The 113,548-nt window shown below is 63.8% G+C and carries 110 protein-coding genes (2 of these 110 only partly in view); 52 read left to right on the top strand and 58 right to left on the bottom strand.

Annotated elements, in window-relative coordinates; all coding sequences use genetic code 11:
- Window positions 1-153 carry the 5' end (the start) of a general stress protein gene (locus O1A05_RS08910; RefSeq protein ID WP_270104866.1) on the bottom strand. It extends 528 nt beyond the left edge of the window, so 153 of the gene's 681 nt are visible here — the first part of the coding sequence; its start codon is at window positions 151-153; its stop codon lies beyond the left edge, outside the window.
- A gap of 114 nt (window positions 154-267) precedes the next feature.
- Between O1A05_RS08910 and O1A05_RS08905 the strand changes: the two genes are divergently transcribed.
- The 3 genes from O1A05_RS08905 to O1A05_RS08895 all read left to right on the top strand — a co-directional run bounded on the left by O1A05_RS08905 (window position 268) and on the right by O1A05_RS08895 (window position 3,403).
- Complete coding sequence (locus O1A05_RS08905; protein ID WP_270104865.1) at window positions 268-1,575, top strand: magnesium transporter MgtE N-terminal domain-containing protein; 1,308 nt, start codon at window positions 268-270, stop codon at window positions 1,573-1,575.
- 75 nt (window positions 1,576-1,650) lie between these two features.
- Entirely contained in the window at window positions 1,651-2,253 is a 603-nt protein-coding gene (locus O1A05_RS08900; RefSeq protein WP_270107538.1) for a DUF1003 domain-containing protein, read from the top strand.
- Window positions 2,254-2,266: 13 nt separating this feature from the next.
- Window positions 2,267-3,403, top strand: a complete 1,137-nt coding sequence (locus O1A05_RS08895; protein WP_270104864.1) for an Mrp/NBP35 family ATP-binding protein — start codon at window positions 2,267-2,269, stop codon at window positions 3,401-3,403.
- Here the strand turns inward: O1A05_RS08895 and O1A05_RS08890 are convergent.
- Together O1A05_RS08890 and O1A05_RS08885 are read right to left on the bottom strand one after the other, a co-directional pair.
- Window positions 3,400-3,885, bottom strand: a complete 486-nt coding sequence (locus O1A05_RS08890; protein ID WP_270104862.1) for a twin-arginine translocase TatA/TatE family subunit — start codon at window positions 3,883-3,885, stop codon at window positions 3,400-3,402. The genes O1A05_RS08895 and O1A05_RS08890 overlap by 4 nt on opposite strands.
- Window positions 3,886-3,929: 44 nt before the next feature.
- Window positions 3,930-5,039: a zf-HC2 domain-containing protein gene (locus tag O1A05_RS08885; protein WP_270104861.1), complete on the bottom strand. Its 1,110-nt coding sequence runs from the start codon at window positions 5,037-5,039 to the stop codon at window positions 3,930-3,932.
- A gap of 186 nt (window positions 5,040-5,225) precedes the next feature.
- On the opposite strand from O1A05_RS08885, the gene O1A05_RS08880 reads away from it, so the two are divergent.
- Window positions 5,226-5,882: an O-methyltransferase gene (locus O1A05_RS08880; RefSeq protein WP_270104860.1), complete on the top strand. Its 657-nt coding sequence runs from the start codon at window positions 5,226-5,228 to the stop codon at window positions 5,880-5,882.
- Window positions 5,883-5,889: 7 nt separating this feature from the next.
- On the opposite strand, the gene O1A05_RS08875 is transcribed toward O1A05_RS08880, so the two are convergent.
- Genes O1A05_RS08875 through O1A05_RS08865 form a run of 3 tightly spaced genes read right to left on the bottom strand, consistent with a single transcriptional unit; the run spans window position 5,890 to window position 7,232 of the window.
- Entirely contained in the window at window positions 5,890-6,063 is a 174-nt protein-coding gene (locus O1A05_RS08875) for a DUF3117 domain-containing protein (protein WP_270104859.1), read from the bottom strand.
- A 53-nt stretch (window positions 6,064-6,116) separates the two neighbouring features.
- Window positions 6,117-6,443: a DivIVA domain-containing protein gene (locus tag O1A05_RS08870; RefSeq protein WP_270104858.1), complete on the bottom strand. Its 327-nt coding sequence runs from the start codon at window positions 6,441-6,443 to the stop codon at window positions 6,117-6,119.
- Between the two features lie 12 nt (window positions 6,444-6,455).
- Window positions 6,456-7,232, bottom strand: a complete 777-nt coding sequence (locus O1A05_RS08865) for a TIGR00730 family Rossman fold protein (RefSeq protein WP_270104857.1) — start codon at window positions 7,230-7,232, stop codon at window positions 6,456-6,458.
- Between the two features lie 39 nt (window positions 7,233-7,271).
- Between O1A05_RS08865 and O1A05_RS08860 the strand changes: the two genes are divergently transcribed.
- Window positions 7,272-8,186: a transporter substrate-binding domain-containing protein gene (locus O1A05_RS08860; RefSeq protein WP_270104856.1), complete on the top strand. Its 915-nt coding sequence runs from the start codon at window positions 7,272-7,274 to the stop codon at window positions 8,184-8,186.
- Between the two features lie 7 nt (window positions 8,187-8,193).
- Here O1A05_RS08860 and dapE read toward each other — a convergent pair whose 3' ends face one another.
- Window positions 8,194-9,327, bottom strand: a complete 1,134-nt coding sequence (gene dapE / locus O1A05_RS08855) for a succinyl-diaminopimelate desuccinylase (RefSeq protein ID WP_270104855.1) — start codon at window positions 9,325-9,327, stop codon at window positions 8,194-8,196.
- A 44-nt stretch (window positions 9,328-9,371) separates the two neighbouring features.
- Between dapE and dapD the strand changes: the two genes are divergently transcribed.
- A complete protein-coding gene (gene dapD, locus O1A05_RS08850) occupies window positions 9,372-10,343 on the top strand; it encodes a 2,3,4,5-tetrahydropyridine-2,6-dicarboxylate N-succinyltransferase (RefSeq protein WP_270104854.1) in 972 nt (323 codons plus the stop codon).
- Between the two features lie 79 nt (window positions 10,344-10,422).
- Here the strand turns inward: dapD and O1A05_RS08845 are convergent, their stop codons facing one another.
- The 9 genes from O1A05_RS08845 to O1A05_RS08805 form a co-directional block, all read right to left on the bottom strand.
- On the bottom strand, window positions 10,423-11,706 hold the full coding sequence (locus tag O1A05_RS08845; protein ID WP_270104853.1) for a citrate synthase: 1,284 nt from the start codon (window positions 11,704-11,706) through the stop codon (window positions 10,423-10,425).
- Between the two features lie 157 nt (window positions 11,707-11,863).
- Window positions 11,864-12,997 (bottom strand): succinyldiaminopimelate transaminase, encoded by a 1,134-nt coding sequence (dapC, locus tag O1A05_RS08840; RefSeq protein ID WP_270104852.1) that lies wholly within the window; start codon window positions 12,995-12,997, stop codon window positions 11,864-11,866.
- A 48-nt stretch (window positions 12,998-13,045) separates the two neighbouring features.
- Complete coding sequence (gene fdxA / locus O1A05_RS08835) at window positions 13,046-13,369, bottom strand: ferredoxin (protein WP_270104850.1); 324 nt, start codon at window positions 13,367-13,369, stop codon at window positions 13,046-13,048.
- Between the two features lie 77 nt (window positions 13,370-13,446).
- Complete coding sequence (locus O1A05_RS08830) at window positions 13,447-13,818, bottom strand: hypothetical protein (RefSeq protein ID WP_270104849.1); 372 nt, start codon at window positions 13,816-13,818, stop codon at window positions 13,447-13,449.
- A 91-nt stretch (window positions 13,819-13,909) separates the two neighbouring features.
- Window positions 13,910-15,823: a translational GTPase TypA gene (gene typA / locus O1A05_RS08825; protein ID WP_270104848.1), complete on the bottom strand. Its 1,914-nt coding sequence runs from the start codon at window positions 15,821-15,823 to the stop codon at window positions 13,910-13,912.
- 219 nt (window positions 15,824-16,042) lie between these two features.
- Window positions 16,043-17,800, bottom strand: a complete 1,758-nt coding sequence (locus O1A05_RS08820) for an ABC transporter ATP-binding protein (RefSeq protein ID WP_270104847.1) — start codon at window positions 17,798-17,800, stop codon at window positions 16,043-16,045.
- Complete coding sequence (locus O1A05_RS08815) at window positions 17,797-19,011, bottom strand: ABC transporter permease (RefSeq protein ID WP_431521108.1); 1,215 nt, start codon at window positions 19,009-19,011, stop codon at window positions 17,797-17,799. The genes O1A05_RS08820 and O1A05_RS08815 overlap by 4 nt, the downstream gene beginning before the upstream one ends.
- Window positions 19,012-19,016: 5 nt before the next feature.
- On the bottom strand, window positions 19,017-20,534 hold the full coding sequence (locus tag O1A05_RS08810; RefSeq protein WP_270104846.1) for an ABC transporter permease: 1,518 nt from the start codon (window positions 20,532-20,534) through the stop codon (window positions 19,017-19,019).
- 122 nt (window positions 20,535-20,656) lie between these two features.
- Complete coding sequence (locus O1A05_RS08805; protein WP_270104845.1) at window positions 20,657-22,552, bottom strand: ABC transporter family substrate-binding protein; 1,896 nt, start codon at window positions 22,550-22,552, stop codon at window positions 20,657-20,659.
- A gap of 199 nt (window positions 22,553-22,751) precedes the next feature.
- Between O1A05_RS08805 and O1A05_RS08800 the strand changes: the two genes are divergently transcribed.
- Complete coding sequence (locus tag O1A05_RS08800; protein ID WP_270104844.1) at window positions 22,752-23,984, top strand: MFS transporter; 1,233 nt, start codon at window positions 22,752-22,754, stop codon at window positions 23,982-23,984.
- Here O1A05_RS08800 and O1A05_RS08795 read toward each other — a convergent pair.
- Together O1A05_RS08795 and tpx are read right to left on the bottom strand one after the other, a co-directional pair.
- On the bottom strand, window positions 23,977-25,206 hold the full coding sequence (locus O1A05_RS08795) for a S1C family serine protease (protein ID WP_270104843.1): 1,230 nt from the start codon (window positions 25,204-25,206) through the stop codon (window positions 23,977-23,979). The genes O1A05_RS08800 and O1A05_RS08795 overlap by 8 nt on opposite strands.
- Window positions 25,207-25,307: 101 nt before the next feature.
- Entirely contained in the window at window positions 25,308-25,805 is a 498-nt protein-coding gene (tpx, locus tag O1A05_RS08790; RefSeq protein WP_270104842.1) for a thiol peroxidase, read from the bottom strand.
- 76 nt (window positions 25,806-25,881) lie between these two features.
- Here tpx and O1A05_RS08785 point away from each other — a divergent pair, with 76 nt between their 5' ends.
- Window positions 25,882-26,727, top strand: a complete 846-nt coding sequence (locus O1A05_RS08785; protein WP_442867682.1) for a patatin-like phospholipase family protein — start codon at window positions 25,882-25,884, stop codon at window positions 26,725-26,727.
- Here the strand turns inward: O1A05_RS08785 and O1A05_RS08780 are convergent.
- Both O1A05_RS08780 and O1A05_RS08775 read right to left on the bottom strand, forming a co-directional pair.
- Window positions 26,714-27,700, bottom strand: coding sequence for an acyltransferase family protein (locus tag O1A05_RS08780; RefSeq protein ID WP_270104840.1), 987 nt, complete (start codon window positions 27,698-27,700; stop codon window positions 26,714-26,716). The two genes, O1A05_RS08785 and O1A05_RS08780, sit on opposite strands and share 14 nt — an antisense overlap.
- A gap of 8 nt (window positions 27,701-27,708) precedes the next feature.
- Window positions 27,709-28,242, bottom strand: coding sequence for a PACE efflux transporter (locus tag O1A05_RS08775; RefSeq protein WP_270104839.1), 534 nt, complete (start codon window positions 28,240-28,242; stop codon window positions 27,709-27,711).
- A 63-nt stretch (window positions 28,243-28,305) separates the two neighbouring features.
- Between O1A05_RS08775 and O1A05_RS08770 the strand changes: the two genes are divergently transcribed.
- The gene (locus O1A05_RS08770) at window positions 28,306-28,821 is read left to right on the top strand and encodes a ferritin (RefSeq protein WP_270104838.1); all 516 of its coding nucleotides are present in this window, start codon (window positions 28,306-28,308) and stop codon (window positions 28,819-28,821) included.
- A 67-nt stretch (window positions 28,822-28,888) separates the two neighbouring features.
- Window positions 28,889-31,276 (top strand): excinuclease ABC subunit UvrA, encoded by a 2,388-nt coding sequence (locus O1A05_RS08765; protein ID WP_270104837.1) that lies wholly within the window; start codon window positions 28,889-28,891, stop codon window positions 31,274-31,276.
- Between the two features lie 15 nt (window positions 31,277-31,291).
- Here the strand turns inward: O1A05_RS08765 and O1A05_RS08760 are convergent, their stop codons facing one another.
- The gene (locus O1A05_RS08760; RefSeq protein ID WP_270107536.1) at window positions 31,292-32,056 is read right to left on the bottom strand and encodes an alpha/beta fold hydrolase; all 765 of its coding nucleotides are present in this window, start codon (window positions 32,054-32,056) and stop codon (window positions 31,292-31,294) included.
- A gap of 124 nt (window positions 32,057-32,180) precedes the next feature.
- On the opposite strand from O1A05_RS08760, the gene O1A05_RS08755 reads away from it, so the two are divergent.
- Window positions 32,181-33,314 carry an FUSC family protein gene (locus O1A05_RS08755; protein ID WP_270104836.1) on the top strand — a complete coding sequence of 378 codons (1,134 nt, stop codon included), beginning with the start codon at window positions 32,181-32,183 and terminating at the stop codon, window positions 33,312-33,314.
- Window positions 33,315-33,341: 27 nt separating this feature from the next.
- Here the strand turns inward: O1A05_RS08755 and O1A05_RS08750 are convergent, their stop codons facing one another.
- Genes O1A05_RS08750 through O1A05_RS08725 form a run of 6 tightly spaced genes read right to left on the bottom strand, consistent with a single transcriptional unit; the run spans window position 33,342 to window position 38,835 of the window.
- Entirely contained in the window at window positions 33,342-34,304 is a 963-nt protein-coding gene (locus O1A05_RS08750; RefSeq protein ID WP_270104835.1) for a glycine betaine ABC transporter substrate-binding protein, read from the bottom strand.
- Window positions 34,301-35,050, bottom strand: coding sequence for an ABC transporter permease (locus tag O1A05_RS08745; protein ID WP_270104834.1), 750 nt, complete (start codon window positions 35,048-35,050; stop codon window positions 34,301-34,303). Before O1A05_RS08745 ends, O1A05_RS08750 begins: the two co-directional genes overlap by 4 nt.
- Entirely contained in the window at window positions 35,047-36,192 is a 1,146-nt protein-coding gene (locus O1A05_RS08740) for an ABC transporter ATP-binding protein (RefSeq protein ID WP_270104833.1), read from the bottom strand. Before O1A05_RS08740 ends, O1A05_RS08745 begins: the two co-directional genes overlap by 4 nt.
- Entirely contained in the window at window positions 36,189-36,830 is a 642-nt protein-coding gene (locus O1A05_RS08735; RefSeq protein ID WP_270104832.1) for an ABC transporter permease, read from the bottom strand. Before O1A05_RS08735 ends, O1A05_RS08740 begins: the two co-directional genes overlap by 4 nt.
- Window positions 36,827-37,444 (bottom strand): HhH-GPD-type base excision DNA repair protein, encoded by a 618-nt coding sequence (locus O1A05_RS08730; RefSeq protein ID WP_270104831.1) that lies wholly within the window; start codon window positions 37,442-37,444, stop codon window positions 36,827-36,829. Before O1A05_RS08730 ends, O1A05_RS08735 begins: the two co-directional genes overlap by 4 nt.
- Before the next feature lie 38 nt (window positions 37,445-37,482).
- A complete protein-coding gene (locus O1A05_RS08725) occupies window positions 37,483-38,835 on the bottom strand; it encodes a CoA transferase (protein WP_270104830.1) in 1,353 nt (450 codons plus the stop codon).
- 55 nt (window positions 38,836-38,890) lie between these two features.
- On the opposite strand from O1A05_RS08725, the gene O1A05_RS08720 reads away from it, so the two are divergent.
- Window positions 38,891-39,550: a mismatch-specific DNA-glycosylase gene (locus O1A05_RS08720; RefSeq protein WP_270104829.1), complete on the top strand. Its 660-nt coding sequence runs from the start codon at window positions 38,891-38,893 to the stop codon at window positions 39,548-39,550.
- Here the strand turns inward: O1A05_RS08720 and O1A05_RS08715 are convergent.
- The 3 genes from O1A05_RS08715 to O1A05_RS08705 all read right to left on the bottom strand — a co-directional run bounded on the left by O1A05_RS08715 (window position 39,525) and on the right by O1A05_RS08705 (window position 43,056).
- On the bottom strand, window positions 39,525-40,970 hold the full coding sequence (locus O1A05_RS08715) for a sugar porter family MFS transporter (protein ID WP_270104828.1): 1,446 nt from the start codon (window positions 40,968-40,970) through the stop codon (window positions 39,525-39,527). The two genes, O1A05_RS08720 and O1A05_RS08715, sit on opposite strands and share 26 nt — an antisense overlap.
- Window positions 40,971-41,284: 314 nt before the next feature.
- The gene (locus O1A05_RS08710) at window positions 41,285-42,049 is read right to left on the bottom strand and encodes an IS6-like element IS6100 family transposase (protein WP_001389365.1); all 765 of its coding nucleotides are present in this window, start codon (window positions 42,047-42,049) and stop codon (window positions 41,285-41,287) included.
- Window positions 42,050-42,555: 506 nt separating this feature from the next.
- A complete protein-coding gene (locus O1A05_RS08705; RefSeq protein ID WP_000376623.1) occupies window positions 42,556-43,056 on the bottom strand; it encodes a GNAT family N-acetyltransferase in 501 nt (166 codons plus the stop codon).
- 353 nt (window positions 43,057-43,409) lie between these two features.
- Here O1A05_RS08705 and O1A05_RS08700 point away from each other — a divergent pair, with 353 nt between their 5' ends.
- The gene (locus O1A05_RS08700; RefSeq protein ID WP_065247304.1) at window positions 43,410-44,591 is read left to right on the top strand and encodes a Cmx/CmrA family chloramphenicol efflux MFS transporter; all 1,182 of its coding nucleotides are present in this window, start codon (window positions 43,410-43,412) and stop codon (window positions 44,589-44,591) included.
- The gene (locus O1A05_RS08695; RefSeq protein WP_065247305.1) at window positions 44,588-45,589 is read left to right on the top strand and encodes an IS481 family transposase; all 1,002 of its coding nucleotides are present in this window, start codon (window positions 44,588-44,590) and stop codon (window positions 45,587-45,589) included. Before O1A05_RS08700 ends, O1A05_RS08695 begins: the two co-directional genes overlap by 4 nt.
- Window positions 45,590-45,873: 284 nt before the next feature.
- Here the strand turns inward: O1A05_RS08695 and O1A05_RS08690 are convergent, their stop codons facing one another.
- Window positions 45,874-46,044 (bottom strand): hypothetical protein, encoded by a 171-nt coding sequence (locus O1A05_RS08690; RefSeq protein ID WP_187997209.1) that lies wholly within the window; start codon window positions 46,042-46,044, stop codon window positions 45,874-45,876.
- A 363-nt stretch (window positions 46,045-46,407) separates the two neighbouring features.
- On the bottom strand, window positions 46,408-47,631 hold the full coding sequence (gene tet(33), locus O1A05_RS08685; protein WP_166235039.1) for a tetracycline efflux MFS transporter Tet(33): 1,224 nt from the start codon (window positions 47,629-47,631) through the stop codon (window positions 46,408-46,410).
- A gap of 38 nt (window positions 47,632-47,669) precedes the next feature.
- On the opposite strand from tet(33), the gene O1A05_RS08680 reads away from it, so the two are divergent.
- The 4 genes from O1A05_RS08680 (at window position 47,670) to O1A05_RS08665 (ending at window position 51,085) form a co-directional block, all read left to right on the top strand.
- Complete coding sequence (locus tag O1A05_RS08680; RefSeq protein WP_005882738.1) at window positions 47,670-48,239, top strand: TetR/AcrR family transcriptional regulator C-terminal domain-containing protein; 570 nt, start codon at window positions 47,670-47,672, stop codon at window positions 48,237-48,239.
- Between the two features lie 350 nt (window positions 48,240-48,589).
- Window positions 48,590-48,790, top strand: coding sequence for a hypothetical protein (locus O1A05_RS08675; protein WP_069408167.1), 201 nt, complete (start codon window positions 48,590-48,592; stop codon window positions 48,788-48,790).
- A gap of 115 nt (window positions 48,791-48,905) precedes the next feature.
- Window positions 48,906-50,582, top strand: coding sequence for a MobF family relaxase (gene mobF, locus O1A05_RS08670; protein ID WP_270104827.1), 1,677 nt, complete (start codon window positions 48,906-48,908; stop codon window positions 50,580-50,582).
- A 119-nt stretch (window positions 50,583-50,701) separates the two neighbouring features.
- Window positions 50,702-51,085 carry a hypothetical protein gene (locus tag O1A05_RS08665; protein ID WP_187997208.1) on the top strand — a complete coding sequence of 128 codons (384 nt, stop codon included), beginning with the start codon at window positions 50,702-50,704 and terminating at the stop codon, window positions 51,083-51,085.
- Between the two features lie 157 nt (window positions 51,086-51,242).
- On the opposite strand, the gene erm is transcribed toward O1A05_RS08665, so the two are convergent.
- From erm to mobF (O1A05_RS08650), 3 genes are all read right to left on the bottom strand, one after another.
- Complete coding sequence (erm, locus tag O1A05_RS08660; RefSeq protein ID WP_130108831.1) at window positions 51,243-52,004, bottom strand: 23S ribosomal RNA methyltransferase Erm; 762 nt, start codon at window positions 52,002-52,004, stop codon at window positions 51,243-51,245.
- Window positions 52,005-52,060: 56 nt separating this feature from the next.
- Window positions 52,061-53,241 (bottom strand): IS3 family transposase gene (locus tag O1A05_RS08655; RefSeq protein ID WP_270104826.1). Its coding sequence is split into 2 segments (ribosomal slippage): window positions 52,061-52,957 and window positions 52,960-53,241, totalling 1,179 coding nucleotides; the frame shifts between segments, so codons are not numbered across the junction.
- A 319-nt stretch (window positions 53,242-53,560) separates the two neighbouring features.
- A complete protein-coding gene (mobF, locus tag O1A05_RS08650) occupies window positions 53,561-57,031 on the bottom strand; it encodes a MobF family relaxase (RefSeq protein ID WP_187997207.1) in 3,471 nt (1,156 codons plus the stop codon).
- 393 nt (window positions 57,032-57,424) lie between these two features.
- Between mobF (O1A05_RS08650) and O1A05_RS08645 the strand changes: the two genes are divergently transcribed.
- The 3 genes from O1A05_RS08645 to O1A05_RS08635 all read left to right on the top strand — a co-directional run bounded on the left by O1A05_RS08645 (window position 57,425) and on the right by O1A05_RS08635 (window position 58,970).
- Window positions 57,425-57,886 carry a hypothetical protein gene (locus O1A05_RS08645; protein ID WP_187997206.1) on the top strand — a complete coding sequence of 154 codons (462 nt, stop codon included), beginning with the start codon at window positions 57,425-57,427 and terminating at the stop codon, window positions 57,884-57,886.
- Window positions 57,879-58,184 (top strand): transcriptional regulator, encoded by a 306-nt coding sequence (locus O1A05_RS08640; RefSeq protein WP_187997205.1) that lies wholly within the window; start codon window positions 57,879-57,881, stop codon window positions 58,182-58,184. Before O1A05_RS08645 ends, O1A05_RS08640 begins: the two co-directional genes overlap by 8 nt.
- A 567-nt stretch (window positions 58,185-58,751) precedes the next feature.
- Window positions 58,752-58,970 (top strand): hypothetical protein, encoded by a 219-nt coding sequence (locus tag O1A05_RS08635; RefSeq protein WP_143244746.1) that lies wholly within the window; start codon window positions 58,752-58,754, stop codon window positions 58,968-58,970.
- 64 nt (window positions 58,971-59,034) lie between these two features.
- Here O1A05_RS08635 and O1A05_RS08630 read toward each other — a convergent pair whose 3' ends face one another.
- Window positions 59,035-60,513, bottom strand: coding sequence for a recombinase family protein (locus tag O1A05_RS08630; RefSeq protein WP_204736391.1), 1,479 nt, complete (start codon window positions 60,511-60,513; stop codon window positions 59,035-59,037).
- A 63-nt stretch (window positions 60,514-60,576) separates the two neighbouring features.
- Between O1A05_RS08630 and O1A05_RS08625 the strand changes: the two genes are divergently transcribed.
- Window positions 60,577-62,406 carry an ATP-dependent DNA helicase gene (locus tag O1A05_RS08625; protein ID WP_270104825.1) on the top strand — a complete coding sequence of 610 codons (1,830 nt, stop codon included), beginning with the start codon at window positions 60,577-60,579 and terminating at the stop codon, window positions 62,404-62,406.
- Window positions 62,407-62,417: 11 nt separating this feature from the next.
- On the opposite strand, the gene O1A05_RS08620 is transcribed toward O1A05_RS08625, so the two are convergent.
- Entirely contained in the window at window positions 62,418-62,570 is a 153-nt protein-coding gene (locus O1A05_RS08620; protein WP_166232717.1) for a hypothetical protein, read from the bottom strand.
- A gap of 43 nt (window positions 62,571-62,613) precedes the next feature.
- A complete protein-coding gene (locus O1A05_RS08615; protein WP_166232715.1) occupies window positions 62,614-63,495 on the bottom strand; it encodes a helix-turn-helix domain-containing protein in 882 nt (293 codons plus the stop codon).
- A gap of 460 nt (window positions 63,496-63,955) precedes the next feature.
- On the opposite strand from O1A05_RS08615, the gene O1A05_RS08610 reads away from it, so the two are divergent.
- The 3 genes from O1A05_RS08610 (at window position 63,956) to O1A05_RS08600 (ending at window position 66,845) form a co-directional block, all read left to right on the top strand.
- The gene (locus O1A05_RS08610) at window positions 63,956-64,354 is read left to right on the top strand and encodes a sulfate permease (RefSeq protein WP_166232713.1); all 399 of its coding nucleotides are present in this window, start codon (window positions 63,956-63,958) and stop codon (window positions 64,352-64,354) included.
- A gap of 311 nt (window positions 64,355-64,665) precedes the next feature.
- Entirely contained in the window at window positions 64,666-65,847 is a 1,182-nt protein-coding gene (locus O1A05_RS08605) for a Cmx/CmrA family chloramphenicol efflux MFS transporter (protein WP_065247304.1), read from the top strand.
- The gene (locus tag O1A05_RS08600) at window positions 65,844-66,845 is read left to right on the top strand and encodes an IS481 family transposase (protein WP_182171687.1); all 1,002 of its coding nucleotides are present in this window, start codon (window positions 65,844-65,846) and stop codon (window positions 66,843-66,845) included. Before O1A05_RS08605 ends, O1A05_RS08600 begins: the two co-directional genes overlap by 4 nt.
- A 21-nt stretch (window positions 66,846-66,866) precedes the next feature.
- Here O1A05_RS08600 and sul1 read toward each other — a convergent pair whose 3' ends face one another.
- Window positions 66,867-67,718 (bottom strand): sulfonamide-resistant dihydropteroate synthase Sul1, encoded by an 852-nt coding sequence (gene sul1 / locus O1A05_RS08595; protein WP_007929940.1) that lies wholly within the window; start codon window positions 67,716-67,718, stop codon window positions 66,867-66,869.
- A gap of 101 nt (window positions 67,719-67,819) precedes the next feature.
- Between sul1 and intI1 the strand changes: the two genes are divergently transcribed.
- The 3 genes from intI1 to O1A05_RS08580 all read left to right on the top strand — a co-directional run bounded on the left by intI1 (window position 67,820) and on the right by O1A05_RS08580 (window position 70,637).
- Window positions 67,820-68,833: a class 1 integron integrase IntI1 gene (gene intI1, locus O1A05_RS08590; RefSeq protein ID WP_000845048.1), complete on the top strand. Its 1,014-nt coding sequence runs from the start codon at window positions 67,820-67,822 to the stop codon at window positions 68,831-68,833.
- A gap of 588 nt (window positions 68,834-69,421) precedes the next feature.
- The gene (locus O1A05_RS08585; RefSeq protein ID WP_012196454.1) at window positions 69,422-70,078 is read left to right on the top strand and encodes a recombinase family protein; all 657 of its coding nucleotides are present in this window, start codon (window positions 69,422-69,424) and stop codon (window positions 70,076-70,078) included.
- Window positions 70,071-70,637 carry a replication protein RepA gene (locus O1A05_RS08580; RefSeq protein ID WP_054953247.1) on the top strand — a complete coding sequence of 189 codons (567 nt, stop codon included), beginning with the start codon at window positions 70,071-70,073 and terminating at the stop codon, window positions 70,635-70,637. The genes O1A05_RS08585 and O1A05_RS08580 overlap by 8 nt, the downstream gene beginning before the upstream one ends.
- A gap of 18 nt (window positions 70,638-70,655) precedes the next feature.
- Here the strand turns inward: O1A05_RS08580 and O1A05_RS08575 are convergent, their stop codons facing one another.
- Together O1A05_RS08575 and O1A05_RS08570 are read right to left on the bottom strand one after the other, a co-directional pair.
- Window positions 70,656-71,420 carry an IS6-like element IS6100 family transposase gene (locus tag O1A05_RS08575; protein WP_001389365.1) on the bottom strand — a complete coding sequence of 255 codons (765 nt, stop codon included), beginning with the start codon at window positions 71,418-71,420 and terminating at the stop codon, window positions 70,656-70,658.
- A gap of 32 nt (window positions 71,421-71,452) precedes the next feature.
- A complete protein-coding gene (locus O1A05_RS08570; RefSeq protein WP_270104824.1) occupies window positions 71,453-72,136 on the bottom strand; it encodes a sulfite exporter TauE/SafE family protein in 684 nt (227 codons plus the stop codon).
- Between the two features lie 137 nt (window positions 72,137-72,273).
- Between O1A05_RS08570 and O1A05_RS08565 the strand changes: the two genes are divergently transcribed.
- Both O1A05_RS08565 and O1A05_RS08560 read left to right on the top strand, forming a co-directional pair.
- Window positions 72,274-73,113 carry a SurA N-terminal domain-containing protein gene (locus O1A05_RS08565; protein ID WP_270104823.1) on the top strand — a complete coding sequence of 280 codons (840 nt, stop codon included), beginning with the start codon at window positions 72,274-72,276 and terminating at the stop codon, window positions 73,111-73,113.
- A 75-nt stretch (window positions 73,114-73,188) separates the two neighbouring features.
- Entirely contained in the window at window positions 73,189-74,253 is a 1,065-nt protein-coding gene (locus O1A05_RS08560; protein WP_270104822.1) for an LLM class flavin-dependent oxidoreductase, read from the top strand.
- Here the strand turns inward: O1A05_RS08560 and O1A05_RS08555 are convergent.
- Entirely contained in the window at window positions 74,250-74,795 is a 546-nt protein-coding gene (locus tag O1A05_RS08555) for a GNAT family N-acetyltransferase (RefSeq protein ID WP_270104820.1), read from the bottom strand. The genes O1A05_RS08560 and O1A05_RS08555 overlap by 4 nt on opposite strands.
- Before the next feature lie 40 nt (window positions 74,796-74,835).
- Here O1A05_RS08555 and O1A05_RS08550 point away from each other — a divergent pair, with 40 nt between their 5' ends.
- Window positions 74,836-75,411, top strand: a complete 576-nt coding sequence (locus tag O1A05_RS08550) for a 1-acyl-sn-glycerol-3-phosphate acyltransferase (protein WP_270104819.1) — start codon at window positions 74,836-74,838, stop codon at window positions 75,409-75,411.
- Window positions 75,412-75,445: 34 nt separating this feature from the next.
- Here the strand turns inward: O1A05_RS08550 and zapE are convergent, their stop codons facing one another.
- The gene (gene zapE, locus O1A05_RS08545) at window positions 75,446-76,498 is read right to left on the bottom strand and encodes a cell division protein ZapE (RefSeq protein WP_270104818.1); all 1,053 of its coding nucleotides are present in this window, start codon (window positions 76,496-76,498) and stop codon (window positions 75,446-75,448) included.
- Window positions 76,499-76,569: 71 nt separating this feature from the next.
- Here zapE and O1A05_RS08540 point away from each other — a divergent pair, with 71 nt between their 5' ends.
- Window positions 76,570-77,319: a helix-turn-helix transcriptional regulator gene (locus O1A05_RS08540; protein ID WP_270104817.1), complete on the top strand. Its 750-nt coding sequence runs from the start codon at window positions 76,570-76,572 to the stop codon at window positions 77,317-77,319.
- Between the two features lie 96 nt (window positions 77,320-77,415).
- Window positions 77,416-78,213 (top strand): VOC family protein, encoded by a 798-nt coding sequence (locus O1A05_RS08535; protein ID WP_270104816.1) that lies wholly within the window; start codon window positions 77,416-77,418, stop codon window positions 78,211-78,213.
- An 8-nt stretch (window positions 78,214-78,221) separates the two neighbouring features.
- Here the strand turns inward: O1A05_RS08535 and O1A05_RS08530 are convergent, their stop codons facing one another.
- Window positions 78,222-79,985 (bottom strand): GNAT family N-acetyltransferase, encoded by a 1,764-nt coding sequence (locus O1A05_RS08530; RefSeq protein WP_270104815.1) that lies wholly within the window; start codon window positions 79,983-79,985, stop codon window positions 78,222-78,224.
- Between the two features lie 45 nt (window positions 79,986-80,030).
- Here O1A05_RS08530 and O1A05_RS08525 point away from each other — a divergent pair, with 45 nt between their 5' ends.
- Window positions 80,031-80,816 carry an alpha/beta fold hydrolase gene (locus O1A05_RS08525; RefSeq protein WP_270104814.1) on the top strand — a complete coding sequence of 262 codons (786 nt, stop codon included), beginning with the start codon at window positions 80,031-80,033 and terminating at the stop codon, window positions 80,814-80,816.
- 50 nt (window positions 80,817-80,866) lie between these two features.
- The gene (arfB, locus tag O1A05_RS08520) at window positions 80,867-81,307 is read left to right on the top strand and encodes an alternative ribosome rescue aminoacyl-tRNA hydrolase ArfB (protein WP_270104813.1); all 441 of its coding nucleotides are present in this window, start codon (window positions 80,867-80,869) and stop codon (window positions 81,305-81,307) included.
- 158 nt (window positions 81,308-81,465) lie between these two features.
- Here arfB and O1A05_RS08515 read toward each other — a convergent pair whose 3' ends face one another.
- Window positions 81,466-81,795, bottom strand: a complete 330-nt coding sequence (locus O1A05_RS08515) for a hypothetical protein (RefSeq protein ID WP_270104812.1) — start codon at window positions 81,793-81,795, stop codon at window positions 81,466-81,468.
- Window positions 81,796-81,973: 178 nt separating this feature from the next.
- Here O1A05_RS08515 and O1A05_RS08510 point away from each other — a divergent pair, with 178 nt between their 5' ends.
- The 4 genes from O1A05_RS08510 to O1A05_RS08495 all read left to right on the top strand — a co-directional run bounded on the left by O1A05_RS08510 (window position 81,974) and on the right by O1A05_RS08495 (window position 84,928).
- Window positions 81,974-82,339, top strand: a complete 366-nt coding sequence (locus O1A05_RS08510) for a PadR family transcriptional regulator (RefSeq protein ID WP_270104811.1) — start codon at window positions 81,974-81,976, stop codon at window positions 82,337-82,339.
- Window positions 82,336-83,373, top strand: a complete 1,038-nt coding sequence (locus tag O1A05_RS08505) for a hypothetical protein (RefSeq protein WP_270104810.1) — start codon at window positions 82,336-82,338, stop codon at window positions 83,371-83,373. The genes O1A05_RS08510 and O1A05_RS08505 overlap by 4 nt, the downstream gene beginning before the upstream one ends.
- Window positions 83,363-83,884, top strand: a complete 522-nt coding sequence (locus tag O1A05_RS08500) for an RES domain-containing protein (protein WP_270104809.1) — start codon at window positions 83,363-83,365, stop codon at window positions 83,882-83,884. Before O1A05_RS08505 ends, O1A05_RS08500 begins: the two co-directional genes overlap by 11 nt.
- Before the next feature lie 135 nt (window positions 83,885-84,019).
- Window positions 84,020-84,928, top strand: coding sequence for a macrolide 2'-phosphotransferase (locus tag O1A05_RS08495; RefSeq protein WP_270104808.1), 909 nt, complete (start codon window positions 84,020-84,022; stop codon window positions 84,926-84,928).
- A gap of 169 nt (window positions 84,929-85,097) precedes the next feature.
- On the opposite strand, the gene O1A05_RS08490 is transcribed toward O1A05_RS08495, so the two are convergent.
- Window positions 85,098-85,577: a GNAT family N-acetyltransferase gene (locus tag O1A05_RS08490; RefSeq protein WP_270104807.1), complete on the bottom strand. Its 480-nt coding sequence runs from the start codon at window positions 85,575-85,577 to the stop codon at window positions 85,098-85,100.
- A gap of 139 nt (window positions 85,578-85,716) precedes the next feature.
- Here O1A05_RS08490 and O1A05_RS08485 point away from each other — a divergent pair, with 139 nt between their 5' ends.
- The gene (locus tag O1A05_RS08485; RefSeq protein ID WP_270104806.1) at window positions 85,717-86,001 is read left to right on the top strand and encodes a hypothetical protein; all 285 of its coding nucleotides are present in this window, start codon (window positions 85,717-85,719) and stop codon (window positions 85,999-86,001) included.
- A gap of 3 nt (window positions 86,002-86,004) precedes the next feature.
- Window positions 86,005-86,520: a hypothetical protein gene (locus O1A05_RS08480; RefSeq protein ID WP_270104805.1), complete on the top strand. Its 516-nt coding sequence runs from the start codon at window positions 86,005-86,007 to the stop codon at window positions 86,518-86,520.
- Window positions 86,521-87,021: 501 nt separating this feature from the next.
- Here the strand turns inward: O1A05_RS08480 and O1A05_RS08475 are convergent.
- From O1A05_RS08475 to O1A05_RS08465, 3 genes are read right to left on the bottom strand one after another with little or no spacing between them, the layout of a single operon-like run.
- On the bottom strand, window positions 87,022-87,621 hold the full coding sequence (locus O1A05_RS08475; protein ID WP_270104804.1) for a PIN domain-containing protein: 600 nt from the start codon (window positions 87,619-87,621) through the stop codon (window positions 87,022-87,024).
- 15 nt (window positions 87,622-87,636) lie between these two features.
- Window positions 87,637-88,164, bottom strand: coding sequence for a helix-turn-helix domain-containing protein (locus O1A05_RS08470; protein WP_270104803.1), 528 nt, complete (start codon window positions 88,162-88,164; stop codon window positions 87,637-87,639).
- A gap of 39 nt (window positions 88,165-88,203) precedes the next feature.
- Window positions 88,204-88,491: a hypothetical protein gene (locus tag O1A05_RS08465; RefSeq protein ID WP_270104802.1), complete on the bottom strand. Its 288-nt coding sequence runs from the start codon at window positions 88,489-88,491 to the stop codon at window positions 88,204-88,206.
- Between the two features lie 133 nt (window positions 88,492-88,624).
- Between O1A05_RS08465 and O1A05_RS08460 the strand changes: the two genes are divergently transcribed.
- Window positions 88,625-88,894: a hypothetical protein gene (locus O1A05_RS08460; RefSeq protein ID WP_270104801.1), complete on the top strand. Its 270-nt coding sequence runs from the start codon at window positions 88,625-88,627 to the stop codon at window positions 88,892-88,894.
- A gap of 356 nt (window positions 88,895-89,250) precedes the next feature.
- Here the strand turns inward: O1A05_RS08460 and O1A05_RS08455 are convergent, their stop codons facing one another.
- On the bottom strand, window positions 89,251-90,042 hold the full coding sequence (locus tag O1A05_RS08455) for a hypothetical protein (RefSeq protein ID WP_270104800.1): 792 nt from the start codon (window positions 90,040-90,042) through the stop codon (window positions 89,251-89,253).
- A 261-nt stretch (window positions 90,043-90,303) separates the two neighbouring features.
- Here O1A05_RS08455 and O1A05_RS08450 point away from each other — a divergent pair, with 261 nt between their 5' ends.
- The gene (locus O1A05_RS08450; RefSeq protein ID WP_270104799.1) at window positions 90,304-90,555 is read left to right on the top strand and encodes a hypothetical protein; all 252 of its coding nucleotides are present in this window, start codon (window positions 90,304-90,306) and stop codon (window positions 90,553-90,555) included.
- A 74-nt stretch (window positions 90,556-90,629) separates the two neighbouring features.
- Here O1A05_RS08450 and O1A05_RS08445 read toward each other — a convergent pair whose 3' ends face one another.
- Window positions 90,630-90,947 carry a hypothetical protein gene (locus O1A05_RS08445; protein WP_270104798.1) on the bottom strand — a complete coding sequence of 106 codons (318 nt, stop codon included), beginning with the start codon at window positions 90,945-90,947 and terminating at the stop codon, window positions 90,630-90,632.
- Between the two features lie 142 nt (window positions 90,948-91,089).
- Between O1A05_RS08445 and O1A05_RS08440 the strand changes: the two genes are divergently transcribed.
- Window positions 91,090-91,515, top strand: a complete 426-nt coding sequence (locus tag O1A05_RS08440) for a hypothetical protein (protein ID WP_270104797.1) — start codon at window positions 91,090-91,092, stop codon at window positions 91,513-91,515.
- A gap of 14 nt (window positions 91,516-91,529) precedes the next feature.
- On the opposite strand, the gene O1A05_RS08435 is transcribed toward O1A05_RS08440, so the two are convergent.
- From O1A05_RS08435 to ychF, 6 genes are all read right to left on the bottom strand, one after another.
- Window positions 91,530-92,722 (bottom strand): IS3 family transposase gene (locus O1A05_RS08435; protein ID WP_270104796.1). Its coding sequence is split into 2 segments (ribosomal slippage): window positions 91,530-92,435 and window positions 92,438-92,722, totalling 1,191 coding nucleotides; the frame shifts between segments, so codons are not numbered across the junction.
- Window positions 92,723-92,769: 47 nt separating this feature from the next.
- Window positions 92,770-93,126: a hypothetical protein gene (locus O1A05_RS08430; RefSeq protein WP_270104795.1), complete on the bottom strand. Its 357-nt coding sequence runs from the start codon at window positions 93,124-93,126 to the stop codon at window positions 92,770-92,772.
- A 163-nt stretch (window positions 93,127-93,289) separates the two neighbouring features.
- Entirely contained in the window at window positions 93,290-95,866 is a 2,577-nt protein-coding gene (locus O1A05_RS08425; RefSeq protein WP_270104794.1) for a DEAD/DEAH box helicase, read from the bottom strand.
- Window positions 95,863-97,980: a site-specific DNA-methyltransferase gene (locus tag O1A05_RS08420; protein ID WP_270104792.1), complete on the bottom strand. Its 2,118-nt coding sequence runs from the start codon at window positions 97,978-97,980 to the stop codon at window positions 95,863-95,865. Before O1A05_RS08420 ends, O1A05_RS08425 begins: the two co-directional genes overlap by 4 nt.
- Before the next feature lie 229 nt (window positions 97,981-98,209).
- Window positions 98,210-100,423 carry an AAA family ATPase gene (locus O1A05_RS08415; RefSeq protein WP_270104791.1) on the bottom strand — a complete coding sequence of 738 codons (2,214 nt, stop codon included), beginning with the start codon at window positions 100,421-100,423 and terminating at the stop codon, window positions 98,210-98,212.
- Window positions 100,424-100,642: 219 nt separating this feature from the next.
- Complete coding sequence (gene ychF, locus O1A05_RS08410; RefSeq protein ID WP_270104790.1) at window positions 100,643-101,722, bottom strand: redox-regulated ATPase YchF; 1,080 nt, start codon at window positions 101,720-101,722, stop codon at window positions 100,643-100,645.
- A gap of 257 nt (window positions 101,723-101,979) precedes the next feature.
- Here ychF and betT point away from each other — a divergent pair, with 257 nt between their 5' ends.
- From betT to O1A05_RS08370, 8 genes are all read left to right on the top strand, one after another.
- Window positions 101,980-104,211 carry a choline BCCT transporter BetT gene (gene betT, locus O1A05_RS08405; protein ID WP_270104789.1) on the top strand — a complete coding sequence of 744 codons (2,232 nt, stop codon included), beginning with the start codon at window positions 101,980-101,982 and terminating at the stop codon, window positions 104,209-104,211.
- The gene (locus tag O1A05_RS08400; RefSeq protein WP_270104788.1) at window positions 104,208-105,695 is read left to right on the top strand and encodes an aldehyde dehydrogenase family protein; all 1,488 of its coding nucleotides are present in this window, start codon (window positions 104,208-104,210) and stop codon (window positions 105,693-105,695) included. The genes betT and O1A05_RS08400 overlap by 4 nt, the downstream gene beginning before the upstream one ends.
- Before the next feature lie 31 nt (window positions 105,696-105,726).
- Window positions 105,727-107,328 carry a GMC family oxidoreductase gene (locus O1A05_RS08395; RefSeq protein ID WP_270104787.1) on the top strand — a complete coding sequence of 534 codons (1,602 nt, stop codon included), beginning with the start codon at window positions 105,727-105,729 and terminating at the stop codon, window positions 107,326-107,328.
- 160 nt (window positions 107,329-107,488) lie between these two features.
- Window positions 107,489-108,397, top strand: a complete 909-nt coding sequence (locus tag O1A05_RS08390) for an ABC transporter ATP-binding protein (protein WP_270104786.1) — start codon at window positions 107,489-107,491, stop codon at window positions 108,395-108,397.
- Window positions 108,394-109,215, top strand: a complete 822-nt coding sequence (locus O1A05_RS08385) for an ABC transporter permease (RefSeq protein ID WP_270104785.1) — start codon at window positions 108,394-108,396, stop codon at window positions 109,213-109,215. Before O1A05_RS08390 ends, O1A05_RS08385 begins: the two co-directional genes overlap by 4 nt.
- A 22-nt stretch (window positions 109,216-109,237) precedes the next feature.
- On the top strand, window positions 109,238-110,419 hold the full coding sequence (locus O1A05_RS08380) for a sensor histidine kinase (protein ID WP_270104784.1): 1,182 nt from the start codon (window positions 109,238-109,240) through the stop codon (window positions 110,417-110,419).
- Entirely contained in the window at window positions 110,416-111,072 is a 657-nt protein-coding gene (locus O1A05_RS08375) for a response regulator transcription factor (RefSeq protein WP_270104783.1), read from the top strand. The genes O1A05_RS08380 and O1A05_RS08375 overlap by 4 nt, the downstream gene beginning before the upstream one ends.
- Window positions 111,073-111,127: 55 nt before the next feature.
- Window positions 111,128-112,291 (top strand): DNA recombination protein RmuC, encoded by a 1,164-nt coding sequence (locus tag O1A05_RS08370; RefSeq protein WP_270104782.1) that lies wholly within the window; start codon window positions 111,128-111,130, stop codon window positions 112,289-112,291.
- 17 nt (window positions 112,292-112,308) lie between these two features.
- Here the strand turns inward: O1A05_RS08370 and O1A05_RS08365 are convergent, their stop codons facing one another.
- Window positions 112,309-113,548: the 3' portion of an SLC13 family permease gene (locus O1A05_RS08365; RefSeq protein ID WP_270104781.1), read on the bottom strand. 371 nt of this gene lie beyond the right edge of the window; 1,240 of the gene's 1,611 nt are visible here — the last part of the coding sequence; its start codon lies off the right edge, out of view — the gene reads right to left on this strand; its stop codon occupies window positions 112,309-112,311.

Genomic DNA, 113,548 nt, shown 5'->3' with positions numbered 1-113,548 from the left:
CACCACCGTGAGGGCCTGCAAGCTGATGCCCTCGTCCACCAGCCGCTGCACCGTCTGCTGGGCGGCGTCGAACGACGGGTAGTTGCCGATCAACTCCCCGCGCGGCAGACCGGAGCTCATGGACGACGGAGGGACGGGACCGAGGAATGACATGGTGCTATTTTCTCGTGCTTCGCGCACGCGCGCCAGCGATTATGCCCACCGAGTAAGCCACCCTGGGTTCCGCCTGACTCGGCACATTCCCGCCGCAGGGCTTAGGCTGTAACGGTGAGCAAGATCTTCGTTGCCCGACTGCTGGGCCAGGACGTGTTCGACCCGCTGGGCGACCGCCTCGGGCGGTTGCGCGACGTCGTGGTGGTCGACCGCGGCCATATCGATCCGCCGGTGGCCTCCGGCATCGTGGTGGAGGTGCTGGGCAAAAAACGAGTGTTCGTGCCGATGACCCGGGTGACCTCGCTGGACTCCGGCCAGGTGATTACCACCGGGCTGATCAATCTGCGCCGTTTCGAGCGCCGCGGCTTGGAGATGACGGTGGCCGGGGACCTGTTTGACCGCCGTGTGGTACTCCAAGACGGTTCCGGCAGCGCCGTCCTGCAAGACGTGGGCCTGACGCGCCAGCGCAACGGTGACTGGGCCGTCTCCGACCTTTATGTGCGCCGCGTCGGTGCCCGCCGGGGCGCCTTCGGCCGGTCCCGGGGCGAGCACCTGCTCGTCGGCTGGGAAGAATCGCGCTGGGCCGGGCAGGAAGAGCCCCAGGGAGCGGCCAACTTCGTCGCCGCCCACGAAGACATGAAGCCGGCCGACCTCGCCGATGCCCTGCACGAGATGACCGAGAAGCGCCGGGTGGAGGTCGCCGCAGAGCTGCACGACGAGCGTCTGGCCGATGTGTTGCAGGAGCTGCCCGACGACGACCAGGTACTCATTCTGTCCAATCTGAACCTGGATCGTGCCGCGGACGTGCTCGAAGAAATGGACCCAGACGACGCCGCTGACTTGCTCAATGAGCTGCCCGATTCCCAGCAGGAGCTGCTGCTGGAGCTGATGGAGCCCGACGACGCCGAAGACGTGCGCCGCCTCATGGAGTACGAGGAGAATACCGCCGGCGCGGTGATGACCCCCGTCCCGATCATCATGTCCCCGGAAGCGACCGTGGCAGAGGCGCTGGCAAACATCCGCCAGCACGACATTTCCGCCGCCCTGGCCTCCTTGGTCATCGTGGCCCGTCCTCCCCTGGAGACCCCCACCGGGCGCTACCTCGGAGTCGTGCACTTCCAGAAGCTGCTGCGCTACCCGCCGCCGGAGCTGCTGGGCAACCTGCTCGACAAAGAGCTGGAACCGGTCACCGACTTGACTCCGCTGCACACCGTGACCCGCGAGCTGGCCACCTACAACCTGACCAGCATCCCGGTCATCAACGACGCCCAACGCGTGGTGGGCGCGGTCACCGTGGATGACGTGCTGGATCACCTGCTGCCCGATGACTGGCGCACCATGGACCCTGAACAGATCCGCACCCACGACGAGTCCGAACCGGGCACCGGGATCATCACGCAGATCCCGACGTCGTCTCCGTGATCCACACACCAGCGAAGACCAGGAGGAACCGTGGCTGAGAAGAACGACAAGGCCGAGCCCGCCGGCCAGCGCCGTATTCGTGACCTGGACAAGCCCCTGGGTACCCGCGGCCGCCGCATTTCGCTGCGGGGCCCCAACCCAGACGCCTTCGGGCAATGGACCGAGGGCATCGCCCGGTTCATGGGCACCCCGCAGTTCTTGCTGTGGATGTCGCTGTTTTGTGTGCTCTGGCTGGGGTGGAACACCTGGGCCCCCGAGGACTGGCGCTTCGACTCGGCCGCGCTCGGATTCACCGCGCTCACCCTGATGCTCTCCCTGCAGGCTTCCTATGCCGCGCCCTTGCTGTTGCTCGCCCAGAACCGGCAGGACGACCGCGACCGGGTGTCGCTGCGCGAGGATCGCGACCGGGCCGAGCGGAATCTGGCCGACACCGAATACCTCACCCGGGAGATCGCCGGGCTGCGCCTGGCCGTTCAAGACACCGCCACGCGTGATTTTGTGCGCTCCGAACTGCGCAGCGTGGTCGAGGATCTCACTGATGACCTGCGCGACTCACTGCTGCAGGAACTGCGCCAACAGCAGCGCGACACCGTGCCGGAGCCCGACACGACCACCGATACCCTGGCGCGTCTCACCGACGAGCAGATCGCCGAGCGGGCCGGAAAACGAGACCACTGAGCGGAGGGATTGCGTGACCGACGCATCCGATGTCACAGCCCAGGCGCGCACACGTCTGGCCGGCGTCATCGACCCCGAGCTTCGCCGCCCCATCACCGAGCTGGGCATGCTGGGCGACGTCACCGTCACCGACACCGACGAGGGCACCGTGCTACGCGTGCAGATTCGGCTCACCGTGGCCGGTTGCCCGCTGCGCGGCACCATTCACGACGACGTCGCCGCCGCGCTGGACGGGCTTGACGGGGTGGCCCGGGTCGACGTCGACCTGACCGTGATGACACCCGAACAGCGTGCCGCCCTCAAAGACCAGCTCACCGCCGGCCGCCCGGCCAATCCGTTCGGTCCCGAGACCCTCACCCGAATCTTCGCGGTCGCCTCTGGCAAGGGCGGGGTGGGCAAATCCACGGTCACCGCCAACCTGGCCGCCGGGTTCGCCGCCCGCGGCTACTCCGTGGGCCTCATCGACGCCGATATTCACGGGTTCTCTATTCCGGGCCTGCTCGGGGTGGACCAGGCCCCCACCCGGATGGAAGGGATGATCCTGCCCCCGGTAGCCCACGGAATCAAGGTGATCTCCATTGGCATGTTCCTCGACACCGACCAGCCGGTGGCGTGGCGCGGACCGATGCTGCACCGGGCCCTGGAGCAGTTCGTGACCGATGTCTACTGGGGAGACCTGGACCTGCTGTTCATCGATCTGCCCCCGGGCACCGGCGACATCGCCATCTCCGCAGCACAGCTGCTGCCGTCAGCTGAACTATTGGTGGTCACCACCCCGCAGCACGCCGCCGCCCAGGTGGCCGCACGCGCCGGACAGCTGAGCACCCAGACCCAGCAGCCAGTGGCCGGGGTCATCGAGAATATGGCGGCGATGACGCTGCCCGACGGCACGGTGCTGGATCTCTTCGGCTCCGGCGGTGGCCAACAGGTCTCAGAACGCCTCACCGAAGCCTTGGAGACTCCGGTGTCGCTGCTGGGTTCGGTGCCGCTGGATCCGGTGTTGCGTGCCGACGGCGACGCTGGAGAGCCCACCATGCTGGCGCATCCGGACTCCCCGGCGGCCACGGCGCTGGATCAGGTGGTCACTGCTCTGGCCAGTCGCGGCCGCGGACTGGCCGGTCGCCGACTGCCGGTATCTCCGCGCGATTAGGTCGCCTCGTCGTCGAACGGTGCCGGGCGGGTTTCTTCCGGCTCGGTTGCCTCGACGTCGTGAGTGGGATCATCCGTTTCCGGAGACGCCGCTGGGGCAGCGTCTTGGGTGGAGTCGGTCGAGGAGGAACGGAACGCCTCGCGAGGGTCGAGTTGTTTGAGGTCCTGGCGTAGCGTGGTCCGGTCGGTGCCCGTGACCCCAGCCACCTGTTTCAGGTCGTCCAGTGGTTCGGCCAGGGCGTCGCGGATAATCCGCCGCGGGTCGTATTGACGGGGGTCGTAGCGTTGCCAGTCGACCTCGTCGAAGTCGGTGCCGGTTTCCTCTTTGAACTGCTGTTTCGCGCCCTCGGCCATCCGGCGCAGTTTACGCACCCAGTCGCCGAGGGCCCGGGTGTATTCCGGGATCTTCTCGGGACCCAGCAACAGCAAGGCGAGCACGATCAATACGATCAGCTCGCCGCCGTTGATTCCGAAGATGTTCACAGTACGTTAGCTTACCGGCTCAACCAGGTCTCAGCTGTGAAAGGTCATTGTCCCAGCCCAGGAATAATCTCTTGGAATCCGCGCTGCAGGCGGTCCATGGCCGAGTCCGGCAGCGTGCCGCCCTTAATGCGGGACTGCTCGGACATCCGTAGAGCCGACATCATGGCCGCCGCGTTTTCCACGGGGCTGGACGAGTCCACCTGGTAGGAGGCGTGCTCGGAGTTCAGTCGGGCCGTCCAGGTGTCGTCGGCAAAGGTTTGGACTTCGATGCTGGTGTCGGGGCCGATGTCGATGGTGGTCACTGGCCCGGAATGTTCTTCTTCCACGGGGCAACCGGTCACCTGGTCGTCCTCAACCTGGCGGCATTCGCGCACCACGGTCACGATTTCGTCGTCACCTGAGCCGCGGCGCATCTGGGTGGAGATTTCCGCCCAGTTCTCGCCGGAGAGCACCGAGGCCGACTGCATGGACATGCCGAAATCAGCTAGCCCGGGGATGTTCCAGCCGTAGCCGCGCAACTGCGACAGTGCAGAGACGGGTACGTCGGTGCCCGAGGCGGTGAGATCTGCCCCCTGGGTCGATCCGGCGGTGGAGACCATCGGCCATTGTGCATCATCGGATGAGGCCGACGACGAAGCGGAGGATTCGGAAGTACCCGAAGCACTCGAAGAAGTCGTCGACGACGGCGTACCGGCCGTCAACGTGGGCGTGATGAGGGGACGATCTTCCAGCCGCGCGTCCGACCCCGTGGCGGAAAGCTCTTGGGGCAATAACGACGGCGACCCGACCGACAGGGAAACGCTACCGCGCCCACCGGCCACCCAAGCGAACAACAGCATGGCCACTGCCACGGTGCAGACCAACACGAGCCCGATGACGACTTTCCAGCCGGCGATCCCGGAGCCGGGACGCAACACCGCTTCGGGAGCAGGACCGGAGGTAGCGGACTGGCGCACCGGGATGATGTGAGACTGCTGGGCCTGCCGGCTATAGCGCAGGGCCGCGGCGCGCTGAGAGATTTCTTCGGCGCATTCGTGACATTCGGCCACATGGCGCTGGACCCTGCGGCGCGAGCCGGGGGTCAAAGAATTTTCGAGATACGAGTCGAACCGAGACCGGGGATGCGGCCTCCGGCTACGTTGCGTGGTACTCATCCGTGATGTCCTGCATGGGCTTGGAGTGCGTCCGTCCTTCGTGTGCCTCGTCAAGTGCTCGCTCGTGGTCCTCAGTCTGCCTCCACAATCTGAAAGAAGACTGGAGGCAAGCTGTGCAGCACGCCACGCACCGTAGACTAGGGTGGCAGAATCATCGAGCCCCTCACCGAAGGATGACACGCCGGAATGAAGGCCCTGAGCCCCCACCAGACGGATAAGCATGCCAGCTGGGCGTTCGCGGAATCGCGCCCGGAAGAAGCCGAGGTCATGCTGCGCGCCCGAGAGCGCTCGGCCGAACTGGGGATCACCGCCGTCACCGAGGGGACCGCCGCATTGCTCAGCGTGCTCTCGGCCACCACGCGCCCGCGCACCCTGGTGGAACTGGGCACCGGTGCGGGCGTGTCCGGGCTGGCACTGATGAACGGCGCCGGAAAGGGAGCGGTACTGACCACTCTGGATCCCGACGCCGAGGCCCAGCGTGCCGCCCGTGAGGCGTTCGCCGAGGCCGGCCACCCGTTGTCACGCACACGGATGATCACCGGGCGCGGACGCACGGTACTCCCCCGGTTGTCGACGTCCAGCTACGATCTGATGTTTATCGACGCCGACATTGCGGTGTTGGAGTTCCACGTACAAGAAGCCGGGCGCATTCTGCGACCCGGCGGCTTGCTGATCATTAATGACGCCCTCGATGGGGACCGCGTGCCACGGCCTGCGGTCCGCGAGGCCTCCACGATCACCGCTCGCGCGGTGGAACGCACTCTGCGCGACGACCACGAGACCTGGGCTCAGTCATCGCTGGTCACCGCCGGCACCGGAGTGTTGCTGGCCACCCGCGCCTGAGCCAGGCTCAGGCCTCTTCGGTGACCCCCACCAGGCACTCCTTGAGCGCCTGCGCCTCTTCGGCGTTGATTTCCACCACGAGACGTCCACCGCCGTCGATCGGAACACGCATGATGAGGCTACGGCCTTCTTTGGTCACTTCCATCGGGCCGTCACCGGTGCGGGGCTTCATGGCTGCCATGGGTACTGTTCCCTTCGTAGTTGGACGGTGTTTCGTGAAAAGTCCTGCACCTATTATTCCGGATTCCGCTCGGCGACGGTAACAGTTGAGGCGCTGCGTAGCTCGTCGATCTCGGCTTCAGAGCGGGCCAGCTGCCGGGTGAGCCGGTCGAGGACCTCGTCCACCTGGTCCGCACGGTAGCCTCGGAAGCCGAGCGAAAAGCGTACCCGGGCGACGTCCTCGGAGCGCGGCTCGTTCGGCAAAGTCACAGCGGGCAGGGTCTCAACCGGGTCGGACAGGGGCCGGGCGAACCCGGTACCGGCCACCACCACGACGGCGATGGCCGCGATCAGCAACACGCCGATCAGCAGGATCTCAATAATGAACAGGCTGGTCCCCATAGGTTTATTGTCTCACGAGGGTTCGTTCATGGAGACGAGTCGGGCCACGGCCTCTTCGGCGGTGTCCACCACGCAGAGCAGCTCGACGTCCTCGGACGAGATCATGCCGCGGGCCACCAGGGTGTCGGTGATCCAGTCCATCAGCGGCGCCCAGAAGCCGGAGTCGACGAGGACCACCGGGAAGCGGGTGATCTTGCGGGTCTGGATCAGCGTGAGCGCTTCGAACAGCTCATCCAGGGTGCCCAACCCGCCGGGCAGCACGATGAACCCCTGGGAGTATTTGACGAACATAACCTTGCGCACGAAGAAATAGCGGAAGTCGATGCCCAGGTCGACCCACTGGTTGAGCCCCTGTTCGTGCGGCAGCTCAATGCCCAGACCCACCGATTCGCCATCGGCGTCTTTCGCACCCCGATTGGATGCCTCCATCACCCCGGGACCGCCCCCGGTGATCACCGCATAGCCGGCCTCAACCAGACGGGAACCGACCTCGCGGGCCAGGGCGTACGTGGGTGAATCCGGGGAAACCCGCGCCGAACCAAAGACGGCGACGGCGGGCCCCAGTTCGGCCAGGGTGCCGAAGCCCTCCACTAGTTCGCCCTGCATGCGCAGCACCCGCCAGGCATCAGTGGTGGTGCTGTGAATGCCCTGGCGCGCCCGTTCGGGGCCGACGGGCCGGGAATCCAACAGCAGCCGGTCGAAGCTCGGGGCGCCGCGATGGCGGCCGCGCCGGGTCTGGGGACCGCGGGTGTCGCAGTCGTCGGGGGTGCGGTCTACGGCGTCGTCCATATACCGAGCATAGCGGTGCAGGTGAGATACTGTCCGGTGATGCAGCCTTCCGGAAACACCCTGTCCCCCGCCCCGCGCCGCCTGATGACCGGTGCGGTATTCACCGTCGCCGCCCTGGCGCTCAGCGCGTGCGGGGCAGCGGAACCCGACGCCGAGCAGCCCGCCCCGAGCGCGGAACCCACCGCAGAATCGACCCTGCGGGTGGGCGTGCAGCTGGACTCTCCCGGACTGGCCGCGGGCGTGGATGCGACGTCGCCCTCGGGTCTGGACGTGGATCTGGTGACCGCGCTGACCACAGAGCTACCGGGCACCGCCGTCGAATGGGTGCCGATCAGCGCCGAACAATCCGGGCAGCTCCTGGCCGACGACGAGATCGACCTGGCGCTGGTGCACGGACCGGTGAGCAACGTTGGCTCACGCGACGGCGTCACCGCGGTGGGCCCGTATCTGCAGACCGTTCCGGCGCTGCTCGTGCCGGCCGAAGACGCCGATTCCTTGCCCGGTGACGGGTCCTGGGAACCGGTGGCTGACCTCGAGGATCTGGACGGTACTGCGCTATGCGTGCCCGCTGGGGCGGACCGTTCGCTGCTAGAGCTGGATGAATCGGGTGAGCCCGACATCCTGGAGCAGCCCAGTGCGTCCGAGTGTGCCCTGGCGTTGACCTCCGGGCGGGTGCAAGCTGTGCTGTCGGACCGGGTGCAACTGGCCGGGCTCGCCGTGGATCCGCGGTTCTCTGGCCAGGTGGAGGTGCTCGAATGGGATGATCTCGACGAGTCCACCCCGCCGGCCGTCACCTATCAGGTACTCGCCGGCGGCCAGGAGACCGTATGTCAGTCCATGTTCGGGATACTCTCCGACCCGGATCGGATGGCATCGCTGCTGTCGAACGCCGCGACCACGGAAACCTCCGAGTCTGCGGCCGCGGAGCTCTCCGACGCGACCTCCCCCTGCTGAGCGGTTCTTAGCCCAGCAACCAACGACGTAGCGCCTGAAGGCAGACGCGCACCGCTTCGGCGTCGACGTGTTCGTGGTCGGTGTGGGCCAGCAGCGCGTCGCCGGGGCCGAAGTTCACCGCAGGCACGCCCAGTTCGGAGAACCGAGCCACATCCGTCCACCCGTACTTGGGTAGCGGCTCGCCGCCCACCGCGTTGACAAACTCCACCGCCGCCGGATGATCCAGCCCCGGCCGGGCGGCCGAGGAGGCGTCGGTAATGCGCACCTGGTCCCAGTCGACGCCGGCCCCGGCCAGCACCTCGCGGACGTGCTGGTGTGCCTCGTCGAGGGTCTTGTCGGGGGCGAAGCGGTAGTTGACCTCCATCACGCAGGTGTCAGGGATGACATTGCCGGCCACTCCCCCGCGGATGCGCACCGCGTTGAGGCCTTCACGGTAGTCCAGGCCCTGCACGCTGATCGTGGCGGGCTCATACTGCGCGAGCGCGTCCAGCAACGCGGCGGCTTGGTGGATGGCGTTGACACCCTTCCAGGCGCGCCCGGAGTGGGCGGCGACCCCGTCGAAGGTGATCTCGTACCGGCAGGTGCCGTTGCAGCCGCCTTCGACCACCCCGTTGGTCGGTTCCAGCAGCACCGCAAAGTCGGCCTCGAGCAGTTCGGGTGCCTCGCGGGCCACCCGTCCCAGCCCGGAGGCTTCGGAGGCGACCTCTTCATGGTCGTAGAACACCCAGGTGACGTCGCGGTCGATCTCCGGGGACTCAGCAGCGCCGATGAGGCGGGCCAGCACCAGCTGCACGGCCACCCCGCCCTTCATGTCGACCGCTCCGCGGCCGTAGAGCGTCTCGCCGTCCCAGACGCCGGGCACCTGGGCGCGGGCGCCCTCTACGGTGGGCAGCGGCACCGTGTCGAGGTGCCCGGCCAACACCACCCGGGTGTCGCGTTTGAACTCGGTGCGGGCCACCACGGTGTCACCGATCCGGGTCACCGTGAGCTTCGGCAGGGACCGAAGTTGAACCTCGACGGCGTCGGCCAACGGGGTTTCGGAGTCCGATACCGAGTAGATGTCGATGAGCTGCCCGGTGAGGCCGGCCACATCGTCGTCGAGGTTCAGGGTCACGGGGGTCGGCGGGGGCGTCGCAGTCATGCAGATCAGTGTATCCGCCCGTCCTGACTGCCATAATGAGGACCATGTCTAACGAGTCAAATCTCCAGAATCTTTCCCCCACCGTCGCCGCAGGCATCGGCCTGGCGACCGTCACCGCCGCCGGCACCGTGCTGGACACCTGGTTCCCGGCCCCGCAGCTGGCCTCCGCCGCCGAGTTGGCCGAATCCGACCAGGTGAGTTCGGCCCTGGAAGCCGCCGCCCAGAGCGACGACGCCCGCGGCACCACCCAGCGTGTGGTCACCATTGAGGCGGATCTGACCGCGGCGCCCACCAGCGCCGAGGACGCCTGGCTACGCCTGCACCTGCTCTCGCACCGCCTGGTGCGCCCGAACACCATCAACCTGGACGGTGTGTTCGGTCTGCTGACCAATGTGGTGTGGACGAACTTCGGTCCGTGTGAGGTCGAGGGCTTCGAGCTGACCCGCGCCCGCCTGGCCGCCCGCGGACCCGTGGTGGTCAACGCGGTGGACAAGTTCCCCCGAATGACCGACTACGTGGTGCCCGCCGGTGTGCGCATCGGTGACGCCAGCCGCGTACGCCTGGGCGCCCACCTCGCCGCCGGCACCACCGTGATGCACGAGGGCTTCGTGAACTTCAACGCCGGCACCCTGGGCAGCTCGATGGTCGAGGGCCGGATTTCAGCTGGCGTCATCGTCGGCGACGGCTCCGATGTCGGCGGTGGCGCCTCCATCATGGGCACTCTCTCCGGCGGTGGCACGCAGCGCATCGTCATTGGCGAGCGGGTGTTGCTGGGCGCGAACTCCGGTATCGGCATCTCCCTGGGCGATGACTGCGTCGTCGAGGCTGGTCTCTACGTCACCGCGGGCACCCGTGTGGCCGTGCGCGCCGAGGGTGAGGACCGGGTCGTCAAAGCTGTGGAGCTGTCGGGCGTCTCCGGCCTGCTGTTCCGCCGCAATTCGGTCTCCGGTCAGGTGGAAGCGCTGGCGCGCGCGGGCCAGAAGGTGGAGCTGAACGCGGAGCTGCACAAGAACTAGTCACCAACGAGTCACCGCCAAAACGACTGCGGGTCCAGCACCTGAAAAGGTGCTGGACCCGCCGTCGTTAAGGAGAAATTCAGATGCCGGGGTAGTCGCGCTGGACCTCTCCGGTGTAGACCTGGCGCGGACGGCCGATCTTCGTGGACTTGTCCTCGATCATCTCGCGCCATTGGGCGATCCAGCCGGGCAGGCGGCCCAGGGCGAAGAGCACGGTGAACATCTTCTCCGGGAAGCCCATGGCCTTGTAGATCAGGCCGGTGTAGAAGTCGACATTCGGGTACAGCTTACGCTCGATGAAGTACTCATCGGCCAGAGCGCGCTCTTCCAGGCGCATGGCGATATCGAGCAGTTCGTCGCCGCCCTTGACCTTACCTAGAATCTCATCGGCAGCAGCCTTGGCGATGCGGGCGCGCGGGTCATAGTTCTTGTACACGCGATGCCCGAAGCCCATCAGCTTCACGCCGTCTTCCTTGTTCTTCACCTTGTCCATGAACGTTTCAGGCTCCAGGCCCTCGGTCTGGATCTGGCGCAGCATGTTCAACACAGCCTCGTTGGCGCCACCGTGCAGCGGGCCGTAAAGCGCATTAATGCCTGCGGAGATGGAGGCGAACATGTTCGCGTGCGAGGAGCCGACCAGGCGCACGGTCGAGGTGGAGCAGTTCTGCTCGTGGTCGGCGTGGAGGATCAGCAGGCGATCCAGGGCCTTGACGACATCGTCGTCGAGCTCGTAGGCCTCTGCCGGTACGCCGAAGCACAGGCGCAAGAAGTTCTCGGTGAGGTTCAGTGAGTTGTCCGGGTAGAGCATCGGCTGGCCCAGCGACTTCTTGAACGCGTACGCAGCGATGACCGGCAGCTTCGACATCAGGCGGATGGTCGAGATGTGGACCTGTTCCTCGTTGAAGGGGTCCAGGGAGTCGGCGTAGAAGGTCGACAGTGCGGACACCGCGGAAGACAGCACCGGCATCGGGTGGGCGTCGCGGGGGAAGCCGGAGAAGAAACTCTTCAGGTCTTCGTGAAGCATGGTATGGGACCGGATGTTCTGGTCCCAGTCGTTGAGCTGGCCGTCGGTGGGTAGCTCGCCGTAAATGAGCAGATAGGCGACCTCGAGGAACGAGGAGTGCTCGGCCAGCTGCTCGATCGGATAGCCGCGATAGCGGAGGATACCTTCGGCGCCGTCGATGTAGGTGATCGCGGACTTGGTGTTCGCAGTGTTCATGAAGCCGGGGTCGTAAGTGACCACTCCGGTCTCTTTGAGCAGCGGGCCGATGTTCAACCCTTCATTGCCCACCGTGGAGGTCTCGCGGATCAGTTCGACATCATGCCCATCAACAGACAGAGTTCCGGAGGTATTCTCAGTCATAGTGCTCCCTCGAGAAGATCGGCCACAACGGCATGCTGTGGCGCCACACACATTATCGGTTCGACTCTAACCTACCAATATCCGGCAGGTTTCGCCCGTTCAAGGAAGTGCGACGCACGTCACGTGGAGTCATCGTCGCTGGGCGGGCGCCGGTGTTTCAGATACCGCGACGGATCCGAGAGACGGCCTGGGCGACGGCGTCGTCGGTTGCGGTGATCGCGACCCTCACATAACCGTTTCCAGCTTCACCGTAGAAGACGCCCGGGCCCACCACAATGCCGGCATCGGCGAATCGCTGGACCAAGTTCCAGGTGTCTTCCGCGGTCGCTGCGCGCCCGGCGGATGCGACGGTCCGGGTCCACAGGTAGAGCCCGGCCTCGGAATGGTCCACATGCAACCCGGACTCGGTGAGGGCGGCCAGCAGCTGCCCGCGGCGGATGCGGTAGCGATCTTTTTGTTCCTGGACGTGGGCGTCGTCATTCAACGCCGCCACCATGGCCGACTGGATGGGCGCGGGCACGATCATGCCCGCGTGCTTGCGGCTGTTGATCAGCGTGGTGATGATCTGCTCGTCGCCGGCGGCAAAAGCCGCACGGTACCCGGCCAGGTTGGACTGCTTGGACAGTGAGTAGACCGAGAGCAGCCCGGTGGTGTCCCCTCCGTTGACGGCAGGGTCCAGCACGCTGGGCACGCCGGGTTCCCACTGGTCCCAACCCAGTTCCGCGTAGCATTCGTCGCCGGCCAGCACTGCTCCGATGGCGCGTGCTTCCGCAATTTTTTCACGAACCTGGTCCGCGGTATCGACGCGGCCGGTGGGGTTGGCCGGGGAGTTCGTCCAGACCAGTTTCACCCTGGAGCGGGTGTCGGTGTCGAGTTCGCTCAGGGAGTCGGCCGCCACGGGGGTCGCGCCCACCAGTTGGGCGCCGATGTCATAGGTCGGGTAGGCCACTTCGGGTCGCACCACGACGTCGCCCGGGCCCAGTCCCATGAGCAGGGGTAGCCAGGCGATGAATTCTTTGGAGCCGATGGAGGGGATGACCTGGGCGGGGGTGATCTGTGCGCTGCGTCGTCGGACGTACCAGCTGGCAATGGCTTCGCGCAGTTGCGCTGTGCCGGCGGTGGTGGGGTAACCGTGGGCGTCGGTGCTCTCGCGCAGGGCGTGCTGGATCAGCTCGGGCGTCGGATCGACGGGGGTACCGATAGACAGGTCTGCCACCCCGTCGGGGTGTTCGGCAGCGCGGGCTCGGTAGGGCGCCAGCTGCTCCCAGGGATATTCGGGAAGGGTGAGCATGCTCGCCGCCTTTCGTCGGGCTGGTGGGGGTCGTCGCTGAGGTCTGACTCAGTCGGTGTCCTGCGGGGGCAGGGCGGTAATGAGCGGATGATCCTTGGGAATCACGCCCATCTTCGCCGCACCACCCGGCGACCCCAAATCCGAGAAGAACTCCACATTGGCACCGTAGTAATCCTCCCACTCCTCAGGAAGATCATCCTCATAATAGATCGCCTCCACCGGGCACACCGGCTCACAGGCACCACAATCCACACACTCATCCGGGTGGATATACAGCATCCGCTCACCCTCATAAATGCAATCCACCGGACACTCATCAATACACGCCCGATCCTTCACATCCACACACGGCAGAGCAATCACATACGTCACGGAAGTTCAGTACCTTTCAGAGCGTTCCTCGAGTGCGAATGGCGCGACAGTCCCCTCAGACGGCGCCGTGATCCAGTCTAGTGGGTGTTGCTGGGCACGACCGGCCGCGGGGCGGTGCGTGGCATCAGACGTGAACTGATGAGCAACACGATGATCGCGACAACGGGAACACCGAAGAGCCAGAGTCCCTCGGCAACCACGGGTCCAGGCAGTTCCTGCCAGGTGTAGGAGTTGATCGCGATGTTGAAGACGTCCTGGGTGGAGGTGAACGCGATGCCGATGATCACCGTGTAGGCGGCGACCACCATCAGCGCTCCGACCCAGAGCTGTCGGGTGGCTAAGGTCGCCCAAAGTTGGGCGCAGGCGACGAGCAACAGACCCAGGACCGCACCCCAGGGAATCACCACGGATCCGAACCAGTGCAGTTGCAGGTGGAGCAAGGTACCCATCAGACCGGCTCCGGCGCCGACAATCAAGGCCAGGACCGCTGAAGCGATCCGTTGGCCCGTCGTCGACGCCGGAGCAAGGGACTGGGGTTGATCAGTTGGCGGCACGGGCGCGCTGGCGGGCCGCTTTAACTCGTTCGTTGGCATCGAGGACCACTTTACGGATGCGGATCGCCTCCGGGGTAATCTCGACACACTCGTCTTCGCGAGCGAACTCCAGGGATTCCTCCAGCGTCAGCTGACGCGGCGGGGTGAGACCCTCGAATGAATCAGCGCTGGCGGAGCGCATGTTCGTGAGCTTCTTCTCCTTGGTGATGTTGACGTCCATGTCGTCGGCGCGCGAATTCTCGCCCACGATCATGCCCTCGTACACTTCGGAGGTCGGCTGAATGAAGAACGAGCCGCGCTCCTGCAGGTTGATCATCGCGAACGGAGTGGCGGTCCCTGCACGGTCGGCGACCAGCGAACCGTTATTGCGGTACTCGATCGGACCGGCCCACGGCTCGTAACCGTTGGCGATGGAAGAGGCGATACCGGCGCCGCGGGTATCGGTGAGGAACTGAGTACGGAAGCCAATCAGGCCGCGAGCCGGAACGTTGAATTCCATCCGGACCCAGCCGGTGCCGTGGTTGGACATTTCGGTCATGCGGCCTTTGCGAGCGGCCATGAGCTGCGTGATCGCACCCATGAACTCGTCGGGGGCATCGATGGTCATCAGTTCCATCGGCTCGTGGACCTTGCCGTCGATGGTCTTGGTGACCACTTGGGGCTTGCCCACGGTGAGTTCGAAGCCTTCGCGGCGCATCTGCTCGACGAGGATGGCCAGGGCCAGCTCGCCACGACCCTGAACTTCCCAGGCGTCGGGACGCTCGGTGGGCAGCACGCGCAGGGACACGTTGCCGACCAATTCGGCGTCGAGACGGTCCTTGACCTGACGGGCGGTAACCTTAGCGCCCTTGACGCGGCCAGCCATCGGCGACGTGTTGATACCGATGGTCATCGAGATCGCCGGGTCATCCACGGTGATCTTCGGCAGCGGCTTCGGGTTCTCCAGATCGGTGAGAGTCTCACCGATCATGATGTCTTCGATACCTGCGACGGCGACGATTTCACCGGGACCGGCAGATTCGATCGGCTCACGGCTGAGACCCTTGGTGCCCAGCAATTCGGTGATCTTTACGGTTTTGTTGGTGCCATCCTGACGGGCCCACGCCACCTGCTGACCCTTGCGCAGGGTGCCGTTGAAGATACGCAGCAACGCCAGACGCCCCAGGAACGGGGAGGCATCCAGGTTGGTCACGTGTGCCTGCAGGACTTCGCCCTCGGTGTACGCCGGAGCGGCGATGTGCTCGAGGATGGTGGCGAACAAGGGCTCCAGGTCTTCGCTGTCGGGCAGGTCGCCGTCGGCGGGCTGTTCCAGGGAGGCACGGCCGGCCTTGCCGGAAGCGTAGACCACGGGCAGGTTCAGCACGGAGTCCAGGTCCAGGTCTTCGACCTCTTCGGAGAGATCGGAGGCCAGGCCGAGGAGCAGGTCCATGGTGTCGGAGACGACACCGTCGATGCGAGCATCGGGACGGTCGGTCTTGTTGACCACCAGGATGACGGGAAGCTTTGCGGCCAGCGCCTTGCGGAGCACGAAACGAGTCTGGGGCAGCGGGCCTTCCGAGGCATCGACGAGCAAGACGACGCCATCGACCATGGACAGGCCGCGCTCGACCTCGCCGCCGAAGTCGGCGTGGCCGGGAGTGTCGATGACGTTGAACGTGATGGTCTTGCCCTCGGCGGAGGGGCCGGAATAGAACACAGTGGTGTTCTTGGCAAGGATGGTGATGCCCTTCTCGCGTTCCAGCTCACCGGAATCCATCACTCGGTCTTCGACCTCGCCGTGGCTTGAGAAGGCGCCGGCCTGGCGCAGCATGGCGTCGACCAGAGTGGTCTTGCCGTGGTCAACGTGGGCGACGATGGCGACATTGCGCAGGTCTTCGCGTCGGGTGAGGGATTCGCTCATATGCGTGTCTCAGTTCTGTTGATCTGTGAGCACCCCGGCCGCTCGATTTTGTGCACGTCGAACCAGCGTGAACACACGCCGTGGTGCTGACTGGGGCTCGGACCTAGTGACAGTCCACTGATTATTCTACGGGACATCCAGGCCACCCCGGTACACGACTCCGGCACAGCACTGGCGGCGACCCGAAAAGGGTCGCTGCCTCATGCTGGTGTGGGTGTATTAATAGCTGGATTCGCCGAAAGAGGCGAGCAGCTCGCGCCGTTCCGCGCGCCGGGTCTTTTGCTCGTCCGGATCCGGGACGGGCGCCGCCGCCAACAGCCGCTTGGTGTAGCTCTCTTGCGGCTGGTGTAGCACCTGATCGGTTTTCCCGGATTCGACTTCGCGCCCCTCCTTGAGCACGAGCACCTTGTGCGCCAGCATGTCCACGACGGCCAGGTCGTGGGACACGAACAGGCAGGCGAATTCATACCGACTCTGTAGCTCGGCGAACATATCTAACACCGCCGCCTGCACCGAGACGTCCAGCGCCGACGTCGGCTCATCGGCGATGAGCACGTCCGGGTCCATCGTCAGGGCGCGGGCGATAGAAATGCGCTGGCGCTGACCGCCTGAGAGTTCGTGCGGGTACCGGTTCACCACAGAGCGCGGTAGCTTGACCGCGTCCAGGAGCTCGTAGGCGCGATCCAGTCGGGTCTTGGCGTTGCCGACCTTATGGATCACCATGGGCTCGGTGATGATGTCGCCGATCGGAAAACGCGGGTCCAGCGAGGCCGCTGGGTCCTGGAAGACCACGCCGATCTGCTTGCGCATGCTCCGCGATTCCTTGCGCGACAAGGAGGTGAGTTCTTTGCCATAGAGTTTCATGCTGCCCGCAGTAATGGGAAGCAGCCCCAGCACGGACTTGGCGATGGTGGATTTGCCGGAACCCGACTCCCCGACCAGACCCATAATTTCGCCCGGAGCCACGGTGAAGGACACGTCGTGGACCACATTGCGCTTCTTGCCGCGGTGCTCGTAGGCGATCGAGATGCCGCTGGCTTCCACCGCGTAGGTGGCTCCGACATGCACGGCTTCGGTCACCGGCTCCGGTTCGGCCACTTCGAGGCTTTCACCCAGTCGCGGAACCGACGACAGTAGCCGTTGGGTGTAGGGGTGTTGCGGCGACTGCATCACCTGGTGCACGGGACCGGTCTCGACCATCTCGCCACGCAACATCACGCAGACCCTGTCGGCCATGTCGGCCACCACGCCCATGTTGTGGGTGATCAGCAGAATGCCGGTGTTCAGTTTGTCCTTCAGGTTGCGCAGTAGCTCGAGGATTTCCGCCTGCACGGTGACGTCGAGTGCGGTGGTCGGCTCATCGGCGATGATCACCTCGGGCGAGCAACTGATGGCCATCGCGATGACGATGCGCTGACGCTGACCACCAGAGAACTGGTGCGGGTACTGCTTGAGCCGGCTCGCTGCGTCGGGAATCCCCACCATTTCCAGCAGTTCGGCCGCACGGCGCTTGGCTTCCTTACCGAAAGCCAGGTTGTGCACGGCCAGCGACTCGGTGAGCTGATCGCCCACGGTGAGCACCGGGTTCAGCGCCGTCATGGGTTCTTGGAACACCATGGCCACCCGCGATCCGCGGATTTTACGCAGCACGGCAGGTTCCATGGCAACGACATCGTCGTCTTTGAGCAGCACGCTACCGCCAATTCGGGCGTTACCCGGCAACAGACCCATCGCGGTGGAGGAGGTCACCGACTTACCCGAACCAGATTCGCCAACCAGGGCCACCACTTCGCCGGGCTTGACGTCAAAGCTCACGCCCTTGACCGCGTTCACCTCACCGAACTCGGTGTCGAAGGAGACGGTCAGGTTCTTGAAGGTCAAAATCGGCTTGCCGTCGAGGTCATCGTGGCGCTTGACGACGTTGGTCGACGTCGTCACCGTTTTGGGCTCTTTGCGTTCTGATGGCTTCTTCATCATCGGTTCCCTCCCTCGGGTCCGGAGGAATTCGGATCGGGGTCTTCTGGCCCATCATGGTCGGAGGACGGCACGGGCCGCTCCAGTTCGCCGGGCTGTTCGGGCACATCGTTGCGCGGGGTACCCAGGGTGGCGTTGGCGGCTTCCTGACGCCCAGACATACCAAGCACACTGCGGCGGCGTTTGATCTTGCTCACCTGGCGGGGGTCGAAGGCATCGCGCAGACCGTCACCGATGAAGTTCACTGACAGGGCGATGGCCAGAATCATGATGCCCGGCCACCAGAACAGCCAGGGGCGGGTGGTAAACGCAGCCTGGTTGTCGCTGATCAACAGACCCAGCGAGGTCTCGGGCGCCTTTACACCGAAGCCCAGGAAGGACAGCGAGGTCTCGAGGAGAATGGCGGCCGAGATGGCGAAGGTCGCGTTCACCACGATGACGCCGATGGTGTTCGGCAACAGGTGTTTGAGGATGACGCGTCCGGGTTTGGCACCCATGGCGACCGCCGCGGAGACGAATTCCTTCTCGCGCAGGGAGAGCACCTCACCGCGGACCAGACGGGCCAGCGACGTCCAGGTGACCAATCCGAGCACGATAGCCAACGGCAGCACACCGCCGCCGCGGAAGGTGGAGGACAGCTGACCCAGCACGGCGGCCAGAGCGAGCAGCGGGATCACGATGACCAGGTCGGTCATGCGCATCAGCACCGAGTCGATCCAACCGCGGAAGTAACCGGCGATCGCGCCGACAACAGCGCCGATCACGGTCGAGACAATGCCGACGACGAACGCGATCGTCAGTGACTGCTGCGTCCCGCGCATCACCATGGCGAAGTAGTCGCGGCCGATGGTGTCCTGGCCCAGTGGATGCTCGCCCCAAGTGATGCCCTCACCGCCCAGGAAACGAGGCCACAGCGACAGGGTCGGGGCACCGCCGTTCTGCACGGCACCGGTTCCGGTGTAGGACTTGTCCCACCAGCCCGGAATCCCGGCGAAGCCGATGGAGCTGAACGCCAGGAGGAAGACTCCGACCAGCACGGTCAGCGAGATCATCGCTCCTGCGTGGTTGCGGAAGCGGCGTCGGACCATCTGGCCCTGGCTGTAGGACTTTCCGGTGATCTGACGCAGCTTGGCGTCTTCGACCTCGGCGAGGTTGTGCATGTCCACCGCGGTGGAGGACGACTCAGGGGTCTGTGGAGTTTCGTTGTTGCTCATCCGACTCACACTCGAATCCGGGGATCAAGGACGGCGTAGAGAATATCCGCCAGCAGGTTGAACAGAATCGCGGCCGTACCGGTGACGAGGAAGAACGCCATCACCGGCGCCGGGTCGACTGTGCGCAGCCCGACTTGGAACAAGTCGCCCATGCCCTTCCACCCGAAGACCTGCTCGGTGATCACTGCTCCGCCGATCAGACCGGCGAAGTCGAACGCCATGATCGTGGTGATCGGGATCAGCGAATTCCGGAAGGCATGCTTCAGAATCACCTGACGCTCGTTGAGGCCCTTCGCCCGTGCGGTGCGAATGTAGTCCTGACGCGACACCTCCAGCATCGAGGAACGGGTGTAGCGGGAGTACGTTGCCACCGAGACGAGCGTCAGCAGAATGGTTGGGAGCAGTAGCTGCGTGCCCTTGTCGATGAATTCCTCCCAGAAGGTGCCCACGAAGTTCGGAGTCTCCGAGCCGATGGTTCCGATAGGGCGGCTGATCCGGCCGAGGTAGACGGGCCAGTATCGGAAGAGCTGCTCGAGGATCATCAGCGAGCCCATGACAAGCGCCGTCACCACCGAAACGATGGAGGCGGTGGAGCGCGAGTACCCCCCGACGGCCTGGCCGACGCCGATGGCGACACCCACCGAGATGAGCCCGAGCAGCACCAGCAGCCACCACGAGGGCTGATCCATCAAGCCCCAGGTGACGTAGTAGGAAACCAAACCGAGGCCAGCGGTGATGAGGCCGGCGGCCAGCACCCGGCGGTTATGCAGGCCGGCGAACAAGATGGTGGCCCCCACAGCGGTGGCGGCGCCGAGTGCGATCAGCGGCAGGGGTCCCAGCTCGGGGTTCCGGGCGAAGCCGGACGCATCCATGTAAAACATTGTGCCGATGACGAACGCGAGGACGACGCCGGCCGTGATCAGACGGCGGCGCAGGCCTCCACCCAGGACCGTCTGGATCACGACGGCCGCCAGCACGGCGGTGATGATGATCGTCGTCCAGCTGAAGGACGGCGTGGCGATCCAGTCGTTGAAGCCGATCGCCAGGTACTCCTTGAGGAGCACGGCCGCCCAGAAAACGGGCAGCGAGTAGAACAGGAAGATCAGGAAGGTGACCGCGTAGTCGAGTCCGGAGTACTGCCGGATGGCCGTCAGGATGCCGACGGCGACGCCAACGATGATCGCCAGCACGGTGGCCAGCACCACCAGGCGCATGGTCGAGGCGGCGGCCAGAGCGAGCAGGTCGTTCACCGGCAGCCCAGCACGGTTGACACCAAGGTCACACTGGCCGATGAAGCATTGGGAAACACCGGAGAGCCAGTCCCAGTACCTTTCATACCAGGGAAGGTCGAGCCCCATGGAATCAATGCGCTGTTGCATCAGCAGCTCACGATTGCCGGTGGTGATCTCACGGAGGTCAAACAGCGGGTCCCCGGAGTTGATCACCAGGACGAACATCAGGATGGAGGCGCCGAAGAGGACAATGAGGGAGCTCCCCAAACGGCGCAGGATGAATTTCAGCACGTGAACATGAGCCTTCCGTACACGATGGTGTGACGCTGGCCGGGCTGGGACCCGGTCGATTGCTCAACCGGGCCCCAGCTTCACACAGCCGTCGCTGTCACCGTCAATGAGTGGACGTCAGCTTACTCAGCTTCGGCCTCGGGGCGGACCCACTGCTCGATGTTCCACTGCAGACCGGACTGGGTGGCGGTGGAGCGAACGTTGGCGATGTCAGCGGAGTTCGCAGCGATACCCGGGTGCGTGTACAGCGGGATGTTGTACAGGGTGTCCCAGTGCAGCTTCTCTACTTCCTTGCGCTGCTCGAGGTGCACCTCAGGATCCACGGTGCTGGCGGCGATGTCCCAGGCAGCGTCGACGTCCTCATTCGAGTACTGCGCGTCATTCTGAGCACCGTCGGTGTGCGAGATGTTGCGACCCGAGACAATCTGGCCGGAGCCAGCCCAGGCGAAGAGGGCGACGTCCCAGTCACCCGAGGACAGACCGCCACCGGGACCGAAGAAGTCCTGTGCGCCGTAGTCCTGGATGTCGAAGCCGGCCTCGTCGCAGGAGTCCTTGATCATGGAGACGGTCTGCTCACGACGCGGGTTCGGCGCGGCGTAGCCGATACGCACGGTCGGGGTGTCCACACCTGACTGCTCAATCAGGTCTGCTGCGGCCTCGATGTCCACTTCGTCGTAGCTGCCGTCGTAGGAGTAGTCGATGACCTCCTGGTACTCGTCCTGGAAGTTGAAGTACTCACGAGCGTTGAGCACCTCTGCATCCGGGTTCAACGGCTTGATCAGGTTGTCAATGATCTGCTGGCGCGGCACGCACAGCGCGAAGGCCTGACGCAGCTCGTAGCTGTCGCCGAAGAGCGAATCCGCGGCGTGGTTGAAGTCCAGGTGCTCGTAGGTCATCTGCGCGTACTGGTGGACAATAGCCTGGTCGCCCAGGCCTTCGAGCTGCTCCAGAGTATCCACGGTGGCCTGCGGCTCAATGGCGTTCATGTCGCCGTTCTGCAGAGCCTGGACGTGAGTGTCAGCCGAAGCGATACGCACGGTCAGGGTCTGCGTGGCAGCGGGGGTACCCCAGTAGTTCTCGTTCGCCGTCAAGGTGACCGACTGGCCCGGCGAGAAATCGGTGAGCACGTAGGGGCCAGACGACGGGATGAGCGCCTCATCGGGGAGGGCATTGGTAACATTCCAGCCGGTGTTCCAGAACTCGGCGGCCTCGGCAAGTGCGTCACCGTCGTTGTTGCGGGCCGCTTCGATCAGCTCTTCCATGCTCAGCCCGGACTGTTCGGCGACCACGTGTGCGGGCAGCGCACGGTCGACGACGAGCTGCCAGTCAGCGTAGGGCTCATCGTAGGTGATGGTGAATTCTTTGCCGTCGGGATCGCCTTCGGGTGCGTTCGGGACGTACTCACCGAAGGTAGTGGAGACCGGAGTGAACACGGTCTCGTCGTTGGAATCAACGGTCCGAGGGTTCTCCACGGCCCACTTGAAGATGTAGTCAGCAGCCGTGATCGGAGTGCCATCGGACCACACAGCGTCGTCGTTGATGGTGTACTTGACCACCAGCGGATCCTCAGACTCAACCTCAATGGTGCCGAACTCCTCGTCCGGGTAGATCGTGCCGTCAGTGCCGAAGTAATTGAAACCGCCAGAGATGCGGTCGGCGATCTGGGAGTTATAGGTCGAGTAGTTGTCGGCCATCATGTTGTTGTACGACGTGAAGTCCTGCTCCATGCCGACGGAGATGGTACCTTCGGCGGTCTCAATGTCGCCGAGGTCGGCCTTGCCCGTGTCCTCCGGCTCGACAGTGTACTGCTGGCCTTCGGCGACGCCCTGGTCAGCCTCGTTGTCAGTGGTGGGCTCGCCGCCGGGCGAGCAGGCGGTGAACAGCAACGCCGAGCTGGCGGCGACAGCCACCGCGGCAGAGAGCTTGGTGTACTTCTTCAAAGCGACTCCTTGTGTGTCGTACTGAGCGACGTCGCCGTAGAGTTCGTCATCAAGATTTCCGACGACGATGAGTGACATGTGAGCGACGCCACTTAAGGTAGCTACGAGAATAGCGGACAAAACTGTGAAAGCAATCTTGAATATCTCCCCGGACACAGAATCGTTACCTAGTCGTAACCTAAAGTGCTCTACGGCACGCCACGGTCCCCGCTGCGGCACCGGCGACGTCGCCCGGAACACGAGCGACATGAACCTGCAAATGGGATAGAACAGTCCCATGGACTCCTCACAACCCACCTCACCTCGGGTACCTCTTTCCGCGGGGCTCGCCGTCGTTGCCGTCGTGGCGATTGCGATCAATCTCCGCGCGGCCGCCACGTCCATCGGCCCGTTGCTTGAGGAGATCACCGAATCCGCGGGCTTCACCCCCACCGGCTCGGGCCTGCTGACGGCACTGCCGGGGCTGTGTTTCGCCGTGATGGGCTTGCTAGCGGTGCGATTCGCGGTGCGGGTGGGGCTGTCCCGAGGCCTGGCCTGGGCCATGACCGCCCTGGTGCTCGGGCTAGCGGTGCGTCCGTGGATGCCCTCGCCCTGGCTGTTTGTGGCCGTCAGTGGGGTGGCATTGGCCGGTATTGCCGTCGGAAACGTACTGGTGCCCGCGTGGATCAAGCGGCACGGCGGGTTGAACACGGTGCGGCTGATGACGATCTACTCGTCGCTGTTGGTGTTGGGCGGCTCGCTGGGTGCCTTGGTTTCGGCCCCGCTGGCGGTCTCGGTCTCACAGTCTTTCGCGGCGTCGGGGTGGCAGTCGTCGTTAGTATTCTGGGCGCTAGTTGCGGTGGTTCCACTGGTGATCTGGTGGCTGGTGTCCGCGCGCACCGGGCACGATTTTCCGCGGGGTGCCGTGGCCGATGCGCCGACGTTGCCTCTGTATCGTTCGCGTACGGCCTGGGCGCTGACGGTGCTGTTCGGATTCCAGTCGATGAACGCCTACGTGCAGTTCGGCTGGCTGCCGCAAGTTTATCGAGACGCCGGAATCCCGGCGGTGCAGTCGGGCACATTGGTGGCGGTGCTTTCGGGCATGGGCGTGATCGGCGGCGTGGTGATGCCCACGGTGATTGCGCGGGCGCGCGGGCTGTGGGTGTGGCTAGTGTTGTTTGGGGTGTTCACCACCGTGGGATACCTCGGCCTCCTCGTCGCGGCCGACACCCTGCCCTGGCTGTGGGCGGTGGTGCTGGGGCTGGGCGGTTTTGCTTTCCCCACGGCCATTGCGCTGATTCCGGCGCGTAGCCGCGACCCGCGAGTGACGGCGCGGTTGTCTGGGTTCGTACAGCCGATCGGATATTTCGTGGCGGCGGCCGGTCCATTCGGCGTCGGATTGATTCATGCGGCCACCCCGGACTGGACGCTGGTGCTGGTGCTCTTGGCGTGCTCCGGCGTGGTGATGAGCGTGGCGGGGCTGTTGGTGGCCCGGCCACGAGCGGTGGATGACGAACTGTCGGTTAGTTGACGACGGCTTCTTGAAGGGTGGCGGTTCCGGTCTGGGTGGCTCCGGAGGCATCGCGCCACACCACCTCCACGAGGTCGCCGACGTTGCGGTCGTTGATGGCCCGGGCGAGCTCACTGCTGGTGGTGACAGCCTCCCCCTCGACGGAGATGATGAGGTCGCCGGCGCGCAGTCCGAGTTCCTCGGCAGCCGAGTCCGGGGCGACGTCCTGGATGACCGGGCCGTCGTCGGTGGTGAGGATGGTGATGCCTAAGGCGCCGTCGACGCCGATGGACACCGTTTCGGTTTCTTCACCGGAGAGCACCTGATTGACGATCTCCAGGGCGACGGCGATGGGGATGGCGTACCCGTTGACTTCTTCGGTGGTCTCCCCCGGTGATGCGGCGGTGCTCACCCCGATGACCTGACCGTCACGGTCCACGAGTGGCCCGCCCGAGTAGCCCGGCACGACGTCGGCGGTGGTCTCGATGAGTCCGGTGAGCCGCGATGTTGTTTCTGCGGCGTCGGTTCCGGCAAGGATGGTCTTGTCCAGGGCGGTCACCTCCCCCACCACCGAGGTCAGATAGCCCTGTCCACCACCGTTGCCGACGGCGGCGTTGATGTCACCGATCTGCGGGGTGCTGAGATTCAGTGAGGTGACCGGCAGTTCTGGCGCGTCCTCGATCTGCAGCACCGCGACGTCGTGCTCGGAATCGCGGCCGAGCACGGTGGCGTTGTATTCGATGTCCGTGTCGGCCATGCGCACCACCACATCGGTGGAGTTCTCGACCACGTGGTAATTGGTGACGGCGATCCCGTCCGCGGTGAGCACCATGCCGGTGCCGGTGCCGTAGAAGCCCATCATCATGGTGTCGACCATGAAGATTCCGGGGGCTGAGTCGACCACCTGGCCTTCATCAATCCCGGTGCCCGTGCGCACCGCCGAGGCGTCCCAGTCGACGTCGATGCCCTCGTGTACGTGGTCTAGTTCTTCGGCCAGGCCCCGGGCGGTGCCGCTGAGCGTGGCCGCCTCGTCGGGGACCCCGGTAGCTGCTTCGTGCCGCTGTTCGGCTTGCGGGGTCAGATTGGCCACGTGGCCCATCAAGAGGTTCAGGGCGCCAGCAAAGAGCCCGACCGCTCCGGCAACACCGGCCAGCATGACCAGCACGTACACCCAGCCTCGGCGTGGCCGACGGGGCGGCTCGGGCGGGCCGAACCCAAACTCGGAGGGGATGGACCCGTGCATGCGAGGCACCCCGTACGACGAGTCGCCATACGGGGTGCCGGGCTCACCCTCGGACCACAAGCGGCCGTTGGGTTCGGGTGACTGATTCAGGGACGGACCCTTCAGTTGGTTGCGGACAGGGCGTCGCCGTAGTCCGGTTCCTCGGTGATCTCGGGGACGAGCTGGGTGTAGGTGACGGTGCCTTCAGCATCGATGACGATCACGGCGCGGGCCAGCAGGCCGGCCATCGGCGAATCAGCCAGGCGCAGACCGAACTCAGTGCCAAAATCGGAGCGGAAAGCGGAACCCATCACGACATTCTCGATGCCTTCGGCGCCGCAGAAGCGGCCCTGCGCGAACGGCAAGTCCTGCGAAACGCAGAGCACCACGGTGTCTTCGAGGTCAGCGGCGTGCTGGTTGAAGGTGCGCACAGATGCGGCGCACACCCCGGTATCAACGGAGGGGAAAATGTTGAGCACGACGGTTTTGCCCGCGTGGTCAGACAGCCGGAAGGGCTGCAGGTCGGTGCCGACGAGTTCAACGTCGGGGGCTTTCGTCCCCACGGCGGGCAGATCGGCGACAGTGTGTGCGGGCGTGTTCTTGAAACTGGTCGTAGCCATGCTCTCAGCCTAGGCTGTGAGGGTGAAGTTGACCAACAATCTGACGGACACCGCCCTGCTTTTCGAAGGCGGCGGTATGCGCGCCTCATTCACCTCCGGCATGGTGGTGGCCTTGCTAGAATCCGGAATCCACGCGAATTTCGTGGCGGGCATTTCGGCCGGTTCCTCCAATACCTGCAATTATCTGACCCGAGACCCGGTGCGGGCGCGCACCTCGTTCGTCGAGTTCGCCGCGGACCCGCAGTTCGGCGACTGGCGCACCTTCCTGCGAGGACGGGGCCTGTTCAACGCGGAGTACATCTACGAGCGCACTGGGATGCCCGGTCAGGCCCTCCCCTTTGATTTTGAGGCGTACCGTGCGAATCCGGCCACCGTGCAGTTGGGCGGTTTCGACGTCGAGTCGGGCGAGATGGTGTGGTGGAGCAAGGACGACACGACGCGGATGCCCGATTTGATGCGGCGAGTGCGCGCTTCCTCCACGATGCCGGTGCTGATGCCGCCGGTGCAGATCAACGACCGCACCTATGTTGATGGTGCGCTGGGGCCCGACGGCGGAGTGCCCCTGTCGACGGCGCTGGATCACGGCTACGAAAAGTTCCTGGTGATTCTGACCCGCGAACGCGAATACCGGAAGGCACCCGAGCGGTTCCCTCATTTCTATCGCACCTATTTCCGGCGCTACCCGGCCGTGGCCGATGCCCTGGTGACACGGTGGCGACGTTACAACGAGACGCGGGAGAAGCTCTTCGCCCTGGAACGCGAGGGCAAGGCCTATCTGTTCGTTCCGGAACAGATGCCGGTGTCGAACGGCGAGCGCAATGTGGCCAAGCTACGCGCCTCGCACGAGCAGGGACTGGCGCAGGCGCGCCGCGAGATTCCAGCGATCCGAGAGTTCCTCGGGCTCTCCGCTACTCCGAAATAAGGTCCCGCTCGGCGCGAGATGGCGCCGGTTTGCGCTGCGGCCAGGCGTAGAGCCAGGAGGTCTGCGGTCGAATCAAGGTCATCACGGTGACGACGAGCAGAGTGACCACGGTGCAGAATCCCACGTGGATCCACGGTTCGACGTCGAAGCGGTCCACGGTACGGTGCACGAGGATCATGATGGGGAAATGCGATACGTAGACCACCAGTGAGTGGCGCCCGAACCATTCCAGCCATGCGGTACCGCGGTTCGAGGGTAGCCGGGGCAGCCACCACAGCATGGCGGCCAAACAGATCAGGGAGATCGATGCGGCGATGGCGGTGCCGCGGCGCAGGTCCAGATCATCGGCGGCTTGGAAGCACAACCACCCGGCGATCACGGTCACGACGACCCCGATCCAGGTTGGTGCCCGCGTCCACTGTGGCACGAACCGCCCCAAGCCAGCACCGAAGAAGAAGAACGCGCCGAAGTACAGCAGCTTCATATCGAGCCGGTGCATCGGCGGGTCCGGGATCGCCGTGATTGCGGCGACCATCACCAGCGCGATGAGTAGCGGGTGCACCCAGCGGGCCAGCATCCCGAGGAGGTAGCAACCCAACACCACGAATAAGAACCACAGGTAGTCACCGGATCGCCAGAGCCCTGGGTCGAAAACACTATTGCGGAAAACCAGCACCCCGTAGAGCAGCATCCACACCAGCAGCGGCCAGGCAATGCCGTGCAGTTTGCCCCGCAGAAACTTCGTCCAGGGTTTGTTCAGGGAGCGCGGCAACAGCATTCCGGAGAGGAAGAGCAACAGTGGCATGCGCACCGGTTCGATGTATCTGTTGATCTCGACCCAGGTTTCCGAGCCGGCACCGGTCGACATCGGAATAGTCGCACCGTGCAGAATGACGACCAGCAACACGGCCACGCCGCGGGCTGCGTCCATCCACGTCACGCGTGGTTCAGCGAGCGAGGCGGTGCTGGTCATAACAGGGATCACCCAGAGGCAGGAGCGGTCTGTGCGGCGTCAGGAAGGCCAAAGACCCGGTCAAAACTCCAAGCATACACTGCGGTGTAGATCAGGAAGAAGACCAATAGCCCGGCTTCCAGCACCAGCGCCTGCAGCAGACTGATACTCAGAATCCAGGCGATGAGCGGGATCAGGATCATCATCAAGCCCAATTCGAAGGTGACGGCGTGCAGCGCCCGGACCCACCACGGGCGGCCGCTGGTTCCACTGCGACGTTCCCAAAACTCGAAGATCGTGTTGAAAATCAGGTTCCAGGTCAGTGCCACCATCGAGGAGACGACGCCGACCACCAGCGACCCTTGGGCCGACTGTCCGGTGGCCACCAACAGCAGCGTGGTGAACGCAATCGCCAGGGCTTCAAACACCACGGCATAGACCACCCGGCGCGTGACCGGGCGGGTGAACACCCGTCGACCGATGAGCGCCGGGCGACCGCCCGGTCCGAGCGGCATATCGGATCGGGGTGAGACGGAGGGACCGGGGTCAACGGAGAGCTTCACGATGATGCACCTTAGCAACAGGTATCTTCCCCGCGGGCGTCATCGGTGAGTACGCTGAGATTTATGAAGCTCACCGATGCTCTCGAAGCCAAGTTCAACGACCAGATCACCCTCGAGCTCCAGGCGGCACACGTCTACCGCCAGCTCTCGATCGCCGCGGACAGCCAGGACCTTCCGGGGATCGCCTCGTGGATGCGCGCTCAGGCCGAGGAGGAGCTGGTCCACGCGCAGAAGTTCATCGACCATGTGGTGGATCGCGACAACGACGCCGTCATCGGGGCGCTCGAGGCACCGGGACTGAGCAGTGATCTCTCCCCACAGCAGATTTTCAAGGCGGCACTGGATCACGAGCAGAAGGTCTCCGAGTCCATCCGTGCCTTGTACCGTGCCGCTGAGGAGGCCGGGGATCTGGAGTCCCGCCCGCTGCTGCTGTGGTTCATCGACGAGCAGGTTGAAGAAGAGGCCACCGTCTCCGAGGTCCTGGGCAAGCTGGACCGCGTGGGCAACGACGGCGCCGGTGTACTGCGTATCGACGCCGAGCTGGGCGCCCGTCACGCAGACCTCGACACCGAGGACTGACCCGGATTCACCCATTTTTTCTAGCAGGGCGGACACCATGGTGTCCGCCCTGCTTTATGCTGACTGCATGTCCACACTCGGTGATTCCCACTCCCCCGCTGGCCATCCCGCCGACCAGCACGATCTGCTCAAGGTCCGCGGCGCCCAGCAGAACAACCTGCGCAATGTCAGCGTCGATATTCCCAAGCGCCGGATGACAGTGTGCACCGGGGTCTCCGGCTCTGGAAAGTCCTCGCTGATTTTCGGCACGGTCGCGGCCGAATCGCAGCGACTCATCAACGAGACCTATTCCACTTTTGTTCAGGGGTTCATGCCGTCGACGTCCCGCCCCGAGGTGGACCGGCTCGAGGGGCTGACGACGGCGATCGTCGTCGACCAAGAGACCTTGCCCGCCAACCCGCGCTCCACGGTGGGCACCGTGACGGATGTCCATGCGCTGCTGCGGATGCTGTTCTCCCGGCTGGGCACCCCGCCGATTGGCGGGCCGCAGGCGTTCTCCTTCAATGTGGCCTCCGTCGAAGCCTCGGGGCAGATCACCGTGAAGAAGGGCGACAAGCAGATCGCCGAGGACCGCACCTTCCGCCGCACCGGTGGCATGTGTTCGGCGTGTGAGGGCCGCGGTTCGGTCTCGGATTTCGACCTCAACGAGCTCTACGACCCCGGGCTGTCGCTCGCGGACGGCGCACTAAAAGTCCCCGGCTACTCGATGGACGGCTGGTACGGCCGCCTCTTCAAGGCGGCCGGTCTCGACATGGACACCCCTGTGGGCGAGTTCTCGGATGACCAGCTGGAACTGTTGCTGCATCAGGACGCCACCAAGGTGAAGTTCGAGGGTGCCAATCTCACCTATGAAGGGTTGATCCCCCGGATCCGTAAGTCGATGTTGTCGAAGGACCGCGAGGCCATGCAGCCGCACATCCGCGCCTTCGTGGATCGGGCCATCGTGTTCCGCACCTGTGCTGAGTGTGAAGGCACCCGGTTGAGCGCGGCTGCCCGCTCCGTCACCCTAGCCGGGGTCAACATCGGTGAACTCGCCCGGTGGGAAGCCCACCGCGTGCTCGACTGGGTACGGGGTATCGACGAGCCAGCCGCAGAACCGTTGCTGGCTACGCTGCGCCAGCTGCTCGAAGGTTTCGTGCAGATCGGGCTGGGCTACCTCAGCCTAGATCGGCCTTCCGGCACCCTCTCCGGCGGCGAGGCCCAGCGGGTGAAAATGATCCGGCATTTGGGTTCGGCGCTGACCGATGTCACCTACGTCTTTGATGAGCCGACGGCGGGTCTGCACCCGCACGACGTCGCCCGGATGAATACCTTGCTTGGGCAGTTGCGCGATCAGGGCAACACGGTGTTGGTGGTGGAGCACAATCCGGATGTGATCGAGGTGGCCGACCACCTGATCGACCTGGGCCCCGGCGCCGGTGTGCATGGCGGCGAGGTGGTATACGAAGGTGACCTGGCGGGACTGCGCGCTTCCGGCACCTTGACCGGCAACAGCCTGGACCACCACGCCCAGCTGAAGCCCACCGAGAAGCTGCGCTCCGGCAACGGATCGCTGCGTCTGGAGCACATCAGTCAGCACAATCTGAAGGACGTCTCGGTCGAGTTGCCTCTGGGCACCCTGACGGTGGTCACTGGGGTGGCCGGTTCCGGCAAGTCCACGCTGCTGCGCGCCGGACTCGCCGGTCGCGATGACGTCGTCATGATCGATCAGGAACAGATCCGCGGCTCCCGGCGGTCAAATCCGGCCACCTACACCGGCGCCCTGGATTCCATCCGCAAGGCCTTCGCGAAAGCCCACGGGGTCAAGCCCGCACTGTTCAGCGCGAACTCGGAAGGCGCCTGCCCGGAATGCAAGGGCGCCGGGGTGATCTACCTGGACTTCGGTTTCATGCAGGGCCAGTCCACCGAATGTGGTGAGTGCCAGGGGCGGCGCTTCCGCGACGATGTGCTCGCCTATGAGCTGGGTGGCTCCAATATCGCCGACGTCCTGGGGCTCTCGGCCGAGCAGGCGGTGGAGTATTTCACCGCCCCGGGGGTGAAAATCGTCCCCGCCGCAAAGATCGCGGAGCGCCTGGTTCAGGTCGGGCTCGGGTATCTGCGCCTCGGCCAGCCTCTGACCACGCTGTCGGGAGGCGAGCGCCAGCGGCTGAAGCTGGCCAGCAGTCTTGGCCAGAAAGCGGGTATTTACGTGCTGGATGAGCCCACGGCCGGACTGCACATTGCGGATGTGCGCCGACTACTGGAGCTCTTGGACTCCATGGTCGACGACGGCGCCTCCGTGATCGCCGTCGAGCACCACCTCGATGTGATCGCCCACGCCGACTGGATCGTCGACGTCGGCCCCGGCGCGGGCTCCGAGGGCGGCACGATCGTCTACGAGGGCACCCCGGCAGATCTGGCGGCGAACCCCTCGACGCTGACCGGCGAACACCTGGCCCGGGCGGTCAGCGCCTAAGGCGCCGCGTGGTCGTCAGTTCTGGGTGAGGAAGAACCGCAGGGCGGCGGCGAATTCGGCGGGTTTCTCCGAGTGCAGCCAGTGCCCGGCGTCGCGGATGGTCATCCGGCGCACCTTCGGAAACAGGGCGCGCATCGGCTCCACGGCCTCGTCGGTGATGTAGGGCGAGCGTTCCCCGCCCAGCCAGAGCACCGGGCCGGGGAAGGGTGCGACGTCGAGCTCCGGGAATCCGCCGATGGTGTCCAGCGAGTCGTACAGCAACCGCAGGTTCGGTTCCCAGTCGAAGGCTGTGGTGCCGTCCTCGGTGCGCTTGCTGCGCAGGTTTTGCAGCAGGAATCCGCGCACCGTGCGGGAGCGAATTTTGTCGGTGAGCTGCACGTCTGCATCGGAGCGGCGCTGCAGCTGATCCAGGTCCACGCTGAGCAGGGAACCCAGCAGGTGCTCGAACTCAGAGAACGAGGACACCGACACCGGTGAGATGTCTTCGATAATGAGCCGCCTGATCAGTTCCGGGTGCCGTAACGCCAGCACCATGGCGACCTTGCCGCCCAGAGAGTGGCCCAGCAGCGTCACTTTCCCTTCGGGGTCGCGGTCGGCGAATCCGGTGCGCAGATGCTCGGCCACGGCGTCGGCAACCTCCACATAGGAGAAGTCCTGCGTCCAGGGGGAAGCACCGTGGTTAGGAAGGTCCACGAGGAGCGACGTCGCCACATCAGCGAGGTCCTTCGCCGCGGTGGTGAAGTTCTTGCCACGGCCCATCAGCCCGTGCAAGAACACCATCGATTCGGGGCCCTCCCCGACCACGGTGCTATTCAGTGTCTGCTGCGTTCGTTCTGCCGTCACACCCCGAGCTTAGCGAAGTGCGGGGCCTGAGCGTGGGCGTGACGGTTGCTACGCTTCCCCTATGCCCCGTTTCCCCGCCAGCACGACCTCGGGCCGAGGGCTGCGCTGGCCACGGCGGCACTGGAGCCAGCTGGAGTCCGTCACCTCGCTCTTCCAGATCGTCAAGGCCACGCTGGCCGGCACGCTGGCCTGGGTACTCGCGGTGACCGTCTTTGACTCGCAGCTGCCGTTCTTGGCGCCGTGGACCGCGGTCCTCACGGTTCATCCCACCGTCTACCGCTCGCTGTCGCGGGGGCTGCAGACCACGCTCGCCACCGTGGTGGGTCTGGGCATCGCCTTCATGGCCGGTGAGTTGTTCGGCGGTTCCGTGGCCGGCTTCGGACTGGCCCTGCTCATCGGCCTGCTGTGCTCGCGGCTGCCCTGGCTGCGCGATGAAGGCATCACGATCGCCGTCACGGCGCTGTTCGTGCTGGCCAGCGGATACAACACGGACGATCCCCTACTGGTGGAGCGACTCATCGAGGTGGCGGTCGGGGTCGCCGTCGGCATTCTCGTCAATCTGCTGGTCATCCCTCCGCTGCGGGAATCCCAGGCCCGCACCTACGTCGCTGATCTGACCGACCGGCTCGGCGACGCCCTGGTGCGGATGGCCGATGCGCTGGAGACCTCCTGGGACACGCACGCCTCGGATTCCTGGATCGTGGAGACGGAGAAGATGACCGAGCAGCTGCGCTCGACCTGGGAATCGGTGCGCTTCGCCCGCGAGTCCAGCCGGTGGAATCCCCGTCGGCTCCATCTGTCCTGGCACCAGGACCGTCAGCGTATGGCACGTCGGTCTGGGGATCAGCCCTGGTACGAGGTGGTGCTCTCGCGTCTCGACGAATCGATCAGCCAGACCCGCCAGCTGGCGCTGATCCTCCAGCGGAACACCTATGCGGGCGGCCAATGGGATCCGACCTTCCGAGAACCCTGGGTAGGGATCCTGCGCGACACGGGCGAAGCGGTCAAGAAGTCCGACCAGGACACTGCGGTCCATGCCCAGCGGCTCTCGCACCGCCTCCACCAGCTCGCCTACGAGCAGGCGCAGCGCGGTGTCGATGCCGATGCCCCGCACTGGCCCACCTATGGAGCGCTGATCACCACGCTGAGCCACATCGTCGATGAGCTCCAGAAGATCGAGACGGCCGATCAGTAGCCGCCGGCTGACCGCGACGAGTTCAGCCTACTCGTCGACCAGGTAGCCCTCCTCGACGAGGAAGTCCCAGGCGACGTCGCCGGGCTCTTCGCCGTCGACGTCCACCCGGGCATTGAGCTCGGCCATGGTCTCGTTGTCCAGCCGCTCGGTGAGCGGGATGACCAGCTCCTCCAGCTGCGGGTACTCCGCGTACAGCTCCTCGCCGATGACCCCGGAGAGGTTGTACTTCGGGAAGTAGGCCTCGTCGTCCTCCAACACCACCAGGTCCAGGGCCGGGATGCGCCCGTCGGTGGCCGTGGTCTGACCGAAGGTGCACTCCCCGTTTGCGGTGGCCTGGAATGTTGCACCCTGATCCATCATCCGCCGCTGTTCGGCCGAGGCCGGCGGAATGCCGTAGTGCTCGAGCATCGGCTCGAATCCGTCATTGCGCGAGGCGAACTCGGCGGCGATGCAGTACGTCAGGTCGGATTCGTCCAGCTCGGCCAGATCCGACATCGCGGTGACGCCGAGCTCCTCGGAGCGCTCGCGCGTCATCATCATCGCGTAAGTGTTGTTCACGGCCGAGGGCTGCACCCAGTGCAGGTCGAACTCGGCGTCTGCCTCCTGCACCGCGTCGAACTGCTCCTGTTCATCGACGATCGGATCGACGTTGCCCAGGTAGGTGATCCACGCGGTGCCGGTGTATTCCCATTGGAAGTCCATGATCCCCTGCAGCATGGCCTGCCGGACACTCTGTGAGCCGGGGACGTTGGTGAGGTCCTGGGTGTCGGCACCGGCGGACTGCGTCAGGATCACCATCATCTTGCCGAGAATGGCCTGCTCGGTGAAGTCTTTGGAACCGACGGCGATGCTGGCGCCATCCAGGTTCACGTCCGCGACGGGTCCGGCGAGTTCACCGGAGCGCACATAGCCGCCAGCCGTGCCGAGACCGCAGCCGGCGAGCAACCCGGCGGCAAGGACGCCAGCGGTGAGTACTTTCAGTGTCCTCATGCCAGTCCTCCCGGTTTCACGATGACCTCCAGCAGGCGTCCCACCCATTCCACGGCCAGGGCAAGGGCGGCCACCAACAGCGCCCCGGAGACCAGGATGGAGAAGCGGAACATCAGGATGCCGGTCTGAATCAACAGGCCCAGACCGCCGGCGTCGATGAACGAGGCGAAGGCGCCGGCCCCGACCAGCAGCACCAGTGCGGTGCGCACCCCGGTCATGATCACGGGAATCGCGATGGGCAACTCCACCCGCAGCAGCACCTGGGTTCCGGACATGCCCATGCCGCGGGCCGCCTCAATCAGGGAGGGCTCCACCCCGCGCAGACCGGTGATGGTGTTGGCGAGCACGGGAAGGAAGGCGTAAAGGGTCAGGGCGAGCACGGCCACCCAGAACCCGAAGCCCAGCAGCAGGGCCAGCAGCACGATCACCCCGACCACCGGAGCGGCCTGTCCGGCGTTGGCGACCCCCAGGACCGGCCCGATCGCACCCCGGGTGCCGGGGCGGGTGAGCAGAATGCCCACGGGCACGGCGGTGCCGACCACCAGCACGGCGCACACCACCACGATCAGCAGGTGCTCCCAGGTGAGGGTGCCGATGTTCTGCCAGGTCAGCAGCCGGGCCTCGATCTCATCCAGGGAGGCGCTGGAGCGCCAGATGGCCCAGCCGATGAGCAACAGTCCGACGAAGAGCGGCAGGCCGAAAAGCAGCAGTCGATCCTCGCGCGTGGCATGTCGGAGACGATTCATTCCGCCGCTCCGCTGTGCTCGGTGCTGCGCACGTGCTCGGTGACGGCGTCGTAGGTGATGACCCCGATGAACTCGTCGCGCCGGGTCACCATGGCCCCGGCGTGGCTGGACACCAGCATCGAGTCCAGGGCGTCGGCCAGGGTGGAGCGGTGGTCCACCACGGTCTGCAGCGCCTTATTCGGGTCGGGCACCGTATCGAGAACGTGCAGGCTGCGTAGGAATACCCAGTCGCAGGGGCGGCGTCGCTTGTCGAGGATCACCACCGAGACTTCCCCGGCAGCTTCCGCCCGCTGGATCACCTCGGCGACCGGCTCGCCGACGGTGGCGGTGACGGGCTGGCGCAACTCCAGGTCCCCGACGCGCAGCAGGGAGAGCTGCTTGAGCTTGGATCCGGCGCCGATGAAGTCCGCCACGAAATCGTTGGCCGGTTGGCTGAGAATCTCCTCGGGGGCGGCGTATTGGGCGATGCTCGCGCCTTCCTGCAGGATCAAGATCCGGTCGCCGAGCTTGATGGCCTCGTCGATGTCGTGGGTGACGCAGACGATGGTCTTGTGGAGTTCCTCTTGGATGGAGATCAGCTCGTCCTGCAGCCGTTGCCGGGTGATGGGGTCGACGGCGCCGAAGGGCTCATCCATCAGCACCACGGGTGGATCAGCGGCAAGACCGCGGGCCACGCCCACGCGCTGTTGCTGGCCACCGGAGAGTTCGCGCGGATAGCGGTCGCGGTAGATCTTCGGCTGCAGCCCCACCAGTTCGAGCAGCTCGTCCACGCGGGCGGCGATGCGGCGGCGGTCCCATTTCAGCAGTCCCGGCACCAGCCCGATGTTGTCGGCCACGCTCAGGTGCGGCAGCAGCCCGCCGCCCTGGATGACGTAACCGATGCTGCGGCGCAGCTCGTTGGCGTTCTGGGTGGTGATGTCGGCCCCGTCGATGAGGATGGTGCCCGAGGTGGGCTCGATGAGCCGGTTGATCATCTTCAGCGAGGTGGTCTTGCCACAGCCCGAGGGTCCCACGAACATCACGGTCTCGCCGGCCGGGATGCTCAGGGAGAGCCCTTGGACGGCGGGGTCGGTCTGACCAGGGTAGCGCTTGACGACGTCGATCAGCTCGATGCCGACCCCTGTCTGTGCCTGGTCGTTCATGCGCGAATCCCTTTCGACGTCGTGAATCGGGCCAGCAATACCAGCACCGCGTCCACCAGCAGGGCGAGGACGATGATGCCGAACGTGCCGACCAGCGCGTAGTTGAGCGCGTTGGCGCCTCCCACTTGGGAGAGCCCGGTGAAGATATAGCCGCCGAGTCCGGGGCCCAAAACATAGGCAGCGATGGCAGCTACACCCATGGACATCTGCGCGGAGACGCGGATGCCGGTGAGAATGACCGGCCAGGCCAGCGGAAGCCGGACCCGCCAGAAGATCGCACCCGAGCCCATGCCCTGTCCGCGGGCCGCCTCGACCACCAGCCCGTCGACGCCCTGCAGTCCGACCACCGCGTTGCGCAGGATCGGCAGCACCGCGTAGAAAACCACGAGTACAACAGCAGGAACCGTGCCGATGCCCACCAGCGGGATGAGCAGGCCGATGAGGGCGAAGGAGGGCAGGGTCAGGCCGATGGCGGAGACGGCGTTGGCCACCGGGCTCAGCGAGCGGTAGCGGGTGACCAGCACGGCCAGCAGCAGCGCGATGACGGTGGCGATGATGACGGACTGCACCACCAGGGAGGTGTGCTGATACGAGCGGTAGAGGATGTCCTCCCAGCGCGAGCCGATGAATTCGATCATGAAGATCCGCCTGGTCCGGACGGTGCGGAGGCTTGTTTCTCTTGCTTCGCGGCGGCCTTCAGGGCCCGCTTGTTCTCCCGGACTTCGAGCAGGGTTTCGGGCGAGACGATGTCGGCCACCGAGCGCATGGCGTCCGGGGCGCCATAATCGCCAGCGGCTTGTTCCCAGCCCTCGCCGGTGAAGCCGCACTGTTTACCGAGCAGGGCCAGGAAGATCTTCGCCTTCTGGTCGCCGAACCCGGGCAGCTTCTTCAGCCGCTTCAGCACCTCGGGGCCGGTGGGGTCGCCATCGGTCCAGAGGGCGCTGGCCTCACCATCCCAATCGTCGACGAGGGCGCGGCACAGCTTCTGCACTCGCTCCGCCATGGAGCCGGGGAAACGGTGCACGGCGGGGGTCTCCTTGAAGGCGGCAAGAAACTCGTCCGGGTTGTAGTCGGCGATCGCTTCGGAGTCGACGGAGCCGATGCGGTCCTGCAGCTTCTTCGGGCCGACGAACGCGGTTTCCATGGCGATCTGCTGGTCCAACAGCATGCCGATGAGCAGCGCCAGCGGGTTCTCGCTCAGCAGGCGATCGGCATCCGGGTCGTCGGTGAGGTGCAGCTCAAACGAAGTCATGTGGTCCATTGTGACAGGTGTCGGCGGCTGGGTCAGGGTCATCGCCATCGTGCCTCGGAGGTCCCATACCGCATGGGAGGGCGCGAGTAGTCCATGGCGAGACCGTCACAGTACAGCGGTGGTGGGATATAGCTGAGTTCACCGTAGGGGGTCGACGTCATGGTCCGGGACGGCACCTCCAGTGAGGCGAGGGGATGGTGCGGGTTGGGAGCAGGCAGACTCAGCAGCTCGTGGGCGGTCCGGGCCAGGGATAGCTCCGCGGTTGCGTGCGACGACGATCCCAGCAACAGGGCGACGGCGGCGACCATGCCCATGCCGGTAGCATGATCCAGCGCCTGCACCGGCAGTCGTCCGGGGTTTCCGGCATCGTCACGGTAGTGATCGGCGATCCCGGTGGCCGCCTGGACGATGCTGTCGAAACCGCGCCGATGCCGCCAGGGACCCTCCCGCCCCCATGCGGACAGGGACACCACTCTGATCTCGGGGCGGAGGCTCAGCAGCGACATGGTGCTCCATCGCAGGGATTCCAGGGCACCGGGGCGGTAGCCCAGCAGCACCACGTCGCAGGATCGCACCAGCTCGCGCAGCCTCTCGTGCTCAGAGCGATCTCGGAGGTCAAGGAGCACACTGCGCTGGCAGAAGCCGGTGTCGACGTGCTGTTCGAGATCTTCGGGGCAGTGCGGCGGATCGACCCGGATCACGTCGGCGCCCAAGGCTCCCAGCAGCCGGGCTGCGCTGGGGCCAGCGATCACTCGCGTCAGGTTCAGCACGCGCAGCCCGCCCAGGGGCGCCTCGCTCTCCCCCGCCGCCGGTGGTCTCCAGGTGCTCGGCCGCCAGGCACCGTGCTGTTCCTCGTCGGTGAACCGGATCCAGGGACCCGCGGCGGCCGCGGTACCCATAGCAGTCCGGTTCCAGTCGTCGGTGGACCGCACAACGGCCGCAACTCCCCCGTGCGAGTCCAGGCCGATCTCGATCTCGTCGGCGGTGAACGAGGCCAGCCGTTCCGTCATCTGTGTTTCGTCGGAGGTGTCGAGGAAGCGCTCGAGAGCGGCCCGGTGGTGTGGGTAGTTGGCGTGCAGTCGCACCCATCCGTCGGCGGTGCGGTGAAATCCCGACAAGGGCGCGAATCCCTGTGGGGATCGGCCGTCAACGCGCAGTTGCTCCAAGGAAGCGAAAGACGCGGCGACCCCGGCGGAGGTCGCCGAGAACGTGCGGCCCGTGAGTCGGTGTAGTGCGGTGGCAGCCAGTCGAGTGGCGCCGAGCGCCAGACCTTCGACATCGAGCGCGCCACCCCACCAGAAGCGAGGTCCGTCTAGAGGTGCGGCATGAGGCAAGTCCTCGTCAGCAACACCACTGAGGCGTCGAGTCCACTGGTCGAACAGTTCCTCCATGAATACAACCTACCGCCGTCCTCTTCTGCTGGCACAGACTGCGTAGACTGCCCCCATGTTCGTTCCTCGTCGTCCGTCCCCGTTGGCCGGAGCCAAGCCGCGCCGCGAGGATCTGCAGCGCTTCGCCACGCATGCCCCCGACGCGATCGACGATGTGTTGCCCGCTGATCCGGACCGGCTACGTCTGCTCATCGTGGGGATCAATCCTGGGCTCTGGACGGCGGCAGTAAACGCGCCCTTCGCCCGCCCGGGCAACCGGTTCTGGCCTGCTCTGTACCGGGCGGGTATGACCGAGCGCCCGGTGGATGCGTCCCGAGGACTGACCGGGCAGGACGCCCGGGATCTGGTCAACCGCGGGATCGGCATCACGAACCTGGTGGGCCGGGCCACCGCCCGCGCCGACGAACTCAGCCGTGACGAACTGGTCGAGGCCGGTCAGCGGCTCATCGCCCGGGTGGTCGAGCTGCGTCCGGAAGTGGTGGCGATCGCCGGAATCACCGCGTTCCGCACCGCCTTCAGCCAACGACGGGCAGTGCTGGGACGACAAGACACCGCGCTCATCGACGGCTGGCCCGCACAGACCCGGCTCTGGGTGGTGCCCCAACCCAGTGGGCTGAACGCGCACGAGAATATCGATTCGCTGGCCGAGAAATGGCGCGCGGTGCTGGCCGATGTGCCCGAGCCGGGAATCAGCCCTCGCGCACGGCGCGCTTGAACGCCTCGTCCGTCATATCCTCGAGCTCGCGGCCTTTGGTTTCGGGGACGAACTTCCAGACGAACAAGAACGACAGCAGTGCCATCACGGCGTACAGACCGTAGGCGAAGGTGAGACCGATCTCCGCCAGTCCGGGGAACGTGGTGGAGACGGCGAAGTTCGCCGCCCACTGCACCGCAGCAGCCACGGCCAGTGCTGCGGCACGGACTTTGTTGGGGAACATCTCGCCCAGCAGCACCCACACCAGCGGTCCCCAGGTCGCTCCGAAGAAAACAACAAACGCGTTGGCGGAGATCAGGGCGATGGTCGACCACGGTGCGGCCAGGCTGGCTTCGCCGTCGACGAGGGTCGCAAACGAGAAGCACAGCGCCATCATGCCCAGGCTCACCGCCATGCCGATGGAGCCGACCAGCAGCATGGGGCGGCGGCCGACTTTGTCGACGAGCAGGATTGCGACGATGGTGACGAGAATATTCGTCACGGAGGTGATCACCGTGATGGTCAGTGCGTCGGATTCTCCGAAGCCGACCGAGCGCCACAGAGTGGTGGAGTAGTAGAAGATGACGTTGATGCCCACGAACTGCTGGAACACCGAGAGCAGAATCCCGACCCAGACGATGGGGCGCAGACCCATCAGCGGGCCTTTGAGGTCTCGGAACGAGGCGCGGCGCTCGTGCTCGAGCGAGTTCTGGATCTCGACGATCTTCAGGTTAACCCGGTCCACACCGGTGAAGTCGTGCAGCACCTGCGCTGCCTTGTCGAGATCGCCGCGGGCCACCAGAAAGCGCGGCGACTCGGGAAGGCGCATGGCGAAGAGACCATACGCCACGGCGGGGACCACCTCGGCCAGGAACATCCAGCGCCAGGCCTCCAGGCCGAACCAAAATTCTTGGGCTGCTCCCCCGGCGAGGTTGGCGAACAGGGCGTCAGAGAGCAGCGCAACGAAAATACCGGACACGATGGCCAACTGCTGCAGAGAGCCGAGGCGACCACGCACATGGGCCGGCGAAACTTCCGCAATATACGCGGGAGCGATCACCGAGGCCGCGCCCACGCCGAGCCCGCCGAGCACGCGCCAGGCGATGAGATCGGCGACGCCGAAGGCCAAGCCCGAGCCAACCGAGGACACGAAGAAGAACACCGCGGCTACCAGCATCACCGGAACGCGGCCAAAGCGGTTGGCCAGTGGCCCGGCGAACCAGGCGCCCAGGGCACAACCGATCAGCGCCGAGGACACGGCGAAACCAGTCAGGGCGGAGCCCAGCTCGAACTGGGCCGAGAGCGCATCCACCGCGCCGTTGATCACGGCGGTGTCAAAGCCGAAGAGGAACCCGCCCAGGGCTGCCGCCACGCAGATTCCCACCACCCGGGCGTTGAGTCTGGTGGTTCCCGGAGCGTCGTTGGCCGGTTGATCCGTCATCGCTGGTGGTCCCGTCGTCTACTTTTTCGTCGTGTTTTTTATCCGAAATGTGTGCGCGTTCAGGTACCCAGGGCACGAAAGCGTACGCGCCATTATGCACCCGTCTGCCGCGTGCACGCGACCCCCGGCGTGTTCGACGCTGCGGTGGTCACGACCCGAGCAGTCCGGCGATACCGGTACCCACGGAGAGCAGGGCACCGATCATGGCAATGACCACCACGATGCGGAAGGCCCACCGGTCGTCCACCACCCGGCGCAGCGGCTCTGTTGCAAAGATTGGCGGCAGTCAGAGGTAGGCTGTCGCTCTGCGCCGATCAGGCGGCTGCTGCGAAATGGTGGTTGAGCATGCCCATGGCCTCCGTCAGCGCCGAGGGCCCAATGCCAAAAGCTCTCTCCACAAGGCGCACCTCGCCCCTGATGCCGGGCTGCAGGCACCAGGGGCGAGCCTGTCCTTTGCGCAGGGCTCGCATGACTTCGAATCCCTTGATCGTGGCATAGGCCGTGGGGATCGATTTGAAACCGCGCACCGGCTTGATCAGTATCTTGAGCTTTCCGTGATCGGCCTCGATCACGTTATTGAGATACTTCACCTGCCGGTGGGCCGTCTCCCGGTCCAGCTTTCCTTCGCGCTTCAATTCGGTGATCGCTGCACCATAGCTCGGCGCTTTGTCGGTATTGAGCGTGGCAGGCTTTTCCCAGTGCTTCAGGCCTCGCAGGGCCTTGCCCAGGAACCGCTTCGCTGCCTTGGCGCTGCGGGTCGGCGACAGGTAGAAATCGATCGTGTCGCCCCGCTTGTCGACTGCCCGGTACAGGTAGGTCCACTTGCCCCGCACCTTGACGTAGGTTTCATCCAGGCGCCAGCTCGGATCAAAGCCACGCCGCCAGAACCAGCGCAGCCGCTTCTCCATCTCCGGGGCGTAGCACTGGACCCAGCGATAGATCGTCGTATGGTCGACCGAAATGCCGCGTTCCGCCAGCATTTCCTCAAGGTCGCGATAGCTGATCGGATAGCGACAATACCAGCGCACCGCCCACAGGATCACATCACCCTGGAAATGGCGCCACTTGAAATCCGTCATCGTTCCGTCCGTCCAATCTCCGCCAAGCATGCTCAAGCTTCACGATTTTTGCAACAGAGCCCACACGAGTATTGAGCATAGTCGAGATTGGTGCAGATCACTTCTGATATTGAACTGTCAGGAGCTGGCTGCACAACAGCCATTACGCCCAATCAACTGGTGCAGTCGTCTTCTGAAAATGACATTTGGTATCTCTCATAAACGGATGTTTTTGAGAGAACTATCTTCGGCCTTCACACGCACGAAAGGCGGCGAAGCTCCGCCGTTAATCCGTCCGCCGGAGATCTCGCCCAGGCAGGCTGAAGGCCGAGCAAGCCTGACAGGCCCGAAAAGCCCGGCACGGGCGTCGGCGGCGATGACGGCGGCGGCATTATCCAGGGTTGATGATGGAAGTGGAGGATATCGACAACCTCTCGCGCAACCAAGACATCGCGGTCGGACTGCAAGTGATCTTGAAGCCACGGGCCCGTCCCACCCCGACATGGACCTCGATGCCCGAACGGACGTTAGATTTCGAGTTCTAGGCGTTCTGCGATGAAGGTTGGATCCCAGCCGGGATTGAAAGTGTCGACGTGGGTGAATCCGAGCCGCTCGTATAGGCCACGCAGGTTCGGGTGGCAGTCGAGCCGCAGCTTGGCGCACCCCTGCGTTCGCGCGGCATGGCGGCAAGCCTCGATCAGCGCGGAGCTGACACCCCGGCCCGCATGTGTCCGTCGCACCGCGAGCTTGTGCAGATATGCGGCCTCCCCCTTGAGGGCGTCGGGCCAGAACTCGGGATCCTCGGCCGACAAGGTGCAACAGCCGACGATGCCGTCGCTGCAACTCGCGACTAGGAGCTCGGATCTCAGGACGAAGGTCTCCGCGAATGTCCGGTCGATCCGCGCGACGTCCCAGGCGGGCGTTCCCTTGGCGGACATCCACGCCGCAGCGTCGTGCATCAGCCGCACAACCTCGTCGATATCACCCGAGCAGGCGACCCGAACGTTCGGAGGCTCCTCGCTGTCCATTCGCTCCCCTGGCGCGGTATGAACCGCCGCCTCATAGTGCAGTTTGATCCTGACGAGCCCAGCATGTCTGCGCCCACCTTCGCGGAACCTGACCAGGGTCCGCTAGCTGTTGCTGGCCATGAGGTTGTTGACGTGCTTTGTGGGTGGCGACGTAAGCGGCTACGATGAGTCGTATGTCGAGCCCTGAATCGGACACTCAGGGGCTTTCGGTCACGCCGTCAGCCCCTCACCTCAGCTGAGCCCCTAGCTCCCTGCTGCCCGCTACGTGCAGCATGTCATTCGGGTGTCCTTTGGGCGCTGACCGTGGTGACGAGACGTTCTCTTGTTCGTACTCTCGCTTCGGAGCTATCTCGATGCCTTTCGCTCTTTATCTTCTTGCCCTGGTGGTCTTTGCCATGGGTACTTCCGAATTCATGCTCGCCGGCCTCGTGCCCGACATTTCCAGATACTTCGGCCTTTCCGTGGGGACCGCTGGTCTCCTGACGTCGGCGTTCGCCGCAGGGATGGTAATCGGTGCACCTGTGATGGCCGCGTTCACTCGTCGCCTCCCTGTAAAAGCGACACTCCTGGGTTGCGTGATCGGTTTCGCGCTGACCCATATCATCGGGGCTCTCACCCCGCACTTCACTGTTCTGTTTATCACGCGCGTGATCGCGGCGATCGTTAATGCAGGCTTCTTGGCGGTCGCGTTGGGTGCGGCAACAAAACTCGTAGCACCCGATGCCAAAGGTCGGGCCGTGGCGGTTCTGCTGGCGGGTACCACCGTCGCCACCGTCGCAGGCGTCCCCGCGGGTACGCTACTTGGTACGGCACTTGGCTGGCAGTCGACGTTCTGGGCGATCGCACTTCTCTGCATCCCCGCTGCGATCGGCATCGCTGCGGGCTTCACCACTAAAGCCGACGACTCGTCAAAGGAGGAGTCGTCCTCGACCTCGTTGCGCGTGGAGCTGGCGCAGCTGTCCTCTCCGCGCCTCGTCCTAACGATGCTGCTCGCTGCCCTTGTGAATGCCGGCACATTCGCCACGCTGACCTTTCTCGCGCCGATCGTTACGGACACCGCCGGCCTGACCCAGTGGTGGGTGCCGGTGGCGCTTGTGTTCTTCGGCGTCGGCTCCTTCATCGGCGTCACCGTTGCGGGACGGCTCTCGGATGCCCGACCCCGCATCGTCATCGTGGGCGGTGGCAGCGTTCTGGTGCTCGGGTGGGTCGCGCTGGCGCTCTTCGCAACGAACCCCGTCGCCCTGCTCGGGCTCGTTTTCGCTCAGGGTGTGGTGGGGTTCGCCGTCGGGAGCACGCTGATCACGCGAGTGCTTTATGCCGCGGCGGGTGCGCCCACCATGGCGGGGTCATACGCGACAGCGGCACTCAACGTGGGCGCGGCAGCCGGTCCCGTGCTCGCCTCTGCCGCACTCAGCGTTATGCCGGGCGCGCTCGGACCCGTTTGGGTAGCCGTGCTCGTGACCACCACGGCACTACTGCTCGCAGTTCCGCTTCTTCGGCTGATTGCACCCGTCGAGAGCGAGGTGGTCAAGTGACGCACGCAAACGCGCCCCTGACGGTCGAAGGTCGTCGTCGACTCGTCGCGCGCTGTCGGACTCGACCCATTTCTCATGTTGCCGCCGAGATGGGGGTCTCCCGTGCGACCGCCTCGAAATGGGTCAACCGATACAAACGATTCGGGAAGGTCGGCCTAATGGACCGCTCGTCGTCGCCGATCCGGCAGCCCTCTGCAACGCCTGGCCGCCTCGTGAAGCAGATCGAGTCAATGCGACGAGAACATAAATGGTCGGCGTCGCGTATCGCATTCGAGCTCAAGCAAGCGGGAACACCGGTCAGCCGGCGCACCATCACCCGGCTCCTCGCGCAGCTGGGCCTGAACCAGCGCAAGTTTATTGACCCCAACGGCGAGACGAACCGGGAACCGCAACACATCACCACCAAACGTCCCGGCCACATGGTGCACCTGGACGTGAAGAAGGTCGGTCGCATCCCCGATGGCGGCGGGTGGCGCGTGCACGGCAAAGGCAGCGAGAAGGCTAAAGCTGTTGCACGTAAGAAGACCCGAGGCACGAAGACGGGGTACGTCTATCTGCATTCGGCCATCGACGGGCACACCCGACTCGCGTACACCGAAGCGTTGCCGGATGAGAAAGCCGTCACTGCCGTCGCGTTCCTCGGGCGTGCAAGAGCTTGGTTCGCCGAGCACGGCATCGCCGGGATCGAGCGCGTCGTAACCGACAACGGCTCCTGCTACCGATCCGCAGCTTTCCGCGACGCAGTCGGGACCAGCCGACACCAGCGCATCACCCCATACACGCCCCGACACAACGGCAAAGTCGAGCGCTACAACCGGATCCTCGCCGAAGAGTTTCTCTACGCTCGCACCTGGCGCTCAGAAGACGAACGCGCTACCGCGCTCGAAGTGTGGAACCGGCACTACAACTATCACCGTCCCCACGGCGCTCACGACGGGCAACCGCCCGCCTCTGCGACACCGACACGAGTCAACAACCTCATGACCTCATACATCTAGATGGCGGTCGTCTACAGCGGCGCAATCTTTTAACCAAAGTGGACAGCGCCTCCGCGATCAGTCCCCACTCCCCTGATCGTCGAAGGCAGTAGCGTCGTGACGGTTTCGATGCGCGTGATGATCGCGAGGGATGGCTACAAGCACCTCCTGCGCACGGTCGCGGCCAAGGACGACGACCGCGAGCCAACCCCGTAGGGCCGGCAAAGTAGTTGCGTTTCGATCGGGTAGTTTCTGCGGTTCCCAGATTACGGGCTCAAGGGTCGTTCGTGCTGTCCGCACAGGCCTCAGTCAACCTGCGTCTCGATGCAGTAGCGTCGCAGTTCTGCGATCATCGAGGTCTTGGGGGCGCTGACCAAGCGGAACGCATGGCTGAAACGGACGCGCATTCCTCCAGCCTCGAGGTAGCCGTCGCAGGAAGCGCGTCGTCCGTGGATGACGACAGAAATGACCTCCACCCGCTCGGGAGAACGGCGGGCGCACCTCTCGGGCTGCACTGGGGCCGCTGTGTGTGGATTTCTCGATGAGCGTCCAGCTCATGTCATCGGCAAGCCACTCGGAGAGGGCCTCCAGCTCTCCCTTGGCCCGGTTCACAACGAAGTCTCCGTCGACGCACTTCCGTGAAGACTCATGGTGCTATGGCTCGATCCGATGCGCCCGGCCCTTCTCCGCGATCGGCACGCACATTTCGATGGGTCTATCAGGCTCCCAGCTGACCTGTCCTTGGTAGATGATGCCGAGTTTCCCGGTGGTGCCGTCTCGCTAGTCGGCCATGGCGAAGCAGTGTCGCCGCCGTGTTGCTCCTGCTCACGTCTCACAACTCACATCGAGTCGCCGCTCGCCCATGAGCCGAACTTCGGGGACGCTGCTGTACCACGCATGATGAGAATCACGCAGGGCACGTAGAGTGCTGCGGCGCAGAGCCAGAGGAAGCCGTCGGCGTTGATGTAAGTGAGCGCGAAGATCGTTGTGAAAGCGACCGGTCCGAAGATCGATGTGACGCTGTTGATGCTGGCGAGCACACCCTGGAGGCGCCCTTGGCGCTGTTCATCGACGCGCTGGGAGAGAAGGGTTTGCAGAGCGGGGAGGCCGATGCCACCGATCCCCAGTGCCGCCAAGATAGGCGCCATGGAAAATGCGTCAGTGACAATCGCCAGGCCTACGAGACCCAAGGCGTCGGTAACACACCCGATGATGACTGTTTTTGCCTCACCGATCCACTCCACGATGCGGCCAGTAAGTAGGGCCTGCACGAGAACCTGTACGATCCCGAAGACGGACAGGGAGATTCCAACTTCGACGGGACTCCAGTCGAGGCGGTGTTCAGTAAACAGCACCCAGGTCGCACCTGGAGCCTGCCCAATGAATTGAACAAGGCCGAATGCGACTAATAGGAAGGTAATCCCAGGCACCGCGCTGAGGCCGGGGCGACCACGATGCTGAGCGAGCGACGCAGAGCGCGCAGGCGAATCAGGACGGGTCTCGCGTAACAGGATAAAGGTGAGTGCCAGATTGCTCGCTGAGAGAAGAGCAGCGAGCAAAAACGGCAGATGTGGCGAGATGGCACCGAACAGTCCACCCATGGCTGGCCCCGCGATCATTCCGCCGCCATAGCAGGCACTGAGTAAACCGAAACGCTTGGCGCGCTGGTGGGGTGGCGTGATGTCGGCGATCACGGTGGCGGTGACCGCATTGGTCGCTCCGGTTATCCCAGCCACTGCGCGGGCGATATAGAACACCGACAGAGCGGACGTCGTGGCGAGCACGAGATAGTCGACGGTCGCACCGGCCAGGGAAACAAGCAGCACCCGGCGGCGGCCGAATCGGTCCGACAGTGTTCCCAGTACGGGGGCAAAGATGAACTGCATTACCGCGTAGAGCGCGATCAGCACTCCGACGTTCAGCGGAACCGCATCAGCGGTGACCCCTGCCTCGTGCAGCAGTGCGGGGAGAATCGGCATCACCAGGCCCATGCCGGCGGCGTCGAGGCTAGCCGTGATGAGGACCGTGGCCAACGAGCCACGAGCGGAAGTGAGAGATGACACCTTATCAACGATAAAGTTATCGATGATAAAGTTCAAGCATGGCTCAGAAACAAGCGCGACTCGATCGTGCAGCAGTCTTGCGCGGTGCGAGGCATGTGCTCAATAACACGGGGATCGACGGTTTCACCACGCGGGCGCTGGCTGCGCATCTGCGGGTGCAGCAGCCAGCACTCTACTGGCACTTTCGGACAAAGGCCCACCTGCTCGGATCGCTCGCAGCTGATGTGCTTGATCGCGAACACCACGCCTCACTCCCAGAGTCAGGGGAGCGCTGGGACGACTTTCTCCTGCGCAACGCGCGGAGCTTCCGGACAGCGCTTCTGGCAGTCCGGGATGGAGCACGGCTGCACGCAGAGTTTCACCGTCAAAAGAGTGACCAGATGCCAGCGGGCTCGGATGCCCCCGAAAGTCAGATCGAGTTTCTCGTGTCCGAAGGATTCGCTGAGGGCTCTGCGGTCCGAGCTCTCATGGCTATCAGCCGCTATACGGTCGGTTTCGTACTAGAAGAACAAACAGCGCTCGACAACGGATGTGAGCCTGTCGATCAAGACCTAGATTTCGAGTTCGGGTTAGTTGCAATGGTTGAAGGGCTGGCATCAAAGCGATGAGGGATGCTCGCACTTTGGGTCTCTGCGTCAGTAAGGTCAATCCTTTCCCGCTCCCGCAGCACCTCCTCCTCCGCGATACTGACGATTCGCTCATGGCTATGGGGCTCACAAACGAGCAAATCAGGGACCGTATGCATGTCGCGTCGCGATCGCGGAACTGCACATCAGCAGCATCTTCACCATGCTCGACCTTAACGAGCGCACAGGGAACAAGCGCGTCATCGCCGTCCTCGAGTACCTCAAGAACTAAGCGTCGAGTGCGCGACCGGCGCGATGACCATAGGTAACGGCGGTTTAGCATCGGTGCCGCATCTTGACACGACTCAATCCGCGACAGCTAACCTCCGCATATGGAGTTCGACGGAATGGAGATCCCCGACGATATCGAGGTCACGGTCTGGGGGAGCAACGAGCACCGGCTCTGTAACGTCTGCCGCGCAGAATGCGACCCCGAGCCGAGCGGCGCCGACGGGTACGGCGTGCGAATCATCTACGTCTGCCGCGACCACGGACTCCAATCCGTCGTGGACCCATTCGAGCATCTCCGTTGAAGCGCGCTCTTCGCTATCTCCTTGCATTGACGCAAACATCGCGCTCTCCGCCTTCCGAGGGTAGATCCCAAGATCTGCGGCGCACCTGCCCAGTGTGACGATTTCGATCAGGGTCATGACCGCTGGGGACGGGTACCGGTACCTGCTGAACGCAGTTGTCGCTGGCGACGGGGATCGCGATGCGTCGTCAGCGCTGACAAGGTACTACCTTGAAGCAGGAACGCCTCCCGGCATCTGGCTCGGGGCCGGCCTCCCAGGGCTCGCCGGAGAGATCGCCGTCGGCGCCTCGGTGAGCGAGGAGCAGTTACGGCGGCTCATGGGGCACGGGCAGGATCCGAGCAGCGGCGAGCAACTGGGGCGCCCGTACCGGAAATTCGCCACCGCAGGCGAGCGGGCACAGCGCCGCATCGATCAGTTCCCGAAGTCCCTCACCGCAGGTGAGCGTGCCGCTCAGCAAACGCTGATCGAGGCGGAGGAGGCACAGAAGCCTACGAATGCGCCCGTCGCGGGGTTTGATCTCACGTTCTCGGTTCCTAAGTCCGTCTCGACTCTCTGGGCAGTTGCCGATGGCGGAACTCAGGCACTCGTCGCCCAAGCCCATCACACCGCGATCCGAGACGTGATCGCCCTGCTTGAGCGCGACGTCGCGATGACCAGGGTCGGCGCGAAAGGGCCGCGTGGCGCCGTCGCGCAAGTCGACGTGCGGGGTGTGATCGCGACCGCCTACGATCACTACGATTCTCGGACCGCGGATCCACAACTCCACACGCACGTCGTGATCGCCAACCGCGTCCAAGCCGTCGATGACGGGAAGTGGCGCACGCTCGATTCCCGCGCTATCCACGCCGCCGTCACGGGCCTATCGGAGCATTACAACGCCGTCCTCTCGGACCATCTCACTCAGATCCTCGGCGTCGGGTGGGAAGCCCGCGAGCGCGGAGCCGGGCGCTCCACTGCGTGGGAGATCGTCGGCGTGCCGCAGGAGCTGATGGATGAGTTCTCTTCCCGCACACGCGATATCGAGCAGGTCAAAGACCGGCTGGTCGACGAGTACGTTTCGAAGCACGGGAGGCAGCCGTCCCCGAAGTTGGTGTGGCAGTTCCGGCAGCAGGCCACGCTCGAAACCCGGCCCCCGAAGCAACAGCACTCTCTCAGCGACCTCACCTCCCAGTGGCGAGAACGCGCGACCGCGTTGCTGGGTGAGGACGCGCCGACCTGGGCGTCGGCACTGCTCGCCGGTAGTGAGCACGAACCGTTACTGCGGGCAGACGATATCCCGTTGGAGGATCTTGAGGAGGTCGCCGAGGTCGTGGTGCAGCAGGTCGGTGACCGGCGAGCGACGTGGAAACGGTGGAACCTCCACGCGGAAGCGGTCCGGCAGACGATGGATCTCCGCTTCGCGTCCGCGAACGATCGGGACGCCATCACCCAGCAGATCGTCGATGCCGCAGAACGGGTCTCGCTGCGTCTCACTCCGCCCGAGCTCGCGACGAGCCCGTCGCTGTTTCGTCGTGCGGACGGGGCGAGCGTGTTCCGCCCCAAAGCCGGAACGGTGTTCTCCTCCGAGCAGGTGCTCGCGGCAGAAGACCGACTCCTTGCCGCGTCGAATGATCGGTCGGCGCCGACCGTGCCGCTGGCATGGATCGAGGACGCTGCCAGAACGAAGAACCGCGACGGGCACACCCTGTCGGTGAATCAGGAGCAGGCGATCGCGAAGATCGGCGTCTCCGGCCGCGTCCTCGACGTCCTCGTCGGCCCCGCAGGGACGGGGAATACCACATGTCGAGTTTGACGCCACTCCTGAACTGCAAACGGCTTGTGAGTTGGACTCTTGCCCCATCTGAACAGGCACCCACGTCATCGCACAGAAAACCGTATGAAATCAATCCTCGAGGCAATATCCGCACCCTCGTGCATCGCAATACGCGCCAGAACATACTCGGTGCCCCATCGTTTGCCCCAGGAGTCGAGCAGCAGGCCGGCCGCTCCACCATCTCGGTCACGTCGACGAACGCGGCCGCGCAGCAGATCAACCATGCCGTGTACGAGCGTCAGGGCGACGCCGGTGCGATCGACCCCGCCACTGTCACGCATGGGATGGACGGTGACCCCATCGCCGCAGGCGCGCAGGTAGCGACCCGCGAGAACGACCGCGAGCTCGGCGTCGCCAACCGACAAACGTGGACGGTGCGCAGCGTGAACGTTGACGGCCGCATCACCGTCGCTGACCCGACGACTGGGCATCACCGCACCCTCGACGCCGACTACGTGGCCGAGCATGTGCAGCTCGCCTAGCCGAGGTTCCCCAAACACACTCACCTGTGAACGTGCGCGTGCGCGCGGTTCTATTCTACCGGTCGCCGTGAGGACGCTCACGCGACCGACTCGTCATCGCGGGCCGAGAGACCACGAATCGCGAAAGTTGTGTCGTGCATGGTGGCTCTGGGGGTGGCTACTCAGGTATCGCGTTCCAGATTCCGGCCCACTGCTCCGGTGTCAGGTCCCTCGGCAGTGCGCGTGTATCGACGCCGCACTGCCTCAGGAGTTGCCGGGCTCGGCCGGGGTCGATGTGGCTCGCGTTCGCGATGACACGGTCGAGGGTTCTGCCTCGGCCGGTGAATACCGCGCGTACGAACTGTTGGTACCGGGTGCGCTGCGAGCCGGGAATCAGCGGATCTTTGCGCCTGCTGATCTGGATGATGCCGCCATCGACGCTGGGGCGTGGTCGGAAACCCCAGGAGGGAACCCGGCCGTGGAGGTCGAAGGTGAACCAGGGCGCGGTTTGTGCGGTCAACATGGTGGAGCCACCGATCCCGCAGCGTTTGCGGGCGACCTCCCATTGCGTAAGGAGCACCGCCTGAGTCCAGGTGCCGACGCGGAGAAGTCGGCGCAGGATCGGGGTGGTGAGATGGAAGGGGATGTTCCCCACGATCACGGGGTGGTCGAGAGGGACGGTGAGCGCGTCGGCGTGATTGATTTTCACATCCGGCAGCGCGCGGCGGAGGCCAGCGATCCGGTGCTCATCGAGGTCAATCGCGGTCACCGGCCTGCCGAGCTGGGCGAGAGGTCTCGTGAGTGCGCCGTCTCCAGCGCCAAGTTCGAGTATCGGCCCTTTCGTCGCGGTGACTAGAGCGGTGATCTTGCTGATTGTGGGTGTGTGGATGAGGAAGTTTTGGCCGAGTTCGTGGCGGCCACCGTGGGATGAACGAGGCATGTTCGCGCTCCAAGAAAGGGACTGCTGAGGGTTTGGTTGACTAGATTCCATTACCTTTAAGCCGCTAAAACGACTGTTTCCATCATAACCGTTTCGTACTCTATGGGGGTTAATTTACCCAACTTTCTCTGTCTGCGTTTGCGATGATATTTCCCCTCTATCCAAGCAACAACAGCAAGCCGAAGCTCCTGCCTTGATACCCACGCTTTCCGGTCGAGCACGTTCTTTTGCAAAAGCGCGAAGAACGATTCCATTGCCGCGTTGTCCCCCGCGGCACCGACTCTACCCATTGATTGTTTCAACCCTTGAGCCGCTAAAACACGCCGATATTTCCGGGAACGAAATTGGCTACCTCTGTCCGAGTGCACCACAACATTTTTGGGATAGCCACGTTGTTTTAAAGCGTTTTGTAGCGCGTTAACAGCAAGACCCGTTTTCATTCTTTTATCTATCGAATAACCAACAATACGGTTCGCGAAAACGTCTTTAACCGCACACAAATAAAGCCGGCCTTCTTTTGTGTGATGCTCGGTAATATCGGTTAGCCAAAGCTTGTTCGGGGCGCAGGCTTTAAACTCACGCCCTACTAGATCATCACTAACGGGCACGCCTGCCGGCACATATTTACGTTTGCGCCCAGCAATCACCGATTTGATGCCAGCTTTTGAGCAAAGCCTCCACACCCGCCGCTCACTGACCTGAAAGCCCAGGGCCTGCATTTCATCAGCAAGAAAACGGTAACCAAATTCGGGGTCATCGGAATGTAACTGGCGAAGCCTGCCTATCAGGCGAGCTTCTTCTGCTTCTCTTGCCGAGACTGGGTTTTTAACCCACCTGTAGAAGGCTTGTTTGCTGAACCCTAAAACCCTCGCCGCTACTGCCACCGGAACTCTAACAGGCTCATAACCCGGGGCAGCCATTTCAAGAACGAGAGGGTAAACTATTTTGGGTTTTTATTAATGTGTATCTGTGACAAATACGCGGCAGCTCGACGTAGCACCTCGTTTTCTTGTTCCAGTAAACGGTTACGTTTTATCAGCTCTTGAATCTGCTTATTCTCACCAGATTCCACCTCGTTAACAGCAGGTAATCCGAAACGTTTTCTTTCATCATCTGCAACCCATTTACTTATAGTCGATTTCGAAATCCCAAGGTCTCGACACACCTGTGCTTGAGTGTTCCCAGCGCGCACAAGATCGACTGCGTCTTGTTTAAACTCATCAGAATATTTCATCATGTTAACTATCCTTCCAACTCCCATTATGAGAGCGAAACTTTAGTCAACCAAACCCTCAGCAGTCCCAAAGAAAGGATGGAACGCCTCGGAAACAGGGCAGAGCGCAGACGGAGAAAATGGATGCGCAAAATCGCCGTTCCGAGACGCGAATGGTCTCTCGGATGGACGACGCGCGAAGCGTTCAGCGAGGCGCGCCGTCAGGCGCGGCGGTCGCGAACAGCAAGCGTGTGCGTCACAGCGAACACGCAAATCAAGTTACCCATGCCGATCATCTTACCCGATCGCAGCACAGAGTTCATCGGAGCAGCAAACCCGGGAATCACAGGCCGCGTGCTGGCCCGTCACGACCTGGGTCGCTGCCGGGGGTGGTGCGCTGGAACGGGTTGAGTTGCCGCTCTCGCTGCTCCAACAGCCGTCGTGTCTGTTCCTGCTCGGCCCGCTTGGCTGCAATGATTCGTGCAGCGTCGTTGACTGAGAGGTTGCGGAGTTCGTCGGCTTCGGCGCGCGCCAATGTTGCTCGCGTGAGGGCGTCTCGGGCGGCACGCTGTGGGTTGACGGTGCGCATTCCGAACTGATCGCTGCGTGCTTGCTCGGTTCCAATTTCACGAGCCAACAATGCGAACCGTTCTTGCTTGTGTCGCCGCGAGGTTTTTCCTCGGTCGGTGCGCGCAGCGTCGGCGGCGCGGGCGGCTTCGGCCACGCGGGGGTCACCTTTCGCTTTCTGTGCCGCTGTCTGGGCTGCCCATCCGGGGAGTGCTTGGTGATTACGGGGCGGTGCGCTGCCCCAGTTGTCGCGCACTCGCGCCCGTTGAGTCTGCGTCTGTTCCTTCGCGGCCTGGTGCTCGGCGCGGGCTTTGCGCCGACCGAACCTGCCGACGGCCGAGAGTCGGGTGCTGGCGGCGGCTTCGTCCTCGACAGCGGCAAGGTAGGTCGCGCCGTCCTGCTCTGCTCGTTGGACGAGTGGCCTGGTGACTTCGGTACGGACGTGCTCGGCTGCGTCCTCAGCAGCGTGGATTACGGCGTCGGCTTGCTCATCATCGGCACGGTGGGCGTCTCGTTGGGCGTCGAGGCGCGCGGCTTTTTGCTCCCACCGGTCTGCCTGCTCCTTGGCGCGCTCGGCTACCTGGTCGAGGCGAGCGAGTTCTTCGGTGACGAGCTTGACCGGGCCATTGGCGACGAGGCCGCGTACGGCTTCTGCTGCTTGGGCTGTGACGTGGGCGAGGCCTCGGTCTGCAGGGTCGCGTTCCAATGCCTCGATGAACTGTGCTCTGGCATCGGCCATGTCTTCGGCGATGACATGCAGCCGGTTGGTCTCGCGGCCTCTGGTCATCCCGACGTAGACCCCGGCCGCGGTGGTCGCCTCCGACAGGATTGTGTGGGAGGTGGTGACGGTTGCGCCTTGGACGCCATACGCGGTCGCCGCATAGGACAGGTGCGCATGCCCGGCCACATACTCCGGCGGCAGGGTGACAGTGCGGGGGTTCTTGCGGCCGCTGCCAACCTCGCGGGCATAGACGGTGCCGTCGTCGGCGATGTGCTGGACGATCCATTGCTGTCGGTTTGCGACTCCGAGCGCGGTGTCATTTCTGCGGGTCTGGATCAGGTCACCGGCCCCGATGGGCAGGCCGTCGCTGCCGGTTGCCGTCACCTCGTCATCAACCTCGCCACGCTCAACCCGGCCGGTGCGCATGCGCTCATTCAACTCCGCCGCCTCGTCGTTCGTAACGACCGTGATCGCCTCGCCATGGTGAGCGGTCTCGGTGATACGCTCGCAGGCTTGCTCATCATCGGCGTGCAACGTCACGAGCCCCAGCACGGCAAGCTGGTCGAACACGTCGCCAGGGGTCTCGCGATCGCGCAACGCCAGCGTGAGTGCTGCGTACTCGGCATCGGCGAACCTGTGTAGTTCGGTCATGTCATAGGTTCGGCCACGTATCTGCGCGGCCATTTCGAGCACCCCGCCTCGGCCGACGGCGGGGAGTTGGGCGCGGTCGCCGACGAGCGCGACGTTCGCGCCTGCCTCGGCAGTGACGGCCAGGAGGGCGTGAGCGGTGTCTTGGTCGAGCATCCCGGCCTCGTCCACGATCACCCGCTCACCCCGCGACAAGCGCGTATCTTTCGGCGGGCCGGTGTAGGCGCGACCACTCTCGGGGTCGGTATCGCCCACAGCGATGCGTGTCCATACGCCGTCAGCATTCCAGCGCCACCCGTGCGCATACACGAGCGCCGCGACGCTGGTTGCGGGCACCCCGAGTTCTTCGTGCGCGACCTGCGCGGCGCGCAACGTCGGGGCAACCACCCGCGACGGTCTGCCATGCTCGGCGGCAACGTCGATGGCGGTGCGGAGCATGGTCGTCTTTCCGCTGCCTGCTGCTCCTTCCACGATCACCAGCGCATCGGCAGATGCGACGGCCGCTGCCGCGACCGTCTGCCCTCTATCGAGTCCGGCGGCGATCGCCGCCTCTGTCACGTCGGGGTGCTCCGACTTCCGCTTTGGCTTCGTGGCGGTGAGTTGGTCGCGGAGCGCGGCCTCTGCGGTGAGCACGCTGAGGCTGGTCAGGTGCGCGACATGCTCCGGCGTCGCCGCGCCAGGCGGCAGCACCGAGAAGCAATCCGAGACGGCAAGCTCGGTCGCCAGGGTGATGAACTCCCGTAACTCGGCAGGGGTTGCCTGCACACCTGCTTCGGTGGTGATGCGGGTGACGTGCTCCTGGAGCGTGTGCCTCGTCCACGCCGAGGATGAGGCGGCGCTCCGATCCAGCGCCCGCGATGCAACCTCCTGCACTGATAGCTCATCCACCGCGACGGCTGGTTGCGAGGTGCGGTGCTCAGACGTTGCGGGGTCGTATCCGGCCTCACGGAGTTCCTGCACCCACCATTGCTCATCCTTGAGGTCGACAGGCTTCTTGCCAGGCCGCTGGTGCGTCCACGCGATGCCTTGCAACCGCGCCGTCATCACCCGCCCCAGCTCCTCGCCCGGATGCGCGGCCTCCCACTCGGCTTCGAGCCGGTCGAGGTTGCGCCTGATCTGCGCCGACCGCTTCGACATCATCGCGTTGAACGGCTCCAACTCCCTGATTTCGCCGCTGGCCGGGTCGAGAGCCAGGCCATGCCTGGTAAGGGTCTGCGCGAGCTGCGGGTGCGCAGCGATCACCGCCGTACCGAGGGCGCGGATCGCGCCCTGCTGCTTGAACAACGCTGCCGTATCCAGTGCCCGCCACTTCCCAGCCGCCCACACCCGCATGCCGATCTGCATATGGATATGCCGATGCGGATCACCCGCACGCGAGGTCTTATGACGGATACCGACGACCTGCATCCGCTCGATAGGCAACACTTCCCGCGCATCACGCGGACCGACCCGAGTGACCGAGTGCTGACCCAGCCACTGGCGAATCTCCGCAAGGGCGTCCTGCTGCGCAGCGTCGAGTGCCACCGATACATCGGGGTGGAGTGCAGCGGCAACCGACAGGCTCTTGGGGGCATTGATCGTCATCTCCGCGAACAACGGCGACCCCTTCATACCCACGGCCGCCGCGCGCGGAGTTCCCATCGACTCGCCCGTGCCGGGATTGATCCAGTCCACCCACCCCTCGTACTCATCCGCCGACAGAGCGTGGGTAGCGGTGACTTCGCCGCGCCCGTCGAGTACCGCGTACTCGGCCACGGCATCATCCGCGCCGAGGTAATACTCATCCGCGCGGGAACGGTCGGCTTCGATATAACGGCGCGCGGCAGCACCGTTGCCGCGAAACAGGATCACCCCGCCCTTCATCTCGGCCTCCCTCATGAGTTGTCTCATGAGGGAGGTGCGCACGCCCCACCCACGGTGGCATACGTGCATTCAATTTATCCATGTGATGTCTCAGGCATAGCGGACAGTTCTGTATCAGGACATGTCGGACACTTCAGAATGCGGGGGCTGTTTCAGTGCGGTGGCGGTTCGGTTGTAGCGGACGAATCCGACATGTTTAATCCCGGGTTCAGTGAACTGGGTGTTCGGCGTTGAGTTCCCGGTGCCAGTCCCCAGAACATGATGATCATTTCGCCTGCGATGACGTGGAGTTTTGCGGCAACCTCAGAGTTCGCGTTGGAAATCCACCCAACTCCGCAACAAGAGGTGACCACCATCACGATCGCCCCTTTCTTGCCAAAGAGGAAAGACTAGATTAGGGTTTCCTGTATGGAAAACAATGAAGTTGAGGCACTGGAGGCGCTTGCTGAGGTCGACCGCATCCGCGAGGTGAACGAGCACCACCTGCGTCGCCCGAAACGGTACTGGATCATGTTCGCCGCTTTCTTCGCGTTGTGGGTGCTCAGCCCGCTGCTCTACGCGGTGGTTCCTGAGCCGTACGGTTATTTCCTGCCAGTAGTGCTGGTTGCCGTCGTCGCTGCAATCTTCCTGTGGCGGAAGCCGCGCGACATGCGCATCCGGTACACACTCGATGAGACCATGCTGCGGCAGTTGATGGTCGGCGTTGTCGTACCCTTTGTCGTACTCAAGGTTGTCAGTCTCGGGCTATTCCAGCTACTCGGATGGTGGTGGGTGCTGCCTGTGGCAGCCGTGGCAACGTTCGTGATCATCTATCTCCGATTCGGGGCCTTGGACCGGCAGTGGGCACACACCGTCAGCCACCTTGAGTAACAAGCGAGGAGCGCACGCCCAGCTCGATCCCATCATCCACCCCTTGCCACGACTCCGGCTCTGCGCGATCCTCGCGCCGCTGGACTGGGAAGAGTTTCAAACGCTGCGTGACCTGCTAAAGACGAGTGACTCCGCACTCAGCAAACAGTTAAGCGCGCTCACAGAAGCGGGATACGTGGAGCAGCTCCGAGCCTCTCGCGGCGGACGGAGCCGAGTGCGAGTTCACTTGACTGCCGCCGGTCGTCGCGCGTTTCGCGCACACCTCGCCGCTCTTGCTGCACTCGCCCAGTCCGAATAAAGCTGACCGAGCTAATACTCCAAAGTGGTGGACGGTCGGCTCTATCCGTCGAATCGAACCAGCGCACAGTCAGCGGTCGGTGGTTTTGTCGGATGGGCTCCGTACCTATCCGGTGACGGGCAAAGTGTGCACCGTCAGGAAGGGAGCGTGGCGGGCAATGTTGAAGTTCAATGCGCTCGGAATATGTGCACCCGTAACCGGAGGTGCTTATGGTCCTCACCATGTGCTGAGACAATCGGAGGCCTCAGTTGGCTGTGGGTGCGGGAAGGCCGTTTCGGCACCCCCGCACCAGCTTCCGCTGTGATGGGACCGGTGGGGCCGAGTCGGCACCACCGCTCACTGCCTTGCGGTGCCGCCGAATCGGCGACACCGGGTCTTTCGTCGCGGTGTGGCTACCGTGGCCCCACCGTCGGGATTGGTGCGCGGTGCCGGTGAGTCACCGGCACCGTTCGTCCCGGTTGCCGACCGCGACGGTGCGACCCGTCAGTGAGCAACAAGTCCACATATTGTACCCCAAAGACCAAGTGGCCACTAGATGTTGTGGTTATGGTGGCGCACCTGTCAGGTATGGACACCATCACCGACACCACACCCAGCAGCAAAACAATGACGACACAGACGTCGCGTTCGGAGAAGCGGCGGGCGCAGGCTCCCGGGCAGTTGCCGCCGGGATTCGATCCGGACGCGTTCACGCGGGAGGCCTGTGAGCGGTCGGGGGTGACGTTCGCGGTCACCGACCCGGTCGCGCTGTCGAAGCTCCGCGTGCTCACACGCCCCAGCACCTGACCGCAGCAGGCTACGGAGAACGGCGCAGAAGTTACGCTGCTGCGCCGTACGTCGTGTTCGCTGTTCAGGCTTTGAAAGTGATCTGCACGCGTTCCGGCCGGAACCTCGCCCCGCCTCTGGGTAAAGGTTTGATGATGAGGGTGTCCACGAGGGCGGCGATGATGGCGCGCTTCTGCGGGATCGACCATTGTTCTTCCCACGCGGTACGGAGTGCGGTCTCGTCACCGATGGGGATGCCCTTCAGTGCTGCGGATTTGCTGGTTCTGCCGAGGAGGCGTTCGGCTTCGATGATGGTGTGTCCTGCGGCGGTTTTTGCGGCGTGGAGTTCGGCGCGGGTGAGGATGCCTGCCCCGTAGTCGCGGGCCATGTCCTCCATTCGTTGCCTCGCCGCGGTGATCTGCTCCATCGCACGTGACACGCCGCCATCATCGCCGGGTGACACGTCAGGGAGCGTGGTCGCGGCGAGTCTACGGATGATCGCTTCGGTGACGACCGCTTCAACGCCTGCGGCACTGGCCGAGAGCCCGCCCCGTTCAGGTCTGCCTGGGAGTGGGAGGCAGCGGTAGAAGTGCTGCTTCGAAGGCGCGGTCTGCCCGGAACGCCAACCCCCGGTGACGAGCGTGTTGCCGCACTTGCCGCAGGAGATGATGCCCGCGAGCAGGCTCTTCGCGCTCCTGCCTACTCGGCGGTCGGGATTGGCGAACACAGCCCGGATGCGTTCGGTTTCTTCCGGGGTGATGATCGCTTCCCAGTTTCCTGGCCCCATGATCGCCCTGCCGCCGGGTTTCTCACCCCCGCGTGGTGCATCGGGGTCGTAGGCGCGTTGCCCCGAGATCCGCGCCGAGCACAGAATCGACCGCACCGTGGAGGCATGCCAGATGTTCAGACGGCTCTTGCCCTTCGACGGCGGTATCGGCCCGTCGTCACGGTTCAGCCAGACCGCGATCTGCCGGATCGACTGCCCAGCGAGGAACCGGTCCGCCATTTCACGGATCACGGCGGCTTCCTCGGGGATCAGGACACCGCCGAGGCCGTACCCATATTTCGGCGCTCCATGCCACTCACCGCGTTCGGCTTTCTGCCGATTTGCCCGCCGGATGCGATCCGCCTTATGGCCAGACTCATACGAGGCAATCGCGACGAGTTGCCGCGCCATCAGGCGACCTTCGTGTGCGTTGAGGTCGAACGCGCCACCCTTCACCGTCTCGATCCTGATCGGGTGCGACTCCACCAGGTCGATCAAGTCTTCCAACTCGCGCGGCTTCCGATACAACCGATCGACGTGCCAGGCGACGATGCGTGATGGGCCGAGCTTCACGCGTTCGAGGAGTTCAAGATATCCGGGCCGTTTCTTGTTCCCGTACGCGGAGATATCGTTATCCATGAACACCACCGGTTCATCGACGCCGAGCCGGGCGCAGAGGTCGAGGCAGTCTTGCCGTTGCCGATCGACGCCTGCCTCCGCGCCGGTACGATCTTCCGAGATGCGCAGATAGACGACGACTTGCTCCATGTCGCTGTTGTTTGTTGTTGTGCCGTTCATGACGACCTCCATTCACTGGGTAGGTACGTCGGTCAAACCCGACACGTCGACAAGACCACAACGATGCGTGCCCTGCGCCGAGCCTGGGAGCGACGCTACGGGACAGGCTCGGTGACCGGGCTCGCGCCCTCTGCCGCTGCCGCCGACGTCCTCGCCGGGGATCTCGAGATCGGTACGGAGAACACGGCGAAGTGGCTGCATGAGCATCGCCTCGGGAGATGGAACCTCACGCGCGGGCAGCTCGTCATCATCGACGAAGCCTCGTTGGGCGGAACGTTCGCGCTCGACGCCGTCACCAGTCACGCCCAGCAGGTGGGCGCGAAAGTACTGCTCGTGGGCGATTGGGCGCAACTCGCCTCGGTCGACGCGGGCGGCGCGTTCGGGATGCTCGTGCGTGACCGCGGCGACGCCCCGGAACTGGTCGATGTGCGCCGCTTCCGAAACGACTGGGAGAAGCAGGCGTCCCTGCAGTTGCGGATCGGCGACACCGACGTCATCGACACCTACATCCGGCATGGCCGCGTCGTGCCGGGCGGGTATGACGAGATTCTCGAAGCCGCCTACCAAGCCTGGCGCACGGATCTCGCGACGGGAAAGAGTACGGTGCTGATCGCGGAAACCCTCGACACGGTCTCGGCGCTCAACACCCGCGCCCGCACCGACCGAATCGTCCAGGGCGACGTCGCTGTGGACGGCGTCAAGCTCCATGACGGCAACGAAGCTTCCCGTGGCGATCTCATCATCACCCGCGAGAACAATCGGCGCCTCTCGCTCGGGCGGAGCTGGGTGAAAAACGGCGACCGCTGGCATGTCACCCATGCGAACGACGACGGCTCCCTCACCGTACGGCGGGCCGGATCGAAGCGGCGCACCACGATCACGCTGCCGGCGAGCTATGTCGCCGAGCACGTCGAACTCGGCTACGCCGTCACCGCGCACCGTGCCCAAGGGTCCACCGTCGACACCGCACACGCGGTCGTCCACTCACCGGAAGTGACCCGAGAATCCCTCTACGTCGCGATGACCCGCGGCCGCGAATCCAACCGCGTCTACGTCGCCACGGACGAGCATCACCTTGAGGAGCATCAGCACCGTGAGGACCTGCAGAACACCGCCCGGAGCATCCTCTACGGGATCCTGCAGCATCCCGGCGCAGAGCTCTCCGCGCACGACACGATCACCGTGGAGCAGGACTTCTGGGGCTCGCTCGAGCAACTCGCGGCCGAGTACGACACCATCGCACAAGTCGCGGGACAGGAACGCTGGATCGCCCTCCTGCACGCCGGAGGCCTCACGGCGGAGACGATCGACGAGCTCGTCGAGACAGACGCCTTCGGGATCCTCACCACCGAGCTGCGCAGGCTCGAAGCCGACGGGCACGACATCGACAGTCTTCTCCCGCGCATCATCCAGGTTGGAGGACTGGACGAGGTGCAGGATCTCGGGTCGCTGCTGCGTTACAGGCTCCAGCGCATCACGGCGGCCTACCAGCCTGCTCCGCAGCGGGCCGCCGGGATGATCGCCGGCCTGGTCCCGCGCGCGACCGGGATCACCGATCCCGCGATGAGGCAAGCCCTCGACGAGCGGGAGCAGCTCATGGAGCAGCGCATCGATGCCCTGGTCGAGAACCTCCTCAAGCAGCCAGAGCCCTGGTTGACGGGACTCGACGAGACCGCTCCCGCAGAGGGTGAGGCTGCGGCACGGGCGATCATCGCGTACCGCGACCGATGGGGCGTCACCTCGAGCAGCCCACTCGGAGCGGTGCCCGGCGACGATGCTCAGCGCATCGACTACGAACGCGCCCAAGCGCAGCTCTCTGCGATGACCTCACGGGACGGTGAGCACGCCGCTGCTCTGCTTTCGGCTCCCCGAACCTCTGAGCGTCGCCTCTGAAAGACATCAGGTCACATGAACCGCTCGACGGCGAGCCATGCGAGGGCGACAGGAGGCGTGAATGCGACCAGCATGATGACAGCGAGACGCAGTGTGCGCGGCCAACTGTCGAGCGCCGAACGCACCGTCTTCCACCCGGCGTCGCTGAATCTGGGTCTGATCATCCGTACCACCTCCTTCTCGTCTCGCATGTCTCGCTGCCTACTCCTACTTGCTCTTCTTACGTTGCTTGGCGGGCTTCATTCGAACCTTCGGCGCAGCCGCCTTCTTGCGCTCTCGCGCCTGGGCTTCCTTCTGCGCGGTCTTCTGCCGGGCGGACCGTGCCGCGTAGCTGAACTCCCCGGTCAGGGAGTAGTAGGTCCGCACAGTCTTGCCCGTAGGAGAAAGCGGAGCCTTGACGGATTCCTCGCGCGACACCAAGAGGCCGAGCTCTCTGAGCTCGTTCACGCCCGTCTGCACCGATCTGGCTTTCAGCCCGTACCAGTCGTCCATGCGGTTGTAGGTGAACCAGCACTCACCCTGGTAGCTGGTCTCTTTCGCCACGACGAGCAGTAGCGCCAGCGCAGGCAGGGACAGCTTCGCGAAGAGCTCCTGTGTCCAGAATTCATCGGGTAGAACGAAGTAGGTGTTCCAGCGGTCCTTCCGCCCGGCTGGAGCGGTATACGTCTCTGTGCCGTCTTCTCGTCGAGGAACGACGCGAACCAGACGGTCGTCACGCTTCCGCTCTTCGATCAGCCCGAGTTCTTCGAGTCGTTTCCACGATCGGGACAGGGTGGAAGGCGACCAGGTGACGCCGTCCTTCGAGGTCAGCGCGCGGATCCAGGTAGCTGCGGATAGCGGCTCATGGTTCTCCTCGAGCCAGTTCCAGCAGGACACTAGCAGCAGATACAGCAACAGCTCCCGATGGCGACGCCCGGTCACCATTCGTGCGAGCGTGCTCGCGCGGGACTGCCCCTCCTCGGGAAGCTGCACGAGGATGTGTCGGATCTGGGCATACCCACGTCCCGAGAGCTTGGTCATGTACTCCCGGGTCTCGGCAGGTGTTGCTGCATCCGACTTACCACCTGGTGCGGGCGTTGTGCTGTTCATGGCTCCATGAAATCACATCTGACACACGCAACCATTTCAAACAGGATCGTCCCGATTGTCGGTTCGTGCTGCGTCATGTGATGCCACCTTGCGACGCTCCTCTGCGACGTCAAGATGCAAAGCCCTGCAATGCCCGTTAGTGACCGATCGGCAGGGACGGCTCGATCGACACACAGCAGGAGGGCTGTCGATCAGGATTTCGCTCCGCTTCCTTTTCACGCTTGCTCTCGGCGTGTCGAGCCAAAAGTCCGACCGATCGGTTCCGAAGTCACTACTGAGCGCAAGGGCTTGCAACGCTTACCGGGCCGACGAGGTCAGGCGTAGAATTGGAACAGGCAGGAAGAATCACGCGCCGAACCCGTCGTTAGCGGGCGAAGCAGGCCGCCCGACACCAGGCGGGCACTCACCACACAGGACCAGCCGCACCGACATAGCTCCCGTGTGAAAGTGAGACACCGCCATGACGCTCTTCCAGCGACTCTGGGACGACAGCATCCGTACCCGCAGATTCCTGCGCTGCTGGATGCCCACGAACATCCTCCTCGACAAGATCCGCACCCGCCGAGGCCTCAGATGGGGCATCCCCGCGATGCTCCTCCTGGGCGGCGGATACATCTTCGCCGCTGCGATGTGCGTCACCCTTATCCGGAACGGCTGGCACGAGAGCCTCTACCTCCTGTTTGCACTGTTGCTCTGGAACGGGTTCAAGTTCCTTTGGATCGGCCCCGTGAGCCTCGCCATCCTCGCCAGGGCGCGCATCCGCGAACGATGCGCCTCGGCCTCCGCGCAGCGAGCAGGGAACTCAGCAACGAGCGGGTCTTCTCCAGACTTGAAGGATGCATCCTTCACAACTCGATAACGCCCGCAGCGCTACGTCACCAGGTCATCATGTCCCGAGCGTGGAGGTGTCACCTCGTGGCTAGATGTTGCTGGCCATGAGGTTGTTGACGTGCTTTGTGGGTGGCGACGTAAGCGGCTACGATGAGTCGTATGTCGAGCCCTGAATCGGACACTCAGGGGCTTTCGGTCACGCCGTCAGCCCCTCACCTCAGCTGAGCCCCTAGCTCCCTGCTGCCCGCTACGTGCAGCATGTCATTCGGGTGTCCTTTGGGCGCTGACCGTGGTGACGAGACGTTCTCTTGTTCGTACTCTCGCTTCGGAGCTATCTCGATGCCTTTCGCTCTTTATCTTCTTGCCCTGGTGGTCTTTGCCATGGGTACTTCCGAATTCATGCTCGCCGGCCTCGTGCCCGACATTTCCAGATACTTCGGCCTTTCCGTGGGGACCGCTGGTCTCCTGACGTCGGCGTTCGCCGCAGGGATGGTAATCGGTGCACCTGTGATGGCCGCGTTCACTCGTCGCCTCCCTGTAAAAGCGACACTCCTGGGTTGCGTGATCGGTTTCGCGCTGACCCATATCATCGGGGCTCTCACCCCGCACTTCACTGTTCTGTTTATCACGCGCGTGATCGCGGCGATCGTTAATGCAGGCTTCTTGGCGGTCGCGTTGGGTGCGGCAACAAAACTCGTAGCACCCGATGCCAAAGGTCGGGCCGTGGCGGTTCTGCTGGCGGGTACCACCGTCGCCACCGTCGCAGGCGTCCCCGCGGGTACGCTACTTGGTACGGCACTTGGCTGGCAGTCGACGTTCTGGGCGATCGCACTTCTCTGCATCCCCGCTGCGATCGGCATCGCTGCGGGCTTCACCACTAAAGCCGACGACTCGTCAAAGGAGGAGTCGTCCTCGACCTCGTTGCGCGTGGAGCTGGCGCAGCTGTCCTCTCCGCGCCTCGTCCTAACGATGCTGCTCGCTGCCCTTGTGAATGCCGGCACATTCGCCACGCTGACCTTTCTCGCGCCGATCGTTACGGACACCGCCGGCCTGACCCAGTGGTGGGTGCCGGTGGCGCTTGTGTTCTTCGGCGTCGGCTCCTTCATCGGCGTCACCGTTGCGGGACGGCTCTCGGATGCCCGACCCCGCATCGTCATCGTGGGCGGTGGCAGCGTTCTGGTGCTCGGGTGGGTCGCGCTGGCGCTCTTCGCAACGAACCCCGTCGCCCTGCTCGGGCTCGTTTTCGCTCAGGGTGTGGTGGGGTTCGCCGTCGGGAGCACGCTGATCACGCGAGTGCTTTATGCCGCGGCGGGTGCGCCCACCATGGCGGGGTCATACGCGACAGCGGCACTCAACGTGGGCGCGGCAGCCGGTCCCGTGCTCGCCTCTGCCGCACTCAGCGTTATGCCGGGCGCGCTCGGACCCGTTTGGGTAGCCGTGCTCGTGACCACCACGGCACTACTGCTCGCAGTTCCGCTTCTTCGGCTGATTGCACCCGTCGAGAGCGAGGTGGTCAAGTGACGCACGCAAACGCGCCCCTGACGGTCGAAGGTCGTCGTCGACTCGTCGCGCGCTGTCGGACTCGACCCATTTCTCATGTTGCCGCCGAGATGGGGGTCTCCCGTGCGACCGCCTCGAAATGGGTCAACCGATACAAACGATTCGGGAAGGTCGGCCTAATGGACCGCTCGTCGTCGCCGATCCGGCAGCCCTCTGCAACGCCTGGCCGCCTCGTGAAGCAGATCGAGTCAATGCGACGAGAACATAAATGGTCGGCGTCGCGTATCGCATTCGAGCTCAAGCAAGCGGGAACACCGGTCAGCCGGCGCACCATCACCCGGCTCCTCGCGCAGCTGGGCCTGAACCAGCGCAAGTTTATTGACCCCAACGGCGAGACGAACCGGGAACCGCAACACATCACCACCAAACGTCCCGGCCACATGGTGCACCTGGACGTGAAGAAGGTCGGTCGCATCCCCGATGGCGGCGGGTGGCGCGTGCACGGCAAAGGCAGCGAGAAGGCTAAAGCTGTTGCACGTAAGAAGACCCGAGGCACGAAGACGGGGTACGTCTATCTGCATTCGGCCATCGACGGGCACACCCGACTCGCGTACACCGAAGCGTTGCCGGATGAGAAAGCCGTCACTGCCGTCGCGTTCCTCGGGCGTGCAAGAGCTTGGTTCGCCGAGCACGGCATCGCCGGGATCGAGCGCGTCGTAACCGACAACGGCTCCTGCTACCGATCCGCAGCTTTCCGCGACGCAGTCGGGACCAGCCGACACCAGCGCATCACCCCATACACGCCCCGACACAACGGCAAAGTCGAGCGCTACAACCGGATCCTCGCCGAAGAGTTTCTCTACGCTCGCACCTGGCGCTCAGAAGACGAACGCGCTACCGCGCTCGAAGTGTGGAACCGGCACTACAACTATCACCGTCCCCACGGCGCTCACGACGGGCAACCGCCCGCCTCTGCGACACCGACACGAGTCAACAACCTCATGACCTCATACAGCTAGCGGGCGGCCGGAAGGTGAATGCTAGGCATGATCTAACCCTCGGTCTCTGGCGTTGCGACTGCGAAATTTCGCGAGGGTTTCCGAGAAGGTGATTGCGCTTCGCAGATCTCCAGGCGCGTGGGTGCGGACGTAGTCAGCGCCATTGCCGATCGCGTGAAGTTCCGCCGCAAGGCTCGCTGGACCCAGATCCTTTACAGGAAGGCCAACGGTGGCGCCCAAGAAGGATTTCCGCGACACCGAGACCAATAGCGGAAGCCCCAACGCCGACTTCAGCTTTTGAAGGTTCGACAGCACGTGCAGCGATGTTTCCGGTGCGGGGCTCAAGAAAAATCCCATCCCCGGATCGAGGATGAGCCGGTCGGCAGCGACCCCGCTCCGTCGCAAGGCGGAAACCCGCGCCTCGAAGAACCGCACAATCTCGTCGAGCGCGTCTTCGGGTCGAAGGTGACCGGTGCGGGTGGCGATGCCATCCCGCTGCGCTGAGTGCATAACCACCAGCCTGCAGTCCGCCTCAGCAATATCGGGATAGAGCGCAGGGTCAGGAAATCCTTGGATATCGTTCAGGTAGCCCACGCCGCGCTTGAGCGCATAGCGCTGGGTTTCCGGTTGGAAGCTGTCGATTGAAACACGGTGCATCTGATCGGACAGGGCGTCTAAGAGCGGCGCAATACGTCTGATCTCATCGGCCGGCGATACAGGCCTCGCGTCCGGATGGCTGGCGGCCGGTCCGACATCCACGACGTCTGATCCGACTCGCAGCATTTCGATCGCCGCGGTGACAGCGCCGGCGGGGTCTAGCCGCCGGCTCTCATCGAAGAAGGAGTCCTCGGTGAGATTCAGAATGCCGAACACCGTCACCCTGCTGCGTAACATCGTTGCTGCTCCATAACATCAAACATCGACCCACGGCGTAACGCGCTTGCTGCTTGGATGCCCGAGGCATAGACTGTACAAAAAAACAGTCATAACAAGCCATGAAAACCGCCACTGCGCCGTTACCACCGCTGCGTTCGGTCAAGGTTCTGGACCAGTTGCGTGAGCGCATACGCTACTTGCATTACAGTTTACGAACCGAACAGGCTTATGTCCACTGGGTTCGTGCCTTCATCCGTTTCCACGGTGTGCGTCACCCGGCAACCTTGGGCAGCAGCGAAGTCGAGGCATTTCTGTCCTGGCTGGCGAACGAGCGCAAGGTTTCGGTCTCCACGCATCGTCAGGCATTGGCGGCCTTGCTGTTCTTCTACGGCAAGGTGCTGTGCACGGATCTGCCCTGGCTTCAGGAGATCGGAAGACCTCGGCCGTCGCGGCGCTTGCCGGTGGTGCTGACCCCGGATGAAGTGGTTCGCATCCTCGGTTTTCTGGAAGGCGAGCATCGTTTGTTCGCCCAGCTTCTGTATGGAACGGGCATGCGGATCAGTGAGGGTTTGCAACTGCGGGTCAAGGATCTGGATTTCGATCACGGCACGATCATCGTGCGGGAGGGCAAGGGCTCCAAGGATCGGGCCTTGATGTTACCCGAGAGCTTGGCACCCAGCCTGCGCGAGCAGCTGTCGCGTGCACGGGCATGGTGGCTGAAGGACCAGGCCGAGGGCCGCAGCGGCGTTGCGCTTCCCGACGCCCTTGAGCGGAAGTATCCGCGCGCCGGGCATTCCTGGCCGTGGTTCTGGGTTTTTGCGCAGCACACGCATTCGACCGATCCACGGAGCGGTGTCGTGCGTCGCCATCACATGTATGACCAGACCTTTCAGCGCGCCTTCAAACGTGCCGTAGAACAAGCAGGCATCACGAAGCCCGCCACACCGCACACCCTCCGCCACTCGTTCGCGACGGCCTTGCTCCGCAGCGGTTACGACATTCGAACCGTGCAGGATCTGCTCGGCCATTCCGACGTCTCTACGACGATGATTTACACGCATGTGCTGAAAGTTGGCGGTGCCGGAGTGCGCTCACCGCTTGATGCGCTGCCGCCCCTCACTAGTGAGAGGTAGGGCAGCGCAAGTCAATCCTGGCGGATTCACTACCCCTGCGCGAAGGCCATCGGTGCCGCATCGAACGGCCGGTTGCGGAAAGTCCTCCCTGCGTCCGCTGATGGCCGGCAGCAGCCCGTCGTTGCCTGATGGATCCAACCCCTCCGCTGCTATAGTGCAGTCGGCTTCTGACGTTCAGTGCAGCCGTCTTCTGAAAACGACATCTGGTGTTCCTCATTCTCTGGTGGCTGCGCGGCCCGGTGCGCTTTCTTCTCGGCTTGGCTTCGTTCGCCAGTCTCATCACCCTACCGATCATGTGGCTTGGGCTGGACTCGGCCAATAAGACCCACATCATGCTATCGGTCGCAGGCGTCGGCCTTGGTGCGTCGGCCCTCATGTGGTTTTATGACGCGCTTCTCATGAGGCTGGCACCAGAACCAATCCTATTCAGCACCTAAACGAAGGCCGGGCCACTCACCCGGCCTTTTTTGTACGCTCATAGGGCAGAACAAACCAACGTTTTATCTATACCGCAACAGGGTATTTAATTCCTATTTAATCTGCGCTAGAATGAGGCATGTTTAACCGAATCTGACGTTTTCCCTGCAAATGCCAAAATACTATGCCTATCTCCGGGTTTCGCGTGACGGCCAAGACCCGGAAAACCAAAAATACGGTTTGCTCGAATACGCGAACGCCAAAGGCTTCGCGCCGCTACAGATCGAGGAAGAAATTGCCAGCAGAGCAAAGGACTGGCGCAAGCGCAAGCTCGGAGCAATCATCGAAAAGGCCGAGCGTGGCGACGTGCTACTGACGCCGGAGATTACGCGCATTGCCGGTTCCGCCCTCGCCGCCTTGGAAATTCTCAAAGCGGCGAGCGAGCGCGGCCTAATCGTCCATGTGACCAAACAGAAGATCATCATGGACGGCAGCCTACAAAGCGACATCATGGCAACCGTGCTTGGCTTGGCTGCACAGATCGAGCGGCATTTCATTCAGGCACGTACCACCGAGGCGCTACAAGTCGCCAGAGAGCGCGGCAAGACGCTCGGGCGACCCAAGGGCAGCAAATCGAGCGCCTTGAAGCTGGACAGCCGTATTGATGAAGTACAGGCATACGTGAACCTTGGCTTGCCGCAAAGTCGCGCAGCCGAGTTGTTAGGCGTCAGCCCTCACACCTTGCGCCTGTTCATCAAACGCCGGAACATCAAACCCACAAACACTAGACCAACCATCACCATGCCGGGGAGGGAACAACATGCCTAAGAACAACAAAGCCCCCGGCCATCGTATCAACGAGATCATCAAGACGAGCCTCGCGCTCGAAATGGAGGATGCCCGCGAAGCTGGCTTAGTCGGCTACATGGCCCGTTGCCTTGTGCAAGCGACCATGCCCCACACCGACCCCAAGACCAGCTACTTTGAGCGCACCAATGGCATCGTCACCTTGTCGATCATGGGCAAGCCGAGCATCGGCCTGCCCTACGGTTCTATGCCGCGCACCTTGCTTGCTTGGATATGCACCGAGGCCGTGCGAACGAAAGACCCCGTGTTGAACCTTGGCCGGTCGCAATCGGAATTTCTACAAAGGCTCGGAATGCACACCGATGGCCGTTACACGGCCACCCTTCGCAATCAGGCGCAACGCCTGTTTTCATCCATGATTTCGCTTGCCGGCGAGCAAGGCAATGACTTCGGCATTGAGAACGTCGTCATTGCCAAGCGCGCTTTTCTATTCTGGAATCCCAAGCGGCCAGAAGATCGGGCGCTATGGGATAGCACCCTCACCGGCTCTGTTGCAAAGATTGGCGGCAGTCAGAGGTAGGCTGTCGCTCTGCGCCGATCAGGCGGCTGCTGCGAAATGGTGGTTGAGCATGCCCATGGCCTCCGTCAGCGCCGAGGGCCCAATGCCAAAAGCTCTCTCCACAAGGCGCACCTCGCCCCTGATGCCGGGCTGCAGGCACCAGGGGCGAGCCTGTCCTTTGCGCAGGGCTCGCATGACTTCGAATCCCTTGATCGTGGCATAGGCCGTGGGGATCGATTTGAAACCGCGCACCGGCTTGATCAGTATCTTGAGCTTTCCGTGATCGGCCTCGATCACGTTATTGAGATACTTCACCTGCCGGTGGGCCGTCTCCCGGTCCAGCTTTCCTTCGCGCTTCAATTCGGTGATCGCTGCACCATAGCTCGGCGCTTTGTCGGTATTGAGCGTGGCAGGCTTTTCCCAGTGCTTCAGGCCTCGCAGGGCCTTGCCCAGGAACCGCTTCGCTGCCTTGGCGCTGCGGGTCGGCGACAGGTAGAAATCGATCGTGTCGCCCCGCTTGTCGACTGCCCGGTACAGGTAGGTCCACTTGCCCCGCACCTTGACGTAGGTTTCATCCAGGCGCCAGCTCGGATCAAAGCCACGCCGCCAGAACCAGCGCAGCCGCTTCTCCATCTCCGGGGCGTAGCACTGGACCCAGCGATAGATCGTCGTATGGTCGACCGAAATGCCGCGTTCCGCCAGCATTTCCTCAAGGTCGCGATAGCTGATCGGATAGCGACAATACCAGCGCACCGCCCACAGGATCACATCACCCTGGAAATGGCGCCACTTGAAATCCGTCATCGTTCCGTCCGTCCAATCTCCGCCAAGCATGCTCAAGCTTCACGATTTTTGCAACAGAGCCGGCGCAGCCGCTGCCCTGCCCAGGCGCCAAGTACGATACCGAGCACGCAGCCCAGCCATCCCCACCAGGGGAAATCCGGCGGCGTCGAGCCCAAAATCAGCCAACGCGACAAGCCCGCAGCCACGCAGATGACGATCCACAGCGGTTGCATCGAGGCGGCGAAGGAGAGCATCGGCCAGCGCGAAAGCACCCCGTAGATGGTCATGGCTGGTCCGCCGATTCCGGCCAGGACGGTGCCCGCCCCAGCGATCGCCCCGGTGAGCATTTGCGGAGTTTTTCCCCTCACAGTCACCGTGGCACGTTGTAGTGCTAGCGAGGCACTCAGTCCGATCAGCACGATCCCGCCCACCAGCAGGTAGATGATGGCGGAATCGAACCACCGTCCGGCCCAACTGGCGGCGGGAATGATCAGCACAGCCGGCGCTCCGATCCAGACCACCGCGGACCAATCCACGTGACGCCACATCGAGGGCAGCATCACCACGGAGGCCACGATGGCCAGCAGGGTCGTCAGCATCACCCCGGCGTGGGTGCCCAGCAGGATCACGAAAAACGGGGTGACGAGCATGGCGAAGCCCAGGCCGGTGAGGCGCTGGAGCACGGTGGCCACCACCACGAGCAGGACCACGAGCAGGGTCATCATCAGAGAAGTCATGAGCGCTCCCCAGTCTAGAGGTCATGGCATTTTCGGCTGAGAATCGCCTGGGCACCGGCTGAATCGTTTACCCAGTCTGGGCTGTTAGGTTCGCCCCTGAACCATGATCCTGACCTGACAAAGGAAGTGTTGCCATCATGTCCAAGAAGCTGTTGCTGAGCATGGCCGCCGTCGCCGCCGCTCTGAGCCTGGCCGCCTGCGGTGCCGAGGGCGGGGAGAACGGTGAGGGGGCTGCCGACGGCGAAGCCACCGCTGCCGAGGGCGCCGAAACGCAGATGCCCGAGCCCGATACCGAGAACATCCCGGATGTGGTGGCCACCGTGAACGGCCAGGACATTTCCGGTGAGGATTTCACTGCAGCTTTCGAAGGACAGTTCAGCCAGATGGCAATGCAGGCCCAGATGTCTGGTGAGGAAGTCGACCAGAATCAGATCAAGGCCGACACCCTGGAGCTGATGATCGGCAATGAGTTGTTGCTCGCCGACGCCGAGGAGCAGGGCATGACCGCCAGCGACGAGCAGGTGGATGAGTTCCTGGCCGAGCTGGCCACGCAGAACCAGCTGGAATCCACCGACGATCTTCTCGCCCAGTTCGAAGAGCAGGGCGTATCCGAGGAGGAGGTCCGTGAGGACGCTGGCAAGCAGGTTCAGCTGGACCAGCTGATTGAGTCCCTCGACGTCGAGTCTCCGAGCGACGACGAACTGCAGGAGCTCTACGACCAGCAGATCGCCCAGCAGGAGGCCATGATGCAGGGCGCTGAGGAAGGCGCAGAAGGCGAGGAGTCAGCCGAGGACAGCGCCAGCTCGGAGGAGCTGCCCACCTTCGAGGAGCTCAAGCCGCAGCTCGAGGAACAGGCCATCGCCCAGAAGCAGAACGAGGCGGTCAACGCTCACGTGGAGGAACTGCGCGCCGATGCCGACGTCGAGAAGCATCTCGATACCGGTGACGCCGAAGCAGGGACCGGCGCCGAGGAGTAATCGCACCCCTTCAGCAAACACCCCCATATGACGACGGCGGAGCGCCGGGTCTGGAAGTGTCGTTAAGCTTGCGCTATGACCACTCCCGCATCCAGCCTCCGCCGTCTGGGTTTCCTCACCATCGGACTGTTCGATCCCGACGACCCGCGCGCCGGGCATGAATCCACCCTGGAGATCATCGAGCTCGGCGAGCAGCTGGGATTCGATAGCGCCTGGTTGCGACACCGGCACCTGCAGTTCGGGATTTCCTCACCGGTGGCGGTGATGGCGGCGGCGAGCCAGCGCACACAACGCATCGAACTGGGCACCGCGGTGACTCCCCTGGGCTGGGAGAATCCGCTGCGACTCGCCGAGGATCTCGCGACGGTCGATCTGCTCTCCGGCGGACGAGTGAACCCCGGTGTCAGCGTGGGCGCCCCGATGCACTACGACACGGTACGCGAGGAGTTGTACCCACAATCTGCTGATGTGGAGGATTTCAGCAAGGCCCGGGTGGAGCGGTTCGCCCGGTTCGTGGCTGGGGACTCGGTGCGCGAATTTTCCGGCAAGCAGGGCGTGGTCGAGGAGTTCTCGCAGCGGGTTGAACCGCACTCCTCCGGTCTGCGCGCTCGGCTCTGGTACGGGGCCGGGAGCCTGGACTCTGCCGTGTGGGCGGGTCAGCACGGCTTCAACTTGCTCAGTAGCAGCGTCGTGTTCCCGGAACCGGACGAACTGGACTCTGCACCCGATTTCGCCGCGGTACAGGCACGCCAGATTCGCGCGTACCGTCAGGCAGTGGCGGAGTCGGCCGCACCGGTGAATCCGGGCCGGGTGTCGCAGGGCCTCGTCGTCATCCCCACCGATTCGGCGTCTCCGGAGCAGAAGCGTCGCTACGAAGACTACGTGGCGGAGCGGTTGCCGCGCACCCGTCAGCCGCAGGGGCCGCGCGGGATGCTCTTCGCCCCGGATCTGGTGGGCACCTCCGAACAGATCGCCGAGCAACTGGCCGTCCACGCCGGCTTCCAGGAAGTCGATGAGGTCGCTTTCGCCCTGCCATTCAGTTTCGGCCACGAGGACTACGTCCAGATTCTCACCGACATCGCCACGCACCTCGGTCCGGCACTGGGGTGGCAGCCCGCTCGGCCCGCGACCACCAGCTAGCCGGTGAGGTCTTCCCACTCAAAGCGGGTAACGGTGCCGGTTTCCCAGTCGCGTCGGAGGATGGCATAGGCCACCGAGGCAAGCGGTGCACCACCAGCGACCGGCCAGGCTTCCCGATAGTGGGCTTCCTTGAGCCAGCCGCAGCGCAGAAACAGGGTGCGCATGCCAATATTGTCTTCCCTGGTCTGCCCTTCGAAGCGGGTAACGTTCGGCAGAGTCTCGAAGACGTGCCGGGTGATGGCACGCAGGCTGGCCTCGCCCAAACCGTGTCCGCGATGCTCGGTGGCCAGGCGCAGGTCGAACACGGGCGAGGGATCTTCGAGGTCCTCGAGCCGGACGATGCCGATGCGACCGTGATCCTGGTGATGCAGCCAGTACGAGTCGTTCTCATCGTCCCGATAGTCGCCGTCGTCAATGTCTTGCTCGACCTGGGCACGAGTCAGGCGTGGACGCATGTGGAAGGGAAACTCGTGGCCGGTGAGGAACGCGATGAGCGCCTCCCGGTCGGCTCCGGTGGGATCTAGTCGGCGCAGAGTCAACATGCGTCCATAGTGTCACGGCGGATGCGCTAGCGTTGGCCTCATGATTCGACGCGCCCTTGCCCGCACCTTCTGGGCCTGCAGCCGCTGGACGCTGCGCACCGAACCTGCCCCCGAGAAGCCCACCGTGCTGCTGGGTGCCCCGCACACTTCCAACTGGGACTTCGTGCTGATGCTCGCGATCGCTTGGCGGCTAGATATTGACGTGCGCTGGCTGGGCAAGAAAAGCCTGTTCCAGGGCTGGCGCAGACCGATCATGCGCGGGTTGGGCGGGATTCCTGTGGATCGCGACGACGCCTCGCGGGTGGTCGAGGAAGTGGTCGCCCAGATCCGCGCTGGCGAGGTGTTCGGACTGGTGGTCACCCCCGATGGCACCCGCAAGGGGCACGCGCACTGGAAGTCCGGCTTCTACCGGGTGGCCCGCGAGACCGGCATGCCGGTGACCCTGGGCTACGTGGATCGCACCACCATGACCACCGGGCTCGGCCCGAGCTTCGAACTCACCGGAGACGTCTCCGCCGATATGGACCGGATTCGGGAGTTCTACCAGGACAAAGCCGGACACACACCCGAGCACCGGGTGGAGCCGCGGCTGCGAGACGAGTCCGGGTTGCGCTGAGCCGGGTTCAGCTCTGCACGATCTCGGCGAGGTCTCAGGCGCCGACGCCAGCGCTGGTGCCCCACAGCAGGGCCAGCCGGCTCTGGGCCCGGAAGAGATCAGTGGGCGGGTCGTCGATATCGATCAAAGCGTCCCGCGACACGGACGAGCACACGATCAGGGCGCGGTCGCGGTCCACCAGTACATCGATCAGGGTCACCCAGCGCTGCCGGGCGGCGCGGCTGAATCCGGAGAGTGCCGGCACCCCGGTGATCACCCAGGTCTCGAAACGATCCGCAAGATCGAGGAAGTCACGGGTGGTGGTGCGGGCTTCCAGCAGGTCGGCGAAATCGAAGCAGATCTCGGCCTCGCGTGCACATCGGGCGCGCAGTGCTCGGTGGCCTTCCAACACCTCGGTGGCTTCGTCGTCCGCGGGAGCCGCAAAGCCGAGCTCGGCGAGCGCGGTATCATGATCGCCGTCCGGTGTGACGTCCACCCAAGTACCGGAAGCGAAACCGTGGTCGGCGCCGGAATTCTGTTGTCGGTAGTCCACGCCGCCGTCGAGAGTACGCACCAGCAGATGCTCGCGCACCGTCTGAATACCGGGCACGACGACGTGGTGATACATCGGATTCGGCAGCAGCGCCTCGGGCTCGTAGTTCGAGGTGATCAGCATCGGCACCCGACGCCGCACGCCTTCTGCGAGCAGTGTATTCAGCAGGGCCGCGCTGCCGGGGTCATGTACGTGCAGTTCGTCGAAAAACAACAGCCCGGCGCCGTCGAGCAAGGTATTCACCGTCTCGTTAATGGCAGACCGGGTGCTGGCGTGGGCGCCAAGCTGGCGCTGCAGCTGCCGGAAAAACTCGTGGAAGTGCACGCGACGCTTCGCCGACTCCGGCATCGGCGCTTCGTCCACCAGCGTCGTCATCAGCCAGGTCTTGCCGCGTCCAGCCGGGCCGTGCACGTAGAAACCGACCGGCCCAGACTTTTTCGGCTTCGACCCCAAAAACGCGCGCACCGACTCGGCCAGATCACGCTGCTGCGGATCCAGGACCCGGGTGCCAAGTTCGGGGTGTGAGCGATCGACGAGGGAGGGAGTAGGGTGCACGATTCCTCATGCTAACCAGCGGCGCACGCAAGCACTGTGCGAGATTGATCACACAGGATAGGCTCGGGCCTGTGAGGACAGCGCATCTCGCTCAGCACACCCCCAATCTCGCTTCTCTGGTCCCGTTGGCTCAGGAACACTACGCGACGCTCACCGTGGGGGACCTGGCCGATCACGTGGGCTACAGCCCGTTCCACTTCACCCGCCTCTTCCGTTTGCGCACCGGAGTCACTCCAGGTCAGTTCCTCACCGCGCTGCGCATCGATGCGGCGAAGCGCCTACTCCTCCACGACGACGACGCCGTGATCGACGTGGCCGCAGCGGTCGGCTTCGATTCACTATCCAGCTTCAGCCGCCGCTTCCGCAGCGTGGTCGGTGTGGCTCCCGGACAGTTGCGGCGCCTGGCCCACACCATTGCCGACCGGCCGCCGCGCCCCTTCGCCCTGTGCCGGCCGACCGCACAGTCTGTGCGCCTCGATCTGGAGCTCCCGGAGGATTTCAGCCCGCGCGGAGACGCCTATCTGTGGATCGGGTGGTATCCGCAGCCGGCACCGCTCGGATTGCCCGCCGCCGGAGTCTTGGTCCAGAGCGTGCGCCACCTGAGGCTGCCGTTGTGCCCGGGCGCCCCGTTCCTGCTCGGCTTCGCCGTCGCCGCTGATGCGGACCCCAGCGACCAGCTCACCCCGACTCAGCCCATGGTCGCCGTCCACACGACGCCGATCACCGCCAGCACCTCCGTGCGCCTGCGCTTCAGCGACGACCCCGCCGACCCGCTGCGACTGCCGCTGCTCAGCGCCCTGCCGGTACTGTGCCAGCGTTAACAAGACTGCGCACGATCGGACAAACATCGCCCCCGCCCCGTCCCTAGGCTGAAACCACACCGACCGCTCGGCCACCCACTCTCAAGGAGCATCATCATGGAACGCACCACCGGCACCACCACCTGGGTCGATCTCGGCACCCTCGACTTCGCCGCCGCCCAGCGGTTTTACGCCGACCTGTTCGGCTGGACCTTCGAGGATATGGGCGAAGAGTTCGACCACTACCACCTGATCCGCAACGACGGCGCATTGGTCGGCGGCATCATGGACGTCTCGGACATGACCTGTCCCGACGGCGAACCGCTGGCGTCCGAATGGGGAGTCTTCCTCGCGGTAGATGACGCCGAGGCCCGCGCCGCCACCGCCGAGGCTCACGGTGCCCAGCTGGTCATGCCGATCCAGGACATCGGGGCCTTGGGACGCACCGCGACCCTGCTCGATCCGACCGGCGCGCTGATCAGCATCTGGCAGCCCGGAGAGCTTCAAGGCTACGACTTCACTATGGCCACCGGATCCCCCGTCTGGTTCGAGCTGATGACCCACCACTTCGACCAAGCCAGCAACTTCTACACGCAGGTCTTCGACGCCAACCTGGTGAGCATGTCCGAGTCCATGGACGACAACGATTTCCGCTACGTCACCAACGGCCCCGAAAACGAAGCTTCCTGGGGTTTGGGCGATGCCACCGGGGTGATGCCCGAGGAGGCCGCCGGCTGGCGTATCTATCTGGCGGTGGACTCCTGCGATGCTGCCGCCAAGCGCATCCAGGATCTCGGCGGCCGCCTGCTAGATGGCCCCGTCGACTCCCCGTTCGGCCGCATCGCCACGGTGTCCGATCCCACGGGCGCCACCTTCCAGATCTGTGCGATGTCCGAGGCGGTCCCAGAGGGCTGACCGAGCGATCACAGCACCCGCTTGAACCCGAGGTGGCTGTCCTCGTAGCCGAGTCGACGATAGAAGACATGCGCCCGCGAGCGCACCCGATCGGTGGCCACCTGGGCCAGCACGGCGCCGCGGGTCTTTCCATAGCGGTGGGCCCATTCGATCAGTGCGGTGCCCAGCCCCTGCGAGCGCTCGTCGCGGGCCACGCGCAGCCCCTCGATCTGCAACCTGGTGGATCCGTTGCGCGTCAGCCCCGGGATGATGGTCAGCTGCATGGCGGCGACGACGCGGGCGTGCTCGTCCCGGACCACCGTGAGGTGATGCGCCACATCCCGGGACAGCGCGTCAAAGACCTGCTCGTAGCGTTCCAGGTCTTCGCTCTCGCGCGCCGCTCCCAGTTCATCGTCGGCCAGCAGCGCCACGACGTCGGCAACCTCGCTGCGGCGGGCCCGCCGCACCCGATAGCGGCGGGACCCGACCCGCAGCAGACCGCTGACCGATGCGTCGGCACGGGCACGCACGGTGCGCACCAGGGCGTCCAGCCAGCCGCCCACATGGAGGCGAGCCTCGTCCGTGTCCGGATACCGACAGCGCAGGTGCAGCCCGGAGCCATCGAGGATGAACCACAGCATCACCCCGTCGGAGCGGATGGAGGCGCCCACATACTGGGCGTCCAGCCCCTCCGAATCGACGCGGACGGGCAGCCGGCGCAGGTCGAGCCAGGACACCGCGAACATGCCCGGGGCTTCGGGCATCCCGCCCCAGGGCTCCATCACCTCGGCCAGCGGCCAAGACCCCAGCTGAACGGCTTCCCGGACGGCCGCCGCGCACGCACGCGGGTCGGGATCGGCAGATTCCAGCACCGAGTTGGCGATGAACCATCCCACCGAGTCATGCCATGTGGAGTCGTAACGGCTGTGCACCGGAAACACAGCCCGCAGCGGCTGGCCCACCAGCTCGCGCGTCACCTCGGTCATGGCCGAGACGATCTCCGACAGCGTGGAGACCCCGTCTTCATGTGCTTGCTGGGCCAAGGCGGCGCTGTCGTCTACACCCAGGACATCGCGCACCTCGACCCGCTGGGCCTGCGGCACCGGATCGCCGAGGGGCAGCGGAAAACGCGGCATGCTGCCTCCGCTCGCCTCGATGGTCTCGGCCCAGCGGCGGTGCACCTGGTGTGGCGCCTTGGGGCGCTCCGCCAGCGAACGCGTGTGCTCGACGAACGCCGGCACACCGACGGATGCCAGCTCCGCCGCCTCCTGCCCCGGGTCCAGGGCGCACAGCAGATCGCGCAGGATCACCAGCATCGACCACATGTCCACGTGAGCGTGGTCCGAGCCGATGATCACCGTGGGCCGCAGTGCCGTCTCCAGCAAGCAGAGCCGATGCGACGGCGTCGAGAATGGCGTGCAGTGGCGGTCGAGTACGTCTCGAACCGTGTCATTGACCTCCTGGCCGGTGCCCACCGGATGCTCCGTCCACTGTCCCGGCTCCACGTCGAGCTCGTGGAGATGCAGCCCGTCGTCGTCCTGAACAAAGGCGGTGCGCAGCGTGCCGTGCCGGGCGATGACCGCCAACCACACCTCAGCCAGTCGCTCGCGGTCGACCGGCTCGGGCAGGGTGAAGCAGATGGCCATCCAGGAACCGGGTCGATCCCCCGCGGAGACGTGACGATGCTGGTCGAAGGAGATCGGCAGCCGCACGTCGGTCCGGCGGACCCGGACGTCGTAGCCCAGCAGCCGTCCGAAGGGCAACCGCAGATGAGCGACGTTCGAGAGCCTCATACCGGCTTAGAATAACAGCAGCGGCATCGACGATCGGGGGCGACCATGCAGATGTTCTCGGTACCCGGAGCCAGCCTGGCCGGCGAGTACAGCGACGAGGGCGGCCCGGCCGTGGTTCAGCTCCATGGGCTCACCTCCAGCCGCACGCGCGACCGGGTTCTCGACCTCGACCTCGGCCGGGGCCTCAGCGGGACCCGGCTGCTGCGCTTCGATGCGCGCGGTCACGGAGAGTCCCACGGCCGTCCCGTGGCAGAGGACTATCAGTGGACCCGGCTCGCCCAGGATCTGCTCGAGCTGCTCGAGCACCGCTTCCCCGGTGAGCCGGTCCACGGCGTGGGCCCCTCCATGGGATGTGCGACCCTGCTGCACGCAGCGGTGCTGGAACCGGATCGCTTCAGCGGATTCACCCTCGTGGTGCCGCCGACCGCGTGGGAGACCCGCAGGAGCAAAGCACACGACTACCACCGGGCCGCCGACCTGGTGGAGCGCCACGGCGTAGAAGCCCTGATCCGCGCCGAGCGCATGGCGCCGTCGCCTCCGGCCACCCAAGGGTCCCCGGAGACGGCTCCCGACGTCAAAGAGTCGCTGCTGCCCTCGGTGCTGCGCGGCGCCGCGCTGAGCGATCTGCCCTCGCACGAGCGGCTGGCCGCACTGGAGATTCCGACGACGATCCTGGCCTGGGCCGACGACCCGGCCCACCCGGTCTCCACCGCCCATGAGCTGGCGCGGCTGTTGGACTGCCGGGATCTGCGCATCGCCGCCACGCGTGACGAGGTGGCGCAGTGGCCGAGCGTGCTGTTCCAGGACGCCCATCATCCGCGCCGACGCTGACGCGCCGCTCACGCGGTGAACCAGACGAGAGACCACGACAGGAGGCGAGTGTGGACCATCTCAGGATCGTGCCGGGACCCGGCGCGCCGGGAGGCCTCACCATCCAGGCCTCGGAGCTGACCGAGCAGTTCTCCCGCTCCTCGGGTCCGGGCGGGCAGCACGTCAACACCACCGATTCCCGGGTGCAGCTCAGTCTCGATCTCGCCACCACCACCGCCCTGTCCGAGTGCCAGCGCGAGCGGGCGCTGCGCGCGCTGGCTCCGCGGCTGTCAGGCACCGTGCTCACGGTCAGCGTCGAGGAGCACCGCTCCCAGCAGCGTAACCGCGTCACCGCACGCGAGCGCCTCGCGGAGCTACTTCGGGAAGCGCTGATCCCGCCGGTTCCGCGCCGTGCGACGAAGCCGACACGCGGCTCCCAGCGCCGACGTCTCGAACACAAAAAGCGGCGCTCCGACATCAAACAGCAACGCCGCCGACCCCGCGACCAGTAAAACGAGCACAGGGCTGCTATGACTGGTCGGCCCAGTCCGGCAGCCCCTGCTCGGCCAACTGCTGCCCCAGCTGTTCTTGAACCTCCACCGGAATTTCCATGCCGGTGGTCTCTTCGAGCTCGACGTACACTTCCGAGCCGACGAACTCGCCCCATTCCTCAGCCTCCGGGTGGAATTCCCAACCAGCCCAGCACCGGGTACACGTTGTTCACCAGCGCGGTGAAAGGCACGAAGCTCAGGCAGAACGCCAGCACGGTGACGACGACGAAGATCGGCCGGTAGACGCTCGGCCGTACCACCGTCTCGATCTGCAGCAGCTGTCCCACACTCATCAACATCAGGATCACGCCAAACAGTGCGCCACCGATGAAGCCGCCCCAACCGGCCACCTGCGGGCTCCAGTTGGATCCGCCGATCAGCATGGCCGAACCGATGCAGAACTGGGCGACGGTGAGCGGAATGACCACCAGAGCGATCGCCGCGCCCACGAGTCCCCCCGAAATACGCCAGTGCGATCACGATGATTCCTTTGAGCATCTCTCGTGGTTCTCTTCTCTGGGCGCTCATGGCGCGTCTTTTCTCCACAACCATTGCATGGATGTGATCACATTCATCCACCTCGCTCAGCCCTGCTAAGTCCACTAGATATATTTCATACTTAGGTACATGACAGATGTTCAGCCGCAGTGGCCCAACTCGTGGATTCGAGCCGTCATGGGCACCGCGGTACTGGCCGTACTGGCGAATCAAGACCTGCACGGCTATGCCATCGGGGAACACTGGAAGGCCCGCGGCCTGGGTCGGCCCAAGGGCGGATCACTGTATCCCCTGCTGTCCGCGCTGGGAGAGGAAGGTGCGGTGGAGACCGAATGGACGCACAGCGAACGCGGCCCGGGACGTCGCATTTATCGCCTCACCGAGCCTGGTCGCTCCCGGCTCGCCCAGGAAGTGTCGTCATGGGAGCAGTTGGTCGTCACTCTGCGACCTGAAACGCCGTCCGCATCGTCCCCGTCGAAGGAGGAATCACGATGAGCAGCACGGCACAGACTATTCCCGCCGCCATCCAGCGCATCGAAGAAGCCCGGAACCAGCCCACCGACGGTACCTGGGCCTGGCACGCGGTGGGGTCGATGGTGATGGAGGACGTCGTCGAGCAGCGCATTGTCGAGGCGCTCAACGAGACAGCCGATCAGCTGGCGGCGAGTCAAGAGACACCGGAAGCTCTGTTCGGCTCTCCGCGGGCTTGGGATCGCGACCAACGCGCACGCTGGCGCGAGGAAGGAGTGGACATTACCGCGGCTTCCCGGACGACCGCTCGCGACTTGGTGGTAGAGACCTTCGTGATCTCCAGCTTCTTCGCCGGCCTTTTCTTCCTCTACATGGTGATATCCGCTTCCTGGGGCGATCGTTTCACCCTGTCACTGGCGCTGGCCCCGCTGTTATTGGCAGCGGTCTGCCGCGCGACGGAAGCGATCTTCACCACGCAGCGACGGGCCCGTTCACAACGATGGGGTGTGCTGGCCGCCGTGGCGACAATCGGAGTCAGCACGGCTGCCATCGTCGGTATTTTCAGCATCACCAACGCCGTTGATCTGAACATCAATGTACTGCTCGGCTTGCTCGGCGTCACCGTCATCAGTGTCTTCTTCGCGTGGGCCACCGCGAAAATCTGGCCCGGACCGCAGCAGCACGCGCCCAGCCCCACTCCGTCAAGCGAGCAAGAATGGCTCGACGCTCTCGGCACCGCCCTGCGTGCTCGCGGCGACATCACCGACGCACGAGTCCGCACCATTGTCACCGAGGCACAGTCCCACGCCCACGAATCGGAACTGCCCCTGAGTGAGGAATTCGGCCAGCCCCCCCGTTATGCGGATCAGTTTCAGCCCGCTCCACACGTGCGGCACCGGCGTATAGCGTGGATGTACACGTGCGTGGCTGCCCTCATCGGTATCTACAACATCATTGCCCTGGTGGAGGAGAATGCAAGCTGGTGGGGTGCCGCCTGGTTCGCGGTGGCGGCTGTCTCCGCCGCTCTTGAATGGCGGCGGGTCGCTCGTGAGCGCTGACGCCTCCTTCTTCACCGACATCTCCGGGACGTTCTACAGAGCCGTCGAGGCCCGATTCGCCGACGCCGTCTTGAAGGGATCACATGCGCCGGGACGCTATTCCTCGCGGGAAGAACCCACCTTGTACCTCAGTTCCTCGGTGGACGGGGTCGACGCCGCGATGATCAAGCACGCGGCCCGCGCTGCACCGCAACAGGTGTTGCTGGAGTTCGCGGTGGAGGCCCATCGCATCGCCGATCTACGCGACGCCTCGGCCATGGCGAGTATGGGAGTCGATCCGCAGGAGGCCTTCGGCGACTGGCAGGCAGCCTTGGCCGAGGGAGCGACGCCGCCGTCGTGGCGAGTGCGCCGTCACCTCGAGGCGTGTGGAGCGCAGGGACTGATCGATCCGTCCCGTCAACGACCTGGCCTGTGGCATCTGACTCTGTTCGCCTGGAACCGTGAGGGCGCACCCACGGTCAGCGTCACCGATCGGCGCACACGCCGAGCCGATTCCCGCTCGGTTTACTGAATTCGAACCGCCGCCCGCGGGGAAGAGCGGTCACGCCCAACTCGATGTAGCCGATCGCGAGGTGTCACCAGCCTACGAAGGATCAAAGCCAGATGACCATGGCAGCCGCGCCACGCTCGTGACAGACTAGGCGCCATGGATTCCGCCGCAGACGCCACGGCCATCACCCGCCTCGCAGCCGAGCACAACCTCGACGTCGACCCCGAAACGATCACCGTCAATGAGCTCGGCCTCGATTTTCGTGTGGCGATCGTCGACGCCGTTGATGGTCAGCGCTGGGTGCTGCGCATCCCTCGACGCGCCGAGGTGATGACCCGGGCCAATATCGAGGGGCGCGTGCTGCAGCGCGTCGCGCCTCACCTGCCCGTCGCCGTTCCGGACTGGCGTATTCACACTGACAGGCTGATCGCCTACCCGATTCTGCCGGGCGAGCCGGGACTCACGTTGCAGCCCGATGGCACCCCTGTGTGGCATTTCGACGAGCACTCCCCCGTCTTCAGCGACAGTCTCGGCACGCTCCTGGCTCGCCTACATTCCATGGCCCCCGCGACGGTCGAGGATACGGGCATCACCGCACTCACCCCGAGCGAGCATCGCGAGTCCATCCGAGAAAACATCGACCGCGTCGCCCGCGAGTTCAGCATCGCGCCGAGCCTGCAGGGCCGCTGGCTGAACTGGCTGGCCGACGACAGCTATTGGCCCAACCGATCGGTCCTCACCCACGGCGAGATTTACCCGGCCCATCTCCTTCTCGACGGCGAACAGATTCTCAGCGTTCTCGATTGGACCACCGCCGCCATCGGCGATCCGGCCCAAGATTTCGCCTTCCATCGGGCCAGCGTCTCCGACGCCGCCTTCACGGAAACCGTGCGCCGTTACGTCGCAGCCGGCGGAGAAGCCGGGCCCCGGTTCGCGGAACACTGCACGGAGCTATTCAGCCTCTCCCCACTCACCTACGCACTCTTCGCCCTGACAACCGAGGACCATGAGCATCACGCCGCCGCTGCCGCCCAGCTCAACCCCGCAGATGGCGACCTCCCATGACCCACTCAGCCTCCTCCATCTGGACGAGACATTCATGTCCCTCAGCGAGCACCGTGATCAATGTCGGGGCCTCAGTTTGAGTCTTGCCCGGATTCCCGGTTAATCAGCCCACCGGGTCCAGGTCGGTCACGCAGTCCCGCACCGTCTGCGTCCGTCTCCTTCGCAGAACTCACTGGCAGTTCTTCAGCCATCGGGTCTCCCCCTCGACCACCACATCGATCTCGTGCATCCCCAAGGAACGCGCCACGTGCTGAGAGGCACGGTGGTCCGGGTGGATGAAGGCGACCACCTCGGAAACACCGGCGTGGACCAAGCCATCCAGGAGTAACCGCGCTGCCTGTTTGGCGAATCCGCGACCCTGCCACTCCCGACCGATCACCCAGGAAATCTCTGCCGCTTCGCCGTCTATGGGCACCGTTGCTTGAACGTAGCCCACCGGCTGGCCGTCCAACAGCACGATGCTGTTGATCCACCGTTCGTTTCCGCCCGGTGAATGCCCCACCACCTGCGCGGTATACCGGCGGGACAGTTCTTCCTCCGTGGGAGGTTCTCCGCCGATGTAGTGATACAGCGACGGCGATGACAGCACGCGCATCATGACCGACGCGTCCTCCACCGTCAGCGGTCGTACCGTGATCGTCTCGTCCATCTGCGTCCTCGGCTGCTCACCGATGCCCCTCATCGGATCATGGAACCACAGCGTACAACCCGCCAGAGTTCCTGTCGCCGCCTCACCGCCACCCATCCACCCTGGCTGATCTCATCGTCGGAACGCTACCGTGGACCGCATGTCTGGTCTGAGCCTCGATGACCTCCTCTCCCTGGAACAGCAGGGGTGGCGCTCGCTATGGGACTCGCGCGGCGACACCTTCTACGGGTCGCTGATGACCACTGACGCCCTCATGATCCTGGTCAACGGCATGGTGATGGATCGCGGTCCTGCAAGCGCCGATGTCCTCATCACGGTTCGAGAGCTGTGCCGGCGGTTCCCGGACCGGGTGACGGCTCTCGTAGGAAATCACGACGACTGGTTTCTCGACTGGCTGGACGCCGATGACGAGGACTTCTCCTGACTGATGGGCGATGCTGACCTCGGCACCGTGAAATCCTTCCTCGACCCACTCGAGCTCGCACGCGCACTGGGGCACGAGGATCCCAGTAGTGACGCGTCCACGCTCGACGGACCGACGATGAACCACAACATCAAACGAGCGATCCGCGCGGCGCACCCGGAACTGATCCAATGGCTGCGCAGTCTGCCGCGTGTCCACGAGACTGAAGACCACATCTTCGTGCACGCCGGCGTCAACGAGGAAGCAGCGGAGCTGTGGCGTGCGGCGACGCCGGACGACGTTCTCACCGAGAAGTTCCCTCCGACGTTCGGGCCGTTCGTCAAGACCGTTATCGCCGGCCACATCCGCACATCCGAAATGCACGAAGACGGCTCCTATGGCACATTCCACGATGGTGACAGCCACTACTACATCGACGGGTCGGTCGAAGTCACCGGTCGATTGAACGTCCTGCGATTCTCGGCCGCTGATGGGACATACGAGTCCTTCGTTGCCGGGCCGGACAAGGAGATGGACTGATGCCTGATATTCGGTGCTGCGAGCAGAGGCCGGATGGCGAGGGTTCGGCTAACGGTTGGCACCACTACGCCTGATCCCATGCGTCCGACGACACTTCGACGAGGCCTGGTAGAGACGTTGTCGACACCTGGAATCACCTAACAGCCCGGTGGGGTAGGCAGGACGGGCCATTCGCGACCGAAGACGATGGATGGCTCCTCGCGTGAGGACTGTGTTTGTCAAGGGATGACCCCGGGCAGACTGCCACCGCACATGCATCTGAGCTCGTTGGCTGGTCCCAGCAGTGCCTCTCATCGCGATCAAGAGGTGTCGACTTTTGCGCCGACGGGTCTGTGGTAATGGCGCTTCTCACCGCATGGAATTGAACAGCCATCGCGTAAGTCGGAGCGTTGTCTCACCCATCCTTGGAGAGTGTTTGGCTCAGAACGCGGCTGACTCTCGCTGCCCCGTCAGGCGTGCTCCGACACACCACGCCTGCGCCGGGGTCTGGCGCGAGCGGGCTCAGCCGAGGGCTTCTCGCAGCCCTGGCGCTGCAGACAGCAGCTCCACGGTCTCGATCATCTTGTAGCGGTCGTCGAAGATCGTCAGGAGATCGGCCGCGGTGAGCTTCGGACCATGTCGTCCACTGCGGTCGCAGATCGCGATCACCGCCCGGCACGACTGCGCCAGATGCGCGCGGACAGTGTCATGGACGAAGTCCCGCGCCGTCATTGCTCGAACTGTTGCCGGCAGCTGCGAGGCGGGGAAGTCCTTGAGGTTCTCGGTGACGATCACCTCGGCACCGCACATGATCGCGGCGGCCAGCACATGCTCGTCATCGGGGTCCGGTAGACCATAGGTGCCCTCGAGCGGTTCCCAGTCGGTGACCAGAGCGTCGTCGAAGGCGGTCGACATCTGACCGATCAGGCGCTCGGCAGAGCGTTCCGCCTCATCGGCAGGTGTACCGCGCTTGGTGAGCTTCTCGGCCTCATGGAAGACGAGCTCGTCCAAGATCGCGGTGCTCCACTTGGGGGAGTACGTTCTCTCAGCTGCCAGCGACAACAAGAAGTCACGCTGCAGGCTGGGCCAGAGCACGCTGGTGTCGAGAACGGCGGAAAACATGACACCAGTTCTATTTCAGTCAGCCTTCGATGCCCGGCGCTTGGCAGCGACCGCCTTGCGGGCCCGGCGCAGGTCGGCCAGGGTCTGGTCGATGTCGCTGGTTTCGTCGACCTCGATCGAGAGCCCGTCGATGGCCGCGTACTGTGCCTGTCGACGCCTTTCGCGGTAGTCGAGCACGTCCGTCAAGGCGATCCGGCGGTGCGTACCCGAGCGCGTGTAGGGCAGCTGTCCCTCGTCGAGGGCCTTGATGAGCGTGGGCCGGCTGATCCCCAGGAGATCGGCGGCTTGCTGAGTCGTCAACACCTGTGAGGTCGGCGAGACCGTGACCGACAGGCCCTTGCGCATTGCGTCCACCACGTGCAGCAGGACCTCGTAGACCTCTTCGGGGAGCTCGACGGGGTCGCGGTCGCCACCGCCGACCAAGTAGTGCCGGGGCCGAGGGTCCAGAGCCTCCTCGGCGGTGAGCGCGTCATAGAGGTGGCCGAGCTGCTGCTGGTCTCCGGCGACATGAGTCGACGGGGCGAGGGTCTCTTTCGCGGACATGCCGACTCCTCATCTGCAGTAAGCGGAAATAGATTGCGTTTACTTCGAATAGTTTAGCGCAGACTGCACGTGCTCACAAGCTGCGGATTTACGATAGAACCCATTCAGCCGGTAGCAATTGACGCATTGCAGGGTGGCCAGGGCGGTGTCGCGATCGCCGATGTTCATGCCGAGAATGAACACGCCGAGCAAGATCCCAGCAGAGGTCCAGGCAGCACCGGCACGGCCAGCGCGAACCGTGTTACGCAACACCAACAGGAAATCGGGCCCCGGCACCACGATGACCACCAGGCAAGTTGCGGCGAACGCAAGCAACTGAACAGTCATGTCGAGCTCTCTCCTTGTACAACATCTACCGGGTCATCTTTAAGTGGTTCGAGCGCCATATGGGTACGGACTGCCGTGTGACGACGTAGGCGATCAGTGTGAAGGTGAGTGAGTCTCGGATGTCGATCAGCTCTTGCGGAATGTCCGCATCGCCGACGGAACTCCCCAGCTAGAGCTGCAGTCCCGAGTCGTCGCTCATATCGACGTGCCAGAACTGCGTTCTCAACTTGAGGGTGGGCCTCTGCTGGACCACCTCGAAACCACCGAAATCGGCCCCATCGATGGTGACCGGTTCCAAGCCCGCGATGGATTCCGTGCCATCAGCACTGTCGTACTGGGCTCGAAGAAACTCTATCGAGGTAGCTGCGTCGACGCCGGGAATGCACCGTCGTCCGTTGGCTGAGCAGATTCTGAAGCCGCCGAGGGCTCATGGCTCTCCGTCCGCGTTGGGGTGGTATACGTCGAGAGCGTCTCAGTTGCTTCGGGGGTCGTCGAATGTTCGCTCCCGTCTGACGCCCCATCCGCACAACCGGTCAGCGAAAGTGCAATGACGACACCGGCGAGATCTCCGGTAGTAGTTGTTCTCGTCATGAACCCGTCACCTGGTTCCGGTGATCCACAAACTTTTCGTATCCGACTTCGAGTACCACTTGTAACTCAGTCGGACTGTCCGCCCAGTCCGATCAGCGTCGACTTCTCGCCCGGCCCGCAAGCGCGTGAAGATCAGTGAGTAACCCGCTCCCTCAGCCAATCGGTGGTTCAGATTCCCAGGTCATCAGCGAGCTGGACGAACCACCGGCGCTGGTACGCCGGCAGATCGCTGTCCAAAGCCGATCGTGTGCCGCGCACGACGAAATCTCGAGTCCACACGCCTCGCTTCACCAGTCCAGGCACGACCACGGTGCGGATCGGATCATCCCCCGCCGTTTGATCAGCCTGCATCAACGACGCACCCTTCACGCCACGCACGTCGAAGAGTCGCGCAAACACCTCTTTGGTGACGCGCGGCCTCGCCAGTAGCCAACGCAATAGCGGCTTCCCGGGCGCGTCAGCCCAACCACCGATGATCATGAGCACGGCGCCTTCGTGGCGTGGTGCCTCGACGAGACCGGCTTCGATCCACTCGTACATCACCGCCCTGCCGCGATTGCGATCCCAGTTCTTGGGGCTGACGGCAAAGTCTGCCGACCACTGCTCCACGAAGATGGCAAGGTCCCCGGGAAACAGAGCCGGGTAGACCCACTCGGTGAACGTGTGATCTTCCGGCACGGGCCAGACCTTCGCCGCTTGGGCGGGATTCTTAGCACCGAGCAGCACCGTGGTGGCGGCGTCCCAATGTTCTTGAGACAGACGCCCGGCCCAAGCATCCACGAATTGGTCGGTGCCGCCAGGGTAATCATCACGAACATGGCGAAGCCACGCGGCGACCGTTGACCCCGAAGAAGCACTCAGAATGGCTTTCGCCTGCGCGACCAGTGGCCGGCACATCGCCCGCCGCGTGCGTTCGTCGTGCGCCACCAGGCGCGTCGCAAGTTCGGTCGGACGTCCCACGGTCAGGAGACCTCGTATCGAGTCAACGGTATCCACCGCCTCATACTATCGAGACGTCCGCAAACACAATCTCGGGCATACAATCAGGACACATGGGCGACGAGTACTCAGTGGCCCTCTCCGACTCGAAGAATGCCAAGTCCGATGAAGACCTCAGCTGAACCGGTGGCAGAGCTGGTCGATCCGATCGCAGATTGAACCCGTGCGGCACTTCAACAATTTCGAGCGACCCACAGTATCGATGCGTGCCTCGTTGCCCTGGTGATCTCCGGTGAGGGGTATCGCCCCTACCTCGCGCTGACGGAGCATGGCGAGGACCAGTTGGATCTGGCCGGTAGCCGGTTCGCGATCGTCGAAGATGAGATCCTGGCCCGAACGGAGCCCGCGTTCGAAGCGCGAGGATTCCTGCACGACATGGTCGACGACGAATCGGAAATCGAATTCGATCGGCGACTGGCATCCGTGGAAGCGGTGCCGCGCCGTCTCGACGCGGGGACTGTTCGGCCTCGGTGAGGACCGTGCCAGAGTGCTCCTGTTGGTCGCGACGAAGCCACCGTCCGATTCCGAAGCCGAGACGGGACGACGCCTCAACCCGGCTGGCCCTCTCTTGGATGCCTGGCTCGAAGAAGCCGCCGAAGGGGCCTGACCGGGTCGCGACGTTCCACCATCATCAGGTCGGAGAACTGACCCTCAGTTTCGAGGAACTCCCCCTCAATTCCGCGCCGTCGGTCGTCCTCTCCGCCTGCATCGGAGAAATCGCCTCCCCGACGGCGGAACTCCACCGGAATACGTTTCGGATAGGTATTCAACTCGCCGATCAAACGCGGGAAGATGGAAAGCATGTGCGCTACCAACCTATGGTCGATCAACTCGGCCGCATTCACACCCGAGTTCACTCGGTTCACCGCTGACACCTTCGGCGTTGCTCCAGCTCCCTCCAAGGTGCACATCTCCTCCGGCCGAGTGCGCAACTTATCCACTGCCTTCACCCTCACCCGGCGGATGTGCGACTGTGACACACTCGTCGGGCGTCGCAACGATTCCCCCGTGGACGGCGAGATCAGTGCCCAGGAGTGGCTCACGTGGCTGCGCGAGCTCCCCTCCCATGTGCCACACGTCTCGCGCATCGCAGTCATGCGCGCATGGAGTCCTGAGGATGACGTCATTGCACCGACCCGTGCGCGTGGCATCCGGATCGACGAACTCAGCGAAGACGTCCTTCGCGATATCCGCGACGACAACCTGCTGACGATCAACTACCCGCGTACTGCGCAAGATTCTCAGCAGGGGAGAAAACGATCACACGTTAAAACAGAACTCCACCGCATTCCGGTACATACCAACCTCTACCGGTGTCAGCCTTACCAGGTGTTTAGAACTTTGTCTCCCGGAGAGCTACTTACTTCTTCTGCAAGTAGTTGCCACATTGACACCATGGGCGACAAAGTACCGAGGGGTCTGCTGCACGTTTAGGTGACAGGTTGTAGTCACGCCGCGAGTGCGACGTTCGTGTTCATGATGGTCTCGAACTCGATCGGAGTCAACCTGCCCAACCGGCGTTGACGACGACGGCGATGGTACGTCCGCTCGATCCACGTCACCATCGCGATACGCAGCTGCTCACGGGACGCCCAGGAGCGGCGGTTCAGGACGTTCTTCTGCAGGAGCGAGAAGAACGATTCCATCGCCGCGTTATCTCCGCTGGAGCCGACCCTGCCCATCGAACCGACCATGCGATGACGGTTCAAAGCGTGCAGGAATTTCTTGCTTCGAAATTGAGATCCTCTGTCCGAATGAACGATACAGCCAGCGACATCACCGCGCATGCGTACAGCGTTCTCGAGAGCCTGGACGGCGAGTCTTGACTTCATTCGGGAATCGATCGAGTACCCCACGATTCGGCCGCTGCAGGCGTCTTTGATTGCGCAGCAGTAGAGCTTGCCTTCGCCGGTTTTGTGTTCGGTGATATCCACGAGCCATAGCTCGTTAGGAGCGTCTGCGGTGAACACGTGACGTGTCCGGCCGTGCTCGTCGACCACGGCGCAGAAATCGTCATGAACAGCCGGACCCGGCTTCCGCCCTTTGCCTCTCCCTGGCTTCCCAAACACGCTGAACCAGCCGTTGGCCGACGTAACCTTCCACGCCGTCCGGTCTGACATTGGCTCACCCGCGTCACGGGCTTCATCAGCGAGAAACCGGTGCCCGAACTCGGGGTCGTCCGTATGCGCGTCGAACAAGGCGTTTGCGCGATATGCCTCGATGATCTCGCTCGGGGCGATGGGATTCTGCAGCCATCGGTAGTAGGGCTGGCGAGAGAGCTTCAAGACCCGACACGTCACCGTCACAGGGATCCCTGCATCGGCGAGCTCTGTCACGAGCGGGTAGAGCCTTTTCCCGGCAGGTTCGCCTGTGACAGATACGCTGCCGCACGTCTGAGGACCTCGTTCTCCTGCTCCAGCAGCCGGTTCCGCTTCCGCAACTCGCGGATCTCCGCCGCCTCCGCTCGAGACTGCCCTGGCTTCGCCCCTTCATCGATATCGGCGCGACGCATCCACTTCTGCAGTGTCATCGGGTGGACGCCGAAGTCTCTCGCGATCTGCTCAATCGTGACACCGGGCTCACGGCTACGGGCGACGCGGACCACGTCGTCACGGAACTCTTTCGGGTAAGGCTTAGGCACGATGCCATCCTTCCAGGCCCACCCCCACGGGCAAGCCAGATCAGATGTCACCTGCCATGCAGCAGACCCGTGGTCCAGCGCAGGGCGATGAAGAGCAGGGCGCTTACGAGGGCGATCAGTGCCTTACCGAGGACAGCTCGAGTACGGGTGAACTCCTTGTACTCGGCAGCCAGGTTGCTGATGAAGGTACGGGTCTGTGCGAAGTCGCTGCCCTCAGTTGGCTTCTTGAAGCTGAAGGCCAGTCGGCCGAAGGTCAGCACGAAGCATGTCGCGAAGGTGGCTGCCACGTCGAGCAGGCCCATCTCAGAAAGGCCGTAGGCAGCCATGGCGACTGCTGCGCCGATGAGGGCCACACCGAGGATTTGGTAGCCGTGAGGTAGGTGCTGGATGTTCTGAACGAGCACCTTGACGTTGTTGTTGGTCTTGTCTGTGGAAGTGATGGTGAGTCTCCTCTGTCTCGGGGCACCGGCTGTGCCCGTCTGACGGAGACCGTGCGCGCTGTCTTTCGGCACACAAACCCTAGGAGAAACTCATTCCGCCGAAACCGCGAACAAGTACCATAAAGCCCTATTCGGCCCCATACCCAGTCGTGACAGTAGGACTCGATCGCCGTTTCAAATCCGACCATGACTCTGCTCGTCGCACGTCGGTCTCGTATGCGATGAGGTAGCCCCACCCGGAATCCTTGAACTTCGGCTCGCTGATCAGCTTGTTGACGAGGGATTTGGCAGCATCTCGTTTAGCTTCGACAATGTTGTCGTCCCGACCCTGATCGGACTTGCCTTCAATGATCCAGTAGACGCCACTTGTGTCGAGAGCGACGAAGTCTGGATAGTAATTGTCTCGGGTGGAATATGCGATTGACGCTTTGTCGCTTCGATAGAGACGCTTCCACCACTTAATCTCTGCCGAGTAGTTGAGCTTCATCGCGATCAGGTACTCAGCACTCCAAGAGTCGAATGACGCTGCCTTAAACAGACCTTTCTCCCAGTCGCCGTAGTACTTCCGCAACTGGAACTCAGACTTCTGGCTCTCGTTCAACAGCTCCAGTACATCTTCACCCAGCGGAAGATCGAACGACTGGTCCACAGGGAGCTCAACAGGATGAATTACCGTCTTGGTTTTCGTTCGACTTGCGTGCTTTGAGATTTCGGATCGAACTAGCTCTTCCAACTCGACGAGCGCGGAGTCCTTCGCCTTCTCGGTCCAGGACGCGAACGATACTGCTTTTACGAACTCGGGAACGATACGGCTCTTGATTTGCGCAATGTTCCCCTCGGTCTGTGTCAGCTGTTGAAGGCCGAGTAGCCTTCGCGACAGTTCGACCTTGACCTTCTCGAGTTCCACCGGCGAGCTGGCAACGTTTGCATCATCCGTACGTTGCACCTTGATCGACTGCTTCTGCTCATCAGCAATGAGCTTCTTTCGCTGAAGCACGTCACCAGTATCGGTCACACGCTTGGCGGCGTCTTTGACTTGTTCCGAATCAAGCTCGCTTAGGTCGTATGGATCCGTCGTCTTGACCATCGATGTTGAGGGGAAGAGGAACGTAGTGCCAGCGAACTGAGGATTAATGCCGATCGTGACAGGCTTAGGGGGCACCACCGCCTTGATCGGCTCATCATCATCAAGCTCGATCACACCGACGGGCGGTTGAGACCCCGTAGTGTGCTCAGACGGAAAGCCAGGCGAACCTTCTGAGTCGACGCCCGTGCTGTCGTCGCCGTCTTCAGAAGCCTCATTCGAAGGCTGGAGATCGTCGTCATTGGCGCCGTCTCCGGTGGCTCTGGCCCGAGACTTATTCTCAAGGAGATCCCTTCCCGAGGCTCCCCCTTCGATGGCGCCGTCGAGTCCGAACGATCGCAGGATGTCTTCGTTGTTGAGAAGTTCTTCGAAGGATGCGTGGGCGAGGATGTCCAGTTGATCGATCTGCGAAATTCCAGTTCGTTTGCCGAAAGGTAGACGGAGACCGCGCCCCATGGTTTGCTGCGTGAGCACATCCGACGCCATCGCCCGAAGGGTGCACATGACCGCAATACGCTTGGTATCCCACCCTTCCTTCAGTTTGTCCACAGACACAACAACTCGCACTCGCGAGTCTCGACTGTCGAGCTCATCTAGATACTTACGAGTACGCTCGTCATCGTGTTCGTTGTCGACCTGCAGGACAGCCTCTGCGTCATCGCAATAGGAAGGTCCTCGCAGTAGCTCCGCCGTTTCCGTCGCATGGTCAACGTTCGCACAGACGACGAACAGCGCCGGCTTTGTCCGGGGCACACCCGGGTTGTCATGGATGTACTGCTGGTATGCGAGTTCCTTATTGCGCAGAAGTGATAGAGCGTCCCTGAGCTGACGTCTCTCTCCTTCAACACCCGCGGGGTACCCAGACTTTCTGTAAGCGAGCACGGGAGACTTAACATGTCCGTCTTTGATCGCCTGATACAGCGGGTAGCTGTAAATCACCTTGTCGTTCTTGGACTTCGAGGCGGTTAGGCCGATAGTCGCCGCGGGATCAAGATCCTTCAATGCCTGGCTGAACGCTTTTGCGGAGGTTCCATAAAGATGAGACTCGTCAGCAATGACGATGAGGTCATCGAGTTCCGTCAGGTAGTCATACAGTGACCCCGAGTCTTCCTGGAACTTGCGGATCTTCGTTCGCGTCGCTTCCGTGGTCCCGGTCTTCGACTTATCAGTCTTCTTTGGCGAGATGAGTTGCTGAACGTTGAAGATGAAGACCATGGACGGTTCTGTCGAGTCGTGTCTCGCTAACGCCGTCTGACGCATACGCCACTCGTGGTAAGCCTGAGGGCTTACTACCGATGGCGGTACATCGAAGCCGTGGACATATCGACGAGAGCCTTCACTGAAGTTTTGAACCGTCTTGTTCTGCACGACAAGCGAGGGAGTGACGACCATGATGTTCCGAAGGCCCTGCCTGCGGAAGTACTCCACGGCGGCCGCCATCAGAAAGGTCTTGCCGGATCCAGTCGCCATATCCAAGACAAGCGGCTCTTGCGGGTCGAATTTCCCTGTCAGCTCGAAGATCAGCTTTCGCAGTCCTTCTTTGTTCGGCAGTCGAAGATCGAACTCCATCGCAACCTGGTCGATGATGCTCTGATCGAACGAGAGGGGGAGAGTATTCATAGTCTATTCGTCTCCTTCGAGCTGATGCGGAAGAGATCCCCCGGAACATGGACCACTCGGCAACCTCGGCCCGTCCTAGCCAAGTACCGCTGCACGTCATCGTCGATCTCAGTGGCTGCCACAGTCATTCCTTCACCCGCTGGCAGCTGGGCCAACAGATCGTCGGCCTTTGCTTTGTCGAGCCGACCTTCTACAACGACTAGTCGCATAGCACCCCGAATGCCGTGGAAGAAGCGGTGATCGGGTGTCAGATGGAAGCCGAGGTTTGCCGCCACGGACCTGATCAGCGTTTCCCCGGTGGCTGCGTCTTTCAAAATGACGATTCCGAGGTCGGCGTCGTAGTCGAAGCACGAAGGCGACAGCTTCGCGACGGTGTAACCACCTCCACCGCGCCAGTTGATGGTGGCCTTGGTCTTCGTTGTCTTCGCGAGGGCCTTAAGCGCTTTGATGTCTGTTGAAGCTCGCAGGCTGGCTTTTAACCCGATGGCGGTGGCGGCCGGCAGATCCTCGGTCTCCACATCGTCTAGGTCGGGCACTTCGTCCCCGAGCTGCAGATCGTCCTCGTCGCCTCCCGCACCTTCGTCATCGTCTTCCCTCTCCTTGAGAAGCTTGGTTAGTGTTTGGGTGAAACGGAACGCATCATCTGGGGTCAGGCCTTCCGGGAGGCCTTCAGCGGAGGCATTCGTACGCTCCCCCGCAGTCACTGTGACTCCCCCGCTGTCCTGACCCTTGACCACCTTTTCAAGACGCGGCTGGATGAAGTCGTCGAAGGTACTTCGGATCAGTTCGCACGTGATCCACCGACGTCCCATCTTGTGTGCGACGGCTGCGGTCGTTCCAGACCCGGCGAACACGTCGAGGACGATGTCGCCAGGATTGGTGGCGATCTGGATGACTCGTTCGAGTAGCCTTTCAGGCTTCGGCGTCGAGAATGCTTTCTTCCCGGGGAAGAGCTTCTTGATTTCAGACTTTGCTGCCCGGTTATGCCCCACGTCGTCGTTGCGCCACAGAGTGCGAGGGTTCGTACCTTCCGCTGGGATATAAGACTTGCGTCCGAGCCCTCCCGTTGACCGAATGAGGATCTTCGGGAGGTTGGGCTGCATCCGACGCTTCTCAACCAGCGCCTGTGCTTCTTCAAGCGGTACGTCAAGGACAATGGCGCAAACATCATCCGAGGCCTTCTCAACTGGGACACCCTCGTTCTCAGCTCTCCACTTGGCATCGTGGAGGTTTTCATACCTATAGGGAGCCCACTTGTTCAGTTCTTCGAAGTAGGTTTTCTGGGACAGTCGCCAGCTTGAACCCGCAGGGGGTCGCATGAGTTCGCCTGTCACTGGATTCTGGATCGCGTACGACATGCCGCCTGATCCATCGCCTTTGTTCGCGGTCGGGTTGTCGTCCCACCATGGCCCGAGCGGGTCATCGTCGGGGTTCGAGAAGCGGGCGTTGTCGGCTTCCGTGCGCGGCATCTTGTTCAGAACGGTTTTGGCGGATTTGCGATAGACGATGATGTTGTCGTGGTCGTCGGAGAAGCCGTCACCTCGTCGCGGAGAGTCGGCTTTCTCCCATACGATCTCGGCTAGGAAATTCTCAGAGCCGAACACCTCGTCCATGACCAGACGCATCCGGTGGTTCTCGGTGTCGTCGAGATGGACCCATATCGTCCCCTCATCAGCGAGGAGCCGATGCATATGGACCAGCCGGTCCCTCATCATCGTCAGCCAGACGGAGTGCTCGAGGTTGTCTTCGTACTGGTCGAAGGTCTTGGAAGTGTTAAACGGTGGGTCAATGTAGACGCACTTGATTTGGCCGCGGTACTTCGCACTCAGCTCCGGCACGTGCATCAGCGCTTCGAGGACATCTCCGGACTCACCTAGGATGAGGAGATTGTCGTCTGTCGGGATGAGGTCAGCGCGTTCCGAGTAGACCTTCTTCGGGTCCTTCTCCGTTTGAGTGCCGGTCACCACCTTCTCGACCTCAAGGGTGTGGACTTCACAGTAGCGGGGATCGCGGGGATCGACCCAGTCGTAGCCGTAGCGCCCTTCTTTGACAGGGATGAGCGCCAGCTCCTTGTTGGGCCATGTCAGCTCCAACAGCCGCTTCTTCTGTGTCACGCCAACTCTCCTTCGACAGAACACTCCCAGTGGTGCCCGCAACAACTACACGCTACTTCAAATACAGGGTTCGGGAGGAACTATCCGCGCTTCGACGACAGTACTATCAGACGGCACTTCGCTGCGCAGTCATTTAGCGCAACTAGGCCCCTGGTGCGGGTAGAAACATCCAAGTGGATCTCTCCACACCCACCCCTCGCATCGGTAACTAGACGCGACTATGATCCACTCATACAGATTCTTCGATTCCCATCATCATTCTGTAATGGGCTCCATGATTGGACCGGTCGAAGACATGCTTAAAAACGTCGAGATACATGTCCTGAGTCGCGATACTTGGCGAGTAGTGGAGGTTCTCGAACACTCCATGGGATCCTTCATTGACCCAGTTGAACATTGATCGCAGCACGGGCCTCTCAGCCGGCTCCAAATACTGCACGATCTCGTTCTCCCAGATACCCCCGGCGACTCGGAAGTAGTTCTCGAGGATTCTGCGAAGGACATTCTCGAGACCAATAATGCTCATCTTCTCCCCTTGTGAGGCGCGTCGAACCTCAGACCAAAGACGTTCATACTCGGTGCTAATGGGGTTTTCAGTATGTGCCTCTACGACGTTTGCCTCTCTGAGACTCTTCCTGATCACGTAGTAGCCGCGGCTCGCTCCCTCATCCTTATGCCTCAGCTGAGTAATCTCCTTGTGAAAGTACACGTTGTGCGTCAGAACGATCACCTGTGCCACGTAGTCGGTCTTGGACAGGGCTCGATTGATGAGGTCGCGAACCAGAGCGCTAACAATGAATAGGACATCACTGTCAAGACTGGAGATCGGGTCGTCGACTACCGCCAAAATCTTGCCTGAGGTATTCTCACGCCCGTTGAGGCGGAAATAGTAGTAGAGAAAGGCGATGAACGTCCGTTCCCCCTCACTCAGGGAGTGCTCGTCGAGTGGAACCCCATTCCGCGCCAGCATGTATCCGTCGTCAAGTTCCGTGGAACTGATGATGTGAAATGACGTGAATCCTGACCGTTCGAGAAGGCCATTGATCTCATCAATAACAGGCTGCGATGATTCGACTGAGTGCTGCAGGCTACGCACCTCGCCGTCAAGTTTCGAGATCGCCGCTGATGCCTCCTCCATCTTTCTTGCTGTGGCGTCTACGCCATTTTGCAGGCCGATAGATTTCTTCCTGTACCCGGCAAGCTCGTCACTGAGAAGTACATCGGCTAGGTAATTCCAGCACTCTGCGATCAACTTAGGCTTCGCATCTTTCTGAGAATCAACCAGTCTGTTATGCGCTTCGATCTTGGTGTTGGCATCACGGACAACGGAGTTTAGGGCCTCCACTGGGGCACTTGACGTGGACACAGTCAGCGATTCGGACGGCGCACTCAGCTTCTGCTCGACCAGCTTCTCGTTTGTCGCGATAGCGACGTTCAATTCTCCGATGGCCTTCTGGTAGGCCGCCTCGTCCAGATAGCTGGCGGACTCTGAGCTCCATCCGGTGGTGATTTCCCTCATGGACGTAACCCACATCGAGTATGCCGTCGCTAGCTGCTTCAGCTTGTCGATCTGCGCCGCATACCGGTCATCAAACATGTCTTCTAACTGCTTGGCCAGGCCCTTAGGCGCTTTCTGCTGACAGAATGGGCACAACCCATCTGCGCCATGGAGATACTGTCGTCCGGCCTGAACCCAGTCTTCGTTTCCTAGGTTTTCCGCAAGCTCGCTGAGCGAGACCTCGGAACTGCCCACCACCTTTTTCTCCAGAAGCTCGTAGCCGCCTTCATCGTTCCACTGGAAGTCGTTGATCTCAGTGAGTCGGGCACAGGTGCTTGCCTCGGTATCGAAGACAGCTGCGGCGTCCGCGAGAAGGTTTTCGAGCTCGGGGACGGGGGGACCATCGTCACTAGGCATATCTCGTTCGAGGAGCCGCGTCACGAGCATGTCCTTGTTCTTGTCCACACCCCGCTTCCCGGTGAAGGCAGGCAACAGTGTCGTGTACTCGTCAACGAGAGCACGGTATCTGTTCCACGCGGCGATCTTGAACGACTCCTTGGCGTCACGCTGGCGGTCTTCCGCGGTCGCGTGGCTGGATCTTGCGCGCTCGAACGCTTCTACGGCCTGGTCGCGTTCCCCTCCAGGCATCTGAATCTGTTCAAGGCGCTTCTGGGCGTCGACACTGTTCTCGCCGAGGACGAAGACGCCGGGCAACCGGTTGGACTCACGCAGGATCTGGTCCACAAAGTCTCTGTTGTAGACCTGTACCGTCATCTCTGCGCCGTCATGCCACTCCGGTTCCAGCTGAAATGACCCGTAGCTGGCGAAAGCTCGGCTGATCGTCGTCTTACCGGAACCATTGGGGCCGTAGAAGAAGCTTGCCGGCTTCAGGCCGGTGACTGACAGCGGAGTGCGACCAAAGCACGTGCCACCAGTAATCGTCATTTCCCGTAGCATTAGGTCACCAGGTCCATTCGTCGGCGCTCCTAGCCTCTGCCGAGAGCGGTACCGCCGTGCGGGTGGAAGCACGGATCGGCTAGATCAGTGTCCACTACGGTCCGGGCTCCTCGTTTCAATCCGGCTCTCCGAGTTGCTACAAAAGTGCTACCAGACGGCGTGTCGCTACGTGTTTTTGTAGCACGAATAACGCGTCTGACCTGGGGTTTAGACATTGAAGCGGAACTCCACCACGTCGCCGTCTTGCATAATGTAGTCCTTGCCTTCCATGCGCACCTTGCCTGCGGCTTTGGCATCGGCCATGGAACCGGCGGCAACGAGGTCGTCGAAGGAGACGATTTCGGCCTTGATGAAGCCTCGCTGGAAGTCGGTGTGGATCACACCGGCCGCTTCAGGAGCGGTGGCACCCTTGCGGATGGTCCAGGCGCGGGCTTCCTTCGGACCGGCGGTGAGATAAGTCTGCAGTCCGAGGGTCTCGAAGCCGACGCGGGCGAGCTGGTCGAGACCGGACTCGTCCTGACCGTTCATCTCCAGCATCTCGCGGGCCTCTTCCTCGGAGAGCTCCACCAGATCGGCTTCGAGCTTCGCGTCGAGGAACACAGCCTGGGCCGGTGCCACCAGGGCGGCCAGCTCTGCCTGCTTATCTTTGTCCGCCAAGATGGCGTCGTCGGAGTTGAAGACGTAGATGAACGGCTTGGCGGTGAGCAGGTTCAGCTCGCGCAGGTTCTCCATGTCGAGCTTGTCGGCGGCGGAGAAGATGGTGTCGCCGCGCTCGAGCACGGCCTGGGCCTCGAGCAGTGCATCGAGTTCGGCTTTCTCGCGCTTCTTGCCCTTGACCTCTTTCTCGATCCGCGGCACGGCTTTCTCCACGGTCTGCAGGTCGGCGAGGATGAGCTCGGTGTTGATGGTCTCCATATCAGAGGACGGATTCACGGCGCCGTCGACGTGGACGACGTCAGAGTCCTCGAAGGCGCGCACCACCTGGGCGATAGCTTCGGCTTCACGGATGTTGGCCAGGAATTGGTTGCCCAGCCCCTCTCCCTCGGAGGCGCCCTTGACGATGCCGGCGATGTCAACGAAGGACACCGTGGCGGGCAGGATTTTCTGGGAACCGAAGATACCGGCCAGCTGATCCAGTCGTTCGTCAGGGAGGTTCACGATCCCGACGTTGGGGTCGATGGTGGCGAACGGGTAGTTCGCCGCCAGGACGGTCTGACGGGTGAGCGCGTTAAAGAGGGTCGACTTGCCGACGTTGGGAAGTCCCACGAATCCGATTGTTAGAGCCACGTCGACCATCGTACCGGTCACTGTGCGCCTGAGCTGAACCTTACTGAACAGCGGAATCCGACGTGAGGCGAATCTCAGTCCTGGACATCGGTCGCTGACAGTAGCCATACTCCTCAGTTCCCGGCTACGGTGGAGTACGTTTTGCGTTCCGGAAGCTCTTCGCCGTAGGCGGGGTGTGCTTCGAACAGGGCAACGATTCACCGCGGCAGGGGGCCGGTCAGAACGCGCGGTCCCCTCCGTCGAGAGAGGACACCGCTATGGCAGAAGCCGTAGAAGACCAGAGCCGCTCAGCATCGACACCCGATCATCCCGATCCAGGACGCACCACCAACCCGGTGAACTGGCCTGTGTTTCTGGGCACCTCGGTGATCATCGTGGCGTTTGTGGCCTGGGCCGCGATGCTGCCGGAACAGGCCGAGACCGTGATCTTCGGCGCCATGGGCTGGGTGGCCACCAACTTCGGTTGGTATTACGTCCTCACCGCCACCATCGTGGTGGTCTTCGTGCTGATCGTCGCTTTCTCGCGCGTGGGGCAAACGAAGATGGGGCCGGACCACTCGAAACCGAAGTTCAATCTCTTCACCTGGGCGGCCATGCTATTTGCCGCCGGTATTGGTGTGGACCTGATGTTCTTTGGGATTTCCGGGCCGGCCACCAACTTCCTGGCTCCCCCGGATGTCACCCCGCTCTCCGATGAGGCGGCGCGGATGGCACCGATCTGGACGATCTTCCACTACGGCATCCCCGGCTGGGCGATGTACGCGCTGATGGGCATGGCGTTCGGGCTGTTCGCCTACCGGTACCACCTACCGCTGAGCATCCGTTCGGCCCTGGCCCCGATTTTCGGCAAGCGCATTCACGGTCCCATTGGTCACGCCGCGGAAATCGGTGCGACCATCGGCACCATCTTCGGCATCGCCGTGTCCCTGGGTATCGGCGTCGTGTTCTTGAACTTTGGGCTATCCGCCATCTTCGACATTCCGAACCACATTGGTGTGCAGATCGCACTGATGGCGCTCGCGGTGTTTATTACAATCCTGTCCACCGTCTCCGGTGTGGATAAGGGCATTCGTCGGCTCTCGGAACTCAACGTGATCCTCGCGGTCGTGCTGATGCTCTGGGTGCTGTTCTCCGGGCAGACCCACGTGATGCTCAACCAGCTGGTGCAGAACATCGGCGACTTCTTCTCCGGGTTCCCCTCGATGATGATGAACACCTTCGCCTACACCGCCGGTACGGAAGACTACCCCTCCCAGCAGTGGATGGCGGACTGGACGCTGTTCTTCTGGGCCTGGTGGATCGCCTGGGCACCGTTCGTCAGCCTCTTCCTGGCTCGGATTTCCCGCGGCCGCACGCTGCGCCAGTTCGTCCTCGGCGTGCTGCTGATCCCCTTTGCGTTCATCCTGCTGTGGGTGTCGGTGTTCGGCAATGCCGCGCTGAGCTTCTTCCGCGCCGGCGAAGAGGAGTTCCTGGAGCTGGCGGTGAACCTGCCCGAATCCGGTTTCTTCACGCTGTTGGCTCAGTACCCGGGCGCCACCTTCACCGTGGCGCTGGCCGTGGTGACCGGGCTGTTCTTCTACGTCACCTCCGCCGACTCGGGTTCCCTGGTGATGGCGAACATGACGTCGAAACCCTCGCTCACCGACTCCGACGGGCCCTCCTGGCTGCGCATCGTGTGGGCGGTCATCACCGGCGCGCTGACGCTGACCATGCTGTTCATCGACGGCGTGTACACCTTGCAGGCGGCCACCGTGATGGTGGGCCTGCCGCTGTCGATTCTGATCTACCTGGTGATGTTCTCGCTGTTCAAGGTGCTGCGCTCCGAGCGGCTCACCCTGGACTCCCAGATCGCCACCATGCCCGATGTGCTCTCCAGCCGGATCCGCGAAGGTGGTGAACGCGGGAACTGGCGCCAGCGACTCAAGCGCCGGATGACGTTTGCCTCTGCCGAGCAGATTGATCGCTACGTCACCCAGGTGGCCACCCCGGCGATCGAGGAAGTGGCGGCCGAACTGAAGAACCTCGGCGTCGACGTCGCATGTCACCGTGGCGAGCACCCGGACTACCCGATTCCGTACATCGACCTGATGGTGCATTTCCCCGATCAGGAGGACTTCAAGTACCAGGCCTACCCGGTGGCGTACTCGGTGCCGAACTTCGCCTCGAACATCAAAGCGGTGCAGGATGTGTTCTTCAAGCTCGAAGTGTTCTCGCTGACCGGTTCCCGCGGTCACGACATCATGGGCTACACCAAGGAACAGGTCATCTCCGATGTACTCGACGCCTACGACGCCCACATGGCGTTCATGTCGCTCACCGGCGACAAGGGGGCGCCGGCCTCGCTCATGGATGCCGAAGCTCCCGATGAATGGTGGGACACCGATCAGACCGAGGTGGAGCCAGCGGACACCGCAGCCCTGCGGAAGATTGACGCCGCCATCGAAACCACCCCACACCCTGGACCCGATTCCGAAGGAGAGAACCGATGACTGATTCTGCCATCGCCACCCTGTACATCGACGGCGTCTGGACCGCTTCCTCAACCGGCGAGACCCGCGACGTCGAGTGTCCCGCCGACGGCAGCCACGTTGCTGTGGTGTCTGAGGCCAGCGGCGACGACGTCGAACGTGCCATTCTTGCTGCCCGCCGCGCCTTTGATGAGGGCGTGTGGGCTGAGAAGCCGGCCAGTGAACGCGGCGACTTCCTGTTGCAGGTCGCCGAGGGAATCCAGGCACGCAAGGACGATTTCGCCCGCGCCGAGGCCCTGGACACCGGCAAGCGTCTGGTGGAGGCCGAAGGGGATATGGACGACATCATCTCCTGCTTCCGGTACTTCGGGAAGATCGCCGATCAGCACCCGGGCCGCCTGGTGGATGCCGGAGACTCATCGGTGATCTCGCGGGTGGTCTATGAGCCGATCGGGGTGTGCGGGATGATTACCCCCTGGAACTTCCCACTGCTGCAGGCTGCGTGGAAGGTGGCTCCGGCGCTGGCTGCGGGCAACTCCTTCGTGCTCAAGCCCGCCGAGTTGACCCCGCACACGGCCATCCTGCTGATGGAGGTGCTGGATTCCCTCGGCCTGCCTGCGGGCGTGGCCAACCTCGTGTTGGGCGACGGCGGCACCGTGGGTGCGCCGCTGTCCAGCCACCCGGAAATCGACCTGGTGTCCTTCACCGGTGGACTGGTGACGGGCCGCAAGATCGCCGAGTCGGCAGCGCGCGACGTCAAGAAGGTGGCCCTGGAGCTGGGCGGAAAGAACCCGAACGTGGTGTTCGCCGATGCGGATTACGAAGCCGCTCTGGACAATGCGCTGACCGCCGCATTCCTGGACTCCGGTCTGGTGTGCTCGGCCGGCACCCGACTGATCGTGCAAGACTCCATCGCGGAGCAGTTCGTGGATGACCTGGTGGCCCGCGCCGAGGGCATCGTGATGGGCGGACCCTTCGACGAGCAGGCCGAGACCGGTCCGCTGATCTCGAAGGCGCACCGCGACAAGGTCACCGACTACGTGAAGCGCGGCGTGGAGGCCGGTGCCCGACTGCGCGTGGGCGGACACTGGGGCGGCGAAGAGCACGCCAAAGGCTATTTCTACGCACCCACCGTGCTGGATCAGTGCACCTCGGACAACCCCGCCGTCGTCGAAGAGGGCTTTGGTCCGGTGATCACCGTGGAGACCTTCAAGGATGAGGCGGAGGCCATCAAGGTCGCCAACGACACCGAATACGGGCTGGCCGGGGCAGTGTGGACCTCGGACATGGGCGTGGCCAACCGCGTCTCGCGCGGGCTGCGCCACGGCACCATCTGGATCAACGACTACCACCCCTACCTCCCGCAGGCCGAGTGGGGCGGCTTCAAGCACTCCGGCGTCGGCCGCGAACTGGGCCCCACCGGTCTCGAGGAGTACGTGGAGGCCAAGCACATCTACCACAACACCGAGCCGGCCCCAGCCGACTGGTTCCCCCGCAAGAACTGACGGCGTCACCGAGAACACTCAAGGAGAAGACATGGCATCACCACAGCAGCACATCGACGAGATCGTCTCCGAGAACCCCGTGCGCGAATACGACTATCTGGTGATCGGCGGTGGCTCGGCCGGCGCCGTAGTGGCCGCCCGGCTCAGCGAGGACCCGGAGGTCACCGTGGCCCTGTTGGAAGCCGGCGATCACGACCAGGACCACTCCGAAGTGCTGGACCTGAAGCGCTGGCCCGAACTGCTGGAATCCGGGCTGGACTGGGACTACCCCATCGAACCGCAGGAGAACGGCAACTCGTTCATGCGCCACGCCCGTGCCAAGGTGCTGGGCGGTTGCTCCTCGCACAACTCCTGCATCGCCTTCCACCCGCCGGCCGAGGACATGGACCTGTGGGAGCAGCTGGGAGCCACCGGCTGGAACGCCGAGACCATCCTGCCGCTGATCAAGCGCCTGGAGACCAACTCCCGCGGTGGCGAGAAGCACGGCACCAACGGCCCGGTGCACCTGATGGACGTGCCGGCCGAGGACCCGATCGGTGTGGCTGTGCTGGATGCGTGCGAACAGGCCGGAATCCCCCGGAAGCTGTTCAACGACGGCGAAACCGTGGTGCACGGTGCCAACTGGTTCCAGGTGAACCGCCAGGCCGATGGCACCCGGGCGTCATCGTCGGTCTCCTACCTGCACCCGATTCAGGGTGAGCGGAAGAACCTGGACATCCTCACCGGGCACTGGACCACCCGGGTGCTCTTCGACGGGGATCGTGCCGTGGGCGTGGAATACATCGACAACGCTTTCGACCGGACCTCGGTGCTGAAAGCGCGCCAGGAAGTCATCCTCTCCGCCGGGGCGATCGACACCCCGAAGCTGCTGATGCTCTCCGGGATCGGCCCGGCCGAGCACCTACAAGAATTCGGCATCGAGGTGCGCGTGGACTCCCCCGGCGTGGGCTCGAACCTGCAGGACCACCCGGAAGCGGTGATCTCCTGGGAGACCAACGAGAAGATGGTGCGCGACGCCACCCAGTGGTGGGAGATCGGCATCTTCACCCACACCGAAGACCCCGAGGGTGCGGGCCTGCCGGATTTGATGATGCACTATGGTTCGGTGCCGTTCGACATGCACACCCGGCGGCAGGGTTACCCCACCTCGCCGGAGTCGTTCGCTCTCACCCCGAACATCACCCACGCCAAGTCGCGCGGCACGGTGCGGCTGCGGTCGATGGACTACCGCGACAAGCCCAAGGTCGACCCGCGGTACTTCACCGATGAGGAGGGTCACGATATGCGCGTGGCGGTGGCCGGGATCAAGAAGGCCCGCGAGATCATCTCCCAGCCGGCCATGGCCGACAAGGTGACCCGTGAGCTGTTCCCCGGACCGGATGTGCAGACCGATGAGGAGATCGCCGACTACGTGGCGCGCACCCACAACACGGTGTACCACCCGGCCGGTTCCTGCCGGATGGGCCCGGTGGACGACGAGATGTCCCCGGTGGACCCGGAACTGCGGGTCAAGGGCGTGCAGGGGCTGCGCGTGGTGGACGGTTCGATCATGCCGCAGCTGACGGCGGTGAACCCGAACATCACCACCATGCTGATCGGCGAGCGCGCCTCGGATCTGATCCGGGGCCGGTAACACGGGTCGTTAAGACACCGAGGGTAGACATCCCTCGTATCGTCGACGGCGGGGCGGCATCCAGTGCGGGTGCCGCCCCGCCGTCGTCGTGACATCTGTCATGGCCGGAACGTGATCGGCGGCAGTTCTGTACGGTGGTCGGGGCGAGCATGCTGGAGGTATGGATACCACTACAGCCATCTCGATTCAGGACGTCCATCGCCGCTTCGGCTCCGTGACCGCCGTCAACGGGATCACCCTCACCGTGACCACCGGGGAGGTGCTGGCCCTGCTCGGTCCCAACGGCGCCGGCAAGACCACCCTGCTGGACATGGTGCTCGGATTCACGACGCCGTCGTCGGGCACTATTTCGGTGTACGGCCGGGCCCCCGAGGCAGCCGCGCGGGACGGGCAGGTGGGCGCGGTGTTGCAGAACGGCGGGTTGCTCGATGACCTCACCGTGGCCGAAACCATCCGCATGGTCGCCGCCTGCCATGTGCGGCACCTGCCCGTGGCCGAAGTGATGCAGCGGGCTGGCGTGGCCAGCTTCGCCACCCGCAAAGTCAAAAAGTGCTCCGGCGGCCAGCAGCAGCGCCTGCGGTTCGCCCTGGCCCTGCTCACCGACCCGCAACTGCTGATTCTTGACGAGCCCACCGCCGGCATGGACGCCGGGGCCCGCCGCGAATTCTGGCAGACCATGCACGCCGAAGCCGAGCGCGGTCGCACCATTATTTTCGCCACCCACTACCTGCGCGAGGCCGACGACTACGCCGACCGGGTAGTGCTCGTCCAGGGCGGGCGGGTGGTGGCCGACGGCACCGTGTCCGAGATGACCACCGGCTTCCACCGGATCCTCACCGCCGTGTGGATCGGCGACGACGACCCCCGCGCTTGGGCGGCGCAGGCGGGGCTGCCCGAGGAGCAGTTCACCGTGGAGGCCGAGCGCTCCCGGATTCAGATCACCAGCCCGGACACCGATGCCCTCGCCGCCGAGTTGTTGGCCAGCGCGCGCATCCGTCACCTACAGATCGTCCAACCCAGCATCGAGGACGTGTTCTTCGAGCTCACCACCCAGGAGGTCCCGGCATGAGCACCGCCACGACACCCCGTGCGCCCCGTCGAACGCGTGCGCAGATCCTGTTCGGCTTCGTCGGCTGGGAGTTCTGGCGCAACTTCCGGATGGTCGACGCCACCTTCTTCATCATCGTGTTGCCGGTCGCTATGTACCTGATGTTCGGCGTGGCGATGGGCGTGGAGGGCGCCCGGGCCGGGGAGGGCAACGTGGCGGCCTACGTGATGACCTCCATGGCCGCTTATGGGGCGGTGATCGCGACGACGGCGATGGCCGGTTCCGCCGCCGTCGAGCGCACCCAGGGCTGGGGCCGGCAGCTGAATCTCACCGGCCTCACCCCGCCCGCCTACATGCTGGGCAAAATGCTGATGGCCGTGCTGATGGCGATCACCCCCATCGTGCTGGTGTATCTGGCCGGGCTGGTCACAGGGGCGGAGCTGGACTCGGTAGGGCTGTGGCTGTCGTCGGCGGCGCTGGTGCTGCTGGTCGCCGTCCCGTTCTCCCTCTACGGTCTCGCTTTCGCCCTGCTGTTCCGTTCGGAGACGGCGGTGAGTGCGGCGTCCGGGTTCCTGGTGATCTTCGCGTTCTTCGGCAACCTGTTCATTCCACTCTCCGGGGTGTTGCTGGAGATCGCCCGGTTCACGCCCCTGTACGGGGTGGCGATGCTAGCCCGTTGGCCGCAGACCGAGGGCATGATCGTGCCGATGTCGGAGGAGGAGGCGATGGCCGGCATCGAGTACGAATCCATGTGGGTGCTGCTGGTCAACCTGGGCGCCTGGACGCTGATCTTCGCCGTCGTGTGTTTGTTGGCCGCCCGTCGCCGGACCTCCCGCTGAGCTGCTGGGTAGACTCGGAACCGTGACCACATCGGGCTTGCTGGAGCCTCCCGCCACCCGCGAGGAGAAGATCAACACGCTGTTCAGCGCGGGCATCTGGCTGCTGTTCCTGGGGTGGACCGTCTACGGGTTCATCATCTCCACTGCCCCGGTGTACTGGCAGGTGGCCGGCTGGGTGGCGCTGCCGAGTTTCGTGGTGATCTACCTGTACAGCTTCCTGCACCCGGAACCGTTGACCGGGCTGCCCCGGTTCGCGAACACCCTGGCGTACACCGTCGTGCTGGTGGGTCTGGGGTTCGTGATGATGATGTCCACCCTGTATGCGGTGGTGAACATGGTGCCGTTTTTGATGGCACTGTGGCTGTTCAGCTCCCGGCTGCGTACCGGGCTGGCGGCAGTGGCCCTGATCGCCGTCGTCGTCACCTCCCTCGCGGTGGCGTTGCAGCTGGAGGCGTACGAGTCCTGGCTGTTGCCCGCCATCGGGATCCCCACCGTGATCTTGGTGATGGTGCAGATCAGCATCGAGCTGGAGGAGCGGCAGCGAGTGAACTCGGAGCGGCTGGCCCTCGCCGAACAGCGGGAGGACCTGGCCGGAACGGTGCACGATCTACTGGGACATTCGCTGACCACGGTCACCGTGAAGACCCAGCTGGCGCGCCGGTTGCTGCGGGTTGACCCGGAGGCGGCAGAGCGAGAGCTCGACGATGTGTTGGCCCTGTCGCGCCGGTCGCTGTCGGAGGTGCGCGCCACCGTGACGGATCTACGCCAGCCGGATCTGCTCGAGCAGCTGGACCAGGCGGAGCAGTCGCTGTGCGCCGCCGGAATCGAGCTGCGGCGCCCGGAACAGCTCCCCGCACTGACTCTGATGCAGCAGCAGGTGGTGGCCTGGGTGCTGCGCGAAACCGTGACCAATGTGATCCGGCATTCTGAGGCGCAGCGGTGCACGGTGTGCGTGGTAGACGGCGACGACGTGGGGCAGGTCATCGTGCGGATCGACGACGACGGGGTCGGCCTGCCGGCGGAGTGCGCCGACGCTGGCGCCGGCACGGGGGCTGGCGCCGCGGGCACAGGAACCGGGACTGGCACCGGGGCGATCGGCGAGCATCACGGGCTGCTCGGGATGCGCCGTCGCGTGGAAGCCGTGGGCGGCACCCTGCGCCTGGTGGACTTGGAGCCCGGAACCCGCGTGGAGGCGAGACTGTGACCCCCGCACCGACTTCTGAACCGACGTCAGAGCGCCCGTCAGAGCCGATCCGGCTGTTGCTGGCCGACGATCAGCACCTGGTGCGCGCCGGGCTGGCTGCGTTACTGAATCTGGAAGACGATCTCGAGGTCATCCACCAACAATCCTCCGGCGCCGGGCTCGTCGCGGCAGTACAGGAACACCGGATCGACGTCGCCGTGCTCGACATCGAGATGCCCGGAATGGACGGGATCACCGCCACCGAAACGCTCACCGCCACCCTCGAACAGCCACCAGCAGTGCTGATTCTGACTACATTTGGCCGCACCGGTTACCTGCAGCGGGCCATGGCGGCCGGGGCGCGCGGCTTCATGGTGAAAGACGCACCCGCCGAACAGCTGGCTGCCGCGATCCGCACCGTGCATGCCGGGGGCCGGGCGGTGGATCCGGGGCTGGCCGCTGAAGCGCTGAGCATACCCGCCAGCCCGCTGACCGAACGCGAGGCGGATGTGCTGCGGGCCGCGCTCACCGGGGCCTCGGTCAAGGCGATCGCCGCGCAGCTGTTCCTCTCCCCCGGCACCGTGCGCAATCACCTCTCCGCGGCCATCGGCAAGACCGGCACCACCAACCGGGCCGAGGCCGCACGCCAGGCCCAGTCCCACGGGTGGTTGTAACGTGCGTTGACCGCGCCGTCGTTATCGTGTCCGGGGGCTGTGAGACAGTGGGCTCATGGACGTTCTGGTGATCCTTCTCTGCACTCTGGCCGGTCTTGTACTCGGCGCCGCGCTCGGCGTCTGGATCGCGTGGCGCCGCTTCTCCGAGAACCCAGAGGAACGGGTGACGGCCGAGCAGCTGCGCACCGAGCTAGCCGAGGCCCGCACCCGCAGTGAGATGCTGGACCGGGCGCTCACCCAGGAGCAAAGTCGTGCCCGGCAAGACTCCGATGTGTTGCGCGAGCTGAACCCGCTCTCCCAGCAGATCAAGGATCTGGGCCACCATGTGCGCGTGCTGGAGCGGGACCGGCAGCACCAGTACGGTCAGCTCGCCCAGCAGCTGAAAACCGCCTCCGACACGGACTCCGCGCTGCTGCGCAACACTCAGGCGCTGGTGGCCACGCTGCGCGCCAACTCCGCTCGCGGCCACTGGGGTGAGGTGCAGCTGCGGCGCATCGTCGAGGCCGCGGGCATGCTGCGTCACACCGATTTCACCGAACAGGCGCATCTGCGCGGCGACGACGGCGCCCTGCGCCCGGACCTGCTGGTGTACCTGCCCGGGGAGAAGACCCTCGCCGTCGATGCGAAGGCCCCACTGGCCGCCGTGCTCGCCGCCGAAGAGCTCGCCCAGGCACCCGACGCCGCCGAGCGCCGTCGTGAATTAATGACCGAGCACGCCAAAGCCGTGCGGGCACATGTGGACCAGCTCGCCAAAAAACAATACTGGTCGGCTCTGGAGCACTCCCCCGAACTGGTGGTGTGCTTCCTGCCCGCCGAATCCTACCTTGCGGCCGCACTGGAGGCCGACCCGCATCTGCTCGACGACGCCTTCGGGAAGAACGTGGCCCTGGTGTCACCGGTGTCGCTGCTGGCCGCGCTGAAATCCGTGGCGTATTCCTGGCAGCAGGAGAACCTGGTGGACAACGCGAAGCTGATCGTCGATTCTTCGCGGCAGCTCTACCAACGGCTGGCTACCGTGGGCACCCATCTCACGGCCATGGGCAACAGCCTGCGCAAATCGGTGGACAGTTACAACACCCTGGTCGGCTCGGTGGAGTCCCGCCTGCTGCCCACCGCTCGGCGGCTCAACGAGCTGGATTCCACCCTGACGGCGCAGGAGCCAAGCCGCCCCATCGACTCGGCTCCCCGCTCACTGAGCGCTTCCGAACTCCTCGAGTGACCGGCGACATCGACCGGCTAGAGTGACAGCCCGAACACCCACATCAGCAGGGTGAGGCTGGCCGCGGAAATCAGCACGGCGGCGATGATGTTGATCAGCGCGCCGCCCTTCACCATCTGACCGATCGTCACATAGCCGGAACCGAAAGCGATCGCGTTCGGCGGCGTGGCCACCGGCAACATGAACGCACAGGTAGCAGCCAGCGCCACCGGGGCGCACAGCATCAGCGGCTCGATGCCGGTACCCATGGCCACGCCCGAGGCCACCGGCAAGAACGTCGCCGCGGTGGCGGTGTTCGACGTCATCTCGGTGAGCAACAGAATACCGACGGCGGCAATCACGATGAGCACCCAGGCGGCCACCTCGATGCCCTGCACCTGCACGCCCAGCCATTCCGAGAGCCCGGATGCCGAGAACTGCGCCGACAGGGCCAGCCCGCCACCGAACAGCAGCAGCACTCCCCAGGGCAGTTCCAGCGCGGTGTCCCAATCCAGCAGGCGCACCCCGCGGGACGCCCCGGCCGGGCAGAGGAACAGCACCAGCCCCACCAGCATGGCGATGCCGGCGTCGGAAATGAACGGATCCTCCAGGCCCAGCAGGTACACGGAGATCAGCGGCACCGTGATCCACGCGACGGCGGCGGTGATGAAGATGATCAGCACCCGGATCTCCGCCGCCGACATCGGGCCCAGCTTCCGGTATTCGCCGCGGATCATCTCGGCACCACCTGGAATGTGGTCCATCTCGGGGCGGAACAGCATCTTGGTCAGCACGAACCACGCGCCGACCATGAGCACAATCGAGATGGGCACGCCGACGAGCATCCACTGGCCGAAGCCGATGGTGAAGCCGTGTTCCTGCGACATGTGCGCGGCCAGCAGGGCGTTCGGCGGGGTGCCAATCAGCGTGCCCAGCGAACCGATCGACGCGGAGTAGGCGATCCCCAGCATCAGTGCGGTGCCGAAATTCGACTTCTGCACCAGCTTCTTGGCCTCGTCGTCGTCAAGATTCTCCACCCCCTGCGCCGAGGCGCTCGCGTCCTCCTCGGTGGTGATTTTCTTGACCAGCAACAACACGGAAATACCGATCGGCAGCATCATCACGGCGGTTGCGGTGTTGGACACCCACATAGACAAGAAACCCGTGGCGATCATGAACCCGGCGATCAGCGCGGCCGGTTTCGATCCCATCAGCGAGAGCACCAGCAGCGCGATCCTGCGGTGCAGGTTCCACCGTTGCATGGCCAGGGCGAGCATG

Origin of the sequence: Citricoccus sp. NR2, assembly GCF_027594385.1 — a bacterium.
Classification (GTDB): Bacteria; Actinomycetota; Actinomycetes; order Actinomycetales; family Micrococcaceae; genus CmP2.
Note: the sequence above shows the minus strand (reverse complement) of the source record. Positions and strands in the feature narration are given on the sequence as shown.

Bases quoted from the DNA above. Each gene is read 5' to 3' on its own strand.
- O1A05_RS08885 (WP_270104861.1), bottom strand. From the start codon at position 5,039: ATGAGTACCACGCAACGTAGCCGGAGGCCGCATCCCCGGTCTCGGTTC.
- O1A05_RS08880 (WP_270104860.1), top strand. From the start codon at position 5,226: ATGAAGGCCCTGAGCCCCCACCAGACGGATAAGCATGCCAGCTGGGCG.
- O1A05_RS08875 (WP_270104859.1), bottom strand. From the start codon at position 6,063: ATGGCAGCCATGAAGCCCCGCACCGGTGACGGCCCGATGGAAGTGACC.
- O1A05_RS08870 (WP_270104858.1), bottom strand. From the start codon at position 6,443: ATGGGGACCAGCCTGTTCATTATTGAGATCCTGCTGATCGGCGTGTTG.
- O1A05_RS08865 (WP_270104857.1), bottom strand. From the start codon at position 7,232: ATGGACGACGCCGTAGACCGCACCCCCGACGACTGCGACACCCGCGGT.
- O1A05_RS08860 (WP_270104856.1), top strand. From the start codon at position 7,272: ATGCAGCCTTCCGGAAACACCCTGTCCCCCGCCCCGCGCCGCCTGATG.
- dapE (WP_270104855.1), bottom strand. From the start codon at position 9,327: ATGACTGCGACGCCCCCGCCGACCCCCGTGACCCTGAACCTCGACGAC.
- dapD (WP_270104854.1), top strand. From the start codon at position 9,372: ATGTCTAACGAGTCAAATCTCCAGAATCTTTCCCCCACCGTCGCCGCA.
- O1A05_RS08845 (WP_270104853.1), bottom strand. From the start codon at position 11,706: ATGACTGAGAATACCTCCGGAACTCTGTCTGTTGATGGGCATGATGTC.
- dapC (WP_270104852.1), bottom strand. From the start codon at position 12,997: ATGCTCACCCTTCCCGAATATCCCTGGGAGCAGCTGGCGCCCTACCGA.
- O1A05_RS08830 (WP_270104849.1), bottom strand. From the start codon at position 13,818: ATGGGTACCTTGCTCCACCTGCAACTGCACTGGTTCGGATCCGTGGTG.
- typA (WP_270104848.1), bottom strand. From the start codon at position 15,823: ATGAGCGAATCCCTCACCCGACGCGAAGACCTGCGCAATGTCGCCATC.
- O1A05_RS08820 (WP_270104847.1), bottom strand. From the start codon at position 17,800: ATGATGAAGAAGCCATCAGAACGCAAAGAGCCCAAAACGGTGACGACG.
- O1A05_RS08815 (WP_431521108.1), bottom strand. From the start codon at position 19,011: ATGAGCAACAACGAAACTCCACAGACCCCTGAGTCGTCCTCCACCGCG.
- O1A05_RS08805 (WP_270104845.1), bottom strand. From the start codon at position 22,552: ATGTCACTCATCGTCGTCGGAAATCTTGATGACGAACTCTACGGCGAC.
- O1A05_RS08800 (WP_270104844.1), top strand. From the start codon at position 22,752: ATGGACTCCTCACAACCCACCTCACCTCGGGTACCTCTTTCCGCGGGG.
- O1A05_RS08795 (WP_270104843.1), bottom strand. From the start codon at position 25,206: ATGCACGGGTCCATCCCCTCCGAGTTTGGGTTCGGCCCGCCCGAGCCG.
- tpx (WP_270104842.1), bottom strand. From the start codon at position 25,805: ATGGCTACGACCAGTTTCAAGAACACGCCCGCACACACTGTCGCCGAT.
- O1A05_RS08785 (WP_442867682.1), top strand. From the start codon at position 25,882: ATGCGCGCCTCATTCACCTCCGGCATGGTGGTGGCCTTGCTAGAATCC.
- O1A05_RS08780 (WP_270104840.1), bottom strand. From the start codon at position 27,700: ATGACCAGCACCGCCTCGCTCGCTGAACCACGCGTGACGTGGATGGAC.
- O1A05_RS08770 (WP_270104838.1), top strand. From the start codon at position 28,306: ATGAAGCTCACCGATGCTCTCGAAGCCAAGTTCAACGACCAGATCACC.
- O1A05_RS08765 (WP_270104837.1), top strand. From the start codon at position 28,889: ATGTCCACACTCGGTGATTCCCACTCCCCCGCTGGCCATCCCGCCGAC.
- O1A05_RS08760 (WP_270107536.1), bottom strand. From the start codon at position 32,056: ATGGTGTTCTTGCACGGGCTGATGGGCCGTGGCAAGAACTTCACCACC.
- O1A05_RS08755 (WP_270104836.1), top strand. From the start codon at position 32,181: ATGCCCCGTTTCCCCGCCAGCACGACCTCGGGCCGAGGGCTGCGCTGG.
- O1A05_RS08750 (WP_270104835.1), bottom strand. From the start codon at position 34,304: ATGAGGACACTGAAAGTACTCACCGCTGGCGTCCTTGCCGCCGGGTTG.
- O1A05_RS08745 (WP_270104834.1), bottom strand. From the start codon at position 35,050: ATGAATCGTCTCCGACATGCCACGCGCGAGGATCGACTGCTGCTTTTC.
- O1A05_RS08740 (WP_270104833.1), bottom strand. From the start codon at position 36,192: ATGAACGACCAGGCACAGACAGGGGTCGGCATCGAGCTGATCGACGTC.
- O1A05_RS08735 (WP_270104832.1), bottom strand. From the start codon at position 36,830: ATGATCGAATTCATCGGCTCGCGCTGGGAGGACATCCTCTACCGCTCG.
- O1A05_RS08730 (WP_270104831.1), bottom strand. From the start codon at position 37,444: ATGACTTCGTTTGAGCTGCACCTCACCGACGACCCGGATGCCGATCGC.
- O1A05_RS08725 (WP_270104830.1), bottom strand. From the start codon at position 38,835: ATGGAGGAACTGTTCGACCAGTGGACTCGACGCCTCAGTGGTGTTGCT.
- O1A05_RS08720 (WP_270104829.1), top strand. From the start codon at position 38,891: ATGTTCGTTCCTCGTCGTCCGTCCCCGTTGGCCGGAGCCAAGCCGCGC.
- O1A05_RS08715 (WP_270104828.1), bottom strand. From the start codon at position 40,970: ATGACGGATCAACCGGCCAACGACGCTCCGGGAACCACCAGACTCAAC.
- O1A05_RS08710 (WP_001389365.1), bottom strand. From the start codon at position 42,049: ATGACGGATTTCAAGTGGCGCCATTTCCAGGGTGATGTGATCCTGTGG.
- O1A05_RS08705 (WP_000376623.1), bottom strand. From the start codon at position 43,056: ATGGACAGCGAGGAGCCTCCGAACGTTCGGGTCGCCTGCTCGGGTGAT.
- O1A05_RS08700 (WP_065247304.1), top strand. From the start codon at position 43,410: ATGCCTTTCGCTCTTTATCTTCTTGCCCTGGTGGTCTTTGCCATGGGT.
- O1A05_RS08680 (WP_005882738.1), top strand. From the start codon at position 47,670: ATGGCTCAGAAACAAGCGCGACTCGATCGTGCAGCAGTCTTGCGCGGT.
- O1A05_RS08675 (WP_069408167.1), top strand. From the start codon at position 48,590: ATGGAGTTCGACGGAATGGAGATCCCCGACGATATCGAGGTCACGGTC.
- mobF (WP_270104827.1), top strand. From the start codon at position 48,906: ATGACCGCTGGGGACGGGTACCGGTACCTGCTGAACGCAGTTGTCGCT.
- erm (WP_130108831.1), bottom strand. From the start codon at position 52,004: ATGCCTCGTTCATCCCACGGTGGCCGCCACGAACTCGGCCAAAACTTC.
- mobF (WP_187997207.1), bottom strand. From the start codon at position 57,031: ATGAGGGAGGCCGAGATGAAGGGCGGGGTGATCCTGTTTCGCGGCAAC.
- O1A05_RS08645 (WP_187997206.1), top strand. From the start codon at position 57,425: ATGGAAAACAATGAAGTTGAGGCACTGGAGGCGCTTGCTGAGGTCGAC.
- O1A05_RS08635 (WP_143244746.1), top strand. From the start codon at position 58,752: ATGGACACCATCACCGACACCACACCCAGCAGCAAAACAATGACGACA.
- O1A05_RS08630 (WP_204736391.1), bottom strand. From the start codon at position 60,513: ATGAACGGCACAACAACAAACAACAGCGACATGGAGCAAGTCGTCGTC.
- O1A05_RS08625 (WP_270104825.1), top strand. From the start codon at position 60,577: ATGCGTGCCCTGCGCCGAGCCTGGGAGCGACGCTACGGGACAGGCTCG.
- O1A05_RS08620 (WP_166232717.1), bottom strand. From the start codon at position 62,570: ATGATCAGACCCAGATTCAGCGACGCCGGGTGGAAGACGGTGCGTTCG.
- O1A05_RS08615 (WP_166232715.1), bottom strand. From the start codon at position 63,495: ATGAACAGCACAACGCCCGCACCAGGTGGTAAGTCGGATGCAGCAACA.
- O1A05_RS08610 (WP_166232713.1), top strand. From the start codon at position 63,956: ATGACGCTCTTCCAGCGACTCTGGGACGACAGCATCCGTACCCGCAGA.
- O1A05_RS08605 (WP_065247304.1), top strand. From the start codon at position 64,666: ATGCCTTTCGCTCTTTATCTTCTTGCCCTGGTGGTCTTTGCCATGGGT.
- sul1 (WP_007929940.1), bottom strand. From the start codon at position 67,718: ATGTTACGCAGCAGGGTGACGGTGTTCGGCATTCTGAATCTCACCGAG.
- intI1 (WP_000845048.1), top strand. From the start codon at position 67,820: ATGAAAACCGCCACTGCGCCGTTACCACCGCTGCGTTCGGTCAAGGTT.
- O1A05_RS08585 (WP_012196454.1), top strand. From the start codon at position 69,422: ATGCCAAAATACTATGCCTATCTCCGGGTTTCGCGTGACGGCCAAGAC.
- O1A05_RS08580 (WP_054953247.1), top strand. From the start codon at position 70,071: ATGCCTAAGAACAACAAAGCCCCCGGCCATCGTATCAACGAGATCATC.
- O1A05_RS08575 (WP_001389365.1), bottom strand. From the start codon at position 71,420: ATGACGGATTTCAAGTGGCGCCATTTCCAGGGTGATGTGATCCTGTGG.
- O1A05_RS08570 (WP_270104824.1), bottom strand. From the start codon at position 72,136: ATGACTTCTCTGATGATGACCCTGCTCGTGGTCCTGCTCGTGGTGGTG.
- O1A05_RS08565 (WP_270104823.1), top strand. From the start codon at position 72,274: ATGTCCAAGAAGCTGTTGCTGAGCATGGCCGCCGTCGCCGCCGCTCTG.
- O1A05_RS08560 (WP_270104822.1), top strand. From the start codon at position 73,189: ATGACCACTCCCGCATCCAGCCTCCGCCGTCTGGGTTTCCTCACCATC.
- O1A05_RS08555 (WP_270104820.1), bottom strand. From the start codon at position 74,795: ATGTTGACTCTGCGCCGACTAGATCCCACCGGAGCCGACCGGGAGGCG.
- O1A05_RS08550 (WP_270104819.1), top strand. From the start codon at position 74,836: ATGATTCGACGCGCCCTTGCCCGCACCTTCTGGGCCTGCAGCCGCTGG.
- O1A05_RS08535 (WP_270104816.1), top strand. From the start codon at position 77,416: ATGGAACGCACCACCGGCACCACCACCTGGGTCGATCTCGGCACCCTC.
- O1A05_RS08530 (WP_270104815.1), bottom strand. From the start codon at position 79,985: ATGAGGCTCTCGAACGTCGCTCATCTGCGGTTGCCCTTCGGACGGCTG.
- O1A05_RS08525 (WP_270104814.1), top strand. From the start codon at position 80,031: ATGCAGATGTTCTCGGTACCCGGAGCCAGCCTGGCCGGCGAGTACAGC.
- O1A05_RS08510 (WP_270104811.1), top strand. From the start codon at position 81,974: ATGACAGATGTTCAGCCGCAGTGGCCCAACTCGTGGATTCGAGCCGTC.
- O1A05_RS08505 (WP_270104810.1), top strand. From the start codon at position 82,336: ATGAGCAGCACGGCACAGACTATTCCCGCCGCCATCCAGCGCATCGAA.
- O1A05_RS08495 (WP_270104808.1), top strand. From the start codon at position 84,020: ATGGATTCCGCCGCAGACGCCACGGCCATCACCCGCCTCGCAGCCGAG.
- O1A05_RS08490 (WP_270104807.1), bottom strand. From the start codon at position 85,577: ATGGACGAGACGATCACGGTACGACCGCTGACGGTGGAGGACGCGTCG.
- O1A05_RS08485 (WP_270104806.1), top strand. From the start codon at position 85,717: ATGTCTGGTCTGAGCCTCGATGACCTCCTCTCCCTGGAACAGCAGGGG.
- O1A05_RS08480 (WP_270104805.1), top strand. From the start codon at position 86,005: ATGGGCGATGCTGACCTCGGCACCGTGAAATCCTTCCTCGACCCACTC.
- O1A05_RS08475 (WP_270104804.1), bottom strand. From the start codon at position 87,621: ATGTTTTCCGCCGTTCTCGACACCAGCGTGCTCTGGCCCAGCCTGCAG.
- O1A05_RS08470 (WP_270104803.1), bottom strand. From the start codon at position 88,164: ATGTCCGCGAAAGAGACCCTCGCCCCGTCGACTCATGTCGCCGGAGAC.
- O1A05_RS08465 (WP_270104802.1), bottom strand. From the start codon at position 88,491: ATGACTGTTCAGTTGCTTGCGTTCGCCGCAACTTGCCTGGTGGTCATC.
- O1A05_RS08425 (WP_270104794.1), bottom strand. From the start codon at position 95,866: ATGAATACTCTCCCCCTCTCGTTCGATCAGAGCATCATCGACCAGGTT.
- O1A05_RS08415 (WP_270104791.1), bottom strand. From the start codon at position 100,423: ATGACGATTACTGGTGGCACGTGCTTTGGTCGCACTCCGCTGTCAGTC.
- betT (WP_270104789.1), top strand. From the start codon at position 101,980: ATGGCAGAAGCCGTAGAAGACCAGAGCCGCTCAGCATCGACACCCGAT.
- O1A05_RS08400 (WP_270104788.1), top strand. From the start codon at position 104,208: ATGACTGATTCTGCCATCGCCACCCTGTACATCGACGGCGTCTGGACC.
- O1A05_RS08395 (WP_270104787.1), top strand. From the start codon at position 105,727: ATGGCATCACCACAGCAGCACATCGACGAGATCGTCTCCGAGAACCCC.
- O1A05_RS08390 (WP_270104786.1), top strand. From the start codon at position 107,489: ATGGATACCACTACAGCCATCTCGATTCAGGACGTCCATCGCCGCTTC.
- O1A05_RS08385 (WP_270104785.1), top strand. From the start codon at position 108,394: ATGAGCACCGCCACGACACCCCGTGCGCCCCGTCGAACGCGTGCGCAG.
- O1A05_RS08370 (WP_270104782.1), top strand. From the start codon at position 111,128: ATGGACGTTCTGGTGATCCTTCTCTGCACTCTGGCCGGTCTTGTACTC.